This window comes from Enterobacter cloacae complex sp. 385G4, assembly GCF_057320665.1.
The window spans coordinates 56,243-170,915 of sequence record NZ_JBXWDD010000006.1; the positions used below are offsets into that span (position 1 = coordinate 56,243).

The following is a 114,673-nucleotide window of genomic DNA, read 5'->3' on the forward strand; positions in this document are numbered from 1 at the left end:
CAGAGGGCGATGCAGGTCGATAAGCGCAATCCGGTGATGAAGCGTCGTCATCATTGCGGTACCAATAAACAGCATGGCAAGAATCATCGCCGCCATTAGCCAGTGTAGTCCTCTTGCCAGGGCGTTGAAATGCTGCGGCGCTTTTCCATGTTCTTGATTCGGGTTCATTTTACCTCCTGCTTTTCAACAGCTTCGGTGGCTTTGCCGTAACCAATTTCCCGTTCCCGGCGACTAAAGGAGTGTGAATACGCGGCAGAACGCGCGTTTAACACCGGATCGTCAGACACGTTCACACCCGAAGGAACCGTCGAGGGGTCGAAGTTAACGTCGCGGCACGGACCGTCAGCCTGGGCTTCGACGCGCGCCACTTCCAGCGTACCGGCCACGATCTGCCTGCGATCGTTAGGCCACGGCCGGGAAGGGTCATCCACCGGATCGCCCGGCTGGGCGAGTTGCAGAACAAAATCCCAGTAGAGAGGCTTCTGAGCAAGCCTCTGGCTGACGCCCTCGAACATGATGTTGCGATCGGCCTTCTGGCGCTGCTCCTCGCTCAGCGACACAAAAGGATCGTGCGGGCGCATCATCCAGCGTACCGCCTGGCGATTTCCGAGACCGTCCACGAGGTAAAAGGCGTTAATGCTGTAGAACGTTGCGCCGGCAAAGCTCCCGGGGGCGGGCTTTTGTGCCGCCCATTTGAGGTATTTCTCTGCTTCCGGATAGGCTTTTAAGAATGCCGCGAGGCGCTGTGGATCCGGCTTGCCGGTGGCCGGGTCTGGCGCGGTTGCCTGGTGCAGCGCCAGAAATCCTTCAGGGTCCCGGGTCGCAAAGAAGGGTTCGTTGTTCATTGCCATACGCCACTGCTGGTTATCGTCTGTTCTGAACATCAGGGCCATGCTCAGGGTTTTCGTTGAGCTATCCGCCGCGTGGGGGTCGCCAGTGCCGATGGAAAACCGTCCGACAACAGGGGTATGCTGCTGGGAAAAAAGGCGCGCGGTTGACAAAGACGTTGCTGAACCGGCTGGAATGAAGTTTCCCGTAAAACACATTCCTTTGCCGTGTGCCCGGCGAAATCCGGGAGGAAACGGCGTTGGTGTTTCCGAGACTAATGCCTGACTGGTGGTGCGAGAACCGATCCAACCCGCCGTCCACGCAAATGCGGATGCTATCGCGCCCACGATCGCGGCGATGATGGCCAGCGCTCCCCAGGATTTTTTGGATCGTAAATCCACATTAGACATAGACGTTTTTCCAGTGTGAAAGAATAATACCTGTCACGCGCACGAACATCGGCGAGCCACGCATCAATACAGGGATAAAGTTGAGGCGATTATTTTTTTATAATCGCGGTAATATGCCAGAGGATATTTTTATGATGAGGCGATTATAGACGCGCTAAAGAATAATAGACTGAAAAGCCACTATTTTTATAACGTGCGTTTTACGCTCTGAAAAGAGTATATAAGGTAAACTTTATTAAAAAAGAATATCACGAAAAGTTTATAATTTTTGATGCCAGATATTTTCGCGTTCGCCACCCGGCGGGCGGTCTAGCCCGCCTCCAGCATCCCAAAACTCACAATTCGCGAGCGTCCCAGCTCTTTCGCCCGGTACAGTGCCACGTCCGCGGCGCGCAGCAGGTTGTCACTTTGAGCATGCTCTGGATAGCTGGCGATACCAATTGACACATCCACCGGCCCAATCTCGGTCAGCCCGTAGCGAAGCGATAGCGCATGCACGCCGTTGTAAATCTTCTGCGCGCAGGCGTGCGCTTCTGCTTCACCGGCCCCGGGAAGCAGAACCAGAAACTCCTCGCCCCCGTAGCGGAATGCCAGCCCGCCGTCGTGCGCGGCCCGCTGAACAATCGTCGCCACGTTTTTGATTACCTGATCGCCAGCCTCGTGACCAAAGCGGTCGTTAATGCTTTTAAAGTGATCGATGTCGATCATCATGCAGCTTAACGGCTCGCCGTTGCGCATGGCCTGCGTCATTTGCGTGTGCAGGGTGTCTTCCAGATGATGACGATTACGCAGGCCAGTAAGCGGGTCAAACAAGGCTTTTTCCAGCAGCGCGTCGCGCAGGCGCTGATTCGCCAGCGCCAGTCCGAGCGCCTCGGCCATCAGTTCCAGATACGCGCGTGCGGGAGCATTTTCCGGGGTGATGTTCTGGAACGAGAGCAACCCAATGGCCTCGCCCTGGGCGATAAGCGGTACGCACAGCGCGCTTTCCGCCTGTGATTCCGGGAGATGATAGCAGGCGACATCCGGTTCACCGTTAACCGGCGGGTGGCTCTGACCGCGACGCACGGCCCAGCACGCATCGGGGTGGAACGTGGCCTCATCATCTGCCGGTGAAAGCCACTGGGCGACGCAGCGCATTTGCCACGGATCGCGGTCAAAAACGTAGAGCCGGCCTGCTATCCCCGGCGCGATATTGGGCGCAAACAGCTCCGCCACGTTAATCACGTCGTCAAAGTTTTCACATCCCTGCAGCCGCTGGGTCATGCGCGCCAGCAGCTCGCGGATGGCCCAGTCGGCGTCGCGCTCTTTTTCCAGACGCTGTCGCGCAAGGCCGTTTTCACGAAAGATGCGGATGGCCTGGGCCATATCGCCAATCTCATCAATCTGGTTAAAGTTAGGCGTTTCAACCGCGAAGTCCTGAGAGGCCAGACGGTGAACCACGTCGCTCAGGCGTACCACCGGGCGCAGCACGCGGCGTTTTAATATAAAGCCGAGCACAAACAAGAACAGCAGGGCGGTCAGGCCAACCATCACTTCAGAAGCCGTACGCAGCGCTTTCGATTTTTTCGTCGCCTCCCGCACGGAGGCAATGACACGTTTGTCGAGTATCTGGCGAAAGCGTTCGATTTGGGTTTGTGCGCGCTCAAGCTCCTGCTCGTAGGGCATGCCATAGAGCAGGGCAACGGCCTGCGCATCTTCACCCCGGGCCACGCTCGTCAGTGCCGCCTGCTGCTCATCCTGCAGTGCATCAATGATTTTTAAACCATCATGCAGCAGGGCCAGCTCGTCATCTGAAGCGCCGGTGTCCTGCAGTTTCTCCAGCTTCAGCTCGATGCTCTTCAGTTTTTGCTCTGACGCATTGTACTCATCCAGGATTTGCGGATTTTTTTTGATGACATACAGGCGCGCTAAATCGGACTGTATCCAGGCGTCGGTTTCAATATTTTCTGTAAGCTCATCAAAACGCTGGCGTTGTTCAATGGCCTGACGTTCGGCGTTGTCAGCACCGGAGGCCATCAGCATGATAATGCCGGAGGCGATAGTCAGGCAGACCGTGGCACCGTAGGCCCAGTTGGTTATTGTCGCGATTCGCACCTGGAGATCCTTTTACCGCATAAAGAGGATGGCGTTCTTCAAATTATAGAAAACGTATGATTTAAGGCGAAAAAAAAGGCGGCACAGCGCCGCCTGATGTGGTCGTTATCGTCACGTCACTACAAATCTGGAGAGTTTTTTCCCTCTTCGATGAACTCAGCGTCCAGCTCTTCGGCATTCCCCGCGTGATCGCGGCCGGAGAAGAGGTTCCAGCAGGCGATAAACAGCGCGGCGATGAGCGGCCCAATCACAAAGCCGTTAATGCCGTACAGCTCCATGCCGCCGAGGGTGGAGATCAGAATCAGGTAGTCCGGCATTTTGGTGTCTTTCCCCACCAGCAGCGGGCGCAGGATATTGTCCACCAGCCCGACAATAATCACGAAGAAGCCAACAATAAACAGCCCCTGCCAGAGCTGGTGCGTGGCGAACAGGTAAATGGCGGCTGGCACCCAGACAATCGCCGAGCCGACGGCGGGGACCAGCGAGAGGAACGCCATCAGCGCGCCCCAGAGCACGCTGCCGTCGATGCCCACGATGGCAAACGCGATCCCGCCGAGCGTGCCCTGAACGACGGCCACCACTGCCGTCCCTTTCACCGTCGCCCGGGAGACGCCGACAAACTTGGCGAACAGGTGCTGTTTAACAAAATCAGACAGCGGCAGTGAGTCGAGGATCTGGCGTACCAGATACGGTCCATCCTTCAGCAGGAAGAACAACAGATAAAGCATGATGCCGAAGCTAATCGCAAAGCCAAACGTGCCTTTGCCGATCAGGAACGCGCTGCCTGCCAGATACTGCCCGCCCTGCAGCGCAACGTCGGAGAGTTTTTTCTGGATCTGCGCCGCGTTGGTCAGGTTGTGATCCGCCAGGAAGCCGCTGGCCCAGTCCGGCAAGTGGTTGAAGATGCTCGCCACTACCTCCGGGAATTGGGTGTTGTTCTCCTGAAGCTTCGTGTAAACCACGTTCAACTCAATGGCGAGCGAGGAGAGGATCACCATCAGCGGGATAAAGACGATCAGGCAGATAATGCCAATCGTCAGCAGCGAGGCCAGCCCGTTGCGATCCCCCAGCGCGGCGCGCAATTTGTTTTTTACCGGGTTGAAAATGACGGTCAGAATAGCGGCCCACAGTATCGCGGAGAAGTAGGGCGACAGCACGTCGAAGAAGGCCCAGGTCACAAGGGCGAGAATGAAAATAAAGAAACCTTTGGTCAGTCCGTTAAAGCGCATCAGTCAGTCCTGGTTACTAAGAAACTGTGACGACTATAGAACCGATTGCGAGAATTACCAACCCGGCGGTCAGTTCAGCAATATCGCAGTGTGAATTTGCGCTTCACGGATAGCACTTTCGACTGACCGAAGATCGCACGCTCCCGCACCATGCTGTTAGTATCTGCTTGCGGAGGTGCTTATGGCCTGGCGTCCCATTCTTTATGTGATCCTCACAACCCACCCCAGACTCAGCGCGCGGCGTGCCCGTTTACGTCTGGTCATCTAGCTTTTTATTAACAATCGCGGTATAACACCTTCTTTGGATGTTTAGATGTCCATACGTATAGAAGGTAATATGCAAACACAACAAGAAAATGGACAGCTTAAGCGCACCATGAAAACACGCCACCTGATTATGCTCTCGCTGGGCGGCGTGATTGGGACAGGGTTATTCTTCAATACCGGATACATCATTTCCACCACCGGTGCGGCGGGCACGCTGCTGGCGTACCTGATCGGCGCGCTGGTGGTCTGGCTGGTGATGCAGTGTCTGGGCGAGCTCTCCGTGGCGATGCCGGAAACCGGCGCGTTCCACGTCTATGCCGCCCGCTATCTCGGCCCGGCGACGGGCTATACCGTGGCGTGGCTCTACTGGCTCACCTGGACGGTGGCGCTCGGTTCGAGCTTTACCGCCGCCGGGTTCTGCATGCAGTACTGGTTCCCGCAGGTGCCCGTCTGGGCGTGGTGCGTGGTCTTTTGCGTGGTGATTTTCGGCCTTAACGTCATCTCCACGCGCTTCTTTGCCGAAGGGGAATTCTGGTTCTCGCTGGTGAAGGTCATCACCATCATCGCCTTTATCATCCTCGGCGGGGCGGCGGTCTTTGGTTTCATCCCGATGCAGGACGGTTCACCCGCGCCGGGCTTAAGCAACCTCACCGCCGAGGGCTGGTTCCCGCACGGCGGCCTGCCGATCCTGATGACCATGGTGGCGGTGAATTTTGCCTTCTCCGGGACCGAGCTTATCGGCATCGCGGCGGGTGAAACGGAAAATCCGCACAAGGTCATTCCGGTTGCGATCCGCACCACCATCGCGCGGCTGATCATCTTCTTTATCGGCACCGTGTTTGTGCTGGCGGCGCTGATCCCGATGCAGCAGGCGGGCGTGGAAAAAAGCCCGTTCGTGCTGGTGTTTGAAAAGGTCGGTATTCCCTACGTGGCGGATATTTTTAACTTCGTGATCCTGACGGCGATCCTCTCGGCGGCGAACTCCGGGCTGTACGCCTCCGGGCGCATGCTGTGGTCGCTCTCGAATGAGAAAACGCTCCCGCGCTGCTTTGCCCGCGTGAACAAAAACGGCGTGCCGCTGACGGCGCTCTCGGTTTCCATGCTCGGCGGCGTGCTGGCGCTGTTCTCAAGCGTGGTGGCCCCGGACACGGTGTTTGTCGCACTCTCGGCCATTTCTGGCTTTGCGGTGGTGGCGGTGTGGATCAGCATCTGCGCGTCGCACTTCGTTTTCCGTCGCCGTCATCTGCAGTCCGGCCAGCCGCTCTCTGCGCTGCAGTACCGCGCGCCGTGGTATCCGCTGGTGCCGGTGCTCGGTTTTATCCTCTGCGTGGTGGCCTGCGTCGGCCTGTGGTTTGACCCCAGCCAGCGCATTGCCCTTTATTGCGGGCTTCCGTTCGTCGCCCTGTGTTATGGTGCCTACTACCTGACCCGAAATATGACATCGCAGGAGCCTGAACATGTCGCAGAATAATCCGCTTACCGCCATCCTTGAAAAACAGCCGTTTGTAGTGCTGGATGGCGCAATGGCAACGGAGCTGGAAGCGCGCGGCTGTAACCTTGCTGACAGCCTCTGGTCGGCCAAAGTGCTGGTGGAAAACCCGGATCTTATCCGTGAAGTGCATCTTGATTACTACCGCGCGGGCGCGCAGGTGGCGATCACCGCCAGCTACCAGGCCACGCCTGCGGGCTTTGCGGCACGCGGTCTGGATGAGGCGCAGTCCCGCGCGCTGATTGGCAAAAGCGTGGAGCTGGCGCGTAAGGCCCGCGAAGCGTACCTGGCCGAAAACCCGCACGCGGGTACGCTGCTGGTAGCGGGCTCCGTTGGGCCGTACGGCGCGTATCTGGCGGATGGCTCAGAGTATCGCGGCGACTACGTGCGCAGTGCAGAAGAATTCACAGAATTCCATCGCCCACGCGTGGAAGCGCTGCTGGACGCGGGTGCAGACCTGCTGGCCTGCGAAACGCTGCCGTCGTTCACGGAAATAAAGGCGCTGGCCGCGTTGCTGACGGCGTATCCCCGCGCGCGGGCGTGGTTCTCCTTCACCCTGCGCGACAGCGAGCACCTGAGCGACGGCACGCCGCTGCGGGAGGTGGTTTCTTCTCTGGAGGACTATCCGCAGGTCGTCGCGCTGGGCATCAACTGTATCGCGCTGGAAAACACCACGGCGGCGCTGAAGCAGTTGCAAAGCCTGACGCCGCTGCCGCTGGTGGTCTACCCGAACTCGGGCGAGCATTATGATGCGGTAACCAAAACCTGGCACCACCACGGCGAAGCGTGCGAGACGCTGGCGGGGTATCTGCCGCAGTGGCTGGCTGCGGGAGCGAAGTTAATTGGCGGATGCTGTCGCACCACGCCGAAGGATATTGCAGAGCTGAACGCGCAGCGCTGAGTTTGTGCCGGGTAAGGCGCAAGCGCCACCCGGCACAAACCAACCGCACAAAATCAACTATCCTTTCCCGCTTTTTTTCTAAAAACGAATCGTCATTAGCGATTCTTTTTTATTCCTTTATCAAAATTCCCGCGCCGGAAATACTGCCCTCATAACAACAGGGGAGCAGGCACTATGGCAATTTCATCGCGAATCACACTTCTCGGCGCGCTGGCGCTGTGGGCATTTCAGGCGCAGGCGGTGGACGTTACCGTCGCGTATCAAACCTCGGCTGAGCCGGCGAAGGTTGCGCAGGCGGACAATACCTTTGCGAAGGAGAGCGGCGCGAAAGTCGACTGGCGCAAGTTCGACAGCGGTGCGTCCGTCGTGCGTGCGTTAGCTTCCGGCGACGTGCAGATTGGCAATATCGGCTCCAGCCCGCTGGCGGTCGCGGCCAGCCAGCAGGTACCGATTGAGGTGTTCCTCCTCGCCTCGCAGCTTGGTAATTCCGAAGCGCTGGTGGTGAAGAAAAACATCACCAAACCGGAAGACCTGATCGGCAAACGCATCGCCGTGCCGTTTATCTCCACCACCCACTACAGCCTGCTGGCGGCGCTCAAACACTGGGGCATCAAGCCGGGGCAGGTGCAAATCATCAATCTTCAGCCGCCGGCGATTATCGCCGCCTGGCAGCGCGGGGATATTGACGGGGCCTACGTGTGGGCACCGGCAGTAAACGAGCTGGAAAAAGACGGCACCGTGCTGACCGACTCCGAAAAAGTGGGCCAGTGGGGCGCGCCAACCCTCGACGTGTGGGTGGTGCGTAAAGACTTCGCCGAGAAACATCCTGAGGTAGTCAAAGCCTTCGCGAAAAGCGCGATTGACGCCCAGCAGCCGTACATCAGCAACCCGGATGAGTGGCTGAAGCAGCCCGCCAATCTGAAAAAACTCTCCCGCCTGAGCGGCGTGCCGGAAGCGGACGTGCCGGGGCTGGTGAAGGGCAATACCTATCTGACCCCCGCGCAGCAGGTGCAGCAGCTAAACGGGCCGGTGAGCAAAGCGATTGTAGATACCGCAACCTTCCTGAAAGAGCAGGGCAAAGTGCCTGCGGTCGCGGCGGATTACAGTCAGTACGTCACCGACCGCTTTGTGAAATAAGGAGTCCGCCATGCTGAACATTACGAACCTGTATGCCGATTACGGTGGTAAACCCGCGCTGGAGGACATCAACCTGACGCTGGGCAGCGGTGAACTACTGGTGGTGCTCGGCCCGTCCGGCTGCGGAAAAACCACGCTGCTGAATCTGATCGCCGGGTTTGTACCGTATCAGCACGGCACCATTCAGCTGGAAGGCAAAAAGGTGGATGGCCCTGGCGCCGAGCGCGGCGTGGTCTTTCAGAACGAAGGATTGCTTCCGTGGCGCAACGTGCAGGAGAACGTAGCGTTTGGGCTACAGCTTGCGGGCGTGAACCGTGAACAGCGGCTGGCAACCGCGCGGGCGATGCTGAAAAAAGTGGGGCTGGAAGGGGCGGAAAAACGCTTTATCTGGCAGCTTTCCGGCGGCCAGCGACAGCGTGTCGGGATTGCCCGCGCGCTGGCAGCGAATCCGCAGCTGTTGCTGCTGGACGAGCCGTTCGGGGCGCTGGACGCCTTTACCCGCGAGCAGATGCAAACCCTGCTGCTGCGCCTGTGGCATGAGACGGGCAAGCAGGTGCTGTTAATTACTCACGATATCGAAGAGGCGGTGTTTATGGCGACCGAGCTGGTGCTGCTCTCGCCGGGGCCGGGGCGCGTGCTGGAGCGGCTGCCGCTGGATTTCGCACGCCGCTACGTCGCGGGAGAACCCGTGCGCAGCATCAAATCCGATCCGCGGTTTATTGAGCAGCGTGAATACGTCTTAAGCCGCGTGTTCGAACAGCGGGAGGCCTTCTCATGAGCATCGTCTTTAGTGAAAAAACGCGCCGCACGCGTCCGGCGCTGCGCTGGCCTTTCTCACGTCAAATTACGCTGAGCGTCGGTACGCTGCTGGTGCTGCTGGCTGCGTGGTGGGCGGTTGCGGCCCAGCAGTGGGTCAGCCCGCTGTTTCTGCCGCCGCCGGGACAGGTGCTGGCGAAACTCATCTCCATCGCCGGGCCGCAGGGCTTTATGGACGCTACGCTCTGGCAGCATCTCGGCGCAAGCCTGACGCGCATTCTGGTGGCGCTGCTGGCGGCGGTGGTTATCGGTATCCCGGTCGGGATCGCGATGGGCCTAAGCCCGACGGTGCGCGGCATCCTTGACCCGCTGATTGAGCTTTACCGCCCGGTGCCGCCGCTGGCCTATTTGCCGCTGATGGTGATCTGGTTCGGTATCGGCGAAACGTCGAAAATTCTGCTGATTTATCTGGCGATTTTCGCGCCGGTTGCCATGTCGGCGCTGGCGGGCGTGAAGAGTGCCCAGCAGGTGCGCATTCGTGCGGCGCAGTCGCTGGGGGCCAGCCGTACGCAAGTGCTGCTGTTCGTGATTCTACCCGGCGCGCTGCCGGAGATTTTAACCGGGCTGCGCATCGGCCTCGGCGTGGGCTGGTCCACGCTGGTGGCGGCAGAGCTGATTGCCGCCACGCGAGGATTAGGGTTTATGGTTCAGTCGGCGGGAGAGTTCCTGGCGACTGACGTGGTGCTGGCAGGGATCGCGGTGATTGCCGCGATCGCCTTCGGATTAGAACTGGGGCTGCGCGCGCTACAGCGCCGCCTGACGCCCTGGCATGGAGAAATACAATGAGTGAACGACTGACCATCACCCCGCTGGGGCCGTACATTGGCGCGCAGGTGTCGGGCCTGGATGTGTCCCGCCCGCTGAGCGATAACCAGTTTGAGCAGCTGTACCACGCGGTGCTGCGCCATCAGGTGGTGTTCCTGCGCGAGCAGGCGATCACCCCGCAGCAGCAGCGCGCGCTGGCGTTGCGTTTTGGCGACCTGCATATTCACCCGGTCTATCCGCATGCGGAAGGGGTGGAGGAGATTATCGTTCTGGATACCCACAACGATAACCCGCCGGACAACGACAACTGGCACACGGACGTCACCTTTATCGAGACGCCGCCCGCCGGGGCGATTCTGGCAGCAAAATTACTGCCAGAGACCGGCGGCGATACGCTGTGGGTGAGCGGGATTGCGGCGTTTGAGGCGCTCTCTGCGCCGTTCCGGACGCTGCTGAGCGGCCTGCGGGCGGAGCACGATTTCAAAAAATCGTTCCCGGAATATAAGTACCGTAAAAGCGAAGAGGAGCATCAGCGCTGGCTGGAAGCGGTGGCGAAGCATCCGCCGCTGCTGCACCCGGTGGTGCGCACCCATCCGGTCACGGGCAAGCAGGCGCTGTTCGTGAACGAAGGATTCACGACGCGCATTGTGGACGTGACGGAAAAAGAGAGCGACGCGCTGTTAGGTTTCCTGTTCGCACATATCACTAAACCGGAGTTTCAGGTGCGCTGGCGCTGGCAGGAGAACGACCTGGCGATCTGGGATAACCGCGTGACGCAGCACTACGCCAACGCGGACTATCTGCCGCAGCGAAGGATTATGCAGCGGGCGACGATTTTGGGCGATAAGCCGTTTTACCGCCCCTGATCCTGTAGTACCCGTAGGCCGGGTAAGCGCAGCGCCACCCGGCGAAAACGGTGCACAATTGCCGGCCAATTAAAGGTGCGCCTCAATATACCGCTGATAGCGGTTCGCCTTCAGGTAGCACAAATCCACCAGCACCAGACCGTCTACGCAATTGTTGAACGCCGGGTCGCTGCCAAAATCAATAAACTGCACGCCGCCGGGCTCGCATAGTTCGGAATACTGTTTATACAGCGGCGGTATGCCGCAGCCCAGATTGCCGAGCAGGGATTTCAGCTTCGTCAAATCGTCCACGTAATCCACGCCGCCAAACTGTGCCAGCACGTCCGGTAAGGATGCCGGATACGGCTGACGTGACGCGGCTAGCGGATGCGTCGCGGGGAACCACAGGCGGTAAAAGGCGACCAGCAGATCCCGTGCTGCAGGCGGTAAGCCGCCGGAGATGGAGACGGGGCCAAACAGGTAGCGATAATGTGGGTAACGCGCCAGGTAAGCCCCGATGCCGGACCATAAATAGTCCAGACCGCGACGCCCCCAGTAGCGCGGCTGAATAAAGCTGCGCCCGAGCTCAATGCCGTGCTCAAGCACGTCCTGCATTTTGTCGTCGTAGTGGAACAGGCTGTAGCTGTACAGACCTTCAACGCCGCGCTTTTCGATCTGCATGGCCGTCGGCATAAAGCGATACGCGCCGACGATCTCCAGATCCTCTTCATCCCAGAGGATCAGGTGCAGATAATCGTCATCGTAGCTGTCGGTGTCCCGGCGTTTACCGCTCCCTTCCTCCACCGCGCGAAACGCAATCTCGCGCAGGCGGCCCAGCTCGCGCAGAAGAGGCGCCTCTTCCTGCCCGTTGCGCTGCCACAGGTAGATGGTTTTACCGTCGCTGGTTTTACCCAGACACTCCGCCTGCGCCAGCTCGCGTTTCAGGGTGGCCCGGTCTTCCGGACGAGCAATGGCGCACTGGGTTTTGAAGACGCCAGGCAATCCCTTGCCAAGACGTATCACGTGCTGACGGCACTGCTCGGCCATCTCACGTGACGAAAGAGTGGCGCTATGCCAGTGATGCCAGGCGATTTGCTGGCCGATTTTAATCGGCAGCTGGCTGTGGCGGCGGCGGAACATCTGTTGCATTAGCAGCAGCATCGACAAGGTCGGCGACACCAGCGTGCTGGCATAAAAGAGCAGGCTGTTATGCGCCTGAATATGCACCGGTAGCAGCGGGGCGCGCAGCTTGCTGGCGAGTTTGATAAAGCCGGAGTGCCATTTTTTATCGCGAATGCCTTTGCGCGTGGGGCGTGAAACTTCACCCGCCGGGAAGAAGATCAGCACGCCCGCGTTTTGCAGATGCTGCTCCATCTGAACCAGAGACGATTTCGCCGTCCTGCCGCCCATATTGTCCACCGGAATAAACAGCGAACTGAGAGGCTCAAGGTGGGTCAGCATCCGGTTGGTCACGACTTTAACGTCGCGCCGCACGCGGGAGACGGCGTACATCAGCGCCAGCCCGTCCAGCGTGCCTGTCGGGTGGTTGGCAATAATGACCAGCGGGCCATGTTCGGGGATTTGTTCGAGATCGCGGGCGGAAACGGTGCAGAGAATATCAAGGTGCTCCAGAACTTGCTCCACCATATCCAGTCCTTTCAGGTGGCGGTGAGCGGCGGCAAACTGCTGGAATTCTTCTTCGTAAAACAGCCTTTTTAACAGACTTTTTTGCCAGGGTGCAGGCCTCGCCTGAGGCCAAAGATCGTCGAGAACGCTATCGAGGCTAAACATGATTACTCCTCCTGCCGTCTTGCGAAGACAGTAGAAGGAGCAGATGTCGGTTGTATTGCAGTTTGGTGAAGATTAGCGGAGGATTTTTTTCTCGGCCAGATCCAGCGCGAAGTAGCTGAAGATCAGATCCGCGCCCGCGCGTTTGATCGCGCCCAGGCTTTCGAGGATCACTTTCTCTTCGTCGATGGCACCGGCCAGTGCGGCGAATTTGATCATCGCGTATTCACCGCTCACCTGGTATGCCCCCAGCGGCAGTTCGGTGCGCTCGCGGATGTCGCGCAGAATATCGAGATAGGCGCCAGCCGGTTTCACCATCAGGCAGTCTGCGCCCTGGGCTTCATCAAGCAGGGATTCACGAATCGCTTCCCGGCGGTTCAGCGGGTTCATCTGGTAGGTCTTACGATCGCCCTTCAGCGCCGTACCCGCTGCTTCACGGAACGGACCGTAGAAGGAGGAGGCAAACTTGGTGGAGTAGGACATGATGGCGGTGTCGGTAAAGCCTGCCGCATCCAGCGCCTGACGGATAGCCTGAACCTGTCCGTCCATCGCCGCAGACGGCGCAATGAAGTCCGCACCCGCAGCGGCAGCCACGACCGCCTGCTTGCCGAGGTTCAGCAGGGTGGCATCGTTGTCCACGCCGTGATCGCACAGCACGCCGCAGTGCCCGTGGGAGGTGTATTCGCAGAAGCAGGTGTCGGACATGACCACCATTTCTGGCACGGTATCTTTGCAGATGCGGGACATGCGGGCCACAAGGCCATCTTCTTTCCATGCATCGCTGCCGGTGGCGTCGGTATGGTGGGAGATGCCGAAGGTCATCACCGAGCGGATCCCCGCGTTGGCAATGCGTTCGATCTCACGCGCCAGGTATTTTTCAGGAATGCGCATCACGCCCGGCATGGCTTCGATGGCTTTGTAGTCATCAATCTCTTCTTCAACAAAAATCGGCAACACCAGATCGTTTAAGCTCAGTGTTGTCTCTTCAAACATGGCGCGCAGTGCGGGTGACTTACGCAGGCGGCGGGGACGTGCAATTAAATCGGTCATGGTATGCCTGATGTTTGTGGAACAAAGAGGGCTAGTGTACCTCAAAGTGGCGACGGGTGTTTTACTAAAGTGGGCATTTTGCTTTTGCGAAATCCAGCAGATGAGTTTGCCAGTTAACAATAATATATAATGCAGGTCAGTATAACGCTGAGAGAAGAATGAGACATTTGTGTTATTTCTATATAGAAATGAATGTATCATTAAAAATGATTTATTATTTTTTATGATATTTCCCTGATTGCTTTGCCCGTCCATTAACATTTTGTTTTTATAATATTTATTTTATGACGCCCTATGCTTTGTGGTATGAGTCTGTTTTTTGTCTGAATGCGGACTTACTGGAAACATTCATTGAACCTTTTCGAAATGAAACTGCATAATTCCCTCCGCAATTAAACATTGCTAAATGATTTACGGACAAACATGCTTACGTCCCTGAGGAGGGATGACCCAATGCAAACATGGAAAAAGAAACTGGTTGTATCTCAACTTGCATTAGCTTGTACGCTGGCTATCGCTTCTCAGGCTAATGCGAAAGATATTTCCGGTACGACATATAATACTTTTGGATATGATAATACCGCATCTACGCCGTGGTATTATGGCTACGCAGATTGGGATTACTCGGATGCCACCCATGATGGTGACATTTATCCGGTCATCAATAAATCAACCGTAAACGGTGTTATTTCGACTTACTATCTGGATGATGGGGTCAATGGCCGTGCAAACGCGTTGAGTATTTCTAACAGCACCATTAACGGCATGATCACGTCAGAGTGTATGACCACGACGTGTGCAGATGGCGTGGATACTGACGGCACCAGTCATACCCAGTACGATCGTTTTAGCCTGACCGTTGATAACTCCACCATCAACGATGCCTACGAGCATTACGCGTATGATGTCGTCAATGGCGAGAATACTGAAACGCATTATCTGGACACCTATGGTCTGGGTAACGCAATTACCCTGGACGTTGAATCTGATATCGTTATTCAGAACAACTCCCACGTCGCGGGTATCACGCTGACGCAGGGTTATCAGGAACTGGATAACACACCATACGACGGCGTTGAAGGCGTTGCTAACAGCAGCAATGTCTTTACCGATACGCTGGTGGTGAAAGACTCCGTGCTGACCTCTGGTGCGTACAGCGATCTGGGCACCAACGGGTTCTACGGTCAAACGGCGAAGCCGAGCGACTACGGTGAAACCAACGCCTCGGCTGCGGATGATGCGGCGCTGATCGTTGCGGCCGGCGCGTCTGATAACGCCATGCAGACCACCGCTACCTTCGATCACTCTACCGTAACGGGTGACATTCTTTTCTCCAGCACCTTTGATAACAACTTCTACGAGAATGGCGATCCGGCAACGGATACCACTGAAGATGGTGTCTATAACCCAACCACCAACGGCTGGGACGGTACCGATACACTGGATGTTACGCTGACTAACGGCAGCAAGTGGGTCGGTGCAGCGCAGTCCAGCGTTGAAGCTATCGGCACCGCGCAGATGTATGGCCAGGGCTACAGCAACGTTGACTGGCACGCTCTGTCCCCGAACAGCATCTGGCCTGATTCTACCTTCGACAGCAACGGTCACGTTGCCGGTGAAGAGGTGTACCAAAGCGGCCTGTTCAATGTGGCGCTGGATAACGGTTCCGAGTGGGATACCCGCAAGGTCTCCAACATTGATGCGCTGACGGTGAACAACAAGTCTCAGGTCAATGTTGAAAACTCCGGCCTGCTGGCGGATTCAATCACCCTGACCAATGCTTCAACCATGAATATTAGCGACAGCGGAGCCGTGGCAACCGACAGCCTGTATCTGGACAGCTATAGCCGTGCGGCACTGACTGAAGAGACAGCAGAGCTGTATGCCAACACCATTACCGTAGACAACGGTGCCGAGCTGGCGCTGGGTCTGGGTCAGGTTGATACGCACAATATGGTACTGACCGATGGCGGCGTGCTCAACGTTGCCAGCCGCGATTATGTGCTGAACAGTGATCTGAACAACGCACGCTATATCACCAACGATCGCTACAACGCGGAGTATGACTACGGTGTTGTCGCGCTGAACTCCGACGGCCATCTGGCGGTGAACGGTGACGTTGCCGGTAACTACAAGGTGCGCATCGACGATGCAACCGGCGCTGGTTCAGTTGCCGACTACAAAAACAAAGAGATCATTCGCGTCTACGACAATAACGCAGATACCGCAGCCAGCTTTACTGCTGCAAACAAAGCTGATTTAGGTGCTTACACCTATCAGGCGCAGCAGGAGGGTGACACCGTTGTTCTCCAGCAGAAAGAGCTGACTGACTACGCCAACATGGCGCTGAGCATTCCTTCTGCCAACACCAATATCTGGAATCTCCAGCAGGATACCGTGGGTACGCGTCTGACCAACAGCCGTCATGGCCTGGCAGACAACGGCGGAGCGTGGGTGAGCTATTTCGGCGGCAATTTTGACGCGGATAACGGCACCGTCAGCTACGATCAGGACGTAAGCGGCATTATGGTCGGTCTGGACACGCAGATTGACGGTAATAATGCGAAGTGGATCGTCGGTGGTGCAGCTGGTTTTGCGAAAGGCGATATCAGCGATCGTACGGGTCAGGTCGATCAGGACAGCCAGACTGCGATGATCTACGCGTCTGCGACGTTTGCGAACAACGTCTTCCTCGACAGCTCACTGAACTACACCCGCTTTAACAATGACCTCTCTGCAACCATGAGCAACGGTCAGTATGTTGACGGTGACACCACCTCTGACGCTGTTGGCTTCGGGATGAAGCTGGGCTATGACTGGAAACCAAACCTCTCAGGCTATATCACCCCTTATGCGGCGATTTCCGGCCTGTTCCAGTCAGGCGACGACTACCAGCTGAGCAACGACATGCGTATCGATGGTCAGTCTTACGACAGCATGCGTTATGAACTTGGCCTGGATGCGGGTTATACCTTCAACTACGGCGGCGAACAGGCGCTGACCCCGTACTTCAAGCTGGCTTACGTCTATGACGATGCTGACAATAATGCTGATATCAACTCTGACAGCATTGATAACGGCGTCGAAGGCTCTGCGGTTCGCGTTGGGCTGGGCACCCAGTTCAGCTTCACCAAAAACTTCAGTGCTTACACCGATGCGACTTATCTGGGCGGCGGTGACGTTGACCAGAACTGGGGAGCAAACCTGGGTGTGAAATATACCTGGTAAATAGAAAGCGCGGGGGATATTTTCCCCCGCTTTTTTATATGGTTTAAAAATAATAAAGAACCGACAGATACAGATGCTTTGAGGTATGCATGAACGTTAATGCGAAACCACTTTCTGAATTAAGCCGGCTCGCAAAATGTCTGGAAGTCGCCGGTACCCCCTTTAAGATCGAACCACAGCAATTAATAACAACCGGCAATAATGATGATGAGCCATTTACTTTTGTAATACAGTCTGGTCTTACTGCTATCCATCGTAAATCTGATGAACTTCTGATGGGCATTGCGCAGGCACCTTTTATCTATGGTTTGAATGCATGGATAAATGATAGTTATCTGGAATATTCCATGATGACACACACAACCTGTTCTGGATTTTATTTACCGGTCTCTGCCACGCGTCAACTTATTCAGCAAAATCATCTCTGGCAGGATGCTTTCTGCTGGGTGTCATGGATTAACCATATTCTGGGCAAGCGTGACCTGCAGCTGGTGGGAAATAACTCTTATAGTCAGATCCGGGCGATGTTGATCAATATGGCCGAGTGGGATGACTCGCTGCGCTCAAAAATTGGCGTTATGAATCATATTCAGCGTAGCACACGTATTTCACGTTCGGTCGTTGCAGAAGTCCTGGCTGCGCTGCGTCAGGGGAACTACATCAATATGAGCCGGGGCAAGCTGGTCAGCATCAACCGCTTACCCACGGAATATTAAGATCAGTTAGACGCAGTAAGCACCTGGGCTTTATTGGCGCTCAGTTCGGCCACCAGGTTATTGATGCCGTCACTCATATTAACGAAGCGCGTGTTCGGAGAACGGGTGACTACCACAAACGCGCCCACGTTGGACTGCGGAATCATTGCCATGTAGGTAATGAATCCGCCGCCGCCGCCGGTTTTCTGAATGATGCCCGGACGACCATTTTTCGGTGCCATATAGACCCAGCCCAGGCCGAGCGCATCGGCTTTACCCGGCACGTCCATCCCGATGACGCGATGCAGCTGAGTACGCTGATAGATAAGAGTCTGCATACGATCGGCCTGGCTGCTGCGGGAGTAAAAATCCGAAGAAAGGAACTGCTGCATCCAGCGCATCATGTCGCCAGGGGTGGAATAGACCCCGCCGCTGCCCACGGCCGCCAGCGTGTTGTTACAGGGGCTTGCGCCTTTCTCTGCCACCATCAGGCGTTTGCACTGGTCCGGGGAAGGGGTAAAGGTGGTGTCTTTCATGCCCAGCGGACGCGTGATCTGCTCTTCAAACAGCTGCGGGTAAGGTTTGCCCGCCGCCGTTGAAAGCGCATCCGCCAGCAGATCGAACGCCAGGTTCGAGTAAGAGGCCTGCGAGCCCGGGGCGGATTTCAGCGTGGCGGTGCTCAGGTAGTTCCAGCGCTGTTGGCGCGTTGGCCAGACAAAAACGTCGCGGTGCGCCGCGCCGCCCGGCTGCTCGCGCGGCAGAGCGCTGGTGTGCGTCGCGAGGTTCACCAGGCGAATTGGCGTGCCCTGATACGTCGGCACGCGGGCACCCGGCGGGGCGTATTTGCTGAGCGGATCGTCGAGCTTTACCACGCCCTGGTCGAGCAACTTCACCAGCATTTCGCTGGTCATCAGCTTGGTTAAGGACGCGACGCGCACAACGGAATCCAGCTGCGGACGAATGTTATTACCTGGACGCGTTTCACCAAAGCTGCGGAAAACGCGCTGGTTGCCGTCGATGACCACCAATGCCATTCCTGTCGCGCCGCTGCCGTAATAGATAAGGTTCGCGTAGCGATCGGCAATATCGGAAGCCAAAACGGGCGCCGTCAGCGGCTGGGCTGCCTGGGCGGTGGAGAAGCTCACCGCACACAGCGCGGCAAAAGAGAGCAGACAACGTTTCAACGAAAAGCATCCATGAAGTGAATGAGGAAAGTAATGGGTATTTATACTACTAATCGGCACCGTGCAATGCCCCGAATAGCATAACCATAGCGAGAAAAACGTAACCATGGGTAAATATGAAGAATTTCCCTGCGAGCGCTCTCCCATTTTGTGACATCGGGCTTATGATAGGCACCAGTGTTACTTAATCTTGCGGAGAACGGTATGTCTGAAAAGCGTGTGGTAATGGTGGTTGATATGCAGAACGGGGTGTTTGAAACCCCGCGTCATCAGCGCGAGACGTGTGTCTCTCTGATCAACCAGCTTACGCAGGCTGCCGACACGGTGGTTTTTATTCAGCATGCCGAGGCCGGGGGGCTGGAAGAGGGAAGTGACGGGTTTGCGTTGCTGCCTGAACTCCATCAACCTGCTGGCGCGCTGTACGTGACCAAAACTGCCTGCGATGCCTTCTATAACACCGGGCTTGAGGTGCTGTTACGCGAGCAGGGCATTCGCGAGTTTGTAATCTGCGGCTGCGCCACCGATTACTGCGTTGACGCCACGGTCAAGAATGGCGTCAGCCGGGGTTACCACATTACCGTGGCGGAAGATGCCCACACCACCGCCAACCGCCCGGCTGCCGAAGCACAGATCCTGATTCACCACCACAACGACGTCTGGCGAAACTTCATTGCGCCAGCGAACCCTGTCGCGGTGAAACGCACCGAAACAATTCTCGAAAACTGGAAAGCGAACTAATAATCAACCCACGGGTCTGACCTTTTTGCCCGAGCCGGGGTCCGGCTCGGGCAAGGTATTCGTGTGGTAATGTGTTGAGCACAGCAACAACCATAACAACAAGAAGGAAGTATCATGTTTAAGTCTTTTTTCCCAAAGCCGGGGCCTTTTTTCCTGTCGGCATTTATTTGGGCACTGATCGCAGTCGTGTTCTGGCTGGCGGGCGGCGGTGCATGGCTGACGCGCATCGTGGGGGCGACAGGCGAGGTGCCGATTAGCGCGGCGCGCTTCTGGTCGTTCAGCTATCTGCTGTTTTATGCCTATTACGCGCTGTGCGTCGGGCTGTTTGCGCTGTTCTGGTTTAATTATTCCCCTCATCGCTGGCAGACGTGGTCCATTCTCGGAACGTCGCTGATTATTTTTGTCACCTGGTTTCTGGTCGAAGTGAGCGTAGCCATTAACGCGTGGTATGCCCCGTTCTACGATCTCATCCAGAAAGCGCTTAGCGCCCCTAACAGGGTGCCAATTGGCGAGCTTTATAATCAGTTAAAAATTTTTATGGGCATTGCGATGATCGCTGTCACCGTGGCGGTGCTGAATAATTTCTTCGTCAGCCATTACGTCTTCCGCTGGCGTACGGCGATGAACGAATTCTACATGACCCACTGGGAGCGTCTGCGCCATATTGAAGGTGCTGCTCAGCGTGTTCAGGAAGACACCATGCGTTTTGCGTCAACGCTTGAGGATATGGGCGTCAGCCTGCTTAATGCCATCCTGAAACTGTTTGCGTTCTTACCGATTCTGGTCGCGCTTTCTCCGCATATTTCAGCATTGCCGATTGTCGGACATTTACCGTACGGCCTGCTCATCCCGGCGCTGATTTGGTCGCTTATGGGCACAGGCCTGCTTGCCGTCGTCGGGATTAAGCTGCCGGGCTTAGAGTTTAAGAATCAGCGTGTGGAAGCGGCCTATCGTAAAGAGCTGGTCTACGGAGAGGACGACCCAACGCGCGCTGCGCCCCCGACGATAAAAGAGCTGTTCCGCAACGTCCGTTTCAACTATTTCCGGCTCTATTTCCACTACATGTATTTCAATATTGCCCGTATTTTCTATCTGCAGGTCGATACTGTTTTTGGACTATTCCTGTTGTTCCCGTCTATTGTTGCGGGAACAATCACGCTGGGCTTACTGACCCAGATTACCAACGTGTTCGATCAGGTCAGAAACTCGTTCCAGTATCTGATCAACTCCTGGACCACGCTGGTGGAGCTGATGTCCATCTACAAACGTCTGCGCAGCTTTGAACATGAGCTGGACGATCGGGACCTGCAGGAAGTCACCAACACATTTAGCTAATACAGGGAGTTGCTATGTCTTTTGCCGTACCGCGAGCGTTACCGCTGTCCTTGCTGGCTGCCCTCGTTCTGGCGGGCTGTGCCGAAAAAGGGGCTGCTCCGCTTAAAAAGGGCGAGAAGCCCGTGGATGTCGCAAGCGTTGTGCGGCAAAAAATGCCCGCCAGCGTGAAGGATCGCAATGCGTGGGCGGATGCGCTGGCAAAAACCTTTGAAAGCCAGAAGATTGCCCCAACCGAGGAGAATATCTGCTCGGTGCTGGCGGTGGCGCAGCAGGAGTCGATGTACCAGTCAGACCCGGTGGTGCCGGGTCTCAACAAAATTGCCTGGAAAGAGATTGACCGCCGCGCGGAATCGATGCATATCCCGGTGTTCCTCGTGCATACCGCGCTGAAAATCACCTCGCCAAACGGCAAAAGCTACAGCGAGCGGCTGGACACGGTGAAAACCGAAAAACAGCTCAGCGCCATCTTTGATGATTTCATTAACATGGTGCCGATGGGGCAGAAACTGTTTGGCTCACTGAACCCGGTTCACACCGGCGGCCCGATGCAGGTGAGCATTGCGTTTGCCGAGAAGCATACCGACGGCTACCCGTGGGAAATTGACGGTACGGTGCGTCAGGAGGTCTTCTCCCTGCGCGGCGGGCTGTGGTTCGGCACGTATCATCTGCTGAACTATCCGGCGAACTACAGCGAGCCCTTGTACCGCTTTGCAGACTTTAACGCGGGCTGGTATGCCAGCCGTAACGCGGCGTTTCAGAGCGCGGTTAGCCGCGCAAGCGGCGTCAAGCTGGCGCTGGACGGCGATCTTATCGCCTACGGCAGCAGCGAGGCGGGAAGCACCGAGCGGGCGATCCGGAAATTATCGACAACGCTTGATATGAGCAACAGCGACATTCGCCGTCAGCTTGAGAAAGGCGACAGCCTGGCATTTGAGAAAACGGATCTCTACAAGAAAGTGTTTGCGCTTGCCGATAAGAAGAGTGGGAAAACGTTGCCGAGGGCAATTCTGCCGGGGATTCAGCTGGAAAGCCCGAAGATCACGCGTAACCTGACCACCGCATGGTTCGCAAAACGCGTGGACGATCGCCGGGCTCGCTGTATGGGGCTTTAATGGCGACGACGAAAGCGCAGGACGAGCGCGACAACGCCTAAAATCATACACCCCGCGAGGAAGGGAACGAGGCCAAACAGCGTGCTCACGCCAAACCCGATTTCAACCCGCGGGCGTCCGTTATCCTGCACCTGCATCAGGTGTTCATAAACGCCCGGCGCGTGCACCAGCATATTAAGCAGCTGGGAGCCAGCCCAGAAGCAGAACAGGACAAACAGGGCATACGCGATATTACCCGCCGTGGAGGTTTTTGGTTTGCCGCCAAAAATCGGTTTCGACAATGTAAAGTCAGCCATGTTGACCTCCCGAAATATCACTCTGTTTTAATACGCGTCTTACGGGGTGAGTTTGACAGGTCATCGCATTTGTCAATATCAGAATCGTGGTAATTTTCGCTCAGGATTTCTCCTGGATTGTTGATTTCTGCAGCATGTCACAATTTGTTAACTTAAATGAAACTGCACCGCATTTCAGAATTTCCGCATCTGCCACAGACCTGGCGGTGAAACTGTGAGAGGATGTCTTTTTTTCCTGCCGGAGTTGTTATGAAGCTCACGTCCAAACTTCGCCGTGACTGGCACTACTACGCCTTTGCTATCGGGCTGATCTTTATTCTTAACGGCGTCGTGGGGCTGTTGGGATTTGAAGCGAAAGGCTGGCAAACCTATGCCGTGGGCCTGGTGACCTGGGTAATCAGTTTCTGGCTGGCAGGGCTGATAATCCGCCGCCGTCCGGAAGAGACGACAGCGGAGGAGACGGCTAAGGGTGCCGATTAGCCGTTAACGGAACTTTTCAGGGCGCTGTCGGCGGCATGACGCTCCAGCGCCAGCTCGATCAGGCGGGTGATCAGCTCAGAGTAGCCAAGCCCGCTGGCCTGCCACAGTTTAGGATACATGCTGATATTGGTGAAACCCGGCAGCGTGTTGATTTCATTGATCACCACCTCGTTCTCCGGCGTCAGGAACACGTCCACGCGCGCCATGCCGCTGCAGCCGAGCGTTTGATAGGCCTGAATGGCGATCGCCCGGATCTTATCGTTAATGGCCGGATCGATATCCGCAGGAACAACAACCTGGGCGCCTTTATCATCAATGTATTTGGTGTCGTACGAGTAGAAGTCGCTGTTTAATACCACTTCACCGCAGGTGCTGGCCTGTGGGAAATCGTTGCCCAGCACCGCGCACTCAATTTCGCGGCCTTTGATCCCCTGCTCAACCACCACTTTATGGTCGAACTCGAATGCCAGACGGACGGCTTGCGTGAACTCTGCTTCGGTGGTGACTTTGCTGACTCCCACGGAGGAGCCCTGGTTGGCTGGCTTCACAAACAGCGGCAGACCCAGTTCAGCGCTAATTTGCACGAAGCTGTGCTTGTCGCGGTTGGCGCGGGTGAGCGTCACGAACGGCGCGATATTCAGCCCGGCATCGCGCAGCAGGCGTTTGGTGACGTCTTTGTCCATGCAGGCGGCGGAGCCCAGCACGTCCGAGCCCACGAACGGCAGGTTGGCCATGCGTAACATTCCCTGCAGGGAACCGTCTTCGCCGAGGGTGCCGTGCACGATGGGGAAGACCACGTCGATCTGGGCGAGAGCCTGCGCGTTGCCTGCGTCGATGAGCTGACCTTTCACGACGCCGGGTACGGTGGCGACGCTAATTTCCGAAGGATTAAGGGCGATGTGTGCCGGATCGTTGGCATTCAGCAGATACTGGCTGGCATCGTTAACATGCCACTGGCCCTGTTTATCAATGCCCAACAGCACCACGTCGAAACGGCTTTTATCGATCGCATCGACGATATTTTTAGCCGATTGCAATGAAACCTCGTGCTCCGCTGATTTTCCCCCAAAGACAATACCTACGCGCTGCTTTGCCATCTCACTCTCTTCCAGTCTGACGAAAAGCCAATAACATACCACGATGCCCTGCGGGTTTCGCGGCCTTCTGCCATAATGTTTTGGGGAACAGTGAGGGGGGAGAGTGAAAGGAAAAACGCTGCTGACCATTTTCATCCTTGGGGCAATCGCAACGGCGGGCTATCGCTGGCTGCCGTCTTACTACAACCCTTTCACGCCGCTGAACCTGGACGACCCGCCTGGCCGTATTACCCAATATAAGCTGCGACGCTTAACGCCCGAAGCCTGCGCGAGTCTGTTAGCGCAGGCTAATCAAAAAAACCTAATCCGCACCCAGGCGGTCGCTGACAGCGGCGGGGAATGCCCGCTGAACAACGTCGTGCGCGTGCGTAACTTTGGCCCGGTGAGCCTGAACGGCAGTTTTCTTGCCAGCTGTCCGCTGGCGCTCAGCTCAGCCCTGTTTGTCAGCCAGCAGGCCCGGCCCCTGACTAAACGCTTTACCGGCAGTGAACTGACGCGCATTGAGCACCTCGGCAGCTTTGCCTGCCGCAATATCTACCACCGGCCCGATGCCCGGCGCAGCGAGCATGCCACGGCAGAGGCGCTGGATATCGCCGCTTTTCGGCTGGCGAACGGAGAGCGCGTTACGGTACTTAACGGCTGGAAATCGGCAAAAACGCAGCCCTGGCTGAAGGCTCTGCTGGCGGCAAGCTGCGGTTACTACGGAAACGGTCTTGGGCCGGAATATAACGCGGCGCACGCCAGCCATTTTCATCTGGGAATGCGCGGCTTTGGTCTCTGCCGCTGAAGCATAATCTTCCGCCAGAAAATGGATGAATTGTGACTTATTTCACAAATATGATGACTGGGAAGATAAAACACCAAAGTCAGCGAGGCCGCATCTCTGGTGCGACGTTAAGGCGCGTAACTTGCTAATCTGACGGCGAATTCGCCTAAAAATGAAGACTATTTCTGTATGGAATCCTGGAAAGTTAATCTCATCTCGGTCTGGTTCGGCTGCTTCTTCACCGGGCTTGCCATCAGCCAGATCCTGCCGTTCCTGCCGCTGTACGTGTCACAGCTGGGGGTCAGCTCCCACGAAGCGCTGTCCATGTGGTCCGGGCTGACGTTCAGCGTCACGTTTCTGGTCTCCGCCATTGTGTCACCGATGTGGGGCAGCCTGGCGGATCGGAAAGGGCGCAAGCTGATGCTGCTGCGCGCCTCCCTCGGGATGGCGATTGCTATTCTGCTCCAGGCCTTCGCCACCAACGTCTGGCAGCTGTTTTTCCTGCGGGCGGTGATGGGGCTGACGTCCGGGTATATTCCCAACGCCATGGCGCTGGTTGCCTCTCAGGTGCCGCGCGAGCGCAGCGGCTGGGCGCTGAGTACGCTCTCCACCGCCCAGATCAGCGGCGTTATCGGCGGCCCGCTGCTGGGAGGCTTTTTGGCTGACCATGTCGGTCTGCGCGCGGTATTCATCATCACCGCAATCCTGCTGGTGATCAGCTTTCTGGTTACGCTCTTTCTTATCAAAGAGGGGGGCCGCCCCGTTATCAGTAAATCTGAGCGCCTGAGCGGCAAGGCCGTCTTCGCCTCGCTGCCATACCCGGGACTCGTAATTAGCCTGTTTGTCACCACCATGGTGATCCAGCTCTGCAACGGTTCGGTCGGCCCGATTCTGGCGCTGTTTATCAAGTCGATGGAGCCGGACAGCAACAATATCGCCTTTCTCAGCGGCATGATTGCCGCCGTGCCGGGCGTCTCCGCGCTGATCTCTGCCCCGCGTCTGGGAAAACTGGGCGACAGGATCGGCACGGCGCGCATCCTGATGGCGACGCTGATTTTTGCGGTGGTGCTCTTTTTCGCCATGTCGTTTGTTACCTCTCCGCTTCAGCTGGGCGTGCTGCGGTTTTTACTCGGCTTTGCGGATGGCGCTATGTTGCCCGCCGTACAGACATTGCTGGTCAAATATTCCAGCGACCAGGTCACGGGGCGTATTTTTGGCTATAACCAGTCGTTTATGTATTTAGGCAACGTCGCCGGTCCGCTTATTGGTGCGTCCGTATCTGCAATGGCGGGTTTTCGCTGGGTATTTGCCGCGACGGCGATTGTCGTTTTAATCAATATTATCCAGCTGGCTATTGCCCTGCGTCGCCGCAGACAAATAGCGGAAGCGAAATCAGCGAAATAACCTTTTCGCAGATGTATTATATATTCTTATGGTAGCCGCATTTTTATATAACAAAATGCGGCGTTTTTTTATAGGAAAACGTTTCGCTGAAAAGATCGCTGCGCTAATTTGGCGGCAATGTCACTTTTGCATAAGATAATACTTTTCTCCGCTTTGCATATTTCATTCCTGGTGTTAATTTCAGAGGAAATCCCATAAGGAAATAGCACGATGAAAAATCTCATTGCTGAGTTGCTGGTTAAGCTTGCACAAAAGGAAGAGGAGTCGAAAGAGCTGGTCGCCCAGGTCGAAGCGCTGGAAATAGTTGTCACCGCGCTGCTGCGGCAGATGGCAACATCGGATCAGCAGGCGTTAATTGAAAGCATTGAAGGAGCGCTGGATAAGGCGCGGCCCGATACGCAGGTTCCGCCAGAGGATGCCGAGTTGCTGCAGCAATACGTAAAGAAGCTGTTGAGGCATCCGCGCAGTTAAGCCGTTACTGACATGTCATAGGATTGTCATGCAGGATGCCTGGAGTCGCTCTGTTTTATTTTTGTATTTGTACATGAAGAAAATAAATTGAAACAGAGCGCGCTTTTTAGCGCGTTACATTCCCTGTTAATTACCCCTGCCAGTTATGCTGATACCGTCAATTTCTGCGCGCTGGAACTGAAATGATAAATTCCCGGCCGAAATCACATCTGCCGGGTGGTTTTTTTCCTGTCACGAACCAGACTTACAGGGAATGTTCACAAAAGGATGGTGCAATGAAAACAACATTACTGGTTACTCTGCTCTCCGGCCTGTTCCTGATCTCCTCGGCGAACGCGGAAGAAAAAACATTAACGCCGCAACAGCAACGCATGACCACCTGTAATCAACAGGCGACGTCCCAGAGTCTGAAGGGGGATGCACGTAAAACCTACATGAGCGACTGCCTGAAAAACGGCGCCGCGAAACCCGGCGAAAAAAGCCTGACGCCGCAGCAGCAAAAAATGCGCGAGTGTAATGCGAAAGCAACCGAACAGTCCCTCAAGGGCGACGATCGCAGCAAGTTTATGAGTGCCTGCCTGAAGAAAAAAGTGTAGTTCTAACGGGTGAGCGGCTCCGGCGGCTCACCCGAAATTTCATACTTTCCCCGCAGCCCCCCTCTCTATAATTTGGGAAAATGTTTCAGAATATTCCCAAAAATGATGAATGATGACATTTATTACTACAAAAAGCGCATTCGGGAAGAGTGGAGTTTAACCCTTTCTCAGGATGACCCTCACTGTACCGGCATCCAGTTTGCCAGGCGAGCCCGGCTGGCGCGCGTTGTCGGGCTGGCGGCGATGTTTGTTCCGGTTGCGGAAATTCTGGTCAGCCATTTTTTACCCGGCGGCTGGTGGTTGTTGCTGGTGGGGTGGGCATTCATCTGGCCGCACTTTGCCTGGCAGTTATCCTGCCGCGCCGCTTCACCTCATCAGCAGGAAATTTTTAACCTCAAGATGGATGCCGTTATCGCCGGGGTCTGGATCGGCGTGATGGGGATGTATGTATTACCCACTGCGGCGCTGGTGATGATGGTGGGGATGAACATGATGGGCTCTGGCGGCTACCGTCTTTTTATCGCGGGGATCGTGCTCACCCTGCTTACAGCGCTGCTTACGTTACCGCTTGCTGGCAGAGCGGTGCCCTTTAATCCGGGGGCGCTGGAGTGGGGCTTAACGCTTCCTGTCCTTATGCTTTATCCCATGCTGTTTGCCTGGCTTAGCCATCGAATGGCCGTCAGGCTGGCGGAACATAAGCGGCGGCTGGAAATGATGAGCACCCGTGACGGTATGACCGGGGTCTTTAACCGCCGACATTGGGAAATGCTGCTGCGCAATGAATTTGAGCGCTGTCGCCGGAGCCACTGCACCGCCACGATATTGCTGATTGATATCGACCACTTTAAAAACATCAACGATACCTGGGGGCACGACGCAGGCGACAAGGCCATCGTGGCCATTACCCGCCAGCTTCAGATGTCGGTACGGTCAGGCGATGCGATAGGCCGGTTTGGCGGGGATGAGTTCGCGGTGATTATGTCCCAGACGGCCGCTGAAAGCGCCATCGCCGTCATGTCGCGGGTTCACGCGCGGCTGGAAACGCTGTCGTTACCGTGTGCGCCGAAGGAGCCTCTGCGCATCAGCGTGGGCGTGGCCCCCTGGGGGCCGCAGTTTGTACACTATCGGGAATGGTTGAAGGCGGCAGATGTGGCGCTGTATAAGGCGAAAAATGCCGGGCGCGGCCGCACCGAAGTGGCCGCCTGACGCCCGGCCAGACATCAGGATTTACTCAGCTTCTCTGATTTTTCCATGCATTTTGCCATCGCTTCGATAACCGCAGAACGGAACCCGCGTTCTTCCAGCACCCGCACCGCTTCGATGGTGGTACCGGCCGGGGAGCAGACCATATCCTTCAGTTCACCCGGGTGTTTACCCGTCTCCAGCACCATTTTGGCGGAGCCCATCACTGCCTGCGCGGCGAATTTATACGCCTGCGCGCGCGGCATACCGCCAAGCACGGCGGCGTCCGCCATCGCTTCTAAAAACATGAAAACGTACGCGGGGGCTGAACCGCTCACGCCGACCACTGGATGGATCATGGATTCTGAAATCACTTCCGCCTCGCCGAAGCAGCGGAAAATGTTTAGCACGTCCGCCACCTCTTCTGAAGTCACCAGCGCGTTAGGGGTGACGGAGGTCATACCGGCGTTGACCAGTGAGGGGGTATTCGGCATCGCGCGGACGATTTTACGATCGTGGCCCAGCGCGCGCGCCAGCTGATCGAGCGTCACGCCTGCGGCAATCGACACGACCAGCGTCTCTTTATTCAGGCTGGAGGTGATGTCGCTTAACACTTTGATCATGATGTTCGGCTTAACGGCACCAAAGACGATATCGGCAACCTGGGCCACCTCCTGCGCGCTTTCGGCGGCGTTGATCCCGTATTGATCGCGCAACGCGGCGACGTTATCCGGTGACGGCGTATAAACCCAAATCTGACCCGGCAGAACCTGCCCGCTGGCGATCAGGCCGCCCAGGATGGCTTTGCCCATGTTACCGCAGCCGATAAACCCGATTTTCTTGTCCATCATGATTCTCCGTCATTATGCGTTGTTTTCTCTGATTGATAGCTTAACAACGAAATGCAGGCGACAATAGTCGGCAGAGTCATTATGGGGAGACAACATGGCGATTTGGGTTGATGCGGACGCGTGTCCGAATGTGATTAAAGAGATTTTATTCCGCGCCGCCGAGCGCGTTCAGATGCCGCTGACGCTGGTGGCGAACCAGAATATTCGCGTCCCGCCTTCGCGGTTCATTCGCTCCCTCCGCGTGCCGGCCGGGTTCGACGTGGCAGATAATGAAATTGTTCGTCTGTGCAGCGCGGAAGATCTGGTCATCACCGCCGATATTCCGCTGGCGGCGGAAGTGCTGGAGAAAGGGGCGGCGGCGCTCAATCCTCGCGGCGAGCGTTATTCGCCTTCAACCATCCGGGAAAAACTCACTATGCGTGATTTTATGGATACGATGCGGGCCAGCGGCGTGCAGACCGGTGGACCGGACAGCCTGTCCCAGCGCGATCGCCAGCAGTTTGCTGCCGAACTGGATAAATGGCTGCTGGAAGTGAAGCGCCGTACGGCGTAATGATAATTATTGTCAATATGTGGTACAGTGTGGCCTCCACAGGGTTGTAATCCCGTACCGCTTTGCAGTAAAGTATTCGACACATCTTCTGCAATTATTTCTTTACACTCTTCAGCCATTCGGCATCAAGGGGAACACCTGGCTATGACCCAACCCATCTTTTTAGTTGGCCCCCGCGGCTGTGGGAAAACCACCGTTGGCGTGGAACTGGCACGCGCATGTCATCGTCAGTTTGTTGATACCGACCACTGGCTGCAGACCGAGGCCGGCAAAACCATCGCAGACATCGTGGAGCAAGAGGGATGGGAAAGCTTTCGCGCCCGCGAAACGGCCGCGCTGAAAGCGGTCACCACGCCGTCAGCCGTCATTGCGACGGGAGGCGGTATTGTTCTGGCCGAATGTAATCGTCACTTTATGCGCGAAAAAGGCATTGTGATCTATCTTTGCGCGCCGGTGGCGGCTCTGGTAGGGCGACTTGAAGCATTTCCTGAAGAGGGACAACGCCCGGCGCTGACGTCACGACCGCTCAGCGAAGAGGTGAGCGAAGTGCTGGCCGAGCGTGATGCCCTCTACCGTGAAGCTGCACACCATGTCGTGGATGCCTCTGCGGCCCCGGAAGATGTGGTAATTCAGATTATTACCGCCCTGCGTCTGGCGTGTGCCAGCTAACCGCCGTCTATACTGATAGCTCAGACATAAAAAAAGGATGAGCTATGCCAACCAGACCTCCCTATCCACGCGAAGCACGTATTGTTACCGTTGAAAAAGGCAATGGCGACCAGACCGTCACCTGGTACCAGCTGCGTGCCGATCACCCCAAACCGGACTCGCTGATCAGTGAACATGAGACTGAACAGGAAGCGCTGGATGCCAAACGGCGCTACGAAGATCCCGAAAAGTCTTGAATGTTTTCCTAAACGCTCCAATACCGTGCCTGAATCACACTTTTTACTCATCGCAAATGTTAAGTAGGAGTTAATATTTAGTTATTACAGGTAGCTCCGTTATCGGCAGGCGATCTTTACATTTCGGGGCAAAGTTCGCCTGCTACGCTTGGTGCTGTTTTGTTGAAAAAACGAACTGTACAGCGTAGAGAGCCTGTACCTGTGTGCACGTTTTTGTAGTGATGGAAGGCGAAGAAGATGAAGGCAACGTTGGCGATCCTCACCATTGGTGTGGTCCCTGTAAGCGAAGTATTACCGCTCTTAACCGAGCATGTATCTGAACAACAGATCACGCATCTCAGCCTGCTGGGTAAGATGAGCCGGGAAGAGGTCATGGAAGACTACGCTGTAGAGGCGGGGGAGGATCCCCTGGCGACGTTATTATGCGACGGTAAACTGGCGCATGTTTCTCGGCAGAAAATTGAGCGTTCGCTGCAGGCAGTAATAGAAGTACTCGATAATCAGCAATATGACGTTATTTTGCTGATGAGCACCGCCCCCATTAAGGGACTCATCGCGCGCAATGCGATTTTGCTTGAGCCGATGCGCATTATTCCTCCGCTGGTAGCCTCCATTGTTGACGGGCATCAGGTGGGGGTCATTGTGCCCATCGAGGAGCTTATGGACAACCAGGAAGCAAAGTGGCACGTGCTCGAAAAAACGCCCCTGTATGCGCTGGCAAACCCCTTCTGGGACAGCGAGGCTAAACTCATTGCTGCCGGGAAGGAGCTGCTGGAGAGAGGGGCGGATGTATTGATTTTGGACTGTCTTGGTTTTCACCAGCATCACCGGGATTTACTGCAAAAGGCGCTGGACGTGCCGGTGCTGTTATCCAACGTTCTGATGGCTCGCCTGGCCTCAGAACTTCTGACGTAATGATTTTGCGTGACAGGTGATGAGCATGGCCCCTATAGTGAATTTTTATCTCTGAATATAAGGGCCAGTTCATGCTTCAAAGTAACGAATACTTTTCCGGTAAAGTGAAATCCATCGGTTTTACCAGCAGCAGCACTGGCCGCGCCAGTGTGGGCGTTATGGCTGAAGGGGAATACACCTTTGGCACGGCAGAAGCGGAAGAGATGACGGTGGTCAGCGGCGCGCTGAACGTCTTACTGCCGGGTGAAACGGAATGGAAAGTTTACGCTGCCGGACAAGTTTTCAACGTCCCTGGCCACAGCGAATTTCATTTGCAGGTCGCTGAACCGACCTCTTATCTGTGCCGCTACCTGAAATAATCGTCTTTCCTCTCCCCTTTGGGGAGAGGATCAGGGTGAGGGGAAATTATCTCTGCGCTTCGCCGCCGAGACCTTCCACCAGATTCTGAATTAACGCGGCCAGTTCGCCGGTCATCAGGATAAAGTCCGCGTCAAAGCGCTGGGCGTAATCTTCCCGGTCGATATCTTCGTTTTGATCGCGCAGCTCGTCGCAGAACTTCAGACGCTTCACGGAACCGTCGTCGCACATCACGAACTGAATGCGCTGCTGCCAGTCGAGCGCCAGTTTGGTGACCACTTTGCCCGCTTCAATGTGTACGGCGATCTCGTCGCTCACCAGATCCTGCTTTTTCGCGCGGATCACGCCGCCATCTTCCAGCAGGGCTTTCAGCTCGGCTTCGTCCAGGATCTGGAAACCTTGCGCCGCGGTACCGCTGCGAACCCACTCGGTCAGGGTCAGCTCAATCGGCGTTTCCAGCGCCAGCGGTACGACCGGTAAAGAGCCGATGCTTTTACGCAGCAGGGCCAGCGTATCTTCCGCTTTTTTGGCGCTGGCGCAGTCCACCATGATCAGCCCGTTAACGGTATCGATCCACATCATCGTCTGGCTGAAGCGGCTGAAGGCGCGCGGCAGCAGAGAGTGCAGAACTTCATCTTTCAGCGAGTCTTTTTCGGTTTTTTTCAGCTTGCGGCCCTGCTCGGCTTCCAGCTTGAAAATTTTTGCTTCAAGCGCCTGCTTAACCACCGGCGTGGGCAGAATTTTCTCTTCTTTGCGGGCGCAGACGATGATTTGACCCGTGCTGCTGGCGTGGGTCAGTGCATCGCTTTGCGAACCCATTGGCGGAACCCAACCGGTTTTCGCCATATCCTGGCTACCGCAAGGGGAAAAGCTATAAGCGGCTAACTGTTTTTCCATCTCTTCTGCGCGCAGCGAAACGTCGCGGCTGAGACGGTAAACCATCAAATTTTTGAACCACAGCATGATAATTTCCACGGCCTTGTCGTTAAATCAGCGGGCATGATAACGAATTGTCGCATCGCTTGCATTGCTAATCGGGAAGCGTGCTTCTACTCTGTTGATAATCAAAATAATGAGGAGAGTCTTGTGCGTATTGGGATTGATTTGGGCGGCACCAAAACAGAAGTCATCGCGTTAAGCGAGCAGGGGGAACAGCTGTTCCGCCACCGTCTGCCGACGCCGCGCGATGATTATCACCAGACGATCGAGACGATTGCCCGGCTGGTTGATATGGCCGAGCAGGCGACGGGCGAGAGGGGCACGGTCGGGATGGGAATCCCCGGCTCCATTTCGCCTTATACGGGTGTGGTGAAAAACGCCAACTCTACCTGGCTCAACGGTCAGCCGTTTGATAAGGATTTGAGCCAGCGTCTGAACCGGGAAGTGCGTCTGGCGAATGACGCTAACTGCCTGGCGGTCTCAGAGGCCGTTGATGGTGCAGCCGCAGGAGCGCAGACCGTGTTTGCGGTGATTATCGGTACCGGCTGCGGCGCGGGCGTGGCCTTTGGCGGACGTTCACATATCGGCGGCAACGGCACGGCGGGTGAGTGGGGGCACAACCCGCTGCCGTGGATGGATGAAGATGAACTCAAATACCGCGCCGAGGTGCCGTGCTACTGCGGCAAGCAGGGCTGTATCGAGACCTTTATCTCCGGCACCGGTTTTGCGACCGACTACCACCGCCTGAGCGGCCAGCCCCTCAAGGGGAACGAGATTATGCGTTTGGTGGAAGAACAGGATCCGGTGGCCGAACTGGCGCTCAGCCGCTACGAAATGCGTCTGGCGAAATCGCTGGCGCACGTAGTGAACATTCTCGATCCGGACGTGATTGTGCTCGGCGGTGGCATGAGCAACGTTGACCGGCTGTACGCCACGGTACCAAATCTGGTGAAACAGTGGGTCTTCGGCGGCGAGTGCGAAACCCCGATCCGCAAAGCCGTCCACGGCGACTCCAGCGGCGTGCGCGGCGCGGCGTGGTTATGGCCGCAATAAACGCAAAACGGCAACTTGCGTTGCCGTTTTTGATGTTTAGAGGGCCAGGGAGAGGGCACCAGACCGAATCGACCCAACACTCACCCCACCGCAAACTCCCTGTCCAGCCTGCTATACCCCAGTCCGTTGATCTTCTTCACCTTGATCTGCACCGGAATGCGCTCTTTCATCGCCTCGACGTGGCTAATCACCCCGATGGTTTTCCCGGTGGCGTTCAGCGCGTCGAGCGCATCCAGCGCCGTATCCAGCGTCTCACTGTCGAGCGTGCCGAACCCTTCATCCAGGAACAGGGAATCGATCCGTGTCTTATGACTCACCAGATCGGAAAGCGCCAGCGCCAGCGCCAGGCTGACCAGGAAGCTCTCGCCGCCGGAGAGGGTGCGGGTATCGCGAACCGCATCCGCCTGCCACGTATCCACCACTTCCAGCTCCAGCGCGTCGCTGGCCTTACGCTGCAATAAATAACGCCCGTGTAAACGGTTAAGCTGCTGGTTAGCAAGCCAGACAAGATTGTCCAGCGTCAGCCCCTGGGCGAACTTACGGAACTTGTCGCCGGTGCTGGAGCCGATCAGCGCGTTCAGGTACCCCCAGTCATCCGCCTGGCGCGCGGCCTCTTCAATTTGCTGCATCAACGCCAGCTGGTGCTGCCGGTTATCGCTGTCCTGCTTAAGCTGCTGGCGGATCTCGCCCTGATGCGTCGTGTTCTCGCGAAGCCGCTGCGCCAGCTGCTGCAGCTGGCTTTGCAGCGTGGCAGCATCGGCGTCGAGCCCTTCCGGGCGCAGCGCCAGATGAGACTGCAGCTGCTGGTTCGCTTGCCCGCACAGCGCCGCGGCCTGCTGGATCTGGTTTTCCAGCGACTGTTTCAGCTGTTCGAGGCGGCGAATAGTATCGTCATCCAGCAGCGCGGCAAGGAACGCGTCCCGATCGGCAAAACAGCTTGCGGAGAGCGCCGCGGTGAACTGCGTCTGCGATTGCTGCAGGCGCTCGCGCTCCAGCGCCTCCTGCTGCTGCAGGGCGGCGAGCTGGCTTTGCAGCGACACGCATTCATTGTGGATGTCGCGCCAGTCATCAGGAATGGCCGGTTCAGCCTCTTCACCGTGTGTTGCCGGAAGCGTGTCGAGCAGCGGCTTCAGCGCGCTCACGCGTTCCTGAAGCACGCCGTGCTGCGTTTGCTTCTCCTGCCAGTGGGCAAATTCCGCTTCGCGGGCGTGCAGCCAGTCGGCTTCATTGCCCTCTTCGGGAACGCTAAGCGAGAGCGCGAGAAGAGTATGTTCCAGCGCCTGGCGCGTTGCCGTGCGCTGCTGCTGATACTGGCGTTCCTGCGCTTCCTGCTCGTTCAGCTGGTTTTGCAGGGTCAGACGCTGGCTGAGCTGGTAAAGCTGGCGCTCGTAGTGTTCCTGCTCGTTCATCCATGGCGCGATATCCTCCTGAATATTCAATGCGATATTCAAAGACGCGCACGCCTCCAGCCACGCTTTAGTGAGTGCTTGCTCTTCCTGAGAAAGCGTCTGCGCTTCGTCTGTCTCACGCTGGATCTGTTGAGCCAGGGCATTAACCTGTCCCAGCACCAGCAGGCCTTCCTCTTTAAGCGCGGCGACCTCTTTTTCGAGCGCATCACGGCGACGCTGGTTATCCGTCAGCTCAAGCGACCGGTAGGTCTCCACGGCAGGATGCTCGTGGGAGCCGCACAGCGGGCAGGGTTTGCCTGCCTCAAGCTGTGAGCGATAGCTTTCCAGATTTTTAATCGTCGCTTCGCGTTCGCATAGGGCTTTCAGGTCCAGATAGTGCTGGTGTTTCTCTTTGTACTGCTGGCGGCGCAGCGCCAGGGTTTCATTGAGCTTGCTCTGCTCCGCCTGGGCTTTCTGCACGCTTTCACCGTTCTGGCTCAGGCGCTTTTGCAGCGGCTGATAGCGGGCATGCAGCGACGTCAGCTGCTGGCGCAGCGTGCGGGACCGGGACTGCTGCTCCATGGCCGCGCAGACCTCATCCGCCGTCAGCGTCAGCGTATTTTCCGGCATCTCAGCCAGCTTCTGACGTAGCTCAGTCATCCGCGCAGCAAGCGCGACGAGCTGACTTTTGTCACGATTTAGCTGTGAGAACTGGGCGCGCCAGCCGGCAATTTCCTGGCCCAGCAGGCGATAACGCTCATTCTCCGCCAGCCACTGTCCCAGCGCCGTCAGTTCGGCCTGTAGCCGCTCATGGGTACGCAGGGCGGTATTGCGGATCCGCGCGCGCAGTGCAGTTTTGGTCTGTAAGCGAGTATTTACTTCGTTAATTCGCTGCTGGGTTTGCGTCAGACGTGCGGTTTGCTCCTGCTGATGCTCCCAGAGCGGACGAAGCTGGGCGGCGGGCTGGGCAAGCTGGAGTTTTGCCAGTTCCGGCGCCGCGTTCGCCTGCGCCTGTTGCGCCTGCTGCTGCAGGGCGGTAACGCGCTGCTGCTCCCGCACGAGCTCGTCATGACGCGTAAGCCACTGAAAATCTTTCTGTTGGCTTTGCTGCTGGGCCAGCAGGGTTTTCTCTTCGTCAGTAAGTGCCTGCAAACTTTGCTGCAACTGCTGCTGTTGTTCTTCGCTGAGCAGCACGACGCCCGCCGCCTGCGCCTCGCATTTTTCCAGCACGCTGCGGGCGGCTTTGTGTTTCTCAAACACCATCGCGGAAATCTGGCCGTAGATTTCGGTGCCGGTGAGTTCTTCCAGCAGTTCTGCTCGGTCGGCCGGTTTGGCATTGAGGAAGGCGGCAAATTGCCCCTGCGAGAGCAGCATTGAGCGGGTAAAACGGCCGTAGTCCAGCCCGGTGAGCGCCGCGGTTTGCTCCAGTTTATCCGACACCTTATCGGCCAGAATCTTGCCATCCTCGCAGCGGGCCAGCTCCACGCGCGGTGCCTGCAAGTTCCCGTCCGGCTGGTTGCGCGCCCGGTTCTGGCTCCAGAAGGCGCGATAGGCAACGCCTTTCACCTCAAATTCCACTTCCGCCAGGCACTCGGCGGTATCGCGCGTCATCAGATCGTTTTGCGCCTGAGAGACCTTATTCAGGCGCGGGGTTTCGTGGTAGAGCGCCAGGCAGATGGCATCGAGCAGGGTGGTTTTACCCGCGCCGGTTGCGCCAGTGATGGCAAACAGACCGTTGCTGGCAAAAGGCTCCGCGGTGAAGTCAATTTTCCACTCGCCCTTGAGGGAGTTGAGATTTTTCAGGCGCAGGCTCAGAATTTTCATGCGTTTTCTTCCTCGTCATTGAGGGCGTGCAGAGTATGGCTGAACAGCTCGTTGAGCCTGACGCGCTTCGCATCATCGATCTCTTCCTGCGACAGTCGGCGCTCGAACACCTCTTCTACGCGCAGTTCGCTAAGCGTTTCGCGCTGGGCGCCGAGCAGAATTTTCTCGCGCTGCTCGCGGCTGCGGCGCACCAGCAGCACCTCAACCGGCAACTCTTCGGTCAGCGCCTGAATTTTCCGCTGCATATCGTGCAGGTAGTCATCGGTGGTGATTTCAATATCCAGCCAGACGGGCGGGTTAAGCTCAGCGCCGCGCCACTGCTCAAGCTGGGCGGTGATGGCAGCCAGATCGCCCTTCAGCACCGCCAGCGGCTGGGTGACCGGCACTTCCAGCGTCTCGACGGCGCTGAGTTTGCCCTCATCAAAGCTCACCAGATGCACGGATTTGGCTTTTCCGGTTTCATCGAAGCTGAGCGAAATAGGGGAGCCACAGTAGCGGATATGCTCGCAGCCGCCGATGACCTGGGCGCGGTGAATGTGCCCGAGCGCGATGTAGTCCGCGGGCGGGAAGTTTTGCGCCGGAAAGGCGTCCAGCGTACCGATATAGATCTCGCGGACCGCGTCACTTTTGCTGGCCCCGACGGTGGTGAGGTGCCCGGTGGCAATGATCGGAATGGCCTGTTCACCGCGCAGGGCACAGGCTTCCGCGTGCTGCTGGTGATAGTAGTCGGTGATGGCCTGCAATAAATGCCGCTGCTTTTCCGCGCCCGACAGTCCCGCCTGGCTTTGCACGATGTCGCGCGGACGTAAAAAGGGAATCGGACACAGTACCGCGCCCGGCGACCCGTCGCGCTTTTTCAGGATCTGCGGGGCGTGCCCTGCGCTGGCGACGACGGTGGTATTGAGAAATGCCAGGATGTCGCGGGATTCATAGAGCGTCGCGACGGAATCATGGTTGCCGGCGACAATCACCAGATGACAGCCGGTTTGCTGCAGATTCACCACGAAGCGGTTGTACAGCTCACGCGCATAGCTCGGCGGCGAGCCGGTATCAAAAATATCTCCCGCCACGATAATCGCGTCCACCTCATGCGTCCGGGCCGTTTCCAGCAGCCAGTTCAGGAACGCTTCATGTTCAGCCGCACGGCTTTTGCTGTAAAAATTTTGACCCAGATGCCAGTCCGAGGTGTGAAGTATGCGCATAGGAGATCCGTGGCGAAAAACGATGCGGGCGATTATAAACTGTCAGGGAGAGGAAAATAACCGCTGTAATAAAACAACAGTTTGCCATTTATAGTGGTACTGTTTTTCATAAATCTGTCATAAATCTGACGCATAATGGCGCCGCATTACAAACTTGTAACTTAAATAAGATAAGACAGGGCAAAGTATGGCGAGACGTATTCTGGTCGTAGAAGATGAAGCTCCAATTCGTGAAATGGTGTGCTTCGTGCTCGAACAAAATGGCTTCCAGCCGGTTGAAGCGGAAGATTATGACAGCGCGGTGAACCAGCTGAATGAACCCTGGCCCGATCTGATTCTGCTTGACTGGATGTTGCCCGGCGGCTCCGGACTGCAGTTTATCAAACATCTGAAGCGTGAAGCGCTGACCCGCGACATCCCGGTGGTGATGCTCACGGCGCGCGGAGAGGAAGAGGATCGCGTGCGCGGTCTGGAGACCGGCGCGGACGATTACATTACCAAGCCTTTCTCCCCGAAAGAGCTGGTTGCCCGCATTAAGGCCGTCATGCGCCGTATTTCCCCGATGGCGGTCGAAGAGGTGATCGAGATGCAGGGCCTCAGCCTTGACCCAACGTCACACCGCGTGATGACCGGCGAAAATCCCCTCGACATGGGGCCTACCGAATTTAAACTCCTGCACTTCTTTATGACCCATCCGGAACGCGTTTACAGCCGCGAGCAGTTGCTGAATAACGTCTGGGGAACTAACGTGTATGTCGAAGACCGGACGGTTGACGTACATATCCGCCGCCTGCGAAAAGCGCTGGAACTGAGCGGCCACGATCGTATGGTACAGACGGTCCGCGGTACGGGTTATCGTTTCTCGACCCGTTTCTGAATAATGACAGGAGTGTGACGCGTGCTGGAACGTCTGTCATGGAAAAGGCTCGTCTTTGAACTGATCTTATGCTGTATTCCGGCCCTTCTTCTGGGGGCCTTACTTGGGCATCTGCCGTGGTTTCTGCTGGCGGCGGTCACCGGGCTGTTAGCCTGGCATTTCTGGAACCTGCTGCGTCTCTCCTGGTGGCTGTGGGTGGACCGCAGTATGACCCCGCCGCCGGGAAGCGGCAGCTGGGAGCCGCTGCTGTACGGCCTGCACCAGATGCAGATGCGTAATAAAAAGCGTCGCCGCGAGCTGGGAAGCCTGATCAAACGCTTTCGCAGCGGCGCAGAGTCGCTGCCGGATGCGGTGATCCTGACGACAGAAGAAGGAACTATTTTCTGGTGTAACGGGCTTGCGCAACAGCTGCTGGGCCTGCGCTGGCCGGACGACAATGGTCAGAACATCCTTAACCTTCTGCGTTATCCCGAGTTCACGCTGTATCTGAAAAAGCGTGATTTCACCCGTCCCCACAATCTGAAGCTGAATAACGGTCGCCATCTGGAAATCCGCGTGATGCCCTACAGCGATCGCCAGTGGCTGATGGTGGCGCGCGACGTGACCCAGATGCATCAGCTGGAAGGGGCGCGTCGTAACTTCTTCGCCAACGTCAGCCATGAGCTGCGAACCCCATTGACCGTGCTGCAGGGCTACCTGGAGATGATGCAGGAGCAAACCCTGGAAGGCGCGCCGCGTGAAAAAGCGCTGCATACGATGCGCGAGCAAACGCACCGTATGGAAGGGCTGGTGAAGCAGCTGCTGACGCTGTCAAAGATTGAAGCGGCGCCTTCTCTTGCGCTGAATGACACCATTGATGTGCCAATGATGCTGCGCGTCGTCGAGCGTGAAGCGCAGACGTTAAGCCATAAAAAACATCAGCTGACCTTTGACGTCGACAACACGCTGAAGGTGCTGGGCAGCGAGGATGAACTGCGTAGCGCCATCTCCAACCTGGTGTACAACGCGGTAAACCATACGCCGGAAGGAACGGATATCGTGGTGCGCTGGCAGCATACGCCGGCAGGCGCCGAGTTTAGCGTTGAGGATAACGGGCCGGGGATCGCCCCGGAGCATATTCCGCGCCTGACCGAGCGCTTCTACCGGGTGGATAAAGCGCGATCGCGGCAGACGGGCGGAAGCGGCCTGGGGCTGGCGATTGTGAAACACGCGGTGAATCACCATGAAAGCCGTCTCGATATTCAGAGTGCCCTGGGTAAGGGAACCCGCTTTAGTTTCGTTATCCCGGAACGATTAATTGCCAAAAAGAGCGCCTGACGGCAGGCGTGTCATTTTACCTTTCCATGGGTCAGCCATCGCTGGCCCGTTTGCTTTGCAGTCAAGCGAAACGCGTGTGAATTTTATACGGTTGGCTGTTTTTTGTTCGCATGATTAGCCATGGGTTTTTCCTATAATTAGCGCATTGTTCTGGTGTGCGTTTTCATACTGGCATATTCTTCTGGTTTTACGATCCCTCCTTGCCTTTAAACGTTATAAGCGTTTAAATTGCCCCCCAGATACTGTCAGACCGACTGTATTTGCGTGGTAAATCGAAAAACTATTCTTCTCCACGCCAGGACGGGAGCATTTCCCGCTGAAATTGAGCAAATTTTCGGCTGTGTCGTCCCGTCAGGGAAATCGAAAAATCTCAACGTTTTCAACACCACATCCACAGGCAGTAAGGTTTTATGACCCATCACTTAAAATCGCGTGACATTATCGCGCTGGGCTTTATGACATTTGCGCTGTTCGTTGGCGCAGGCAACATCATTTTCCCTCCAATGGTTGGCTTACAGGCGGGTGAACACGTCTGGACAGCCGCGTTCGGTTTCCTGATTACTGCCGTGGGCCTGCCGGTACTGACCGTTATCGCACTGGCGAAAGTCGGTGGCGGCGTGGATAGCCTTAGCACCCCGATTGGCAAAGTGGCTGGCGTTCTGCTGGCTACCGTCTGCTATCTGGCCGTTGGTCCGCTGTTTGCCACTCCGCGTACCGCGACTGTTTCCTTCGAAGTGGGCATCGCCCCGCTGACCGGCGACGGCGCGATGCCGCTGTTCATCTACAGCCTGATTTATTTCGCCATCGTGATTCTGGTTTCCCTCTATCCGGGCAAGCTGCTGGACACGGTAGGTAACTTCCTGGCGCCGCTGAAAATTGTAGCGCTGATCGTGCTGGCCGTGGCGGCCATCATCTGGCCAGCCGGCCCGATTAGCGACGCGATGGATGCCTATAAAAACGCCGCGTTCTCTAACGGCTTTGTGAACGGCTACCTGACGATGGATACGCTGGGCGCGATGGTGTTTGGTATCGTTATCGTTAACGCCGCGCGTTCCCGCGGCGTGACCGAAGCGCGTTTGCTGACCCGTTATACCATCTGGGCTGGCCTGATGGCCGGTGTGGGCCTGACGCTGCTGTATCTGGCGCTGTTCCGCCTGGGCTCTGACAGCGCGATGCTGGTTGATCAGAACGCGAACGGTGCGGCTATCCTGCACGCTTACGTTCAGCACACCTTCGGTGGGGCGGGCAGCATGCTGCTGGCGGCGCTGATCTTCCTGGCGTGTCTGGTAACCGCGGTTGGCCTGACCTGCGCCTGCGCAGAGTTCTTTGCGCAGTATCTGCCGCTCTCTTACCGTACCCTGGTGTTTATCCTCGGTATCTTCTCGATGGCGGTGTCTAACCTCGGTCTGAGCCACCTGATTCAGGTCTCTATTCCGGTGCTGACGGCTATCTATCCGCCGTGCATCGTGCTGGTGGTGCTGAGCTTCACCCGTCCGTGGTGGCATAACTCCTCACGAATTATTGCGCCAGCCATGTTTATCAGCCTGATTTTTGGTATCCTTGACGGGATTAAAGCATCAGCGTTCGCTGAAATTCTGCCAGCCTGGACACAGCGTCTGCCGCTGTCCGAGCAGGGCCTGGCCTGGCTGATGCCTACCGTTGTTGCACTGGTTCTGGCGGTTATCTGGGACCGTGCTGCAGGGCGTCAGGTCACATCGAACGCTCATTAATCAACGGCAACAAACTGTTTAACCACGGGGCTTAAGGCCCCGTGGTTTTTTGTTTTTTTCGTGTTGAATGGCAAGATTTAAATGGAAAGCACTAACAAACTTAAACGTGGATTGAGCACGCGCCACATCCGCTTTATGGCGCTGGGCTCTGCTATCGGCACCGGTCTTTTTTATGGCTCGGCAGATGCCATCAAAATGGCCGGTCCAAGCGTGCTGCTGGCCTACATCATCGGCGGTGTGGCGGCGTATATCATCATGCGCGCGCTGGGTGAGATGTCGGTTCACAACCCGTCTGCCAGCTCCTTCTCCCGCTATGCGCAGGAAAACCTCGGCCCGCTGGCCGGGTTTATCACCGGCTGGACCTACTGCTTCGAAATTTTGATTGTGGCGATTGCCGACGTAACCGCATTCGGCATCTACATGGGCGTCTGGTTCCCGGCGGTGCCGCACTGGATCTGGGTGCTGAGCGTGGTGTTGCTCATTTGCGCCGTCAATCTGATGAGCGTGAAGGTGTTCGGCGAGCTGGAGTTCTGGTTCTCCTTCTTCAAAGTCGCGACCATCATCATCATGATTGTGGCGGGTTTCGGGATCATCATCTGGGGGATTGGCAACGGCGGCCAGCCGACCGGCATCCATAACCTCTGGAGCAATGGCGGCTTCTTCAGCAACGGCTGGCTCGGGATGGTGATGTCGCTACAGATGGTAATGTTCGCCTACGGCGGCATCGAGATTATCGGCATCACCGCCGGGGAAGCGAAAGATCCGGAGAAATCCATTCCGCGCGCCATCAACTCGGTGCCGATGCGTATTCTGGTGTTCTACGTGGGTACGCTGTTCGTGATTATGTCCATCTACCCGTGGAACCAGGTGGGCACTAACGGTAGCCCGTTTGTCCTGACCTTCCAGCATATGGGCATTGCCTTTGCTGCCAGCATTCTGAACTTTGTGGTGCTGACCGCGTCGCTTTCGGCCATCAACAGTGACGTCTTTGGCGTGGGCCGCATGCTGCACGGCATGGCGGAGCAGGGCAGCGCGCCGAAGGTGTTCGCCAAAACTTCACGCCGCGGCACGCCGTGGGTGACGGTGGTGGTGATGACCGTAGCGCTGCTGTTCTCGGTTTACCTGAACTACATCATGCCGGAGAACGTCTTCCTGGTGATTGCGTCCCTGGCGACCTTCGCGACCGTGTGGGTGTGGATCATGATCCTGCTGTCGCAGATTGCCTTCCGCCGCCGTCTGTCGCCGGATGAGGCGAAAGCGCTGAAGTTTAAGGTGCCGGGCGGGGTGGCGACGACCGTGGTCGGGCTGATCTTCCTGGTGTTTATCATTGGCCTGATTGGCTACCATCCGGATACCCGCATTTCCCTGTACGTGGGCTGTGCGTGGATCGTTCTGCTGCTGATCGGCTGGGTGTTTAAGTGCCGCCGTGACCGTCAATTGGCAGAAGCACAGTAATATTTTTATCCCCTCTCCCTCGCGGGAGAGGGGATTTTGCCTCCTCCCCCGTCCTCCTCCCCCAATAAATCTCGTCATGGTGAGCTATCCTTAACCACCCTGTGGCAAGGTGACGTCAATTTCATCAGAGGGGATTCGTGATGTTAAACGCCTGGCACCTTCCGGTTGCCCCATTTGTTAAGCAAAACAAAGACAACCTTGTGATTACGCTCTGGCTGGCGGGGGAAAACCAGCCGGAACGCGTGACGCTCCGCGCCGAAATTGATAACGAAGAGACCGGGCTGAAAATGCACAAGCTGCGCAGCCAGCCGCAGCCGGGGATTACGGCGTGGCGGGCGAATATTGATTTGCGCACCGGGCAGCCGCGCCGTCGCTATAGCTTTAAGCTTTTATGGAACAACCGCCAGCTGTGGTTTACCCCGCAGGGGTTTAGCCGTTTCCCACCGGCCCGGCTGGAGCAGTTCGCCGTCGATTACCCGGATAACGGCCCGCAGTGGGTTAACGATCAGGTCTTTTATCAGATTTTCCCGGACCGCTTTGCGCGCAGCGAAAAACGCACCGCCGGCCAGGACAAGGTCTATTACCATCATGCCGCGGGTCACGACATCATCCTGAAAAAATGGGATGAACCGGTGACGGCGCAGGCGGGCGGCTCGACGTTCTACGGCGGCGATCTCGACGGCATCAGCGAAAAGCTGCCGTACCTGAAAAAACTCGGCGTGACGGCGCTGTACCTCAACCCGGTGTTTAAAGCCCCGAGCGTACACAAATACGATACCGAAGATTATCGCCACGTTGACGCGCAGTTTGGCGGTGACGAGGCGCTGCTGCGCCTGCGTAAGAACACCCAAAAAGAAGGCATGCGCCTCATTCTGGACGGTGTGTTCAACCACAGCGGCGATTCGCACGCGTGGTTTGACCGGCATAACCAGTCGATGGGCGGAGCATGCCATAATCCGGATTCGCCGCAGCGCGACTGGTACAGCTTTAACGAGGAGGGGCGCGCGCTGGACTGGCTGGGCTACCCGAGCCTGCCGAAGCTGGACTTCCAGTCCCCGTCTCTGGTGAACGAGATTTACGGCGGTGATGGCAGCATCGTGCGTCACTGGCTGAAGGCGCCGTGGAATATGGACGGCTGGCGTCTGGACGTGGTGCATATGCTTGGTGAAGCGGGCGGGGCGCGAAATAACCTTCAGCACGTGGCCGGGATCGCGCGTTCGGCGAAAGCGGCCAAGCCGGAGGCGTTTGTCTTTGGCGAACACTTTGGCGACGCGCGCCAGTGGCTGCAAAACGATGCCGAAGATGCGGCGATGAACTATCGCGGCTTTACCTTCCCGCTGTGGGGATTCCTGGCTAACACCGATATCTCCTACGATCCGAACCATATCGACGCTGAAACCTGCGCCGCGTGGATGGATAACTATCGCGCTGGCCTGTCGCATCAGCAGCAGCTGCGGATGTTTAACCAGCTCGATAGCCACGACACCGCGCGCTTTAAATCCCTGCTCGGCAAGGATGTGGCGCATCTGCCGCTGGCGGTCACCTGGCTCTTCACCTGGCCGGGCGTACCGTGCATTTACTACGGAGACGAAGTGGGGCTGGACGGCAACAACGATCCGTTCTGCCGCAAAACCTTCCCGTGGGAGGCAGAGAAACAGGATAAGGTGCTATTCAGCCTGTATCAGCGGCTGGCGAAGCTGCGCAAACAGAGTCTCGCCCTGCGCTACGGCGGCTGTCAGGTGGCGTACGCCCACGATAACGTGGTGGTCTTTCTCCGCGTCTATAATCAGCAGCGCGTGCTGGTGGCGATTAACCGGGGCGAGGCCTGCGAAGTGGTGCTGGATGATTCGCCGCTGCTTAAGGTGGCGACGTGGACGAACAAAGAGGGTAAGGCGACGATACAGGATGGCGTGCTGGCGCTGCCTGCGGTATCCGCGACGGTCTGGCTCGGCAGCTAATGCGCTAAAGTTTCCCCTTTTAAGATGGCGCAAATGCAACGATTTGTGTCAATCTTAACGGATCGTTTACGGTGAAGGTGGAAACATGGACGAGCTTTACATCCTTGGCTGTTTATTCCTGGTTTTTGCGCTGCTGGTTGCCCCCGTGCTTGCGGTTATCGGGTTTAATCGAAGCACGGCGGCGCAGCAGGAGATCGCCCGGCTACGCCAGCGCATAGAGGCGCTTGAGCAGCGCGGCGTGCCTGAGAACGCGCCGGAACCGGTGCAGACCGCCGCGCCGGAGGCAATTACCGCGCCAGTGGTGGAGGACGCTCCCGCGCCTGTCGATCCCTGGCGCCCCGATACTCCCGCTGCCGTGGCAGAACCGGCCCCGGCCCCTGCGCCTGCGGCTAAACAGCCTTCTGCCTTTGGTGGCATTGTGACGTCGCTGACGCGCTGGTTTATGCAGGGTAATCCCCTGGCGAAGCTTGGCATTCTGCTGCTCTTCCTCGGCCTCTCTTTCCTGCTGCGCTATACCGTTGAACACTCCCTGTTCCCGCTTGAGCTACGCCTGGTGGCGACGGCGCTGTTTGCCATCGTGCTGCTGGCGGTTGGGTGGCGGCTGCGGCACAAGCAGCCGATCTACGCGCTTATCTTACAGGGCGGGGCGACGGGCATTCTCTACCTGACGGTCTTTGGCGCCTTCCGGCTCTGGCAGATGCTGCCGATGACGCTGGCCTTTGCGCTACTGGTGGTGATTTGCGCCGCGAGCGTTGGGCTGGCCGTGCTGCAGAAAGCGCTGAGCCTTGCCATGCTGGCGAGCCTCGGCGGGTATCTTGCGCCGCTGCTGCTATCTACCGGGGGCGGCAGCTTTGTGGCGCTGTTTTCCTTCTATCTCCTGCTTTCCATCGGCATTCTCGCCATCAGCATCTGGCAGCACTGGCGCGAGCTCAACCTGCTCGGGCTGCTGTTTACCTTTGGCGTGGGCGGCCTGTGGGGGCTAAGTGAGTACCAGCCTGAAGACTATTGGATCTGCCAGCTGTTCCTGATTGCCAATACGCTGATATTCGGCGTGCTGAGCGTGGCGCTGTCGCTGCGGGCGCAGGAGAAAGGAAAGCAGATTATTGACGGCGTGCTGCTGTTTGCCCCGCCGCTGATAGGCTTTGGGATGCAGTACGGTATGACCCGGCACTGGGAATATGGTCCGGCCCTGAGCGCTTTGGGATACGGCGCATTTTATCTGGCCCTCGCTTTCCTTGCGCTGCGCCGCTATCCGTCCATCGGGCGACCACTGGTGATGGCGGCGCTGGCGATCGGCGGCGGGTTTGCCACGCTTGCGATTCCGCTCGCGCTCTCCGCGCGGTGGACGGCGATGGCCTGGGCGCTGGAGGGGCTGGGCATCCTCTGGCTGGGCGTGCAGCAGCACCAGCGGCGCATGAGCTATAGCGGGACGGCGCTGCTGGTGCTGGCGCTCGGCAGCGCGCTGTGGGCGCAGATGAACGGCGTTACGCCGCTGAGCCTGCTGCTTATCTTCGCCATCCTCAGCCTTTGCTGGCTGGCTGCGGCCTGGCTGTGGCGGAACCTCTTTCTGCCGGTTAGCTGGGCGCTGCTGGCAGGCGGGCTGCTGTTCTGGCTCGTGGCGCTATTTGGCGCGTCGCGGCTGGTGTTGAAGCAGGAACTGCCTGTTCTGGCAGGCGTACTGGCACTGACGGCGGCGTCGGTCTGGGGCTGGCGTCAGGCTGCCGCTCGTCTGGCGTGGCGGGAGCTGGATGCCAGCAAATGGCTGCTGTGGCCGCTGATGCTGGTGATGGTGGGCTATCAGCTCTCGCACCAGCAGATGTTTGCCGCCGGCTGGTCAAATCTGGCCTGGGGTATTGCGCTTCCCGCCGCGCTGATGCTGCTGCGGCGCGACGGCGCCCGTTTAGCGCCGCGCATCTCTATGGGGCTGCATCTGGCGCTGTTCTGGATGATATTACTGGCGCTGGCGGCGGAGCTTTACTGGTTTGCCCGGTCGCTGCCGTGGGGCATGGCGGCCTGGGGCAGCGGGCTGGCGATGGCCGCAGGCGGCGGGGTGATTATGGCGCTCTCTGCGGCGGTGCGCCGTCGCGGGTGGCCGTTCCGGGAGTGGCCCGCGCTCTACGCGTGCATAGCACCGATCCCTGTGCTCGCGGCGCTGCTGGTATTGCTGGTGGTGACCAATTTCCAGGACGGCGTGGTTTATCGTCAGACCTGGCTGCCGCTGGTGAACCCGCTTGAAGAAGGCGCGGCGTTCGCGCTGCTGGGGCTGGTGGTCTTTTACCGGGCGGTGGATCGTTACTACCCGACGCAGCTCTCGCAGGCCCGTCCGTGGCCTGCCGTCGCGATTATGGCGTTTGGCTTCTGGTGGCTTAACGGTGCGTTGATGCGCGCCCTGGCCTGGTACGGCGACGTGGCCTGGAATATGGCGTCGCTGTGGGATTCGCGGCTGATCCAGACCACGTTTGCCCTGTTCTGGATGCTGAGCGCGCTGGTGATCATGGTCCACGCCACCCGTAGGGCTTCCCGTCAGGAGTGGCTTGGCGGTGCCGCGCTGCTGGGCGTGGTGATGGTTAAACTGATGCTGGTGGACAGCGAGGGTGGAGGCGGTCTGTCGCGTGCGGTGGCGTTTATCGGCGTGGCAATACTGGTGCTGATCGTGGGGTATTTCTCGCCGCTACCGCCCAAAACAGGAGATGAAAAATGAAATGGATGAAAGCGGTAGCTTGTACCGCTCTGCTGGCGCTTGCAGGCCCGGCGTTCTGCGACGAGGTACAAACGGAATCGCCCCGGGACTATGCCTTTGGCCGCTCGCTGGATACGTCTGCTCCTTCCCAGTGGTATCGGGTGACGCTGCCGCTCGCTGTCTATACGCAGAGCACGTCGCCGGATCTGCATGACGTTCGCGTCTTTAACCAGTCGGGCGAGCCGGTTCCTTTCAGCCTGGTCACCGCGACGCGTCCGCAGGCGGCAGCGCAATCCACGGCGCTGCGCCTCTTTCCTCTGGACGCCTCACCGCTTGCGCCTGCGCGTGGGGATGAGGGCAGCGATAAGATCCTGCTCCGTTCCGGAAACGGCGTAGAGATTGTGCTGGAGGGGCAAAAAGCCGCCGCAGCCGGGCAGCATTATCTGCTGACCCTGCCGGAGCAGGCTACGGGTGAGATTGCCCTGTCCCAGCTGCAGCTGCTTTGGAATACCCCTCAGGCGCCGTGGCAGGGAACGGCGTCGGTCTACTACAGCGAGGATCTTAAGCGCTGGTATACCCTGCGCGAGGATATGCCGCTGCTGGACGTGATGAGCGGGCAGGATCGTCTTAAGCTCGATCGGATCGATACCGATATCGTTTTGTCTCCCGATACGAATCGCTATCTCCTGGTTGTGCTGAATGCTCAGAGCCAGGGGGTGACCTTAACCGGCGTTAACGCGATTAGCGCTCCTGCGCGGGCGACGCCGGACGCGATCGATCTTGAGGGGATAGGGGAGCAGCTATCGACAAGCGAAGCGCAGTGGCACTGGGCGCAGCCGCAGCCGCTGAGTGCTATCAGCATTTTACTGAATGGCGACGGCGTCCTTCCCGTGGAGATAGCGTGGCGGAGTACGGAAAAAGACACATGGCACCCCCTGAAAAAAGAGGTGCTTTACCGTCTGGAGGGCAAAACGTCTTCACCGGTTTCGCTTAGCGGAGGCCTGGTGCAGGCGGTGAAAATCACGACGCTGAATGCGCGCCTGCCGGAATACCTGCCAGGCGTCACCGGGCATCGTGACCGCTATGATCTGGTGTTCAACGCGCAGGGAAAAGCGCCATACGTGCTTGCCTGGGGTAATGGCGCTGCAAAGCCTGCCAGCGTGGAGCCTGACATGCTGATCCCCGCCGATCTGCGCAAAACCTATGATATGGAGCACCTGCCGCAGGCCGACATTCTGGATGATGTCGCGTTAGGCGGCGAGGGGCGTCTGACCGCTACCTCTGCGTCCGAGCGGGAGAGCCGGATGAACGCGCTGCTGGTGTGGGGCGTGCTAATTGCGGGCGTAATTCTGCTGGCGGGAATGGCCTGGCGCATCTGGCGAGAGACGCAGCGTAAGGCATAAAAAAAGGCCCGCATAAGCGGGCCTTCTTCGTAAACCGTGCCGATTACAGGCTGGATACGTTCTCAGACAGGTATTTAGCAACGCCGTCTGGGGACGCAGCCATACCTTCTTTACCTTTTTCCCACTGAGCCGGGCACACTTCGCCGTGCTCTTCGTGGAACTGCAGCGCGTCAACCATGCGCAGCATTTCGTCGATGTTACGACCCAGCGGCAGATCGTTCACAACCTGGTGACGAACGATGCCGTTTGCGTCGATCAGGAAGGAACCGCGCAGCGCAACGCCAGCGTCCGGATGTTCGATACCGTAAGCCTGCTGGATTTCGCGTTTGATGTCCGCAACCATTGCGTATTTCACCGCACCGATGCCGCCGTTTTCGACAGGGGTGTTACGCCATGCGTTGTGTACAAATTCAGAGTCAAAGGAGACGCCAACCACTTCCACGCCACGCTTCTGGAATTCTTCATAACGTTTGTCGAACGCGATCAGCTCAGACGGGCAAACGAAAGTGAAGTCCATTGGCCAGAAGAACAGAACGGTCGCTTTACCGTTGGTGTGCTGTTTGAAGTTGAAGTTTTCAACGATTTCACCGTTGCCCAGAACTGCTGCAGCTGTAAAATCCGGAGCCGGACGAGTTACCAGAACCATATGATTCTCCTGTAGATACTAAGGTTATTTGGAACGCAACGCGAGCCAGTATAGAGAGTGTTCGTGGATAAGACAAAGAGGTGGTGACAATCGTTCCGCCAGCTTTTACCTATCAATGATCGTGCTGTCAGAGCTGCTTGTTTTTCGCCTGCGCCATCATGCGCGGATAGAACTGCCAGAATTGGCTCTCCAGCGCATCGTAATGCTCATCCAGGTCGTACCAGGAGTCGCGCAGCGCATCCAGTCGCGGGCGACGGCTCGCCATGCCATTCAGGACATTCTGAATAAAGTCCATCTCGCGATAGCGCTCCAGCCAGCGTTCCGACCACAGGTAGTTATTCAGATTCACAAAGCGCGGCGGCGAATCGGGCAGAATGATCGACACCTGCTGGTGGGCGTAGCGCACAAACGCCGGCAACGGCATCTCCGGCGAGAGCTGTTCCCAGTGGCGAGACAGGAAGTGGTCCCACATCACGTCGAGCGTGATCGGCGCAACGCGGCGCGTTTCAGGGCGAAACCACGCTTTCGCTTCCGTCACCTCGGGCAGATTATCAGTGATGACATCAATGCGGCGGTGCATAAAAATCCCGTCGACAACCTCGGGAGAATACGCTTCAGCGGGGTTGCCGCGCACGAAATCGGCCAGCAAATTGCCGGAAAGGGAGCTGTCAGCGAGGTGTGCGAGATGCAGGTGAGCGAGAAAATTCATGCGTTTTATTTGTCCAGTGGCGGCTAGTTGTTGCAGCAAAAGGGTGTGAGCACTAGACTATGCCGCCTGTTTTTAAGTCACGAGTATACGTCATGCGCGTCGCCGATTTCTCCTTTGAACTACCTGAATCCCTGATTGCTCACTATCCCATGCCTGAGCGCAGCAGCTGTCGCTTACTGTCACTGGATGGGCCAACGGGCGAGCTGACGCACGGTACTTTCACCGATTTGCTCGACAAGCTCAACCCTGGCGATCTGCTGGTCTTTAACAATACCCGCGTGATCCCGGCGCGCCTGTTTGGCCGTAAGGCCAGCGGCGGCAAGATTGAAGTGCTGGTCGAACGTATGCTCGATGATAAACGTATTCTGGCACATATTCGCGCTTCCAAAGCGCCGAAGCCGGGCGCGGAGCTGCTGCTGGGTGATGACGAAAGCATCAAGGCGACCATGACCGCGCGCCACGACGCGCTGTTCGAGGTGGCGTTCGACGACGAGCGCACGGTGCTCGACATCCTGAACGCTATCGGCCACATGCCGCTGCCGCCGTACATTGAGCGCCCGGACGAAGAGGCCGATCGCGAGCTGTACCAGACCGTCTACAGCCAGAAGCCTGGCGCGGTCGCGGCGCCAACCGCAGGTCTGCACTTTGATGAACCGCTGCTGGAAAAGCTGCGTGCGAAGGGCGTTGAGATGGCGTTTGTGACGCTGCACGTCGGTGCGGGCACCTTCCAGCCGGTGCGTGTGGACAGCATTGAAGACCATATCATGCACTCCGAGTATGCCGAAGTGCCGCAGGATGTGGTGGATGCGGTGCTGGCGGCGAAAGCGCGCGGTAGCCGCGTCGTGGCCGTCGGTACGACGTCCGTGCGTTCACTGGAAAGCGCCGCGCAGGCAGCTAAAAACGGTCTTATCGAGCCGTTCTTTGGCGATACGCAGATCTTTATCTACCCGGGCTACCAGTACAAGGTGATTGACGCGCTGGTGACCAACTTCCATCTGCCTGAATCGACGCTGATTATGCTGGTCTCTGCATTTGCGGGTTATCAGCATACGATGAATGCGTACAAGTCTGCGGTAGAACAAAAATATCGCTTTTTTAGCTACGGGGACGCGATGTTTATCACGTACAATCCGCTGGCTTTGAATGAGCGTGTCGGGGAATAAGTCCGCGGCACCGTATGACAACGTTGGACTGTTTTTCTGACGTCGGAGAAAAAATGAAATTTGAACTCGATACCACCGATGGCCGCGCGCGTCGCGGTCGCCTGGTGTTTGATCGCGGCGTGGTGGAAACCCCCGCGTTTATGCCTGTGGGCACGTACGGCACCGTAAAAGGGATGACGCCGGAAGAAGTTGAAGCCACGGGCGCACAGATTATCCTCGGTAATACCTTCCACCTGTGGCTGCGTCCGGGTCAGGAGATCATGAAGCTCCACGGCGATCTGCACGATTTTATGCAGTGGAAAGGTCCGATCCTGACCGACTCCGGTGGCTTCCAGGTCTTCAGCCTGGGCGATATCCGCAAGATCACCGAGCAGGGCGTACACTTCCGTAACCCGATCAACGGCGATCCGATTTTCCTCGATCCAGAAAAGTCGATGGAGATTCAGTACGATCTCGGCTCCGACATCGTGATGATCTTCGACGAATGTACGCCGTACCCGGCAGACTGGGACTACGCGAAACGCTCTATGGAGATGTCTCTGCGCTGGGCGAAGCGCAGCCGCGACCGTTTTGACTCCCTGCAGAACAAAAATGCGCTGTTCGGCATCATTCAGGGCAGCGTTTACGAAGATTTACGCGATATCTCTGTTAAAGGTCTGGTAGAGATAGGTTTTGATGGCTACGCTGTCGGCGGTTTGGCTGTGGGTGAGCCGAAGGAAGACATGCACCGCATTCTGGAGCACGTCTGCCCGCAAATCCCGGCGGATAAACCACGATACCTGATGGGTGTGGGTAAACCCGAAGATCTGGTGGAAGGCGTACGTCGCGGCATTGATATGTTCGACTGCGTGATGCCAACCCGCAACGCGCGTAACGGTCATCTGTTCGTTACCGATGGCGTGGTGAAAATCCGTAACGCGAAGCATAAGAGTGACACCAGCCCGCTCGATTCCGAGTGCGATTGCTATACCTGTCGCAATTATTCTCGCGCGTATCTGCATCATCTCGATCGTTGTAATGAGATTTTGGGCGCGCGTCTCAATACGATTCATAATCTTCGCTACTATCAGCGCTTAATGTCTGGTTTACGCAAGGCTATCGAAGAGGGTAAATTAGAGAGCTTCGTGACCGATTTTTACCAACGTCAGGGGCGGGATGTTCCACCGTTGAACGTTGATTAATATTAATAATGAGGGAATTTGAATGAGCTTTTTTATTTCTGATGCGGTAGCGGCAACAGGTGCTCCGGCGCAGGGCAGCCCGATGTCTCTGATCCTGATGCTGGTTGTGTTCGGTCTGATCTTCTACTTCATGATCCTGCGCCCACAGCAGAAGCGTACCAAAGAGCACAAAAAGCTGATGGACTCCATCGCGAAAGGCGATGAAGTGCTGACCAACGGTGGTCTGGTCGGCCGCGTAACCAAAGTGGCTGAAAGCGGCTACATTGCTATCGCCCTGAACGACACCACTGAAGTGGTTATCAAACGTGACTTCGTAGCTGCCGTTCTGCCGAAAGGCACCATGAAGGCGCTGTAATCCCAACTTTTCCCAAAGGGAACTGCCGTGTTAAACCGTTATCCTTTGTGGAAGTACATCATGCTGGTCGTCGTGATTATCGTCGGCCTGCTGTACGCGCTTCCCAACCTGTATGGTGAGGATCCGGCCGTTCAAATCACTGGCGCGCGCGGTGTCGCCGCCAGTGAGCAAACGCTGATCCAGGTCCAGAAAACGTTACAAGAAGAAAAAATTACCGCTAAGTCTGTGGCTCTGGAAGAGGGTGCAATTCTTGCTCGCTTCGACACCACCGACACGCAGCTCCGCGCTCGCGAAGCGCTGATGGGCGTGCTGGGTGACAAATATGTCGTGGCGCTTAACCTTGCTCCTGCAACCCCTCGCTGGCTGGCTGCGCTGAACGCAGAGCCAATGAAGCTGGGTCTTGACCTGCGTGGCGGCGTTCACTTCCTGATGGAAGTGGATATGGATACCGCGCTCGGCAAGCTGCAGGAACAGAATATCGACAGCCTGCGCAGCGATCTGCGCGACAAAGGCATCCCATACACTACCGTGCGTAAAGAAGATAACTACGGCATGAGCATCACGTTCCGCGACAGCGCGGCGCGCGATCAGGCTGTAGATTACCTGACCCAACGTCACCGTGACCTGGTGATCTCCTCGCAGGGCAGCAACCAGCTGCGTGCGGTGATGACCGATGCGCGTCTGAAAGAAGCGCGTGAATATGCCGTTCAGCAGAACATCAACATTCTGCGTAACCGTGTAAACCAGCTGGGCGTGGCTGAGCCGCTGGTACAGCGCCAGGGTGCTGACCGTATCGTGGTTGAACTGCCGGGTATCCAGGATACCGCGCGTGCGAAAGAGATCCTCGGTGCGACCGCGACGCTGGAATTCCGTCTGGTGAACTCCAATGTCGATCAGTCTGCCGCGGCGTCTGGCCGTATTCCGGGTGACTCCGAAGTGAAACAGACCCGTGAAGGTCAGCCGGTTGTGCTGTACAAGCGCGTGATCCTGACCGGTGACCACATCACCGACTCCACTTCAAGCCAGGATGAGTACAACCAGCCGCAGGTTAACATCTCGCTGGATAGCGCGGGTGGTAACATTATGTCTAACTTCACCAAGGACAACATCGGCAAACCGATGGCGACCCTGTTCGTGGAGTACAAAGACAGCGGTAAGAAAGATGCAAATGGTCGTGCGGTGCTGGTGAAAGAGGAAGAGGTGATTAACATCGCCAACATCCAGTCTCGTCTGGGTAACAGCTTCCGTATTACCGGTATTAACAACCCGAACGAAGCGCGTCAGCTCTCGCTGCTGCTGCGTGCCGGTGCGCTGATTGCGCCAATTCAGATTGTTGAAGAACGTACCATTGGTCCAACTCTGGGTATGCAAAACATCCAGCAGGGTCTGGAAGCGTGTCTGGCCGGTCTGGCGGTCTCTATCCTCTTCATGATCTTCTTCTATAAGAAGTTCGGTCTGATTGCGACCTCCGCGCTGATCGCAAACCTGGTGCTGATCATCGGCATTATGTCCCTGCTGCCGGGGGCGACGCTGACCATGCCGGGGATTGCGGGTATCGTTCTGACCCTTGCGGTGGCGGTCGACGCCAACGTACTGATTAACGAACGTATCAAAGAAGAATTGAGCAACGGTCGCTCTGTCCAGCAGGCGATTGACGAAGGTTATAAAGGCGCGTTCAGCTCTATCTTCGATGCGAACGTAACAACACTGATTAAGGTTCTTATCCTGTATGCAGTGGGTACTGGCGCGATCAAAGGCTTTGCGATTACCACCGGTATCGGTGTCGCAACGTCAATGTTTACCGCTATTGTCGGCACCCGTGCCATCGTGAACCTGCTGTACGGCGGCAAGCGCGTCAAAAAGCTGTCTATCTGAGGAGTGCGTTGTGGCACAGGAATATACTGTTGAACAATTGAACCATGGCCGTAAAGTCTGGGACTTTATGCGCTGGGACTACTGGGCTTTCGGCATTTCAGGTTTACTGCTGATTCTGTCCATCATCATTATGGGCGTGAAAGGCTTTAACTGGGGTCTCGATTTCACCGGTGGTACGGTCATCGAGATCTCCCTGGAAAAACCGGTCGATATGGACCAGATGCGCGAATCGCTGCAGAAAGCGGGCTTTGAAGAGCCGCTGCTGCAGAACTTCGGCAGCAGCCGCGACATCATGGTGCGTATGCCGCCGGTGCACGATGCCAACGGCAGCCAGGAGCTGGGCAGCAAGGTCGTACAGGTCATTAACGAGACCACCAGCCAGAGCGCGGCGGTCAAGCGTATTGAGTTCGTCGGCCCGAGCGTGGGTGCGGACCTGGCGCAAACCGGCGCCATGGCGCTGCTGGTGGCGCTGATCTCCATCCTGGTGTACGTCGGTTTCCGCTTCGAGTGGCGACTGGCGGCCGGTGTGGTTATCGCCCTGGCGCACGACGTGGTGATCACCATGGGCATACTGTCTCTGTTCCACATTGAGATTGACCTGACCATCGTGGCATCCCTGATGTCAGTAATCGGTTACTCACTGAACGACAGTATCGTGGTATCTGACCGTATCCGTGAAAACTTCCGTAAGATCCGTCGCGGCACGCCGTACGAAATCTTTAACGTGTCGTTGACCCAGACGCTGCATCGTACCTTGATCACCTCCGGTACTACCCTGATGGTGATCCTGATGCTGTTCCTCTTCGGTGGCCCGGTGCTGGAAGGCTTCTCGCTGACCATGCTGATCGGTGTCTCCATCGGTACGGCGTCGTCTATCTACGTGGCGTCCGCCCTGGCACTGAAACTTGGCATGAAGCGCGAGCACCTGCTCCAGCAGAAGGTCGAGAAAGAAGGGGCGGATCAGCCGTCCATTCTGCCGTAAGGCGACGTTTAGCGCGTTATCTGAATCCCGGTCTGTTGGCCGGGATTTTTTTTATCTGCTCCTGACAAACACTCCTGACAGTATGCTGTCAGGAGCCCTGCCGTAGACTCCTTCTGAACCCAAACAACAGGCAGGAGGATGTATGAAAAGCGTAATTAACTGGTTTGAAATTCCGGTTTCGGATATGGATCGCGCCATCAAATTTTATGAGCCGGTGATGCAACTCACGCTGCGTCGCGAGAAAATGGACATTGCCGAGCTGGCGGTTTTCCCGCATGAGGATCCCGCCACCGGAGGAGCGCTGGCAAAATTTGACGGCGTTACGCCCTCTTTGCAGGGCGCTATTATTTACCTGCATACTGACAATCTGGCGGCCACGCTCGATCGCATTGCCTCTGCGGGCGGCGAGTGCGTGTTTGGGCCGCTGGAACTGCCGCATGGTATCGGCACTATCGCACTGTTTACCGACAGCGAGGGTAACCGCGTCGGCCTTCATCAACCTGCCTGAGAGCGAATGACGTTATGACCCGACGCGCTGACCGTTTGTTTCAGATTGTGCAGATCCTGCGGGGCAGGCATCTGACAACGGCAGCGCATCTGGCGGACCGGCTTGGCGTGTCCGAGCGCACGGTCTACCGCGATATCCGCGACCTGTCGCTTTCCGGCGTGCCGGTGGAAGGCGAGGCGGGAAGCGGATATCGGCTGATGTCGGGTTTTGACCTGCCGCCGCTGATGCTGACAAATAAGGAATCCGAAGCGCTGATGGTCGCGATTCGCCTGCTCAAAACCTGGGGAGGTGAATCGCTGTCGCGCGAGCTGGAGTCGGCCCAGGAGAAGGTGCTGGCTATTCTGCCCGAGGAGAGCCGCAGAAAGGCGGAGCAGACGCGGATCTACGCCCCGGATTTTTGCATGCAAAGCCACTCCCGCAGCGATTTTGACATGATTCACCAGGCGATTTCCGCTCAGCGCGTATTGGCGCTGCATTATCGTGATGAAGCCGGGCTACTCTCAAAACGTGAGGTACAGCCGCTGGGGTTGTTCTTCTGGGGAGAGCGCTGGCTGCTGGCGGCATGGTGTGAACGGCGCGATGACTACCGCTGTTTCCGGCTCGACCGGTGTCTCAATGTTGTAATGACGGAGAGACGGTTCAGTGAGAGTGCGGACAGGTCTTTGGCGGATTTTTTGCGCAAGGTGAAGCAGTAAAAAGCCGGGTGGCGAGGTAAAAGCAAAACGGCAACGATGTTGCCGTTTTTTGTGTTTGCGCCCTCTCCCGTGGGAGAGGGAAGGGGTGAGGGCACCAGCCCGCACAATCCCGCATTGATTAGAAGTTGTAACCTACAACCAGGTAACCACCCCAACCGGTAGAACGGACGTGTTCGTTCATCCATACCAGTTTAGCGTCGTCGTTCCACTGGCCGCCGTTGTGCCAGTAACGTGCCACAACAGAGTAATGCCAGTGATCGTAGTTCAGCGCCAGGATGTGGCTGGAGGCGATGGAGTCATTGGTACGCTGCTTAATACCGTTCTCTGCGTAACCGCTCTTATCGCCCAGATCTGAACCCCAGTCGAAGTTGGTGAAGCCGATATAGCTCAGATTACCGCCCCACAGCTGGGTGATTGGCACAAAGTATTTCACTTTGAAACGATAGCCATCCCATTCGTTCTGGTTTTCAGCGCCATAGTTCTGCCACTGATATTTGGCATAGACGTTCAGGGACAGGCTCATCGGCAGGCCGGTGTCAATGTCAGTACCCAGACCCATATACCAGGTGCTCTGACGACCGGACTTATTGCGGCCCATGTCGTAGATGTAGTTGTTCGCGAAGTACCACTCTTTGAACGGACCAAACGCCAGGCTGGTACCGGTCAGTTTGTCGATGGAGAAGCGCGGTTCAATCTCCATGAACAGTGGGGAACCGTGGTTCCAGATACCTTTCGCATCGGTGTTACCACCGAAGAACACAGGCGCATCCATATAGCCGTAGAAATCAAACCAGTCTTTCTTGGCGAACGCTTCATATTCCAGGTAGGTATCGTTGCGGATCTGCGGTCCGAAACGGGTGTGGTAGCTGCCTACCACGTTAACGCTCTGGTGCCACCAGTCGGAGAGGTATTGTGGTTTCTCGTTTTCCGCTGCGTTAACAGTGAAAGAGGAGGACAGTGCCAGAACTGCACCGGCTGCGAGTAATGTTTTTTTCATAATCATGCCACTGATTGAAATTCCCTTCCGGGAGTGAAAAATGCGCGAATTGCGTTTCTAAATATTTCGTGTTTCTGCGGTGCCTATTATAGGAATCCCTGCTCACAAAAATATGTGTTGTTTCACATATCTCTCACACGCGTAATCGATTGCGTTCACGTTTGCGTACTTTAAACGGCCGGGATTGTAGCGGCAATCATTTCTGTTGCCAATCCATACGAAATGTAAATGTTAGCGGAGTGACATTTCACTCCGCTCAAAAGGAAGGGATTACTGCGCGGCAGGTTGGATGTCGTGAATGCGGATAAAGCCTAACTGCTCAGGCGTAAGTCCGCTTAGCTGAAGTGGAATATCCACATCGCTGGGCGCTAACACGCTGGCCGGAGCGGTGAACAGCTGGTTCTTCACGTTCACCTCCTGGTAGCTCTCCGTGGTGCCCTGGATCTGGCCCCACTCTACGGTGCCGCTGAAGGCGGGCAGCGGATCGTTGGACTCACCGTGAATACGTAATGTTGCGCGCGTACCATCCGCATTCGCCGCCACATTCACCAGAGACATCTTCAGCGTGCCAATCTGGCTATTAAGCAGGGCAGGCGTATTCGCTCCTGGCAGCAGATATACCCCGCTGGTGGATTTAGCGTTCAGCGCGTTTTGCTGGGTGATCTTCACCGTTTCTTTGTTCAGTTTGTCCATCGCCGTGTTGAGCGTATTCACGCTTTGTTTCATCTGGCGGACTTCGGTTTGCTGTGCACAGGCACTAAGGGTGAAGAGGCTCCCCACCAGTAAAATTTTCAGGTAACGTCTTGTCATAGCGTTTATTCCTTGAAATGACGAATCCCCATAATGGTAGCCAGCAACGTACCGCCGGACATAGATCCTTTATCTCAAAAAAGCTCCTCCTTTGTTGTCAGGCCAGATCAGGGTAAAATGAAAATCAGTTAACCAGATAACAGGGATACCGTATGCATTGCCCATTCTGCTCCGCTGTGGATACCAAAGTCATCGACTCTCGCCTTGTGGGCGAAGGGTCTTCTGTGCGCCGTCGTCGGCAGTGTCTGGTGTGCAACGAGCGTTTCACGACCTTTGAGGTTGCAGAGCTGGTAATGCCGCGCGTGGTAAAAAGTAATGACGTGCGCGAGCCGTTTAACGAAGAGAAACTGCGCAGCGGAATGCTGAAGGCCCTCGAAAAACGGCCCGTCAGCGCGGATGATGTCGAAATGGCGTTAAACCACATTAAATCTTACCTGCGTGGCCTGGGCGAGCGTGAAGTGCCGAGCAAAATGATCGGCAACCTGGTGATGGAGCAGCTGAAAAAGCTCGATAAGGTCGCCTATATCCGCTTCGCCTCTGTCTACCGCAGTTTCGAAGATATCAAAGAGTTTGGCGAAGAGATCGCCCGCTTACAGGATTAAGCCCATGCAGGATGAGAAGTACATGGCGCGAGCCATGAAGCTGGCGCAGCGCGGTCGTTTTACCACCCATCCTAACCCCAACGTCGGGTGCGTTATCGTGAAAGATGGCGAGATCGTGGGGGAAGGGTTTCACTATCGCGCAGGCGAGCCGCATGCTGAAGTGCATGCCCTGCGTATGGCGGGGGAGAAAGCGCGAGGCGCGACGGCCTACGTGACGCTGGAGCCCTGCAGCCACCACGGGCGCACGCCGCCGTGCTGTGAAGCGCTGATTGCGGCAGGGGTTTCGCGCGTGGTCGCCGCTATGCAGGATCCTAACCCGCAGGTGGCGGGCCGCGGACTGTATCGTCTGCAGCAGGAAGGGATCGACGTCAGCCACGGCCTGATGATGCAAGATGCGGAAGCCATCAACAAAGGCTTTCTGAAGCGCATGCGCACCGGCTTCCCGTTTATTCAGCTCAAGCTGGGCGCCTCGCTGGACGGGCGTACGGCAATGGCGAACGGTGAAAGCCAGTGGATCACCTCGCCGCAGGCAAGGCGTGATGTGCAACGTCTGCGCGCGCAAAGCCATGCTATCCTCACCAGCAGTGAAACCGTTCTGGCTGACGATCCGGCCATGACCGTGCGCTGGGATGAGCTGAATGCCGATACCCAGGCGCTTTATCCGCAGGAGAACCTGCGCCAGCCGCTGCGCATTATTATTGATAGCCAGAACCGCGTGACCCCGGAGCACCGCATCGTGCAGCAGCCGGGTGAAACCTGGATTGCGCGCACCAAAGAAGATACGCGCGAATGGCCGGAAGGCGTGCGCAGCATTATGGTGCCGGAGCATAACGGACATCTGGATCTCGTGGTGCTGATGATGTTGCTCGGCAAGCAGCAGGTGAACAGTATCTGGGTCGAAGCCGGTCCGACGCTCGCGGGCGCGCTGCTACAGGCGGGGCTGGTGGATGAACTGCTCGTCTACGTTGCGCCTAAACTTTTAGGTCACGATGCGCGCGGCCTGTTTGTGCTGCCTGGCCTTGAAAAACTGGCCGACGCACCGCAACTCACATTCAGCGAGATTCGTCCGGTGGGTCCGGATGTCTGCCTCCATTTAACGACAGCGTAATTGCTCCCGAAATAGGGAAGCAGTGCGCAAAGTATTATGATAAAATCCGCCCCCCTGCGGGGCCAAATGAACCCGTAAAGGAAGAGTATGAACATTATTGAAGCTGCTGTAGCTACCCCGGACGCTCGCGTCGCCATCACCATTGCGCGTTTCAACAACTTCATCAACGATAGCCTGCTGGAAGGTGCGATTGACGCCCTGAAACGTATCGGCCAGGTTAAAGATGACAACATTACCGTTGTTTGGGTTCCAGGCGCTTATGAACTGCCACTGGCGGCGGGCGCGCTGGCGAAAACCGGTAAATACGACGCGGTGATTGCGCTGGGTACCGTTATTCGTGGCGGCACTGCGCACTTCGAATACGTTGCGGGCGGTGCAAGCAACGGTCTGGCACACGTTGCGCAGGATGCTGAAATTCCTGTCGCGTTCGGCGTGCTGACCACCGAAAGTATTGAACAAGCCATCGAACGTGCTGGCACCAAAGCCGGTAACAAAGGTGCAGAAGCTGCACTGACCGCGCTTGAAATGATCAATGTATTGAAAGCCATTAAGGCCTGATTTTTTTGTAAGGGGAATTCCGTGAAACCTGCTGCTCGTCGCCGCGCCCGTGAATGTGCCGTCCAGGCACTTTACTCCTGGCAGTTGTCCCAGAACGACATCGCTGATGTTGAATACCAGTTCCTGTCAGAACAGGACGTGAAAGACGTTGACGTTCTGTACTTCCGTGAACTGCTGTCGGGAGTGGCGACTAATAGCGCGTATCTCGATGGCCTGATGAAGCCATACCTGTCCCGTCTGCTCGAAGAGCTGGGCCAGGTTGAAAAAGCAGTGTTGCGTATCGCGCTGTTTGAGCTGTCTAAACGTGATGATGTGCCGTACAAAGTGGCCATCAACGAAGCGATCGAACTGGCGAAAACCTTCGGTGCTGAAGACAGCCACAAGTTCGTTAACGGCGTACTTGATAAAGCCGCACCTGCGATCCGTCCCCACAAAAAGTGATCCGCAAACCGGAGTTCTGCATTGCCTGACGGGCAGTGCGGCTCCGGTTTTTTCTTTTATTTGCTGAGGCATAACGTATGGCATGCGGCGAATTCTCCCTGATTGCCCGTTATTTCGACCGTGTCAGAACCTCTCGTCTTGATGTTGAAACCGGCATTGGCGATGACTGTGCACTTCTCAATATTCCTGAAAAGCAGACGCTGGCAATCAGCACCGACACCTTAGTGTGCGGACGTCATTTCTTACCTGATATCGATCCTGCCGATCTGGCGTATAAAGCGCTGGCGGTCAACGTCAGCGATCTGGCGGCAATGGGCGCCGACCCGGCCTGGCTGACGCTGGCCCTGACGCTGCCGGAGGTGGATGAAGCCTGGCTTGAAGCGTTCAGCGATGCGCTGTTTGAACAGCTGAACTACTACGATATGCAGCTGATTGGCGGCGATACGACTGCCGGGCCGCTGTCGATGACGCTGGCGATCCACGGCTATGTGCCGCTCGGTCGCGCGCTGAAGCGCTCGGGCGCTAAACCGGGCGACTGGATCTACGTGACCGGTACGCCGGGAGACAGCGCGGCAGGGCTGGCGATCCTTCAGGATCGCTTAAACGTGACGGACGCTAACGATGCGGCGTATCTGGTGAAGCGCCACCTGCGCCCGACACCGCGTATTCTGCACGGTCAGGCGCTGCGCGAGCGGGCCAGTTCGGCTATCGATCTCTCTGACGGTCTCATCTCGGACCTCGGCCATATCCTGAAGGCCAGCGGGGTGGGCGCGCGCGTTGACCTGGATCTGTTCCCGCTGTCGGAGCAACTGCTTCGCCATGTGGAGCCTGAACAGGCGCTGCGCTGGGCGCTCTCCGGTGGGGAAGACTACGAGCTGTGCTTCACGGTGCCAGAGCTGAACCGTGGAACGCTGGACGTGGCATTGGCCCATCTTGGCGCAAAGTTTACCTGCATCGGACAGATCATGCCGGAGAGTGAAGGGCTGAAGTTTGTGAAAGACGGTGCGCCCGTTACGCTGGACTGGAAAGGGTACGATCACTTCGGGTAAGTTTGTGCGCTCAGTATTGCCGGGTAAGCGTACGCCACCCGGCAAGTGCTTACTTAAACCCCACCACCGGATGCTGCTGATACGGCGTCTCCAGCTCGGCAACCTGCTCCGGCGTCAGCGATAAATCCACCGCGCTTAACAACTCGTCCAGCTGTTCTTCCCGCGATGTACCAATAATCGGTGCGGCGACACCCCGCTTGCCCAGTAGCCACGCCAGCGCCACCTGCGCGCGCGTTGCGCCGATATCGTCGGCGATCCCGGCTAAACGTTCGGCAATCAGCGCATCGCTGGCTTCGGTACCGGAATAAAGATTTTTACCCACTTCATCCGATACCAGCCGCGCCGTGGTTTCTCCCCACGGACGGGTTAAGCGTCCGCGCGCCAGCGGGCTCCACGGGATCACCGCCACGCCTTCCTGGTAGCAGAGCGGCAGCATCTCGCGTTCTTCTTCCCGGTAAATCAGGTTGTAGTGATCCTGCATGGTGACAAAGCGTGCCCAGCCGTGCTGCGCCTGGAGATCGAGCGCCTGAGCAAACTGAGATGCGTGCATTGACGACGCGCCGATATAGCGCGCTTTACCCGCTTTCACGACATCGTTCAGCGCTTCAAGGGTTTCTTCAATTGGCGTGTTGTAATCCCAGCGGTGAATTTGCAGCAGGTCGACGTAATCCATGTTCAGGCGTCTGAGACTGTCATCAATGGAGCGCAGGATCTGCGCGCGCGAGAGGCCTTCAGCCAGATCGCCTGACGGGTAGTACACCTTGGTGGCGACCACAATCTCATCCCGACGTGCAAAATCACGCAGAGCGCGGCCCACAATCTCTTCGCTGTTGCCGTCAGAGTAGCTGTTGGCGGTATCGAAGAAGTTGATGCCGCCGTCTATGGCGCGCTTGATGATAGGGCGGCTGCTCTCTTCCGGCAGCGTCCAGGCGTGATTTCCCCGGTCAGGCTCGCCAAAGGTCATGCAGCCCAGGCAAAGCCGGGACACCCTGAGGTCCGTTTTTCCTAATGTCGTGTATTGCATGGTTCCGCTCCTGCTGTTTAAACAATACGTTTAAGCATAGCAGGAGCAGAAAAGGGGAGGGATCAGGCCAGCCAGCTGCGGATTCTGGCTTCGATACCGGCGGCGTCCAGGCCGATGTCGGCACGCGCCTCGTCCTGAGTGCCTTGCGGGATGAAGTGGTCCGGCAGGCCGAGGTTCAGCACCGGAACCAATTTACGGTTCGCCATCAGTACCTCGTTAACGCCGCTGCCCGCACCGCCCATGATGGCGTTCTCTTCCAGCGTGACCAGCACGTCGTGGCTTTCTGCCATGCTCAGAATCAGAGATTCATCGAGCGGCTTCACAAAGCGCATATCCACCAGCGTCGCGTTCAGGGTTTCAGCGACTTTTGCCGCTTCCGGCATCAGCGTACCAAAGTTCAGGATCGCCACTTTTTCGCCGCGACGTTTCACCAGACCTTTACCGATCTCCAGCTTTTCCAGCGGCTGAAGTTCAACGCCAAGGGCATTGCCGCGCGGATAACGTACCGCGCAGGGGCCGTCCTGATAGTGGTAGCCGGTATACAGCATCTGACGACACTCGTTTTCGTCGCTTGGCGTCATGATGACCATGTCCGGGATGCAGCGCAGGAAGGAGAGATCAAACGCCCCCTGGTGCGTCTGGCCGTCAGCCCCCACGATGCCCGCGCGGTCGATAGCAAACAGCACCGGCAGCTTCTGGATGGCAACGTCATGGATCACCTGGTCGTAGGCGCGCTGCAGGAAGGTGGAATAAATCGCCACCACCGGCTTGTAGCCGCCAATCGCCAGCCCCGCCGCGAAGGTGACCGCGTGCTGCTCGGCAATGGCGACGTCAAAATACTGGTCCGGGTATTTTTTGGAGAACTCGACCATGCCGGAGCCTTCACGCATGGCAGGCGTGACCGCCATCAGCTTGTTATCTTTTGCCGCCGTTTCGCACAGCCAGTCGCCAAAGATTTTTGAATAGCTCGGCATTCCGCCGCTGCTTTTCGGCAGGCAGCCGCTGGTATGGTCGAACTTTGGCACCGCGTGGAAGGTGATCGGATCTTTCTCAGCAGGTTCGTAACCACGCCCTTTTTTGGTCATGATGTGCAGGAACTGCGGGCCTTTCAGGTCGCGCATGTTTTTAAGCGTGGTCACCAGACCCAGCACATCGTGCCCGTCCACCGGGCCGATATAGTTAAAGCCCAGCTCTTCGAACAGCGTGCCCGGCACGACCATGCCTTTGATGTGTTCTTCGGTACGCTTGAGCAGCTCTTTGATCGGCGGCACGCCGGAGAAAACTTTTTTCCCGCCTTCCCGCAGCGATGAGTAAAGCTTGCCGGAAAGCAGCTGCGCCAGATGGTTGTTCAGCGCGCCGACGTTCTCGGAGATCGACATTTCGTTATCGTTGAGGATAACCAGCATGTCCGGCTTGATATCGCCCGCGTGGTTCATGGCTTCAAAAGCCATCCCGGCGGTGATCGCACCGTCGCCAATCACGCAGACGGTGCGGCGCTGCTTGTTCTCTTTCTCGGCGGCAACGGCAATACCGATGCCCGCAGAAATGGAGGTCGATGAGTGGCCGACGCTCAGCACGTCATACTCGCTCTCACCGCGCCACGGGAACGGGTGCAGGCCGCCCTTCTGACGAATGGTGCCAATTTTATCGCGACGTCCGGTCAGAATTTTGTGCGGATAGGCCTGGTGGCCCACGTCCCAGATAAGCTGATCGAACGGCGTGTTATAGACGTAATGCAACGCCACGGTCAGCTCAACCGTGCCAAGCCCGGAGGCGAAGTGGCCGCTGGAGCGGCTAACGCTGTCGAGCAGGTAGCGACGCAGCTCGTCACACAGCTTCGGCAGACTCTCTTTCGGCAACAGACGTAACTCCTGGGTGGAGTCAACTAACGCCAGTGTCGGGTATTTGGCAATATCAAAACTCATCAAAGGCTCATCGAGATATATAGTTTATTTATCACGCTGGATTATATAGTCCGCTAGCGCTTCCAGTGCCGAGGTATCCAGCGATTGCGCGGCCAGCTCATTCAGCGACTGGCGGGCATCGTCAATCAGATCCCGGGCTTTACGTTGGGCTTGCTCAAGACCCAGCAGGGCGGGATAGGTACTTTTGCCAAGCTGCTGATCCGCACCCTGACGTTTACCCAATGTTGCAGTATCGCCCACCACATCCAGAATGTCATCCTGAACCTGGAATGCCAGACCGATACTTTCTGCGTATCTGTCCAGAATCGGCAGGGCTTTGCGCCCTTGCTCACCCGCGCTCAGCGCGCCCAGGCGAACGGCGGAACGAATAAGCGCGCCCGTCTTATGACGGTGAATGCGCTCCAGCTGTTCCAGATTAACCTGACGTCCTTCCGCTTCAAGATCCAGCGCCTGGCCGCCGCACATGCCGGCCACGCCGCTGGCCATTGCCAGTTCGGAGATCATCGCCAGGCGGTCGCGGTCGGCCACTTCCGCCATCGGCGCATCACTGAGAATCGAGAACGCCAGCGTCTGCAAGGCATCGCCCGCCAGAATGGCATTCGCCTCGCCAAACTTAATGTGGCAGGTTGGCTGACCCCGGCGCAGATCGTCGTCGTCCATCGCCGGGAGATCGTCGTGGATCAGCGAGTAGGCATGGATGCACTCCACGGCGGCTGCCGGGGCGTCCAGCGTATTATCGCTGATGCCAAACATGTTGCCCGTGGCATACACCAGGAACGGACGCAGGCGTTTACCCCCTAAGAGTGCGCCATAGTGCATGGCTTCAACCAGTGGAGTGTTCTGAAAAGGCTGCGGCGCAATAAAACGGCGTAGGGCGTCGTTGGCGCGAACGACGCGCGCCTGAAGCGCGTTGGTAAAATCCATTTACTCGGCGTCCGGTGTGAATGGCGTGGTTTTAGCGTCTTCGCTGTCGGAAAGCAGGATCTGCACTCGCTGCTCGGCCTGCTGGAGTTTTACCTGCCCCTGCCGCGCAAGCTGCACACCGCGCTCAAATTCGTTGAGGGCGTCTTCCAGCGGTAAATCGCCGCTCTCGAGGCGGGTAACAATCTGCTCAAGCTCACTCAGCGCAGTTTCAAAACTGGCCGGTGCGTCGTTCTTTTTCGGCATAGTGAATTAACTCTTATATTCTTCGCCCCAACATGGTAACGGACTCGGGGCAATTATCAAATAACGCGAGTGGCGCGATGGTGGTATACTTGCGCGCCTGGATGCAGCCACGGGTGTGGGCTGCTGTATCATTTTCCACTACAAGCCTTTATAAGCTTGCCTAAGAAACATTGCCGCCATGAAGTTTATCATTAAATTGTTCCCTGAAATCACCATCAAAAGCCAATCTGTGCGTTTGCGCTTTATTAAAATTCTCACCGGGAACATTCGTAACGTATTAAAACACTACGACGAAACGCTCGCCGTGGTGCGTCACTGGGACCACGTTGAAGTCCGCGCGAAAGACGAAAGCAAACGCCTTGATATTCGCGACGCGCTGACCCGTATTCCAGGTATTCACCATATTCTGGAAGTGGAAGACGTTCCGTTCAGCAATATGCACGATATCTTCGAAAAGGCGCTGGTACAGTACCGCGACCAGATCGAAGGCAAAACCTTTTGCGTGCGCGTGAAGCGTCGCGGTAAGCACGAGTTTAGCTCGATTGAAGTTGAGCGCTACGTCGGCGGCGGTCTGAACCAGCACGTTGAGACGGCGCGCGTGCGCCTGACTAACCCGGATGTCACCGTTAACCTTGAGATCGAGAACGATCGTCTGCTGCTGGTTAAGGGCCGTTATGAAGGTATTGGCGGTTTCCCGATCGGCACGCAGGAAGATGTGCTGTCGCTGATCTCAGGCGGCTTCGACTCCGGCGTCTCCAGCTACATGCTGATGCGTCGCGGCTGCCGCGTGCACTACTGCTTCTTCAACCTCGGCGGCGCGGCGCATGAAATTGGCGTTCGTCAAGTGGCGCATTACCTTTGGAACCGCTTCGGCAGTTCCCACCGCGTGCGTTTTGTGGCGATCAACTTTGAGCCGGTAGTGGGCGAAATCCTTGAAAAAGTGGATGACGGCCAGATGGGCGTGATCCTCAAACGTATGATGGTTCGCGCGGCGTCCAAAGTCGCCGAACGTTACGGCGTGCAGGCGCTGGTCACCGGCGAAGCGCTGGGCCAGGTCTCCAGCCAGACGCTGACCAACCTGCGTCTGATCGACAACGTATCAGATACGCTGATCCTGCGTCCGCTGATCTCCCACGATAAAGAGCACATCATCGACCTGGCGCGCGAAATCGGCACCGAAGACTTTGCCCGCACCATGCCGGAATACTGCGGCGTGATCTCAAAAAGCCCGACCGTCAAGGCAGTGAAGGCGAAGATCGAAGCGGAAGAAGAGAACTTCGATTTCAGCATCCTGGAAAGAGTGGTGGCAGAAGCGTCCAACATTGACATCCGCGAGATTGCCCAGCAGACCGAGCAGGAAGTGGTTGAAGTGGAAACCGTGAGCGGTTTCGGTGCGAACGATGCGATTCTGGATATCCGCTCCATTGACGAGCAGGATGACAAGCCGCTGAAGGTGGAAGGCGTGGAGGTAGTTTCTCTGCCGTTCTACAAGCTGAGCACGAAGTTTGGCGACCTCGATCAGAGCAAAACGTATCTGCTGTGGTGTGAGCGCGGGGTGATGAGCCGCCTGCAGGCGCTGTACCTGCGCGAGCAGGGATTCGCGAATGTGAAGGTGTATCGCCCGTAGCGTGCGGCCTGGTGCCCTCACACCGACCCTCTCCCACAGGGGTGAGAAATCCCCAGTAATTTTATACCGGAAGCGATGCATGTGACTTCAAGAAAATGAATGGCTTACAGCGATGCCCTGGTCCGGCTGTAAATCGCTGAGGCGTTTCCTGTAGGCCGGGGCGAGGCGCATGGATGCGCCGAGAGGGCGGGCTTTACAGGGACGTTACCTCCGCCCGTCCCCGACAAGCCGAAAGGAATAAGCCGAAGGCACCGCGAAGCGGCGATTTACCGCCGGGAGCCCGGGTCGCCAGGGCGGCGGCGATTGAGCCGCCCTGGCACGTTCACCGGCCATGTCCTTACAGAGTAGCAAGGAACATAAAGTGAACGGAATGACCACCAGAGCCGTATGTTCCCTCTCACCCCAGCCCTCTCCCTAAAGGGAGAGGGGGTTGTCCGTGCAGGTATTATTTTGTGGGGATCCCTTAGCCCACAGGGAGAGGGCGCAACCAAAGGTTGCCGTTTTGCTTTTACCTCGCGCCACCCGGCTTTTTTTATGCACTACTCTTCATAGTAATTATAAATCCCCGCCGGCATCACCAGCGACGACGCCACTTCGTAGGCCTTCTCCCGCCCGACCAGCAGATCAATAATCTTTAAGCCAAAATCAATCGCGGTGCCGGGTCCCTGGCTGGTCAGCAGGTTGACGCGCGGATCCCAGACAACGCGTTTATCCACCCAATGCTCTTCCGGGATCGTATCCTTAAGCCCCGGGAAGCCGGTCATATTGCCGATGGGGAAGATGTCGTGCGGAATCAGAACCGTTCCAGCGGCGGCACAGATTGCCGCGACGATACGGCCGGACAGATGAAACTGACGCACGGTTTCAACCAGCAGCGGGCTGTCGCGGAAACATTCCGCGCCTTTTAAGCCGCCGGGCAGGACGATGATGTCGTAATCGCCGTCAGCAACCTGGACAAGCGGTGCGTCTGCCAGGATTTTCACCCCTCGTGAACAGGTGATTGCCAGATTGCCGTCGCTGGCTACGCTGGCGGTTGTTACCTTAATGCCGCCACGTACCATTAAATCAATAGTGGTGACCGCTTCCATCTCTTCGCTACCAGGAGCGAGGCAAATCAGTGCCGACGCGCTCATATTCACTCTCCTTACGTTTAACCAGGTCATACAGACGGGCGTTTTCCGGCACGGCGATGCCGTGCGAGCGGGCGCGCTTTAGCAGATAGCCGGTAATGTAATCTATCTCCGTATGGCGTAATGCCCGAACGTCCTGCAGCATCGAGGAGATGTTCTCAGCCGTACTCTCAATAACCTGCTCGACATAACAGCGTAAATCCTCTGCTGAGGTGTGCAGGCCTTCTCGCTCAATGACCGACGCGACTTCTGCACACAGGGACGCCACCTCCTGCGGATGGTTTTTCAGCTCCCCGTTCGGGCAGTTCCACAGCGCCGTCAGCGGATTGATCACGCAGTTTACGGCCAGCTTGCGCCACAGCTGAGGGCGGATGTTGTTGTGCCAGGCGACGTCCGGCAAGACCTTTTGCAGAACATCGGCCAGATAGCTGTAGTCGCCATCCTGTGTTCTGGCCGGGCCGATGTGCGTCACGCCGCTGGCGACATGCACGATAATAGTCCCGTCGCGACGCGCAGCGTGGGTGGTGGTCGCCATTAGCAGAGGCTGCGGGACGCTTTTCAGCTCATCAAGGGTTCCCATACCGTTATGCAGCAGCAGAATGGGGGACGTGGGGGGGAGTTGCGCGGCCAGAGTCTTAACCGCATCTGAGACCTGCCACGCCTTGAGCGTCACCAGCAACAGGTCGCTTTGCGCCAGGAAATCAGGATCGTTCGCGGTGAGGGATTCGTTAAAAATGCTTCCGTCTTCACCAATCAGGTTGACACTGCAATAGGGCTGGGGCACGCGCAGCCAGCCCTGAACCTCATGTCCGTGCTTGCACAGCGCGGTCAGCCACAGCTGGCCGAGCGCTCCGCATCCGAGCACCGTAATTTTCATTGTTCCTCCTCACCTGCAACTGCGCCAGGTGTTACAGCTTAATTATACAGCTAAGCTTCTGTTGAGTTATGCCTCGTAGCGGGTATTATGCAACGCAACAAAAGTGAAGGGAGAAGAAAAGATGCCATCTTTCGATATTGTTTCCGAAGTTGATATCCAGGAAGTTCGCAACGGCGTTGAGAACGCAACCCGCGAAGTTGAGTCACGTTTCGATTTTCGTGGCGTTGAGGCGTCGTTTGAGCTGAACGACGCAAATAAGACCATTAAGGTGCTGAGCGAGTCTGATTTCCAGGTGAATCAGCTGCTCGACATTCTGCGCGCCAAGCTGTTAAAACGTGGCATCGAAGGAACGTCTCTGGACGTGCCGGACGAGTTTGTCCACAGCGGTAAGAACTGGTTTGTAGAAGCCAAACTGAAGCAGGGCATCGAGAGCGCGGTGCAGAAGAAGATCGTGAAGCTTATTAAAGACAGCAAGCTGAAGGTGCAGGCGCAGATCCAGGGCGAAGAAATTCGCGTGACCGGTAAATCTCGCGATGACCTCCAGTCCGTGATGGCGCTGGTGCGCGGCGGGGATTTGGGACAGCCGTTCCAGTTTAAAAACTTCCGTGATTAAGACAAAAAAGCCCGGTTCAACCGGGCTTTTTTTCAGGCCTTCAGTGCCTGCTCCACCTCAAAGCGGTTCGTCACTTTGCTGTCAATTTTGACATAAGCGCTGCGCTCTTCGGGAACAATCAGCACCTCTGTGACCCCTTCTTTTCCTTCCAGACGCTGCTTCAGCGCGTCGCTAATCTCCACGTCATCCGGGATTTCTACCCGCAGGCTGCTCACGTAACGTGGCTCTTTCATGGTGCTGGCGACCAGCAGCCAGACTGTTGCCAGCAGCGCGCCCGCGAGAAACACGGTTTGTGAATCAAACAGGCCGTCGACCCAGCCGCCAAGCGAGCCGCCGATCGCCACGCCGAGGAACTGGCTGGTGGAGTAAATGCCCATTGCGGTGCCTTTGTAACCGGCGGGGGACTCTTTGCTGATCAGTGACGGCAGCAGCGCTTCCATCAGATTAAACGCCAGGAAGAACAGCTGCACGCCTGCGATCAGCTCCCAGAAGTGCGGGCCGGCACCCCACAGCACGATCTCGGCAATCAGCAGTAACGCCACGCAGCCCACGAAGACGCGTTTCATTTTGCGCTTCACTTCGGCGTAGATGATGAACGGCACGACAGAGACAAACGAAATCAGCATCGTGACCAGATAAATTTTCCAGTGCTCGGCCGCCGGGAAACCTGCTGCGGCAAGCTGACCGGGCAGGGCGACAAAGGTGGACATCAGCAGAATATGCAGGCACATAATGCCGAAGTTAAGCTTTAGCAGACGCGGCTCGGCGATGACTTTGCTAAAGCAGCCTTTAACCATCCCGGATTCACGGTTAAGGACATGATTTTTACTGTCTGGCACAACCCACAGGGTGAGTGCGATCCCGATGGTCGCCAGCACCGCAATCATCCAGAACAGGGCGTGCAGACCCAGTTTGTGCGTAATGATGGGACCGAGCACCATCGCAATCGCAAACGTTACGCCAAAGCTCACGCCGATGAACGCCATCGCTTTGGTGCGGTTTTGCTCGCGGGTTAAATCTGACAGCAGCGCCATCACCGCGGCGGCAATCGCACCGGAGCCCTGCAGGGCGCGGCCCAAAATAATGCCCCAGATGGAGTGGGAGAGGGCGGCAATAACGCTCCCGAGCACAAAGACCAGCAGCCCGCCGACAATCAGCGGTTTGCGACCGACGCGGTCGGAGAGCAGGCCAAAGGGGATCTGGAACACCGCCTGCGCCAGACCGTAAATGCCAATAGCAAGGCCAATCAGCGCTTCGCTGGCACCCTGTAACGCCATGCCGTACGTGGTCAGAACGGGCAGGACCATAAACATGCCAAGCATCCGCAGCGAGAAAACAGTCCCTAAACCCCAGGTCGCACGCAACTCGCCCGGCGTCATTTTATAATCGTTCATTACCACCTCAGTTTAAAAGCAGGCCATAGTGTAGTGCGGGGAAGGGGCGGGGTAAATAAAGGCTTATTTAACAAATATTACATGCGTAATTAATAGATTTCGTGAATAAAAAAGGGTGCCGAAGCACCCTTTTCATCATCACATAAACTTACCAGACGTAAGTCAGCAGGTTTTGCGAGTCCGGCACCATGAAGTCTACGGACATCATCACGGACAGGGAGGTGATGGCGACAATCGAGAACACAAACAGCTTGCGTGCCCAGACTTTGTCATCTTCCACCTTGTAGCCGCGCAGGGCCATGCCGAGCCACCAGACGCTCACCGCGGCTGCTACCACCAGATATTTATATCCGGCGTAACCGCCCAGAGAAAGCATCAGCGTTGCCACGGCAAAAGCGATGATGTAGAGCGTGATGTGGTTCTTGGCAACTGAAATGCCCTTCACGACCGGCAGAACCGGAATATTCGCTGCCTGATAATCCTTGAAGCGGAAAATCGCGATGGCATAGGAGTGCGGCATCTGCCACAGGCTAAAGATAGCCAGCAGGATGAGCGCACCGCTGTCGAACTCGTTCGTGACGGCGCAGTAGCCAATCACCGGCGGCGCAGCGCCGGAGAGAGAACCAATCAGCGTGCCGTAGACGGAGTGACGCTTCATATACAGGCTGTAGACGCCTACATACACCACGAACCCCATCACCCCCAGCCAGCAGGCCAGCGGGTTAGCACCAAACCACAGCAGCATAAAGCCAGCAATACCCAGCAAGGTGGCGTACACCAGCGAGACGGAAGGAGCAATCAGGCCTTTAACCAGCACCCGATTCTTGGTCCTTTCCATCTTCTTGTCGATATCCATGTCGATGTAGTTGTTAAATACACAACCGGACGCAACCACCAGTGACACACCGACCAGCGTGTAAATAAAGAGGGTGTAATCAATGCTGCCTTTAGAGGCCAGCAGGAACCCTCCGATTACGGAGATCAGGTTGCCAAAGATGATGCCTGGTTTCGTGACTTGCAGGTATTGCTTAAACATACTCGCCGCTCTTAGTGAACCATCATGTTGTAGTTGAGGTTCCACATAATCCAGATGGAACCGACTACCAGGATAGCGATGATAATCACGGTAAAGATAAAGGCAGTCATATTCCAGCCTTCATCGGACTTGGTGTTCATGTGCAGGAAGCAAACCAGATGCACCAGAATCTGAATCACCGCGGTCACCAGGATTGCTCCCAGGATAACCGGCTTGGACGCAGAACCGCTCATCACCATCCAGAACGGGATCACCGTCAGGATGATCGACAGGATGAAACCTGTCATGTAGGTTTTTACGCTGCCGTGGGAAGCGCCATGATCGTTAGAATGACTCATTACATCGCCCCCATCAGATAGACAACAGAGAACACGCAGATCCATACCACGTCCAGGAAGTGCCAGAACAGGCTCAGGCACATGATACGGGTACGGTTAGTGCTGGTCAGGCCGCGGCGGGAGATCTGGAACATCAGTACTGCCATCCAGATCAGACCCGAGGTCACGTGCAGACCGTGGGTACCCACCAGCGCGAAGAACGCGGACAGGAAGCCACTGCGATCCGGACCGAAGCCTTCCATAATCAGGTGGTGGAATTCATAGATTTCCATCCCGATAAAGCCAGCACCAAACAGCCAGGTCAACGCCAGCCAGGAGACAACCTGGCTCTTGTTGTTTTTGTACATGGCGATAGCCGCCATGCCGTAGGTGATGGAGCTGAATAACAGCAGTGCGGTTTCAACCAGAACGAACGGCAGTTCAAAAATGTCCTTGCCGGTCGGGCCGCCCGCTGTGCCGTTCACCAGAACGGCATAGGTCGCGAACAGACAGCAGAACAGAATGCAGTCGCTCATCAGGTAGATCCAGAAACCGAAGACTTTGGTCGGTCCTGTATCATGGTGCGCATGTTCATGCGCGTGGGCAGTTGAGTGCGCCAGAGTATCAGTTGCCATTTTTCAGCCCCGCTTTAGAAATCTCGTCGAAATGCTGATTTTCCAGCTTTTCAACTTCACGGACTGGTACGTAGTAGTCCACGTCCTCGTCAAAGCTCTTAACAATCCAGCTGATTACGATGCCAGCGAAGCCAACAATCGCCATCCACCAGATGTGCCAGATCATTGCGAAACCAAATACCGTTGCGAAAGCGGCAATCACGATGCCCGCAGCGCTGTTTTTCGGCATATGGATCTCTTCGTAATGCTCAGGTTGCTTGTACGCTTCACCTTTTTCTTTCATTTCCCAGAATGCGTCACGCTCGTGAATGTGCGGCACTACGGCAAAGTTATAGAACGGTGGTGGAGAAGAGGTTGCCCACTCCAGCGTACGGCCACCCCAAGGGTCACCGGTCAGGTCGCGGTTCAGGTTACGGTCGCGGATGGACACGTAGTACTGAATCAGCTGGCACAGAATACCGCAGGCAATCAGCGCTGCACCGCCCGCTGCAACCATCAGCATTGGGTGGAACTGCGGATCGATCTGCTGGCTCAGACGACGGGTCATACCCATGAAGCCCAGCACGTACAGCGGCATAAACGCCACGAAGAAGCCAATGATCCAGAACCAGAACGCGCGTTTACCCCAGGTTTCGTTCAGCGTGAAGCCAAACGCCTTAGGCCACCAGTAAGTCACACCTGCGAAACAGCCGAAGACCACGCCGCCGATGATAACGTTATGGAAGTGCGCAATCAGGAACAGGCTGTTGTGCAGAACGAAGTCAGCACCTGGCACCGCCAGCAGTACGCCGGTCATCCCACCTACGGAGAAGGTCACGATGAAGCCGATGGTCCACAGCATTGCTGAGTGGAACACGATACGGCCCTGGTACATGGTGAACAGCCAGTTGAAGATCTTCACCCCGGTAGGGATGGCGATAATCATGGTGGTGATACCGAAGAAGGCGTTTACGTTCGCGCCCGCACCCATGGTAAAGAAGTGGTGCAGCCAAACGATGAACGACAGAACGGTAATACACACGGTTGCCCACACCAGAGAGGTGTAACCAAACAGACGCTTACGCGAGAAGGTTGCCGCGATTTCGGAGAACACACCGAAGACAGGCAGAACCAGAATGTACACTTCCGGGTGACCCCAGGCCCAAATCAGGTTGATGTACATCATCATGTTGCCACCCATATCATTCGTGAAGAAATGGGTGCCCAGGTAGCGGTCCAGGGTCAACAGCGCGATGGTGACGGTCAGAATTGGGAACGACGCGATAATCAGTACGTTGGCGCACAGAGATGCCCAGGTAAATACTGGCATCTTGAACATCGTCATACCTGGTGCACGCATCTTCAGGATGGTCACGAAGAAGTTGATACCGGTCAGGGTGGTACCGACACCGGAGAGCTGAAGCGCCCAAATCCAGTAGTCAACGCCTACACCCGGACTGTACTCAATTCCCGAAAGCGGTGGGTAAGCCAGCCAGCCGGTCTGTGCGAATTCGCCCACGCCCAGTGACAGGTTAACCAGGATTACACCGACAACCGTGAACCAGAAGCTCAGGTTGTTCAGGAACGGGAACGCTACGTCGCGCGCGCCAATTTGCAGCGGAACGACAACGTTCATCAGACCGATTACCAGCGGCATCGCCACGAAGAAGATCATGATAACGCCGTGGGCGGTAAAGATCTGATCGTAGTGGTGCGGTGGCAGGAAGCCGGCTTCGCCCGCAGACGCGAGTGCCTGCTGGCTACGCATCATGATTGCATCCGCAAAGCCACGAATTAACATGACGATACCGACGATGCAGTACATGATACCGAGTTTTTTGTGGTCAACCGAAGTCAGCCACTCATTCCACAGGTAGCTCCACTTACCGAAGTAAGTGATCAGGCCAACTAAGGCCGCGCCACCAATGATAATTGCAGCCACCGTAACCATGATAATCGGTTCATGGTAGGGCACTGCATCCAGTGTCAATTTTCCGAACATTTTCTTCCTCGGCCCCTTAGTGAGCGGTTTCCGCGTGGCTCATGTCCATGCCTTCCATACCTTCGTGCGCGCTGTGCTCGCCTTCTGGCTGGGTCATGTCCATGCTCTTGCCGTGATCCATAAATTTGCCAATAACGTCTTTGAACAAATCTGGTTTCACGTTAGAGAAGTACTCCACCTTGTTGTATTCGCTAGGTGCAGCCACTTTTTCGAACGCCGCCATGTCAGACATGGTGTTTGGAGACTGCTTCGCTTTTTCAACCCACTGGTCGAAAGCGGCACGGTCCGGCGTCGCAATAGCTTTGAACTTCATACCTGAGAAGCCCGGGCCGCTATAGCTGGCGGAGATACCATCGTAGGTGCCTGCTTCATTCGCGATCAGATGCAGGTTCGTCTGCATACCGGCCATCGCGTAAATCTGGCTACCCAGACGCGGGATGAAGAAGGAGTTCATTACGGAGTTGGAGGTCACTTTGAACTGAACCGGAGTGTTCGCCGGGAAGGCGATTTCATTCACGGTAGCAATGCCCTGCTCTGGATAGATGAAGAACCATTTCCAGTCCATGGAGACCACTTCAATGGTAATAGGTTTTTCATCGTGAACCAGCGGCTTGCTTGGCTCAAGTGCGTGAGTGGTTTTCCAGGTCAGTACGGCAAGGAACAGGATGATCAGGATAGGTACCGTCCAGACCACAGCTTCAACTTTGTTGGAGTGTGACCAGTTCGGGCTATACTTCGCATCTTTATTGCTCGCACGATACTTCCAGGCGAAACCAACAGCCATCAAAATGGCAGGAATAACCACAATCAACATCAGGCCAAAAGCCGTCAATATCAGTGAACGTTGTTCCAGTCCAATCTGTCCTTTGGGGTCTAGTAGTGCAGAATCACAGCCACTGAGTAATACAGTACCTGCGAATAATGACAACCATCCCAAACTTTTATTGTATTTCCTGAGTCTCATTTAACGACCTCAATTCCACGGGAGTCTGGTGGCGTTTAAAGTGTGCGGGCATTTTACGGGAAGGTTACATTACTGTAAACATCATTAGGCCTGTGTCAGGAAGGTGTTACCGGGTTCTGCCGCACATGTCACAAGTGTTGCAGATTATGTCGGTTTTTATGACCGAAGCCGCATGATATGGGCTTTATAACGAAAGGACCCCCAAGCATACCCTAAAAGGGGCAATTGGTATAACCATTGTTAAAAATATACAAAAAATTAACAATTAATTATCAATAAAAAGACATCTAAAAAACGAAAAATCAAACTTTCCAATGCTGAATCGTTTAATGAAAAATAGCGTTTTGGAATTGGCTCCAATAATTTCCAAATCCTATCCCGCACAAAACAACAAATATTTTTTTAGCGGCTGTTGGCTATTTCACCGTTATAATTTCGGTTAGTGATTACAACGGGAAATAACCTTTCACTTTTTCTTCAGGTCATCTGCGTTTTACGCAATGCCATAAAATCGAGCAAACCGCCCGTCAGGATCCCGGTGATGGCCAGCAGGGCTCCTGCGTCCAGCAGAAGGGCTTCGAGGGGGAGCGCCAGAGACGTACTGGCGTTAACGATAAGTACCACAAGCCATAGCGCCAGCGCGCCGCAGCCCGCCATTAGCAGACGTAACGCAAATCGGTAGGCGCGGTGATATTCAGTACGCGGCATAAAGTGTTCGGTCCGCTGGGTATATTCCAGCGTCTGGCGACACACCAGCAATAATAAAATCCCCGGCACGGCAGCCGCGACCGAGAAGAGATAAAACGTTGGCCAGCCGTGGGCTTCTACAAACCAGCCAGCAATCGGACCTACGTACACGCGCCCAACGGCCGAGAGCGCCGAGAGCAGCGCAAACTGCGTGGCGGAAAACGATTTATTGCACAGGGTCATCAGCAGGGCGACAAACGCCGCCGTTCCCATGCCGCCACAGAGATTTTCAAAGAACACCGCCGCGGCCATGCTGAACATATGCTTGTCAGTCACCGACAGCAGCCAGTAGCCCGCGTTAGATGCGCCCTGCAGGATGCCGAAGATCAGCAGCGCGCGGAACAGCGTCAGGCGCTGCATCAATACGCCGCCATAAAGCGCACCGACGATGGTCGCAAACAGCCCCAGCGTTTTATTCACCACGCCCACTTCACCGGCATCAAAACCGACGCCGCGGATCAGGAAAGTGGTGGTCAGGCTCATGGCAAAGGCATCGCCAAGCTTATAAAGGACGATGAGCAGCAGGATCAGCCAGGCATTGTTGCGGCCAAAAAAGTCACGCAGCGGTTCGGCCACGGCCTGTTCCAGCGAGCGGGGAACCGGAATGACGTCGCTCGGTTCGGGTGCAAATAGCGTAGCGATAATGCAGGGGATGAGCAGGGCAGCCATCAGCCAGTACATACCCTGCCAGCCGAGATAACGGTCGGCCAGCCACAACGCCAGCCCGCCGGAGACCAGCATCCCGAGGCGATAGCCCAGCACGCTGATCGCCGCACCGGCACCGCGCTCTTCCGCAGGTAACACGTCCGTCTTCCAGGCGTCGAACACGATATCCTGAGAGGCGGAACAGAAGGCTATCACCACCGCAAGCGCGGCCATCCAGCGGAGCTGTGTGGTCGGCTCAAGAAAGCCCATCGCCGCAATCGCCAGCAGCAGCAGGACCTGTGTCATCACTAACCAGCCGCGACGACGCCCCAGAAACGGCGGCGTATAGCGATCCATCACCGGCGACCACAGGAACTTAAAGACATACGCCTGACCGACAAGCGAGAAGAAACCAATGGTTTTGAGATCGATGTTCTCAACCGTCATCCACGCCTGAAGCGTGCCGGAGGTGAGCGCGAGGGGTAAACCGGAGGCAAAGCCGAGGATCAGCAGAATCGCTGATTTCGGTTGCTGGAAAATGCGTAAGTAGTGACTGGACATGTTCTTATGAACTGACCCGGTGAAGCACCGGGTCAGTGAGCAGGATTAACGTGCGTTCTGCTTGATAAAGTCGTGAATGCTGGTGTCCTGCGCCATATCGGCGATGGTGTCCGTCAGCACGCTATTAACGGCGTTAGCAATATTCTTGTTAGAGGCCTGGAACGCGCCTTCAACAGAGTAGCTGGCGCGGTAGTTTTTGGTCATCTTGTTGCCGTTCTTCGCGGTGGCAATGATGGCGATATCCGCTTTGGTCGCAATGTTGTAGCGCACGTTGCCCTGAGAGACGTCTGCGTACAGGTTGTTGACGATAATCTGCAGATCAACCGCGCCGCTTGGGCCAATCATGTAGCCGCGAGCGGTCATTTGCTTCTCAAGCACTTCCTGCAGCAGGAAGCGCAGGTCGCGAGACGCGGTCAGCGTCACCTGCTGGTTGTCGCGGGTCACTTTTGCCAGCGCCTGGTCCTGACGCTGATCGGCACCGTTAATGCTCACGGTGACGCCCATCAGGCTTGGGTCCTGCTGAGGCAGGGTGATTTTTGGTGAGACATCAATAGTGGTAGGCGGAGTCGCACAGCCTGCCAGCATAAAAAGGGCTACCAACGGAAAGAAGAGTTTTTTAAACATTTTCAGGTTCTCAACGAATCGTAAGCATTAAAGAGAGAAAAATTGCCGCCATCATATCATCGACTACGGCCAGGGGAAGTGGTCAACGCATGTAAATTCATCGTCTTGTCTGAAAACTGACCAGCTCATCCTTTTTCTCCTCCCGCGAGAGACGACAGGTATGAGTCTCACAGTGAACTTCATCCATTTGAATGAGAAAATCAGACGAAAGCTAAATATTTGTTGTCAAGGTGTAATGGAAACGGTAAAAGCGGCTAACATTTAAAGGGATGGGTGACATCTTAGCGTTGTCGGAGGAGTAATTTCATGATGATACGTGAACAGATAGAAGAAAAATTAAGGGCAGCGTTCAACCCTGTGTTCCTCGAAGTCGTCGACGAAAGCTATCGTCATAACGTGCCGGCAGGTTCTGAAAGCCACTTTAAAGTGGTTCTGGTTAGCGATCGCTTCACGGGAGAACGTTTCCTGAACCGACATCGCCTGATCTACAGCACCTTGACGGAAGAACTCTCCACGACCGTGCATGCGCTGGCACTGCATACCTACACCATTAAGGAATGGGAAGGCTTGCAGGATACGGTTTTTGCGTCGCCGCCTTGTCGCGGTGCAGGCACCATCGCCTGATAAATCGGATTTGCAACGGCTGGAGCTTTTCCAGTATGTTGCTTACAGATTTCCTCAAAACGGCCTCCGGGCCGTTTTGTTTTGTCTGAGTTTTGAGCGGATGGTGCGATTTTAAGGCTAAAAATAGCCTTAAAGTGTGAAAAAAGCCGCAGCAACATGCTCCAACCGTTCTCGACTCACCTAAGTGATGCCGCTATAATGCCGCGTCTTATTGAATGTCTTCGGGATGATTCTGGCGACAGGGAATGTGAATCTGCACTAAGAGAGCATCCCGGTATAACAGACAGATTCAGAGTTGACCGAGCACTGTGATTTTTTTGAGGTAACAAGATGCAAGTTTCAGTTGAAACCACTCAAGGCCTTGGCCGCCGTGTAACGATTACTATCGCTGCTGACAGCATCGAAACTGCTGTGAAAAGCGAGCTGGTCAACGTAGCAAAAAAAGTACGTATTGACGGCTTCCGTAAGGGCAAAGTACCAATGAATGTTGTTGCTCAGCGTTATGGTGCTTCCGTGCGTCAGGATGTGCTGGGTGAACTGATGAGCCGCAACTTTATCGACGCGATCATCAAAGAAAAAATCAATCCAGCCGGCGCGCCAAACTACGTGCCAGGCGAATACAAACTGGGCGAAGACTTCACCTACTCCGTAGAGTTTGAAGTGTACCCGGAAGTTGAGCTGAAAGGCCTGGAATCTATCGAAGTTGAAAAACCGATCGTTTCCGTGACTGACGAAGACGTTGACGGCATGCTGGACACCCTGCGTAAGCAGCAGGCGAACTGGAAAGAGAAAGAAGGCGCTGTTGACGCGGAAGACCGCGTAACCATCGACTTCACCGGTTCTGTAGACGGCGAAGAGTTCGAAGGCGGCAAAGCGTCTGACTTCGTACTGGCAATGGGCCAGGGTCGTATGATCCCAGGCTTCGAAGACGGCATCAAAGGCCACAAAGCGGGCGAAGAGTTCACCATCGACGTGACCTTCCCTGAAGAGTACCACGCTGAAAACCTGAAAGGTAAAGCAGCGAAGTTCGTCATCAACCTGAAGAAAGTTGAAGAGCGCGAACTGCCAGAACTGACTGAAGAATTCATCAAGCGTTTCGGCGTGGAAGATGGTTCTGTTGCTGGCCTGCGTACCGAAGTGCGTAAAAACATGGAGCGCGAGCTGAACGGTGCTGTGCGTAACCGCGTGAAATCTCAGGCGATTGAAGGTCTGGTAAAAGCGAACGAAATCGACGTTCCTGCTGCCCTGATCGACAGCGAAATCGACGTGCTGCGCCGTCAGGCTGCACAGCGCTTCGGTGGCAACCAGCAGCAAGCGATGGAACTGCCGCGCGAGCTGTTCGAAGAGCAAGCGAAACGCCGCGTTGTTGTTGGCCTGCTGCTGGGCGAAGTGATTCGTACCCACGAGTTGAAAGCTGACGAAGAGCGTGTGAAGGGCCTGATCGAAGAGATGGCGTCTGCATACGAAGATCCATCAGAAGTGATCGAGTTCTACGGTAAGAACAAAGAGCTGATGGACAACATGCGCAACGTCGCACTGGAAGAGCAGGCTGTTGAAGCGGTACTGGCGAAAGCGAAAGTGACCGAAAAAGCGACCTCTTTCAACGAACTGATGAACCAGCAGGCGTAATTTCGCTCTAACGGTTTAAAGTTTGAACAAAAAACCCGTTGCCTTCCGGCGACGGGTTTTTTTTATCGCTGCATGGGTTCTGGAAGGGTGCTAAAACGCCCTTTCAGTGTTAGCGTTACAACAAAAGGTTGTTATGCTTGAAATAGGGCGTGGCGAACCCCATAAGTATGTAATCACGATGATTGAGACTGGCTGATAATCCGTCCATAAGGTTACAATCAGTACAGCAGGTGTTTTCAATTTTGAACCAGGAGACGGAAATGTCATACAGTGGCGAACGAGATAACTTTGCACCCCATATGGCGCTGGTGCCAATGGTTATTGAACAGACCTCACGCGGTGAGCGTTCTTTCGATATCTATTCCCGTCTGCTCAAGGAACGCGTTATCTTTCTGACCGGCCAGGTAGAAGACCATATGGCTAACCTGATCGTGGCGCAGATGCTGTTCCTGGAAGCGGAAAACCCGGAAAAAGACATTTACCTGTACATCAACTCGCCTGGCGGTGTGATTACGGCGGGCATGTCCATTTATGACACCATGCAGTTCATCAAGCCAGATGTCAGCACTATCTGTATGGGGCAGGCTGCATCCATGGGGGCCTTCCTGTTAACCGCAGGGGCGAAAGGTAAGCGTTTCTGCCTGCCTAACTCCCGCGTGATGATTCACCAGCCGCTGGGGGGTTACCAGGGGCAGGCGACGGATATCGAAATCCACGCCCGCGAAATTCTGAAAGTAAAAGCGCGCATGAATGAACTTATGGCGCAGCATACAGGTCAATCTCTTGAGCAGATCGAGCGCGATACCGAGCGCGATCGCTTCCTCTCTGCTCCAGAGGCAGTTGAGTACGGCTTAGTCGACTCCGTATTGACCCATCGTAATTGATGCCCGCGACGCGAGTGTGCCGCTATACTAAGGTAGGGCGGCACGCTGCTTAAAGCACACGCGTCTTAGAATGGCATTTGCGTCGTCATGTGCGGCACAAAGAACTTAAAAAGAGGTTTGGACTCATGACAGATAAACGCAAAGATGGTTCGGGCAAACTGCTGTACTGCTCTTTTTGCGGCAAAAGCCAGCATGAAGTGCGTAAACTGATTGCCGGGCCGTCCGTGTATATCTGCGACGAATGCGTCGATTTATGTAACGACATCATTCGCGAAGAGATTAAAGAAGTTGCGCCGCACCGTGAGCGTAGCGCATTGCCAACGCCGCATGAGATTCGTCATCACCTTGACGACTATGTCATCGGTCAGGAGCAGGCCAAGAAAGTGCTGGCGGTGGCGGTATACAACCACTACAAACGTCTGCGTAACGGCGACACCAGCAATGGTGTAGAACTGGGCAAAAGTAACATTCTGCTGATCGGGCCAACCGGCTCCGGTAAAACGCTGCTGGCGGAAACCCTGGCGCGCCTGCTGGATGTTCCGTTTACCATGGCGGATGCCACCACCCTGACCGAAGCCGGTTATGTGGGTGAAGACGTTGAGAACATCATTCAGAAGCTGCTGCAGAAGTGCGATTACGACGTTCAGAAAGCACAGCGCGGGATTGTTTATATTGATGAGATCGACAAGATCTCCCGTAAATCAGACAACCCGTCCATCACCCGTGACGTGTCGGGTGAAGGCGTGCAGCAGGCCCTGCTGAAGCTGATCGAAGGTACGGTTGCGGCCGTTCCGCCGCAGGGTGGACGCAAACATCCGCAGCAGGAGTTCCTGCAGGTCGATACCTCCAAGATCCTGTTCATTTGCGGCGGCGCGTTTGCTGGTCTGGATAAAGTCATTTCCCACCGTGTTGAAACCGGCTCCGGCATCGGTTTTGGCGCAACGGTGAAGGCGAAGTCCGAGAAAGCCAACGAAGGTGAACTGCTTTCGCAGGTTGAGCCTGAAGATCTGATCAAATTTGGTCTGATCCCTGAATTCATTGGCCGTCTGCCGGTTGTGGCAACGCTGAATGAGCTGAGCGAAGACGCGCTGATTCAGATTCTGAAAGAGCCGAAAAATGCGCTGACCAAGCAGTATCAGGCGCTGTTCAATCTGGAAGGCGTTGAGCTGGAATTCCGTGACGAAGCGCTGGATGCGATTGCCAAGAAAGCGATGGCGCGTAAAACCGGTGCGCGTGGTTTGCGCTCTATCGTTGAAGCGGCATTGCTCGACACCATGTACGATCTGCCGTCGATGGAAGACGTCGAAAAAGTGGTTATCGACGAGTCCGTGATCGGCGGCCAATCCAAGCCGCTGCTGATTTACGGTAAACCGGAAGCCCAGCAGGCATCTGGCGAATAATTCACCAAATCATACAAGCAGTTAATCAAAAAGGGGGGATTTTATCTCCCCTTTACTTTTTCCGTATTCATAGCGTTGAATGTGTGGGAAACATCCCCATATACTGGATACATGTTAATGGTTATGTGAAGCACTGTGACATGACCAGCTTACCTGGCGGACACTAAACTAAGAGAGAGCTCTATGAATCCTGAGCGTTCTGAACGCATTGAAATCCCCGTATTGCCGTTGCGCGATGTGGTGGTTTATCCGCACATGGTCATACCCTTATTTGTAGGGCGGGAAAAATCTATCCGTTGCCTCGAAGCCGCCATGGATCATGATAAAAAAATCATGCTGGTGGCCCAGAAAGAAGCATCAACGGATGAGCCGGGTGTAAACGATCTTTTCACCGTCGGGACCGTGGCCTCTATTTTACAAATGCTGAAGCTGCCGGACGGCACCGTGAAGGTGCTGGTCGAAGGCCTGCAGCGTGCGCGTATTACCACCCTGTCAGACGATGGCGAACATTTCTCTGCCAAGGCAGAGTACCTTGATTCGCCTGAACTTGATGAGCGCGAGCAGGAAGTGCTGGTACGTACCGCGATTAGCCAGTTCGAAGGCTATATCAAGCTGAACAAGAAAATCCCACCAGAAGTGCTGACGTCGCTGAACAGCATCGACGATCCTGCGCGTCTGGCGGACACCATCGCTGCACACATGCCGCTGAAGCTGGCTGACAAACAGTCCGTGCTGGAGATGTCCGACGTTAACGAACGTCTGGAATATCTGATGGCGATGATGGAGTCTGAAATCGATCTGCTGCAGGTTGAGAAGCGCATTCGTAACCGCGTGAAAAAGCAGATGGAAAAATCTCAGCGTGAGTACTATCTGAATGAGCAAATGAAGGCCATTCAGAAAGAGCTGGGCGAGATGGACGACGCACCGGACGAAAACGAAGCGCTGAAGCGTAAGATCGACGCGGCGAAGATGCCGAAAGAGGCGAAAGAGAAAGCCGAAGCAGAACTGCAGAAGCTGAAAATGATGTCTCCGATGTCGGCTGAAGCAACCGTCGTGCGCGGCTACATTGAGTGGATGGTGCAGGTTCCGTGGAACGCCCGCAGCAAGGTCAAGAAAGACCTGCGTCAGGCCCAGGAGATCCTCGATACTGACCACTACGGCCTGGAACGCGTGAAAGACCGCATCCTTGAGTACCTCGCGGTACAGAGCCGTGTAAACAAAATTAAAGGCCCAATTCTGTGCCTGGTAGGACCGCCGGGGGTGGGTAAAACCTCTCTGGGCCAGTCCATCGCTAAAGCGACCGGACGTAAGTACATCCGTATGGCGCTGGGCGGCGTGCGTGATGAAGCGGAAATCCGCGGTCACCGCCGTACCTACATCGGTTCTATGCCGGGTAAACTGATCCAGAAAATGGCGAAAGTGGGCGTTAAAAACCCGCTGTTCCTGCTTGATGAGATCGACAAAATGTCGTCGGACATGCGCGGCGACCCGGCGTCTGCTCTGCTGGAAGTGCTTGATCCAGAACAGAACGTGGCGTTCAGCGATCACTATCTGGAAGTGGACTACGACCTCAGCGATGTAATGTTCGTGGCAACGTCCAACTCCATGAACATACCGGCACCGCTGCTGGACCGTATGGAAGTGATCCGCCTCTCCGGTTATACCGAAGACGAAAAGCTGAACATTGCTAAACAGCACCTGCTGCCGAAGCAGATTGAGCGTAACGCGCTGAAAGCCAACGAGCTGACCGTCGAGGACAGCGCGATTATCGGCATCATTCGCTACTACACCCGTGAAGCGGGCGTGCGTAGCCTTGAGCGCGAAATATCTAAGCTGTGCCGTAAGGCGGTAAAACAGCTGCTGCTGGATAAGAGCCTGAAGCACATCGTGATTAACGGTGACAATCTGCATGCCTACCTGGGCGTTCAGCGCTTCGACTATGGCCGCGCGGATAACGAAAACCGCGTGGGTCAGGTGACCGGTCTGGCATGGACGGAAGTGGGCGGCGATCTGCTGACCATCGAAACCGCCTGTGTGCCGGGCAAAGGCAAGCTGACCTACACCGGCTCGCTGGGTGAAGTGATGCAGGAGTCCATCCAGGCTGCGCTGACTGTGGTGCGCGCGCGCGCGGAAAAACTGGGTATCAACCCGGATTTCTACGAAAAACGCGACATTCACGTTCACGTTCCTGAGGGGGCGACGCCGAAAGATGGCCCAAGCGCGGGTATTGCCATGTGTACCGCTCTGGTTTCCTGTCTGACGGGCAACCCGGTACGTGCCGATGTGGCAATGACCGGTGAAATCACCCTGCGCGGTCAGGTCCTGCCAATCGGCGGGTTAAAAGAAAAACTGCTGGCGGCACACCGCGGTGGGATCAAAACCGTATTGATCCCTTACGAAAATAAACGCGATCTGGAAGAGATTCCGGACAACGTGATTGCCGATCTGCAGATCCATCCTGTTAAGCGAATTGAGGAAGTTCTCAGTCTCGCACTGCAGAATGAACCCTCCGGAATGCAGGTTGTAACCGCAAAATAGTGACCTCGCGCAAAGAGCGTCAATAAAAACAAGGCTGGTAAGTCATTTCGCACTTGCCAGCCTTTTTTTGTATAGCTAATTTAGATTGCTGATTAGGTCAGCCATCAACAACGGGTGTTGTAAGGTCATGGCAGGCCTGATATAACTGCTGCGCGGTCGCGTTGTGAAGGACTCAGGCGCGATATAAATTATAAAGAGAGGAAGAGAACAGTGAATAAATCTCAACTGATTGACAAAATTGCTGCTGGTGCTGATATTTCTAAAGCTGCAGCTGGACGTGCGTTAGATGCATTAATTGCTTCTGTTACTGAATCTCTGCAGGCTGGGGACGACGTTGCACTGGTAGGCTTCGGTACTTTTGCTGTTAAAGAGCGTGCTGCCCGTACTGGCCGCAACCCTCAGACCGGTAAAGAGATCACCATTGCTGCTGCTAAAGTGCCGGGTTTCCGTGCAGGTAAAGCGCTGAAAGACGCAGTAAACTGATTGCTTTCCCGTTTCAGGGAAGCCGGATAGTACAAGGGCGCATCGTTTGATGTGCCTTTTTTGTTTGTCCAGACCTGATTTGTGCGAGTTTATGCGAGTTGTGGGCTGACAATCGCCCCGTTTTCTTGTCACAATACGCCTTCACGCGCGACGGGCAGGATTTTCCGTCAGCGTCAGGTAACCAGTCACCTACAGCGGAGTGTTGTTACACCATGATGGACAGCTTACGCACGGCTGCTAACAGTCTCGTGCTCAAGATTATTTTCGGTATCATTATCGTGTCGTTCATATTGACCGGCGTGAGCAGTTACCTTATTGGCGGTGGCGCGAACTATGCCGCAAAAGTGAATGGCCAGGAAATCAGCCGTGGTCAGTTCGAGAATGCTTTTGCCGGTGAGCGTAACCGTATGCAGCAACAGCTGGGCGACCAATTCTCTGAACTGGCGGCGAATGAAGGGTACATGAAAACCCTGCGCCAACAGACACTGAACCGTCTTATCGACGAAGCGCTGCTGGATCAGTATGCCAAAAAGCTGGGCCTTGGCATCAGCGACGAGCAGGTCAAAAAAGCGATCTTCGCCACTCAGGCATTCCAGTCTAACGGTAAATTCGACAACGCGCGTTACAACAGTATCGTTAACCAGATGGGCATGACGGCGGATCAGTACGCGCAGGCGCTGCGTAACCAGCTGACGACCCAGCAGCTCATTAACGCTGTCGTGGGTACCGATTTCATGCTTAAAGGTGAAACCGACGAACTGGCCGCGCTGGTGGCCCAGCAGCGCGTGGTCCGTGAAGCGACAATTGATGTGAACGCCCTGGCGGCGAAACAGCAGGTGAGCGACGCAGACGTTAATGCTTACTACGAGCAGAATAAAAACGCCTTTGTTTCTCCGGAGCAGTTCCGCGTCAGCTACATCAAGCTGGATGCAGCTGCGCTGCAGGAAAGCGCGTCTGATGCCGAGATCCAGTCTTACTACGACCAGCATCAGGATCAGTTCACTCAGCCGCAGCGTAACCGCTACAGCGTGATTCAGACCAAAACTGAAGCAGATGCTAAGGCGGTACTGGATGAGCTGAACAAAGGCGCTGATTTCGCCACCCTTGCGAAAGCGAAATCCACCGACATTATCTCTGCGAAAAACGGCGGTGATATGGGCTGGCTGGAAGACGCAACCACGCCCGACGAGCTGAAAAATGCCGGCCTGAAAGAGAAAGGCCAGCTGTCTGGTGTGATTAAATCATCCGTTGGTTTCCTGGTCGTGCGTCTGGACGACATCACCCCGGCGAAAACCAAGCCGCTGGCTGAGGTTCGTGATGATATCGCTGCGAAAGTGAAACAGGAAAAAGCCCTGGATGCCTACTACGCGCTGCAGCAGAAGGTGAGCGATGCTGCCAGCAACGACAACGAATCTCTGGCAGGTGCAGAGCAGGCGGCGGGTGTGAAAGCGGTTGAGACCGGCTGGTTTGGTCGCGACAACCTGCCGGAAGAGCTGAACTTCAAACCGGTTTCTGATGCCATCTTTAACGGTGGTCTGGTGGGCGAGAACGGCACGCCGGGCAGCAACTCTGACATCATTACCGTTGACGGCGATCGCGCCTTTGTTCTGCGCGTCAGCGAGCACAAGCCAGAAGCGGTCAAACCGCTGGCGGAAGTGAAGGATCAGGTCGTCGCTCAGGTTAAGCACAACAAAGCAGAACAGCAGGCTAAACTGGACGCTGAGAAGATTCTGGCCGATCTGAAAGCGGGTAAACAGGACGCGCTGAAAGCGGCAGGTCTGAGCTTCGGTGAGGCGAAAACGCTGAGCCGCACCGGTCAGGACCCAATCAGCCAGGCCGCGTTTAGCCTGACGCTACCGGCAAAAGACAAGCCAAGCTTCGGTACCACCACCGATATGCAGGGTAACGTTGTTCTGCTGGCGCTGGACGACGTGAAAGCCGGCACTCTGCCAGAAGCGCAGAAGAAGGCGATGGTTCAGGGCATTACTCAGAACAATGCTCAGATTGCTTTCGAAGCCTTGATGAGCAACCTGCGTAAAGACGCCAAAATCAAGCTGGGCGATGTCATGACCCAGCAGCAGTAATTACGTGTCTGCTCGCAGATTTTCGTAACGCTCTGCAAAAACTAAAGGCCGCTTTCGCGGCCTTTTCCATTTCTGCAATCTGCTGTTTGTGCCTGTTTTCACAGGCGGCTATCGTTGCGTGGCTGTCAACAAACAAGGAGATAACAGCATGAAATGTGGAATCAAAGCACTGTTAATTACGCTGGCTATTGCCACCACCGGGATGAGCGCGGGCGCGCAGGCGGTGGCGACCGCCGCCAAACCACAGGCTACGCAGAGCAAGTCTGACGCGGCCGCGCCGGTACAAGGGCAGACCAAAGCGGCTGACGTCGGTAAAAATGCGGATGATGACGGTACGCGGGTCAGCATTAACTCGGCCTCGGCAGAGGATCTCGCCCGCGCAATGAATGGCGTGGGCCTGAAAAAAGCGCAGGCTATCGTCAGCTATCGTGAAGAGTACGGCCCATTCAAAACGGTCGACGATCTCAAACAGGTTCCGGGCATGGGCAGCGCGCTGGTTGAGCGCAACCTCTCACACCTGACACTGTAATAACGCAATTTCTTGCACTGCGGCAAAAGTTTGCCAGGATAAAGAGGTCATACCAGTTATGACCTCTGATCCTATAACAATGAAAGGCTATTGCGCTATGCAGACAAAAATCAAAGTACGCGGTTTCCATCTTGATGTTTATCAGCACGTCAATAACGCTCGCTATCTCGAGTTTCTTGAAGAAGCGCGCTGGGACGGGCTGGAAAACAGCGAAAGCTTTCAGTGGCTGACCGCGCACAACATCGCGTTCGTGGTCGTCAATATCAACATTAACTATCGCCGTCCGGCCGTGCTGGGCGATGTGCTCACCGTGACCAGCCAGGTACAACAGCTAAACGGCAAGAGCGGCGTGTTAAGCCAGGTGGTGACGCTCGATCCAGAAGGGCAGGTGGTGGCTGATGCACTGATCACCTTTGTCTGTATCGAACTGAAAACTCAGAAAGCGCTGCCGCTGGAAGGGGAATTGCGGGAAAAGCTGGAGTTGATGATCGTATAAGACATATTAAGGCGCACTCGTGCTGTCGACACCTGTTTTGCGACAGCACGGTCAAAAAACGCTATTTAAGTCCGGTCTTTTGCTTCATTGCCGCCATCACGCCGACTTTATCAGCCAGGTAATGGTTAAGCCCGTTAGCGCGCAGATTACAGGCGGCGCACTGGCCGCAACCGTCGCCTTTGATGCCGTTATAGCAGGTGAGGGTTTCGCTGCGAACCAAATCCAGCTTGCCCCAGTAGTCGGCCAGCGCCCAGGTTTCGGCTTTATCCAGCCACATGAGCGGGGTTTCAAAGCGCGTCTCTTTCGCCATCCCCAGATTGACGGCGTGGTTGAGCGCTTTGACAAACTCATCGCGGCAGTCCGGGTATCCTGAGAAGTCGGTCTCGCATACGCCCGTAATTACCGCTTCGGCTTTTACCTGATAGGCATAAATCGCCGTCAGGGTCAGGAACAGAATATTACGCCCCGGCACAAACGTGTTCGGAATGCCGCTGGCATCGGGTTCGTAGTCCGGTACAGGAATACTGTCCCGGGTGAGGCTGCTGACGGCCAGTTCATTTAACAGCGTAACGTCCAGCACCTTGTGCGCGCGTGCCCCCAGTTTAAGGGCCAGTTCACGGGCAACGTCGATTTCAGCGCGGTGACGCTGGCCATAATCGAAAGTCACACAGTGAACTTCATCATACTGATGAAGGGCCTGAACCAGGCAGGTTGTAGAGTCTTGTCCTCCGCTGAACACGACGACGGCACGTTTCATAAATCATCTCGACTGTTACGGTAAAAACGTTATGTTACCGTCTGGCTACGGCGGCGACCAGCTTCTTCACGATTTGGGGGCGGGAAGCCAGGCTTCGGTAAAATCAAACCAGCCGCGGGTGTTGAGGCGTATGCCGTTGACTCCCGGCGGGGCGCTGATTTGATATTGATAGTTAAAAAGCGGCGTCAGCACCGCATTCTCCATCAGGCGGTTGAAAATGGCTTGCAGACCGGCGTGTCGGTCCCGAGCTTCGGCCTGAGACTGCACCGCATCCAGCGTGGCTTGCAGATGGGCGTAGGCCGGTGCGCTTAACACGTGCGGCCACAGGGCATCGCAGCGCAGCCACTGCTCAAGCGTATACGCTGGCGCTTCGCCAATCAGCCTGTCCCCCATCATGATGTCTGCATCGGCAAGCTGCTGGCATCCGTCCCACGTCTTGGCGTCGTGGAAGATGACGGTCAGGTCACAACCCTGTCGCGCCAGGTACGCCTTTAACTGGCTGGCCATGGTGTGAAGCTCAACGGGAAGATGGTAAACCAGCGTCAGCGCCTCAGGCAGGGCAACGTCCGTTAAGTCAGGCCATTCGGGGATTGTCCAGCCGGGAAGCAGTTCCCCGGTGGGCGTAATGAGTCCTTCGTTGAGCGGAAGCGTGTGCAGAAGCCTGGAGAGATGGATGATATTGATAAGCCGCTTCGCCTGGATCTTACTCAGACGCGCGCTCTGTTTCAGCGTGAGGTAACAGAAGCCCAGGCTGGTGCTGCTGCTGACCAGCCTCAGGGTTTCAAGCTCATCGGCCTCGCCAATCGCGATTTGCACCGGGTGACGACAGCTGGTGCCCAGCCTGTAATCAAACAGCTGGGGGGTGATCCAGTATTCGATGGCTTTGAGCAGCGGATGGCTCAGGTGGTATTGCTCATGGCTTTCCAGACGAACCAGGTCGGGCTCAAAGGCGGCCAGCCGGAAGGGGCCGCAGCCAAGTTCAGGATAGTCGGGATGCGCCAGACGGCTGCAGTAGGTTGCCAGCCTGTGCGCCAGCCAATAGTCCGGTTGATGCAGCATAAATGTCAGACACTGTGGATGCGTTGTTTCGAGACGTAAAACGCTCCTGAACAGGGTGCGCAGGGCGGGAAGCGTCAACAGTGCCGTCAGGCTTCGCTGGAGCTGCGCCGTTTCTATTTTATCGCCGTTATGCCAGTGCAGGGTGGAGCGAATGTAGAAATGCCAGCGCAGCCCGTCAGCAGAGACCTCCCAGTGATGCGCGAGATCGCCCGTGGGTTCACTGCTGTTACCGTTAAAACGCGTCAAGCCTGAAAATACCTGTCCCGCCAGATGCTGCTCCGCCCGGCCAGGCAAAAAGCCCGGCTGAAGCGGCTCCAGCGAGCGATAGTAGGGGATGCGCAGCGTCGGCGTGTCGTTTTGCCACTGTCCGCCTAAAAACGGATGCAACAACGATCTCAGTGCTTCAGGAGCAAGCTGGGCCAGCTCCAGCGCGTTATGCTGCTGCCCGCTCTTCAGCGCCTCTTCCATCATCGCATTGCGCAGTGACTCCGGGCTGGCATGGAACGTCAGCTCACCGCGCTTGCCGCGACCAGACCGCGCGTGCCAGCTGAGCCAGCCCGCCTCCTGAGCCTGACGCAGCAGGGTGCGGACATGCCGCTCGCTACAAAAACAGCGGCTGGCAAGCTCACTTATGGTGACCTGCTGTGGAGCGCCAGCGGAAGGTTGCCACAGGCGTTGATACTGGTTAAGACGGTTAAGCTGGCGCATAAGAAACCCGGAACAATAATTTTCATCTATTCACTATTACTTCCGTATATCTCACACGATACTGATGCACAAGTTAATCGCATCACATTTCAGGAGTAATCATGGCCCGCCTCGCTGCATTTGATATGGACGGTACGTTGTTAATGCCGGATCACCGTCTGGGGGAGAAAACGCTGAGTACCCTGAAGCGTCTGCGCGAGCGTGATGTCACCCTGACGTTTGCCACTGGCCGCCACGTGCTGGAGATGCGTCATCTGCTGGGCACGTTTTCCCTGGATGCGTTTTTAATCACGGGTAACGGAACGCGCATTCACACCGTTGAAGGAGAGGTGCTGCACCGCCAGGATCTCAACCCGGAAGTGGCGGATATTGTTCTGCACAGCACGTGGGACACGCAGGCCAGTATCCACGTATTCAACGATCAAGGCTGGTTTACCGGAAGCGAAATCCCCGAATTGTTGCACGCGCATGTTTATAGCGGCTTCAAATACCAGCTTATCGATCTGCGCCGGATCCCTGCCCACGCGGTGACCAAGATTTGCTTCTGTGGCGATCACGACGATCTTTGCCGCTTACGCATTCAGTTAAATGAGGCGCTGGGCGACCGGGCGCACCTGACCTTCTCGGCGGTGGATTGTCTTGAAGTCCTGCCGGTGGGCTGTAACAAAGGTTCAGCCCTGGCGGTGCTCAGCGACCACCTGGGCTTAACGCTGCAGGAGTGTATGGCGTTTGGCGACGCCATGAATGACCGTGAAATGCTGGGCAGCGTGGGGCGCGGCCTGATTATGGGGAATGCGATGCCGCAGCTGATCGCAGAGCTTCCTCATCTGCCGGTTATCGGACACTGCGGCAACGAAGCGGTGTCCCATTTTTTGACGCATTGGCTGGACAACAACAACCTCCCATATTCCCCCGAATAGTGAGACCCTTCCAGCAAGCCAGACTTCGGTCTGGCTTTTTTTTTATTTCAGCAGCTGCGCAATCTGCGCTTTCCACGGAGTGATGTCGCCGATGTTGGCCTGTACCCACTCCGCATTGTAGTAGGTCTCAAGGTAGCGCTCGCCGCTGTCGCACAGCAGCGTGACGATGGAGCCGGTACGGCCTTCCTCGCGCATGCGTGCCGCAAGCTGCAGTGCGCCCCACATGTTGGTGCCCGTTGATGCGCCCACCTTGCGGCCGAGCTGCGTCTCCAGCCAGTGCGCGGTGGCGACGCTGGCGGCGTCCGGCACGCGGAGCATTTCGTCGACAACGTCAGGAATGAACGACGGTTCCACGCGCGGGCGGCCAATTCCTTCAATTTTACTGCCCACCGGACTGCGCAGGCCGGCATCGCGGCTTTGCCAGTAGTCGAGGAACACGGAGTTCTGGGGGTCAACCACCATCAATTGGGTATCGTAGCCCTGACAGCGAATGTAGCGTCCGATAGTGGCTGACGTGCCGCCCGTACCGGCGCTCATCACAATGTACGACGGAACCGGATGCGGTTCGTGGGTCATCTGGCGGAAAATACTGTCGGCAATGTTGTTATTGCCGCGCCAGTCCGTTGCGCGCTCGGCAAAGGTGAACTGGTCCATATAGTGGCCGTTTAGCTCGCGGGCGAGCATTTCAGAGGCGGCGTAGATTTCGCAGGCGCTTTCCACAAAATGGCAGCGTCCGCCGTAAAATTCGATCTGCTCGATTTTGCGTTTTGCGGTGCAGGAGGGCATCACGGCGATAAACGGCAGGCCCAGCAGACGAGCGAAATAGGCTTCAGACACCGCCGTTGAACCGGATGAGGATTCAATAATGGTCGTGCCTTCTTTGATCCAGCCGTTGCACAAACCGTATAAAAACAGAGAGCGCGCCAGGCGATGCTTCAGGCTACCGGTAGGATGGGTGCTTTCATCCTTCAGGTAGAGCTGAATACCGTCAAATCCCGGCAGGGGGAGGCGAATCAGGTGGGTATCCGCCGAGCGCTGGTAGTCGGCATTGATTTCGCTGATGGCATGTTTAACCCAGGTGCTATTCATCGTAGTTATCCGTTTGTCATTTTGTGCCCAGCATAGCGAAAAGCACAGAAAAAATTGTTGCTATCTGGCCTTTAAAATAGAATGAAGGGAGAAAAATTTTCTCTATGAGGTGGGTATGCTAGATAAAATTGACCGCAAGCTCCTTTCATTGCTGCAAAGTGACTGTACCCTCTCTTTGCAGGCGCTGGCAGATGCCGTTAATCTGACCACCACACCGTGCTGGAAGCGCCTAAAAAAGCTGGAAGATGACGGCATTCTTCTGGGGCGCGTCGCATTACTCGATCCCGAAAAACTGGGGCTTGGGCTGACGGCATTTGTGCTGATAAAAACCCAACACCACAGCAGCGAGTGGTATTGCCGCTTCGTCACTCAGGTGTCTGAGATGCCCGAGGTGCTCGGCTTCTGGCGTATGGCCGGCGAGTACGATTACCTGATGCGCGTCCAGGTGGCTGACATGAAGCGCTATGATGATTTCTACAAGCGGCTGGTGAACAGCGTCCCGGGCTTGTCGGACGTCACCTCAAGCTTCGCCATGGAACAGATTAAGTACACCACAGCCTTACCCATTGAATAACTTCGTAAAATACCTTCAGGAACAAACCGCGTGCGATTATTTGCCCAATTAAGCTGGTACTTTCGTCGGGAGTGGCAACGCTACCTCGGTGCAGTCGCCCTGCTTATTATCATTGCCATTTTGCAGCTGATCCCGCCGAAGGTGGTGGGCTACGTCGTGGATGGCGTCACTGAACAGCATTACACCACCGCACGGGTGTTGATGTGGGTCGGCACGCTGGTGCTGACGGCGGTCATTGTTTATCTTCTGCGCTACGTCTGGCGCGTGCTGCTGTTTGGTGCGTCCTATCAGCTGGCCGTTGAGCTGCGTGAAGATTTTTACCGCCAGCTGAGCCGACAGCATCCCGAATTTTATCTGCGTCATCGCACCGGGGATCTCATTGCCCGCGCGACGAACGACGTCGATCGCGTGGTCTTTGCCGCCGGGGAAGGGGTGCTGACGCTGGTGGACTCGCTGGTGATGGGCTGTGCGGTGCTGATCGTCATGTCCACGCAGATCAGCTGGCAATTAACCCTGCTCGCCCTGCTGCCGATGCCGATCATGGCGCTGGCGATCAATCGCTACGGCGAACAGCTGCACGAGCGCTTCAAGCTGGCGCAGGCGGCGTTTTCTTCTTTGAACGATCGCACCCAGGAGAGCATGACCAGCATCCGCATGATCAAAGCGTTTGGCCTGGAAGATCGGCAGTCCGCGCTGTTTGCGGCCGATGCGGCAGACACGGGGGCGAAAAACATGCGCGTCGCGCGTATTGATGCGCGATTTGATCCAACGATTTATGTCGCAATCGGCATGGCAAACCTGCTGGCGATTGGCGGCGGGAGCTGGATGGTGGTGCAGGGCACATTGACCCTGGGGCAATTGACCAGCTTTGCGATGTATCTGGGGCTGATGATCTGGCCGATGCTGGCGCTGGCCTGGATGTTTAATATCGTAGAGCGCGGCAGCGCCGCCTACAGCCGCATCCGCGCCATGCTGGCCGAAGCGCCGGTGGTCAATGACGGCAGCGAAGCGGTGCCGGAAGGGCGCGGCGTTATGAACGTCGACGTTCGCAAATTTGTCTATCCGCAAACGGAACATCCGGTGCTGGAGAACGTTAGCTTTACGCTGCGGCCGGGCCAGATGCTGGGCATCTGCGGCCCGACGGGGTCCGGAAAAAGTACCGTGCTCTCTCTGCTTCAGCGCCACTTTGACGTCACCGAGGGCGATATCCGTTTCCATGATATCCCCCTGGCGAACCTGCTGCTGGACGAGTGGCGTGGCCGTCTGGCGGTAGTCAGCCAGACGCCGTTTTTATTTTCGGACACCGTGGCGAATAACATTGCGCTTGGTCACCCGTCGGCGACGCAGGAAGAGATCGAACATGTGGCGCGCTTAGCCAGCGTACATGACGATATTTTGCGTCTGCCGCAGGGCTACGAAACGGAAGTCGGGGAACGTGGCGTCATGCTGTCCGGCGGGCAGAAACAGCGAATCTCGATTGCCCGCGCGCTGCTGCTGAATGCTGAAATCCTCATTCTGGATGATGCGCTCTCCGCCGTGGATGGTCGTACCGAGCATCAGATTCTGCATAACCTGCGCCAGTGGGGCGACGGACGCACGGTGATTATCAGCGCCCACCGTTTGTCAGCGCTCACCGAGGCCAGCGAAATTCTGGTCTTACATCACGGACACATTGCCCAGCGCGGGCAGCATGAAACGCTTGCCGAGCAGCCGGGCTGGTATCGCGATATGTACCGCTATCAACAGCTTGAGGCGGCGCTGGACGATGCGCCGGAACAGGATCAGGAGGCCACCAATGCGTAAGCTCGGAACGATGTGGCCGACGCTCAAACGTCTGCTGGCCTACGGCTCGCCGTGGCGCAAACCGCTCTCCGTGGCCGTGCTTTTACTCTGGATAGCGGCGATTGCTGAGGTGAGCGGGCCGCTGCTCATCAGCTACTTCATCGACAATATGGTCGCCAAAAGCTACCTGCCGCTGGGGCTGGTGGCGGGCTTAGGCGTGGCCTACGTTGGGTTGCAGCTGGCGGCGGCAGGGCTGCACTATGCGCAGTCGCTGCTGTTTAACCGTGCCGCCGTGGGTGTGGTTCAGCAGCTGCGCACGGATGTAATGGACGCGGCGCTTCGCCAGCCGCTCAGCGAGTTTGATATCCAGCCGGTCGGGCAGGTGATTTCGCGCGTGACCAACGATACCGAAGTGATCCGCGACCTGTACGTCACCGTGGTCGCGACGGTGTTACGCAGTGCGGCGCTGATCGGCGCGATGCTGGTGGCGATGTTCAGCCTCGACTGGCGCATGGCGCTGGTGGCGATTACCATCTTCCCGGCGGTGCTGATCGTGATGATCATCTACCAGCGCTACAGCACGCCAATCGTGCGTCGGGTGCGCGCCTATCTGGCCGACATTAACGATGGCTTCAACGAAGTGATTAACGGCATGAGCGTCATCCAGCAGTTCCGCCAGCAGGCGCGCTTTGGCGAGCGGATGGGCGAAGCCAGCCGATCGCACTATATGGCGCGTATGCAGACGCTGCGCCTTGACGGCTTCCTGCTGCGTCCGCTGCTCAGCCTTTTCTCTGCGCTGGTGCTTTGCGGTTTACTGATGCTCTTTGGCCTGAGCTCAAGCGGTACGATTGAAGTGGGCGTGCTGTACGCTTTTATTAGCTATCTGGGGCGCCTTAACGAGCCGCTGATCGAGCTCACGACCCAGCAATCGATGCTGCAGCAGGCGGTCGTCGCCGGCGAGCGCGTGTTTGAGCTGATGGACAGGCCGCGCCAGGCCTACGGTCATGACGAGCGACCTCTGCAAAGCGGCGCCATTGCCTTTGATAACGTCTCGTTTGCCTATCGCGAAGACCGGCTGGTGTTGCAGGACATTACGCTGGATGTCCCGTCGCGCGGTTTCGTGGCGCTGGTGGGACATACGGGAAGCGGCAAGAGCACGCTCGCCAGCCTGTTGATGGGCTACTACCCGGTCACGCAAGGCGAAATCCGCCTCGACGGACGCCCGCTCGCGTCTCTCAGCCACAACGTGTTGCGTAAAGGCGTCGCGATGGTGCAGCAGGATCCGGTCGTCCTGGCCGATACCTTCTACGCCAACGTGACCCTGGGGCGAGACTACTCTCAGGAGCAGGTATGGGAGGTGCTGGAAAAAGTGCAGCTGGCAGACCTTGCGCGCGGGTTTAGCGACGGGATTAATACCCGGCTGGGCGAGCAGGGAAACAACCTCTCCGTTGGGCAAAAGCAGCTTCTCGCGCTGGCGCGGGTGCTGATTGAAACCCCGCAGGTGCTGATTCTGGATGAAGCGACGGCCAGCATTGACTCCGGCACCGAGCAGGCCATCCAGCAGGCGCTGGCCGCGGTACGCGACCATACGACGCTGGTGGTGATTGCCCATCGCCTTTCCACCATTGTCGATGCCGATACCATTCTGGTGCTGCATCGTGGACAAGCCGTGGAGCGCGGGACGCACCGTGAACTGCTGGAAGCCAAAGGGCGCTACTGGCAGATGTATCAGCTTCAGCTGGCGGGCGAAGAGCTCGCGGCCAGCGTGCGCGAGGAAGAGTCGCTCAGCGCCTGATGCACCAAAACAAAGCAACGCGCTAACAGTCATTCCTGTTGGTGCAATACTGAAACGCACCGTGCACCGACATGGTGCGTTTTTTTTCGCCGGTTCATTAAGGAAGACGGCATAACGCTCGTCGCACCGCTTTTCTCCCTCCATTTCATTTCTGGCACACCCCTTGCAATACCTTCTGCGTGAGCTGCGGCCATTACCGAATTCTGACTGGAGGGGATCTATGAAGCTGGTTACGGTGGTAATCAAACCATTCAAACTGGAAGACGTGCGTGAAGCATTGTCCTCAATGGGTATTCAGGGACTGACTGTCACCGAAGTGAAAGGCTTTGGTCGTCAGAAGGGTCATGCCGAGCTTTATCGCGGGGCGGAATACAGCGTTAACTTTCTGCCAAAAGTAAAAATTGATGTCGCGATTGCTGACGATCAGCTTGATGAAGTGATTGATGTGATTAGCAAAGCGGCCTACACCGGCAAAATTGGCGACGGCAAAATTTTCGTTGCCGAACTGCAGCGCGTCATTCGCATTCGTACCGGCGAATCTGACGAAGCGGCACTGTAAATAACGCCTGGCACACAGTGATAGGGATCGAGAAAATGAAGATAGCAACACTTAAAACGGGTCTGGGTTCGCTGGCACTGCTGCCGGGCCTGGCGCTGGCTGCTCCTGCCGTGGCAGACAAAGCCGATAACGCCTTTATGATGATCAGCACCGCGCTGGTGCTGTTCATGTCTATCCCGGGCATTGCGCTGTTCTACGGCGGCCTGATCCGCGGCAAAAACGTTCTCTCCATGCTGACGCAGGTTGCCGTGACGTTCGCGCTGGTCTGCGTGCTGTGGGTGGTTTACGGTTACTCGCTGGCCTTCGGTACCGGCAACGCCTTCTTTGGTAACTTCGACTGGGTAATGCTGAAAAATATTGAACTGACCGCGCTGATGGGCAGCTTCTACCAGTACATCCACGTCGCGTTCCAGGGCTCGTTCGCCTGCATTACCGTCGGGCTGATTGTGGGCGCGCTGGCGGAGCGCATCCGTTTCTCTGCCGTTCTGATCTTCGTGGTGGTCTGGCTGACCCTCTCCTATGTGCCGATTGCGCACATGGTCTGGGGCGGTGGTCTGCTGGCAACGCACGGCGCGCTAGACTTTGCGGGCGGTACCGTTGTACATATCAACGCCGCGGTAGCGGGTCTGGTGGGCGCATACCTGATTGGCAAACGCGTGGGCTTCGGTAAAGAGGCGTTCAAACCGCATAACCTGCCGATGGTGTTTACCGGTACGGCTATCCTCTACTTTGGCTGGTTCGGCTTCAACGCCGGCTCCGCAAGTGCCGCAAACGAAATCGCCGCGCTGGCCTTCGTGAACACCGTTGTGGCGACGGCGGGTGCAATTCTCTCCTGGGTATTCGGCGAGTGGGCGGTACGCGGTAAACCTTCCCTGCTGGGTGCCTGTTCAGGGGCGATTGCCGGTCTGGTCGGTATCACCCCGGCGTGTGGCTATGTGGGTGTCGGTGGTGCGCTGCTGGTGGGACTGGTCGCGGGTCTGGCAGGTCTGTGGGGCGTCACCGCACTGAAACGCGTGCTGCGCGTGGATGACCCTTGCGATGTGTTCGGCGTCCACGGCGTGTGCGGCATCGTCGGCTGTATCATGACCGGCATCTTCGCCGCGAAATCACTGGGTGGCGTGGGCTACGCAGAAGGTGTCACCATGGTTCATCAGGTGCTGGTGCAGCTGGAAAGTATCGCTATCACCGTGGTGTGGTCTGCTGTTGTCGCCTTCATTGGCTATAAGCTGGCGGATATGACCGTTGGGCTGCGCGTACCGGAAGAGCAGGAGCGCGAAGGTCTGGACGTCAACAGCCACGGCGAGAATGCGTATAACGCCTAATAAAAGCAAAACGGCAACTTCGGTTGTAATGCCAGTCAGTTAAGCAACTGACTGGCTTTTTTTCGGGGCTGTGGAGTATCTCCAGGGCCTTTCCTTTACCACCCTCGGGAAGGCCCTTTCCCTTCTTGTCGGCAACTTTACCCGTTGCGCCATGCTTTCAAGATCACGCATCAGCTCCGGGATACGCCCTGGTGAAGCGCCCTGCAGCGTCATCAGCATTCTCATGACCATGCCGCATGATTCTGAGAAGCTCAGCTGATTCGGCCAGTATCCTTTCAGATGGCCCGCCATTTTAATCATCTGATATCGCACCAGATTATACGCCAGTAACACGCCCCATAACTCCTGCTCCACAAGCTCCGGCTTTTTACTCCTCAGCGTCAGCCTGCTCAGTTGCATCGTTTGTTTTATCTCCCTGTACCCCAGCTCTATTTCCCAGCGATGGCTGTACAGGTCTGCCATTTCTCCTCCGGGATAGCGCATGGCGTCCGTCATCGACGTCAGCAGATGGCTGGTCAGTTCCATCTGGCAGACCATTTTTACCTGCGGGTAGAGTGCCGGGTTTCCGCCATGCGTCTGGCGGGGAAAGGCGCTATCGTTTTCCGGCGTATCCGGTGTGCGCCAGAACACGCCATCGATGGCCAGCAGTGTCAGGCCGCACCAGTGCGGATGCGGTGTGGCGTTATGCCAGAGCTGCGCTGTTTGCGTGAACACGCGGCGGACGGCTTCGCTTCCCAGCCGCTGACGGGCCTGGATCACGGCACTGGGGGCAACGAACGCACGGTTGCCGGGTAACATGATATCCAGCCGGTTAACTATCTGATGAAGCGGCTCCTTACGCTCAAGGGCCATACCGATAATGCACCAGACCATCATTTCCAGAGGAAGGCGCCGTTTGCGTAACGTGACGGTGCCGGATTCTTCAAGGCAGCGGGAAATCAGTTCCGGGTCAAGATAGTCGCCCAGAGAAGTCAGAGGGTTACGCAGAGAATCGTAACGTGATACCAGCTCAAGAGCCTGTCCAATGTGCATAAAAAAGGTAAACATTTCCGGATTCTTACACAGCCACTGGATCGGTCAACCGATCCTTAACTGATCGGCATTACAACTTCGGTTGCCGTTTTTAATGTTTATTCCCTCTCCCATGGGAGAGGGTCAGGGTGAGGGCATCAGGCCGCACACCATCACCCGCGATTACGCATTACCCCTTCCTGCACCGTAGAAGCGACCAGCACGCCGTCCTGGGTGTAAAACTCTCCACGCACAAAACCGCGAGCGCTCGACGCTGACGTACTCTCCACGCTGTAAAGTAGCCACTCATTCATATTGAACGGACGGTGGAACCACATGGAGTGATCGATGGTTGCGACCTGCATCCCTTTTTCAAGGAAACCAACGCCGTGCGGCTGTAGCGCAACCGGCAGAAAGTTAAAGTCAGACGCGTAGCCCAGCAGATACTGATGCACGCGGAAATCTTCCGGCACGGTGCCATTGGCGCGGATCCAGACCTGACGTTTCGGCTCGGCGGTGTGGCCTTTCATGGGGTTGTGGAACTCAACCGGGCGGATCTCCAGCGGTTTATCGCAGAGAAACTTCTCTTTGACCTGCGGCGGAAGCAGATGCGCCAGCGCGCGGGCGATATCGGTCTCTGATTTGAGTTCGTCCGGCGACGGTGCTGGCGGCATCACTTTCTGATGTTCATACCCCGGTTCCGGTGCCTGGAAAGAGGCGGTCATATAAAAGATAGGCTTACCGTTCTGAACGGCCGCCACGCGGCGTGCGCTGAAGCTGTTACCGTCTCTCAGGACTTCAACGTCATACACGATCGGTTTTGCGCTGTCGCCAGGGCGTAAGAAATAGCTGTGGAATGAGTGTACCAGACGGTCTGCAGGGACGGTCTCCTTTGCAGCGTACAGCGCTTGTCCAACGACCTGGCCGCCGAAAACCTGACGTAAGCCGAGGTCTTCGCTCTGCCCGCGATAGAGTCCTTCCTCAATTTTTTCCAGATTCAGTAATGTCAGCAGATTGTTCAGTGCCTGACTCATAATTATCCTCAATAAACGCCGTAGCGAAAGATAGGCAGAGTATAACGCAGAAATGAAAGTGGTCCGATGGGTAGAATAATCTGAATGTCGGCACGTTTTTAGGCATTAATCGGTGATCTGTGCCACACTTAAAAACGTTATGTGATTGAAACGACATCGGATGGGATCGATCCCGCTGGTGCATTGATGATAAGGAGACTTCAATGAAACTCGTGCCCATGCTAAGTGGTGTAGCTATTGCGGTGGCGTTGTCCGCCTGTGCCGGTAAGAGCGCCCAGGTGCCGGTACCAGCTGCAGATCCGAACGGGATTAATACCCTTTCACAGCAATCCATTCAGCAGCCTAACGTTTCCGGTACAATCTGGATTAAACAGAGAGTCGCTCTGCCGCCGGATGCGGTATTAACGGTCACGCTGTCTGATGCTTCCCTGGCGGACGCGCCGTCGAAGGTGCTGGCTCAGCGCGCGGTCCGTACTGAAGGTAAGCAGGCTCCGTTTAGCTTCGTGTTGCCGTATAACCCATCAGACGTGCAGCCAAATGCCCGTATTCTGCTGAGCGCAGCAGTAACCATTAACGGCAAGCTGGTCTTTATCACCGATACGGTCCAGGAAGCGATTAACCACGGTGGAACCAAAATCGACCTGAATCTGGTGCCGGTGCAGCAAACCGAAGTCCCGGTTGCTCCACAGACCAATCAGCCGTCCCTGCCAACCCCACCGACCCAGATGTAACTGTTGCTCTTACCCTCTCCTTCGGGGGAGGGTTTAGTACACCCAGCGGTATTTCTGCAAATCAATCTGTCCTGCGCCCGACACCTGCACACCCTCTGAAAGCAATGCCTGACGCTGACGCTGGAGATCCGGCCCGGTCAGCGAGATAGCGCCATGACGGTTTACCACCCGATGCCAGGGCAGCGTACTGCCTTCCGGCAGCCGCTTCAGGACGCCACCGACCTGTCGCGCCGCGCGTGGAGAGCCTGCCAGCCTTGCCACATCACCGTAGGTGGTGACATAGCCTTCCGGAATCGAGGCCACGATTTGCCATACGCGCTGGGGAAAGGAGTCGTTTTCGTCCATACCTTCACCTGTGGGGATGTTTGGACCGTCATGGTAAACGAAGATCGCCCTGATTGCTGCGCCTGTTTGCGCAAGAAACCAGCATCCGGTTCCTGGTCGCTTGCAATTGGCTCTTCGCACAGGGATAATGCGCCAGCGCGTTGGTTATCAACGCTCTCAATGGGGGCTCTGTTGGTTCTCCCGCAACGCTACTCTGTTCATCAGGTCAGGTCCGGAAGGAAGCAGCCAGGGCAGACGACGTGGGTGCCGGGATGTAGCTGGCAGGGCCCCCACCCATTTGTGGCCTCATCCATCTTTCCTGTTCCCATCTCTTTTTAGACTTTATTCCACAATAATATAATGCCTATACCGTGTAATATATATTTCATTGCTCTGAAATATTACTGTCATAAACCTGTAATAATAGACTGGCATTTTATAATTGGACGTCTATTTTCGTCAAAATTCAAAAAAATATAGATCTGGATAACAGTGATAACTTCGTGTATTAAATAAAGTACTTATTCCGAAGGGAAGTGACAAACATGGCTACTGCAGTTTTAAATGTTAAAATTGACGAAGCGCTAAAAGAAAGACTCCGCCACTATGCGGAAGTAAATAACGAAAATTTAAGCGTGACCACAGAGAAACTGCTGCTGCTGGCGTTTGAAGCAGTAGAAGAGGCGGGAGTATCGGAAGAGGATATTGATAATCAGCATACGGAAGAAGAGAGTGTTTCTCCTTTTACTCCTAAAGAAATCAAGGCTCTACGTAAACTTCTGAAGAAGAGAAAATGAAACAACAACTGTCAACTGCCAGTGACTACAACGAGGCCTGCGCTCTGTTGCGTTCAGGCTACGTGAAGCATGTACGTCTTGGCTGGAATGTTGGAAGCGATGAGTTCTTTCGTATTGCGTCTGACTGGTGTGATACCGGTGCAAAAATAAAGAAAGACGGTGATAATTTCGTTATTTCCCTGAAAGGTTTCCCCATTCCTCCTCAGCACTAAATCCTGACCAGTGAAAACTGCTGACTGCATATATTACAGTCAGCAGTTTTTATTTTATGATCCAGTTCAAAATTTTAATATTAAACCAGGCGGCGTTTGACTACTGGCGTATTTGAATTTAGCGCGAGCCATAACGGTTTAATCCGCAGCAATGCCGCTTCCAGCTCCGCTGGCTCCAGCGAAAAGGGCATACGTAAAAAGCGGTCAAACGCCCCCGATAAGCCAAACCGCGTCCCGGTTCCCAGGTTAATCCCGATGATTTCTGCTCGTGCGGCAAGCTGTGTCGCCAGCATGCCAGGAAGTTCGATCCAGTAAGAGAGTCCGCCCTCCGCCTCATGAAACTTCCACTCCGGGAAATGTTCTCGCAGCAGGTTACTGCATCGATCGCGCCGTTCCGCCAGCATCTTGCGGCGAGCGGGCAGAAAACGCTCGCTATTGTCGATAAGCCACAGCGTTGCCAGCTGCTCTAGCAGCGGCGAGCCTAAATCCAGCGTATCGCGCGTCTGGGCGAGCGTGGCGATAGTCCGCGAGGAGGCGCGGATCCAGCCGAGACGCAGCCCGCCCCAGAAGCTTTTTCCGGCAGAGCCTAGCGTAATCACGCTGGCCTGCGGGTTAAACGATGCCAGCGGTGGCGGCGGTGGCGAATCAAACCAGAGATCGACCATCGTTTCATCCACGACCAGCGCCGTGCGGGTCTGGGCTGCTATATCAGCGATTGCCTGACGGGTGGCGATATCCATGCATCGACCGGTTGGGTTGTGAAAATCGGGCATCAGGTAGGCCAGGCGCGGCGCGGTCTGGGCAAGCGTAGCCGCAAAGCCATCCGTATCCCAGCCCGTTTCCGGTAACGACACTCCTACTGGCCGACACTGTGCTCCCTGAATAGCGGCAATCGCCAGCGGATAGGTGGGGTGATCGACCACGACGCGATCCCCCGGTCCGGCCATCATCCGCAGCACCAGCGCGAACCCGCTGACGGCACCGTTGACCACCATCACCTCGTCTGCCCGGGTTGGAAGACCTCGCGCGGTATAGCGTGCAGCGATGGCCTCCCGTAGCGCCGGCAGCCCAAGCTGCTCGTAGCCCGTCAGCGAGAGGTGTTGAGTAATAGCCGTAAGTGCATGGGTGTAAGCCTGGTGGATCTCCGGCCCGGCGCTGAGGGCGGCAGTGGAAAGATCCAGGGCGACGCTCGCTGCGGAAAGGGTGGGAACGGCGCGTGCATCCGGGAGGATGACGCGCGACCCGCTGCCGTGGCGGCTTTCAAGATAACCCTCTTCACGCAGGTGGGCGAGGGCGCTGCTGACGGTGGTTCGGCTGACGTTCAGCGCCGTCGCCAGCTCACGCTCACCCGGCAGGCGCGTATGCAGTGCCAGCCGACCATCAAGGATTAATAAGCGCAGCGCGTCGGCCAGCTGGCGCCAGAGCGGAGTGCGGGATGAAGTTGGCTGCCAGTGCCCTAAAAGGCGTACCAAAGACTGGCTTCCGAAGCGACGTGATGACATAAGCAGTCCACTATTTAAAAACTGGACATTAATCTTAGTGCCATTTTAGGTCAGGATGAAAGTCGGGTTCACTGGAGAAGATAAAAATGGTACGTCGTCTGCTACAACTTTATGTCGGTTTAGGGCTGTATGGGCTTTCCACCGCGATGTTTATTCGTGCGGATCTGGGGGTCGATCCGTGGGATGTGTTTCACCTTGGCGTAGGAATACAGCTGGGGATGAGCATCGGGACGGTGATCATTTTGACCGGTGCTGCGGTGCTCTTACTGTGGATCCCACTGCGTCAGATGCCCGGTCTTGGCACGATCAGCAACGTGATTTGTATCGGTCTGGCGGCGGACGCCAGCATGGCGCTTATCCCCGAACTGAGTTCGTTATCCGTGCGCATCGCTTTCCTGGTGTCGGGCATCGTGATGAACGCGATCGCCACCAGCATGTACATCGGGGCCGGTTTCGGGCCTGGTCCGCGCGACGGCCTGATGACCGGCATGCACGCCCGGCTGGGGTGGTCCATTCGCAGCGTGCGTACCTCCATCGAAGTGTCCGTCCTGCTGATTGGGTGCGTGCTGGGTGGCTCGTTTGGGGTGGGAACCGTGGCGTATGCTCTGACCATTGGCCCGCTTATTCAGCTCTGTTTGCCCTGGTTCCGCCAGAAGCCGCGCGGTGAGAAAATGACGCAGCCGGAGCGCGTTGTTTAATTTGCGAAGCGCTCACATGTTTTAACGGCGTCGCTGTGCCAGAATAGACGCTTCGAAAATCGCGATGCCAGAACGCATGAAAGCAATCACTCTTTATGATGTCGCCCTCCTTGCGGGGGTTTCTTATCAGACCGTTTCCCGCGTGATTAACGACGCGGAGCACGTCTCTGCCCGCACGCGGGAAAAGGTGCAGCAGGCAATGGCGGAGCTGCATTACGTTCCCAACCTGCGGGCGCAGCAGCTGGCGGGGAAACGCACCCGTACGCTGGGGCTCATCACTACCGATCTGGCGCTGCACGCGCCTTCGCAAATTGTCTCGGCGGTAAAATCCCGGGCTGCAGGGCAGGGGGCGAGCGTCCTGATTTCCATGGTGGAGCAGCCGCAGCAGTGTCAGGCGGCGCTTCAGGCGCTGCTGGCGCAGCGGGTAGACGCGCTGCTGGTCAATGTGCCGCTTGACGATCCGCACGCCGAAGCGCTCAGGTCGCTGGCGACGCCCGTCCCGGTGCTGTTCCTCGACGTGTCACCGTCAGCGCAGGTAAATAGCCTCGTGTTTAACGCCGAAGAGGGGGCACGCCTGGGCGTTGAGCATCTGCTTTCGCTGGGGCATCAGCATATTGCCCTGCTGAGCGGGCCGGAAAGCTCTGTCTCTGCGCGCGCGCGTCTGGCGGGATGGAAATCGACGCTGGCGCAGGCGGGTCTTGACGCGGCTGCGGTGGCCTACGGCGACTGGAGCGCGGCCAGCGGCTATGAGAAGGGACATGTGCTGCTCTCGGGGGCGGTACTGCCGGATGCCATTCTGGTGGCGAACGATCAGATGGCGCTTGGGGTAATGCGCGCCTGTGCGGAAAAAGGGATAGCTGTTCCTGGCCAGATATCGGTGGTCGGGTTTGACGATACGGCCGACAGCGCCTGGTTTTCTCCGCCGCTGACGACCATTCGTCAGGCGTTTCGCGAGGCTGGCGAGCGCAGCGTGGAGTGGCTTCTGTCCCCCAGCGGGGGGGAGGAATGCTGGCAGGTTCAGCTGCCGGTAACGCTGGTGACCCGCCATTCCAGCGCGCGCCGTACCCCGCAGCAGGCCGAACGCGAGGATCTGGCGCAGCAGCTCAGAAGCCTGGCCCTCCTTGCCGGGCAGCTTGCCCGCAAATAAAACTTTGTGATCGGACTCGCTACCCCGCGATTGCGTGCTTTACCGTCGCCGGGTGCCAGGGCATGTTAACCAAAATTGTGAGCGCTTCGCAAAGAGGTTAATATGCCCAACACTTTATCGCTGACTCTCAGCGCCATTCTGGCCCGACGGGACTGGGAAAACCCGGGTGTCACCCAGTGGAACAGTCTGGAGGCACATGCGCCGTTACACAGCTGGCGTCTTGAACAGCCTTCCCTGGATGATGCTGCATCCGCCAGCAGACGCTCCCTCAATGGGGTGTGGCGATTTAACTACTTTCCTGCACCCGAGCAAATCCCGGAGGCGTGGGTAACCGAAGACTGTGCGGATGCCGTTGCGATGCCCGTGCCGTCGAACTGGCAGATGCAGGGGTTTGACACGCCCATCTACACCAACGTCACCTATCCTATCCCCGTTAATCCGCCTTTTGTGCCGCAGGAAAACCCAACCGGCTGTTACTCGCTCACATTTGATGTGGATGACGCGTGGCTTCAGAGCGGGCAGACCCGCATCATCTTTGACGGCGTGAACTCTGCGTTTCATCTGTGGTGCAACGGGCGCTGGATGGGCTATTCCCAGGACAGCAGGCTGCCTGCCGAATTCGATCTCTCGACGGTCCTGCGGCCCGGTGAGAACCGCCTGGCGGTCATGGTGTTGCGCTGGTGCGACGGTAGCTATCTGGAAGATCAGGACATGTGGCGCATGAGCGGTATTTTCCGCGATGTGACGCTACTGCATAAACCCGAAACGCAGATTGCCGATTATCGCGTGGTGACGGACCTGAATGCGGAGCTGGACCGCGCGGTGCTTAAGGCAGATGTCGCGCTGGCAGGGGCGGGCTTTGCAGACTGCGAGGTGGTCTTTACCCTGTGGCGCAAGGGTGAAAAATGCGCCAGCGTTTCCCGGCGTCCGGGGTCTGCCGTTGTGGACGAGCGTGGCAGCTGGGACGAACGCTTAACGGTGGCGATCCCCATTGACCGCCCCGCGCTCTGGAGTGCTGAAACGCCGGAACTGTATCGCCTGACGATGGCGCTTCTCGGCCCGCAGGGTGAGGTGCTGGAGGTTGAGGCGTGCGATGTGGGCTTCCGCCGCGTTGACATCAGCAACGGCCTGCTGAAGCTCAACGGTAAGCCGCTGCTGATCCGCGGGGTTAACCGACACGAGCATCACCCGGAAAACGGTCAGGTGATGGACGAGGCGACCATGCGTCGCGACATCGAAATCATGAAGCAGCATAACTTCAACGCCGTTCGTTGCTCGCACTACCCGAACCATCCGCTGTGGTACAGCCTTTGCGATCGCTACGGGCTGTACGTCGTTGACGAAGCCAATATTGAAACCCACGGCATGGTGCCGATGAGCCGCCTCGCTGACGATCCGCGCTGGCTGCCCGCCATGAGCGAGCGCGTAACCCGCATGGTGCAGCGCGATCGCAATCATCCCTCAATTATCATCTGGTCGCTGGGTAACGAGTCCGGCCACGGCGCGAATCATGATGCGCTGTACCGCTGGCTGATAACCACCGATCCCACGCGCCCGGTACAGTACGAAGGCGGCGGGGCGAATACGGCGGCGACCGATATTGTTTGCCCGATGTACGCCCGGGTCGATTGGGATCAGCCTTTCCCGGCGGTGCCTAAATGGTCAATCAAGAAATGGATCGGCATGCCCGACGAAACGCGTCCGCTGATCCTCTGTGAATACGCCCACGCGATGGGAAACAGCTTCGGCGGGTTTGCGAAATACTGGCAGGCGTTTCGCAGCCATCCTCGCCTGCAGGGTGGGTTTGTCTGGGACTGGGTCGATCAGGCGTTGACGAAGAAAGACGAAAAGGGCAACGCGTTCTGGGCCTACGGCGGGGACTTTGGCGATACGCCGAACGATCGGCAGTTCTGCCTCAATGGCCTGGTCTTCCCCGATCGCACGCCGCACCCGGCGCTGTACGAGGCGCAGCGCGCCCAGCAGTTCTTTACCTTTACGCTGGTCAGCACCTCTCCGCTGGTGATTGAGGTGCAAAGCGGCTACCTGTTCCGCCCTACCGATAACGAGGTGCTGAGCTGGACGGTTGTCCGGGATGGGAAGGTACTGGCTTCGGGCGAGGTCACGCTGGCGATAGCCCCTGAAGGCGTTCAGCGTCTGGAGATCGCTCTGCCGGAATTGAAAGCCGAGCCGGGGGAAGTCTGGCTGAACGTTGAGGTTCGCCAGCCGCGGGCAACGCCGTGGTCACCGGCAGGCCATCGCTGCGCGTGGGAGCAGTGGCCGCTTCCGGCCCCACTCTTTATTGCACCACCAGCCTCTACGGGCGAGCCGCCGGTTTTAACACAAAACGATCGCATCCTGGAGGTTACGCATCGTCAACAGCGATGGCAGTTCGATCGCGCATCCGGAAACCTAACTCAATGGTGGCGAAATGGCGTTGAAACGCTGTTCTCACCCGTGACGGATAACGTCAGCCGCGCGCCGCTGGACAACGACATTGGGGTGAGCGAAGCGACGCGCATCGATCCAAACGCGTGGGTTGAACGCTGGAAAGCGGCGGGCATGTACGATCTCACCTCGCGCATGCTGCACTGTGAGGCAGAGCAGCATGCGCGTGAGGTGGTGGTTACCACGCTTAATGTCCTGGAGCATCGCGGCAGGGCGCTGTTCCTGAGCCGTAAAATCTGGCGGCTGGACGAGCAGGGGGTTCTGCATGGCGACATTCAGGTCGATATTGCATCTGATATCCCGGAGCCCGCGCGCATTGGCCTGAGCGTTCATCTCGCTGAAACGCCAGAAAAGGTTGACTGGCTGGGGCTGGGGCCGCATGAAAACTACCCGGACAGAAAGCTGGCGGCGCAGCAGGGGCGCTGGACACTGCCCCTGGCAGACATGCACACGCCGTATATCTTCCCGACGGAAAATGGTTTGCGCTGCGATACCCGCAAACTTGTGCTGGGGGCGCATCAGCTGAATGGCGCGTTCCATTTCTCAGTGGGCCGCTATAGCCAGCAGCAACTGCGTGAGACAACCCATCATCATCTGCTGCGGGAAGAGCCGGGGTGCTGGCTCAACCTCGATGCGTTTCATATGGGGGTGGGCGGCGATGACTCCTGGAGCCCCAGCGTTTCGCCGGAATTTATCCTGCAGACACGCCAGCTTCGTTATACCTTTAGCTGGCAGCAGACTCTTACCTGACCAGAGAGGCGGCCACTGGGCGTGGCCGCCTGCTTACGCCAGAATGCCGCTCAGGCCATGCAGGCTCATGTAAATCCCTACCACGATAATCAACGCAGCGGAGATCCACGGCGCTTTGCGGGAAAGTTCGCTAAATCCGGGCCAGCGTTTTGTCGCGTGCTTGAGGCTTAAGGCGGCAATCGCGCCGGAAGCGACCAGCGTTAACGCCAGACCGATGCTGAAGCTGAATACCAGCGTCGCGCCGAGCGCAAAATGCTTCAGCTGCAGGCAGATCAGCAGAACGGTGATGGACGCCGGGCAGGGGATAAGCCCGCCGGTCAGGCCAAACATCGCGATCTGTCCTGTCGTCACGTTTTGTCCGTTAAAACGCCGGTTGATATCCTGCGCGTGCGCGCGCTGGTGGGCGTCCTGCCACTCCTCTTCAACCAGTGGGTGTGCATGGTGATGATCATGATGGTGGTCATGATCGTGATGATGATGATGATCGTGCGGCTGGCCCTCTTTCCAGGTTCGCCAAGCCATCCACAGGCCGATTGCAACGATCAACACCCCGGAGATCAGCTGGAACCAGGGTTCGGACGTATGTACGTCCCAGCCGCGGCCAAACCATAGTCCTGCCATGGCAATGATCCAGACTACCGCCGTATGGGAAAGCGTAGCCGCCAGACCGAGCAATACCGCCTGCTTCAGCGTGCCGCGGATAGCCACGATAAAGGCAGCCATCATTGTTTTTGAGTGGCCCGGCTCCAGGCCATGCAGCGCACCGAGCAGGATAGCGCTGGGAACAAACAGCCAGGCATTACCCTGCTGCAGGAGTGAAGCAAAATCGTTCATTGAAATTTCCAGTATGGAAAGCGTGCGCAAATAGTACTCCCCCCCAGTAAGTTAATACTACCCCCCAGTAGAAAAATACTCAGGGGGAGTAGAGCGTGATATGCTTTAAAAGCCAAAACTGAGGGAGACAGAGATGTCACATACCGTTCGCGATAAGAAGATGTTATTGACTCGCCTGAAGAAAATTCAGGGGCAGAGCACCGCGCTGGAGAAGATGCTCAACAGCGATCACGAATGTGCCGAGGTGTTGCAGCAGCTGGCGGCGATCCGTGGCGCGGTCAATGGCATGATGATGCAGGTGATTGAAGGGCATCTTACCGATCATGTCGTGAAAGAGCCCGAAGAGGCGCAGCGTGAAGCCGATCTTGGCGTCGTGCTGCAGGTGATCAAATCCTATCTTAAGTAGAGCGCGTGGCGAGGTTGTTCTCTGCCCAAAGGATAAATTCCGTCCTGGGCAGCGCCTTACTGTAGAACCACCCCTGCCCATACTGCACGCCGTGGCGGTGCAGCCAGGTAAGCTGCCCTTCGGTCTCCACGCCTTCCGCCACCATTGCCAGCTGCAGCGACTTCGCCATTTCGATAATGTGCGGCGTTACGTTTTTGTACTCCAGTGCATCCACGAACGATTTGTCAATTTTTAGCGTGTCGACATCGAGATGCTGCAGATAGCTGAGGCTGGAATAGCCCGTGCCAAAATCATCAATGTAGACAGGGTGGCCCGAACGGCGAAACGCGGCGATAGCCGGCGCGCTGATTTTGGGGTCGGCAAAGCCACGCTCGGTTAACTCAAGGGCGATTTGTCGGGGATGAATCTGCCACTTATTCAGGAGTTGACTCAGTAAAGGCGGCAGATTACCGGAGGTCAAATCGGCCGGGGCGAGGTTGATGGAGATATGCTGATCGGGGTGGAGCTGCAGCCAGTGGCCCATATCTTCAAACACTTTTTCCATAACTAACTGCGTCAGCTGCGAGATGAGGCCGGTTTGCTCGGCAAGCGGCACAAATATATCAGGCGAGAGACTGCTTCCGTCTGGCTGGGGCCAGCGCGCAAGCGCTTCCGCACCCACGATTTTTCCACTGCACAGCGCCACGATGGGCTGATAGTGAACCACAAAATCGCGGCTGTTAATGGCGTCCAGCAGGCGATTGCGCGGCGACTGGATTCGTCGCAGGATCCGCAGGACAAACAGTGCCGCCAGCAGGCTTATCAGGACGCCAAACGGCAGCCAGAAAAGCAGCTGTCGGTGCCAGCTTTCAGCCAGGGGGGTGAGCGATGCCCACGTGACGACAGTAAATCCAAGCTCAGGTACCGGCTTCATCACGTACATGGAGCCCTTGTACTGAACGCTGGAGACGCCTCGATCGTTGATCCGATCGCGGATATGCGGATCAAGCGTGTT

The 114,673-nt window shown here is 56.5% G+C and carries 105 protein-coding genes, 1 other RNA gene and 1 pseudogene (2 of these 107 cut by a window edge); 67 read left to right on the top strand and 40 right to left on the bottom strand.

The genetic code is table 11. The features are described from left to right. From AC2FAJ_RS16125 to AC2FAJ_RS16140, 4 genes are all read right to left on the bottom strand, one after another. Positions 1–168, bottom strand: partial view of a cytochrome b gene (locus AC2FAJ_RS16125; RefSeq protein WP_041911125.1) — the 5' portion only. 396 nt of this gene lie to the left of the window's left edge; the window shows 168 of its 564 coding nt (coding positions 1–168); it begins with the start codon at positions 166–168; its stop codon lies off the left edge, out of view. After that, positions 165–1,238 carry a catalase family peroxidase gene (locus AC2FAJ_RS16130; RefSeq protein WP_222567749.1) on the bottom strand — a complete coding sequence of 358 codons (1,074 nt, stop codon included), beginning with the start codon at positions 1,236–1,238 and terminating at the stop codon, positions 165–167. Before AC2FAJ_RS16130 ends, AC2FAJ_RS16125 begins: the two co-directional genes overlap by 4 nt. 309 nt (positions 1,239–1,547) lie before the next feature. Further along, the gene (locus AC2FAJ_RS16135; protein ID WP_485454314.1) at positions 1,548–3,332 is read right to left on the bottom strand and encodes a diguanylate cyclase; all 1,785 of its coding nucleotides are present in this window, start codon (positions 3,330–3,332) and stop codon (positions 1,548–1,550) included. 119 nt (positions 3,333–3,451) lie between these two features. Beyond that, positions 3,452–4,561, bottom strand: coding sequence for an AI-2E family transporter (locus AC2FAJ_RS16140; RefSeq protein ID WP_028012104.1), 1,110 nt, complete (start codon positions 4,559–4,561; stop codon positions 3,452–3,454). Between the two features lie 337 nt (positions 4,562–4,898). Here AC2FAJ_RS16140 and mmuP point away from each other — a divergent pair, with 337 nt between their 5' ends. From mmuP to tauD, 6 genes are all read left to right on the top strand, one after another. Continuing rightward, a complete protein-coding gene (gene mmuP, locus AC2FAJ_RS16145; protein ID WP_485454315.1) occupies positions 4,899–6,299 on the top strand; it encodes an S-methylmethionine permease in 1,401 nt (466 codons plus the stop codon). Continuing rightward, positions 6,286–7,218: a homocysteine S-methyltransferase gene (gene mmuM / locus AC2FAJ_RS16150; protein ID WP_048959544.1), complete on the top strand. Its 933-nt coding sequence runs from the start codon at positions 6,286–6,288 to the stop codon at positions 7,216–7,218. The genes mmuP and mmuM overlap by 14 nt, the downstream gene beginning before the upstream one ends. A gap of 174 nt (positions 7,219–7,392) precedes the next feature. Then, positions 7,393–8,355, top strand: coding sequence for a taurine ABC transporter substrate-binding protein (tauA, locus tag AC2FAJ_RS16155; RefSeq protein WP_060571912.1), 963 nt, complete (start codon positions 7,393–7,395; stop codon positions 8,353–8,355). 10 nt (positions 8,356–8,365) lie between these two features. Further along, positions 8,366–9,133: a taurine ABC transporter ATP-binding subunit gene (gene tauB / locus AC2FAJ_RS16160; RefSeq protein WP_048957570.1), complete on the top strand. Its 768-nt coding sequence runs from the start codon at positions 8,366–8,368 to the stop codon at positions 9,131–9,133. Next, a complete protein-coding gene (gene tauC, locus AC2FAJ_RS16165) occupies positions 9,130–9,957 on the top strand; it encodes a taurine ABC transporter permease TauC (protein WP_048957569.1) in 828 nt (275 codons plus the stop codon). The genes tauB and tauC overlap by 4 nt, the downstream gene beginning before the upstream one ends. After that, a complete protein-coding gene (tauD, locus tag AC2FAJ_RS16170) occupies positions 9,954–10,802 on the top strand; it encodes a taurine dioxygenase (RefSeq protein ID WP_028012110.1) in 849 nt (282 codons plus the stop codon). The genes tauC and tauD overlap by 4 nt, the downstream gene beginning before the upstream one ends. A gap of 69 nt (positions 10,803–10,871) precedes the next feature. Here tauD and olsF read toward each other — a convergent pair whose 3' ends face one another. After that, complete coding sequence (gene olsF, locus AC2FAJ_RS16175) at positions 10,872–12,572, bottom strand: bifunctional ornithine lipid synthase OlsF (protein WP_126345138.1); 1,701 nt, start codon at positions 12,570–12,572, stop codon at positions 10,872–10,874. 72 nt (positions 12,573–12,644) lie between these two features. Next, positions 12,645–13,619 (bottom strand): porphobilinogen synthase, encoded by a 975-nt coding sequence (hemB, locus tag AC2FAJ_RS16180; protein WP_045259875.1) that lies wholly within the window; start codon positions 13,617–13,619, stop codon positions 12,645–12,647. A gap of 453 nt (positions 13,620–14,072) precedes the next feature. Between hemB and AC2FAJ_RS16185 the strand changes: the two genes are divergently transcribed. Together AC2FAJ_RS16185 and AC2FAJ_RS16190 are read left to right on the top strand one after the other, a co-directional pair. Further along, a complete protein-coding gene (locus AC2FAJ_RS16185; protein WP_485454316.1) occupies positions 14,073–16,847 on the top strand; it encodes an autotransporter outer membrane beta-barrel domain-containing protein in 2,775 nt (924 codons plus the stop codon). Positions 16,848–16,936: 89 nt separating this feature from the next. Next, complete coding sequence (locus AC2FAJ_RS16190) at positions 16,937–17,563, top strand: helix-turn-helix domain-containing protein (RefSeq protein ID WP_028012114.1); 627 nt, start codon at positions 16,937–16,939, stop codon at positions 17,561–17,563. A 2-nt stretch (positions 17,564–17,565) separates the two neighbouring features. Here the strand turns inward: AC2FAJ_RS16190 and ampH are convergent, their stop codons facing one another. Continuing rightward, on the bottom strand, positions 17,566–18,726 hold the full coding sequence (gene ampH, locus AC2FAJ_RS16195) for a D-alanyl-D-alanine-carboxypeptidase/endopeptidase AmpH (RefSeq protein ID WP_047363924.1): 1,161 nt from the start codon (positions 18,724–18,726) through the stop codon (positions 17,566–17,568). A 204-nt stretch (positions 18,727–18,930) separates the two neighbouring features. Between ampH and AC2FAJ_RS16200 the strand changes: the two genes are divergently transcribed. The 3 genes from AC2FAJ_RS16200 (at position 18,931) to AC2FAJ_RS16210 (ending at position 21,911) form a co-directional block, all read left to right on the top strand. Continuing rightward, positions 18,931–19,464, top strand: a complete 534-nt coding sequence (locus AC2FAJ_RS16200) for an isochorismatase family protein (RefSeq protein WP_485454317.1) — start codon at positions 18,931–18,933, stop codon at positions 19,462–19,464. Positions 19,465–19,578: 114 nt separating this feature from the next. After that, on the top strand, positions 19,579–20,799 hold the full coding sequence (gene sbmA / locus AC2FAJ_RS16205; protein WP_028012117.1) for a peptide antibiotic transporter SbmA: 1,221 nt from the start codon (positions 19,579–19,581) through the stop codon (positions 20,797–20,799). A gap of 14 nt (positions 20,800–20,813) precedes the next feature. Continuing rightward, positions 20,814–21,911, top strand: coding sequence for a DUF1615 domain-containing protein (locus AC2FAJ_RS16210; protein ID WP_045259878.1), 1,098 nt, complete (start codon positions 20,814–20,816; stop codon positions 21,909–21,911). On the opposite strand, the gene AC2FAJ_RS16215 is transcribed toward AC2FAJ_RS16210, so the two are convergent. Further along, the gene (locus tag AC2FAJ_RS16215) at positions 21,908–22,207 is read right to left on the bottom strand and encodes a DUF2755 family protein (protein WP_014882725.1); all 300 of its coding nucleotides are present in this window, start codon (positions 22,205–22,207) and stop codon (positions 21,908–21,910) included. The genes AC2FAJ_RS16210 and AC2FAJ_RS16215 overlap by 4 nt on opposite strands. Positions 22,208–22,456: 249 nt before the next feature. On the opposite strand from AC2FAJ_RS16215, the gene AC2FAJ_RS16220 reads away from it, so the two are divergent. Further along, on the top strand, positions 22,457–22,687 hold the full coding sequence (locus AC2FAJ_RS16220; protein WP_028012119.1) for a DUF2754 domain-containing protein: 231 nt from the start codon (positions 22,457–22,459) through the stop codon (positions 22,685–22,687). Here AC2FAJ_RS16220 and ddlA read toward each other — a convergent pair. After that, a complete protein-coding gene (gene ddlA / locus AC2FAJ_RS16225; protein ID WP_041911108.1) occupies positions 22,684–23,784 on the bottom strand; it encodes a D-alanine--D-alanine ligase in 1,101 nt (366 codons plus the stop codon). The genes AC2FAJ_RS16220 and ddlA overlap by 4 nt on opposite strands. Before the next feature lie 103 nt (positions 23,785–23,887). Here ddlA and AC2FAJ_RS16230 point away from each other — a divergent pair, with 103 nt between their 5' ends. The 5 genes from AC2FAJ_RS16230 (at position 23,888) to adrA (ending at position 28,227) form a co-directional block, all read left to right on the top strand. Further along, complete coding sequence (locus AC2FAJ_RS16230; protein WP_041911107.1) at positions 23,888–24,571, top strand: extensin-like domain-containing protein; 684 nt, start codon at positions 23,888–23,890, stop codon at positions 24,569–24,571. Between the two features lie 168 nt (positions 24,572–24,739). Next, the gene (locus AC2FAJ_RS16235; RefSeq protein ID WP_041911106.1) at positions 24,740–25,954 is read left to right on the top strand and encodes a multidrug efflux MFS transporter; all 1,215 of its coding nucleotides are present in this window, start codon (positions 24,740–24,742) and stop codon (positions 25,952–25,954) included. A 210-nt stretch (positions 25,955–26,164) separates the two neighbouring features. Continuing rightward, positions 26,165–26,425 (top strand): anti-adapter protein IraP, encoded by a 261-nt coding sequence (iraP, locus tag AC2FAJ_RS16240; RefSeq protein WP_028012123.1) that lies wholly within the window; start codon positions 26,165–26,167, stop codon positions 26,423–26,425. Between the two features lie 275 nt (positions 26,426–26,700). After that, positions 26,701–27,021: a phosphate starvation-inducible protein PsiF gene (gene psiF, locus AC2FAJ_RS16245; RefSeq protein ID WP_041911105.1), complete on the top strand. Its 321-nt coding sequence runs from the start codon at positions 26,701–26,703 to the stop codon at positions 27,019–27,021. A 102-nt stretch (positions 27,022–27,123) separates the two neighbouring features. Next, positions 27,124–28,227: a diguanylate cyclase AdrA gene (gene adrA, locus AC2FAJ_RS16250; RefSeq protein ID WP_485454318.1), complete on the top strand. Its 1,104-nt coding sequence runs from the start codon at positions 27,124–27,126 to the stop codon at positions 28,225–28,227. A 14-nt stretch (positions 28,228–28,241) separates the two neighbouring features. On the opposite strand, the gene proC is transcribed toward adrA, so the two are convergent. Further along, a complete protein-coding gene (gene proC / locus AC2FAJ_RS16255; RefSeq protein ID WP_048957497.1) occupies positions 28,242–29,051 on the bottom strand; it encodes a pyrroline-5-carboxylate reductase in 810 nt (269 codons plus the stop codon). Between the two features lie 97 nt (positions 29,052–29,148). On the opposite strand from proC, the gene AC2FAJ_RS16260 reads away from it, so the two are divergent. The 5 genes from AC2FAJ_RS16260 to ppnP all read left to right on the top strand — a co-directional run bounded on the left by AC2FAJ_RS16260 (position 29,149) and on the right by ppnP (position 31,786). Beyond that, positions 29,149–29,607, top strand: a complete 459-nt coding sequence (locus tag AC2FAJ_RS16260; RefSeq protein ID WP_010428006.1) for a YaiI/YqxD family protein — start codon at positions 29,149–29,151, stop codon at positions 29,605–29,607. 144 nt (positions 29,608–29,751) lie between these two features. Further along, positions 29,752–30,276, top strand: a complete 525-nt coding sequence (gene aroL, locus AC2FAJ_RS16265) for a shikimate kinase AroL (protein WP_028012127.1) — start codon at positions 29,752–29,754, stop codon at positions 30,274–30,276. A 44-nt stretch (positions 30,277–30,320) separates the two neighbouring features. Beyond that, the gene (yaiA, locus tag AC2FAJ_RS16270) at positions 30,321–30,512 is read left to right on the top strand and encodes a protein YaiA (RefSeq protein WP_003859135.1); all 192 of its coding nucleotides are present in this window, start codon (positions 30,321–30,323) and stop codon (positions 30,510–30,512) included. Positions 30,513–30,749: 237 nt separating this feature from the next. Continuing rightward, positions 30,750–31,427 (top strand): AroM family protein, encoded by a 678-nt coding sequence (locus AC2FAJ_RS16275; protein ID WP_059354932.1) that lies wholly within the window; start codon positions 30,750–30,752, stop codon positions 31,425–31,427. A gap of 71 nt (positions 31,428–31,498) precedes the next feature. Next, complete coding sequence (gene ppnP / locus AC2FAJ_RS16280) at positions 31,499–31,786, top strand: pyrimidine/purine nucleoside phosphorylase (protein ID WP_008503270.1); 288 nt, start codon at positions 31,499–31,501, stop codon at positions 31,784–31,786. A 46-nt stretch (positions 31,787–31,832) separates the two neighbouring features. Here ppnP and rdgC read toward each other — a convergent pair whose 3' ends face one another. Next, on the bottom strand, positions 31,833–32,747 hold the full coding sequence (rdgC, locus tag AC2FAJ_RS16285) for a recombination-associated protein RdgC (RefSeq protein ID WP_014882739.1): 915 nt from the start codon (positions 32,745–32,747) through the stop codon (positions 31,833–31,835). A gap of 123 nt (positions 32,748–32,870) precedes the next feature. Between rdgC and mak the strand changes: the two genes are divergently transcribed. Beyond that, positions 32,871–33,776 (top strand): fructokinase, encoded by a 906-nt coding sequence (gene mak / locus AC2FAJ_RS16290; RefSeq protein ID WP_041911102.1) that lies wholly within the window; start codon positions 32,871–32,873, stop codon positions 33,774–33,776. An 80-nt stretch (positions 33,777–33,856) separates the two neighbouring features. Here mak and sbcC read toward each other — a convergent pair whose 3' ends face one another. Together sbcC and sbcD are read right to left on the bottom strand one after the other, a co-directional pair. Continuing rightward, the gene (gene sbcC / locus AC2FAJ_RS16295) at positions 33,857–36,988 is read right to left on the bottom strand and encodes an exonuclease subunit SbcC (RefSeq protein WP_485454319.1); all 3,132 of its coding nucleotides are present in this window, start codon (positions 36,986–36,988) and stop codon (positions 33,857–33,859) included. After that, positions 36,985–38,190, bottom strand: coding sequence for an exonuclease subunit SbcD (gene sbcD, locus AC2FAJ_RS16300; protein ID WP_485454320.1), 1,206 nt, complete (start codon positions 38,188–38,190; stop codon positions 36,985–36,987). Before sbcD ends, sbcC begins: the two co-directional genes overlap by 4 nt. A gap of 187 nt (positions 38,191–38,377) precedes the next feature. On the opposite strand from sbcD, the gene phoB reads away from it, so the two are divergent. From phoB to AC2FAJ_RS16335, 7 genes are all read left to right on the top strand, one after another. After that, a complete protein-coding gene (phoB, locus tag AC2FAJ_RS16305; RefSeq protein ID WP_008503265.1) occupies positions 38,378–39,067 on the top strand; it encodes a phosphate response regulator transcription factor PhoB in 690 nt (229 codons plus the stop codon). 21 nt (positions 39,068–39,088) lie between these two features. Continuing rightward, entirely contained in the window at positions 39,089–40,384 is a 1,296-nt protein-coding gene (phoR, locus tag AC2FAJ_RS16310) for a phosphate regulon sensor histidine kinase PhoR (RefSeq protein WP_485454321.1), read from the top strand. Between the two features lie 410 nt (positions 40,385–40,794). Beyond that, the gene (brnQ, locus tag AC2FAJ_RS16315; protein WP_028012134.1) at positions 40,795–42,114 is read left to right on the top strand and encodes a branched-chain amino acid transporter carrier protein BrnQ; all 1,320 of its coding nucleotides are present in this window, start codon (positions 40,795–40,797) and stop codon (positions 42,112–42,114) included. A gap of 81 nt (positions 42,115–42,195) precedes the next feature. Continuing rightward, positions 42,196–43,569, top strand: a complete 1,374-nt coding sequence (proY, locus tag AC2FAJ_RS16320) for a proline-specific permease ProY (RefSeq protein WP_028012135.1) — start codon at positions 42,196–42,198, stop codon at positions 43,567–43,569. A gap of 140 nt (positions 43,570–43,709) precedes the next feature. Beyond that, positions 43,710–45,527, top strand: a complete 1,818-nt coding sequence (gene malZ / locus AC2FAJ_RS16325; RefSeq protein ID WP_485454322.1) for a maltodextrin glucosidase — start codon at positions 43,710–43,712, stop codon at positions 45,525–45,527. Between the two features lie 85 nt (positions 45,528–45,612). Then, positions 45,613–48,228, top strand: a complete 2,616-nt coding sequence (locus AC2FAJ_RS16330) for a DUF2339 domain-containing protein (protein WP_485454323.1) — start codon at positions 45,613–45,615, stop codon at positions 48,226–48,228. After that, positions 48,225–49,610, top strand: a complete 1,386-nt coding sequence (locus tag AC2FAJ_RS16335) for a DUF3999 domain-containing protein (protein ID WP_485454324.1) — start codon at positions 48,225–48,227, stop codon at positions 49,608–49,610. Before AC2FAJ_RS16330 ends, AC2FAJ_RS16335 begins: the two co-directional genes overlap by 4 nt. A 43-nt stretch (positions 49,611–49,653) precedes the next feature. Here AC2FAJ_RS16335 and AC2FAJ_RS16340 read toward each other — a convergent pair whose 3' ends face one another. Further along, positions 49,654–50,256, bottom strand: coding sequence for a peroxiredoxin C (locus AC2FAJ_RS16340; RefSeq protein ID WP_003859113.1), 603 nt, complete (start codon positions 50,254–50,256; stop codon positions 49,654–49,656). 127 nt (positions 50,257–50,383) lie between these two features. After that, the gene (acpH, locus tag AC2FAJ_RS16345) at positions 50,384–50,965 is read right to left on the bottom strand and encodes an ACP phosphodiesterase (protein WP_041911095.1); all 582 of its coding nucleotides are present in this window, start codon (positions 50,963–50,965) and stop codon (positions 50,384–50,386) included. 92 nt (positions 50,966–51,057) lie between these two features. On the opposite strand from acpH, the gene queA reads away from it, so the two are divergent. The 7 genes from queA to AC2FAJ_RS16380 all read left to right on the top strand — a co-directional run bounded on the left by queA (position 51,058) and on the right by AC2FAJ_RS16380 (position 57,724). Beyond that, a complete protein-coding gene (gene queA / locus AC2FAJ_RS16350; RefSeq protein WP_028012140.1) occupies positions 51,058–52,128 on the top strand; it encodes a tRNA preQ1(34) S-adenosylmethionine ribosyltransferase-isomerase QueA in 1,071 nt (356 codons plus the stop codon). 53 nt (positions 52,129–52,181) lie between these two features. Next, entirely contained in the window at positions 52,182–53,309 is a 1,128-nt protein-coding gene (gene tgt, locus AC2FAJ_RS16355) for a tRNA guanosine(34) transglycosylase Tgt (RefSeq protein WP_045259930.1), read from the top strand. Positions 53,310–53,331: 22 nt separating this feature from the next. Continuing rightward, complete coding sequence (yajC, locus tag AC2FAJ_RS16360; RefSeq protein ID WP_000007630.1) at positions 53,332–53,664, top strand: preprotein translocase subunit YajC; 333 nt, start codon at positions 53,332–53,334, stop codon at positions 53,662–53,664. Positions 53,665–53,691: 27 nt separating this feature from the next. Further along, a complete protein-coding gene (gene secD / locus AC2FAJ_RS16365) occupies positions 53,692–55,539 on the top strand; it encodes a protein translocase subunit SecD (RefSeq protein WP_062935949.1) in 1,848 nt (615 codons plus the stop codon). A 10-nt stretch (positions 55,540–55,549) separates the two neighbouring features. Next, on the top strand, positions 55,550–56,521 hold the full coding sequence (gene secF, locus AC2FAJ_RS16370) for a protein translocase subunit SecF (protein ID WP_041911092.1): 972 nt from the start codon (positions 55,550–55,552) through the stop codon (positions 56,519–56,521). Between the two features lie 142 nt (positions 56,522–56,663). Then, a complete protein-coding gene (locus AC2FAJ_RS16375) occupies positions 56,664–57,029 on the top strand; it encodes a VOC family protein (protein ID WP_041911091.1) in 366 nt (121 codons plus the stop codon). A gap of 14 nt (positions 57,030–57,043) precedes the next feature. After that, a complete protein-coding gene (locus AC2FAJ_RS16380; RefSeq protein WP_485454325.1) occupies positions 57,044–57,724 on the top strand; it encodes a helix-turn-helix transcriptional regulator in 681 nt (226 codons plus the stop codon). A gap of 118 nt (positions 57,725–57,842) precedes the next feature. Here the strand turns inward: AC2FAJ_RS16380 and AC2FAJ_RS16385 are convergent, their stop codons facing one another. Together AC2FAJ_RS16385 and AC2FAJ_RS16390 are read right to left on the bottom strand one after the other, a co-directional pair. Then, positions 57,843–58,721 (bottom strand): nucleoside-specific channel-forming protein Tsx, encoded by an 879-nt coding sequence (locus AC2FAJ_RS16385; protein WP_485454326.1) that lies wholly within the window; start codon positions 58,719–58,721, stop codon positions 57,843–57,845. A gap of 270 nt (positions 58,722–58,991) precedes the next feature. Beyond that, positions 58,992–59,531, bottom strand: coding sequence for a SadB/YajI family lipoprotein (locus tag AC2FAJ_RS16390; RefSeq protein WP_028012147.1), 540 nt, complete (start codon positions 59,529–59,531; stop codon positions 58,992–58,994). A gap of 152 nt (positions 59,532–59,683) precedes the next feature. Here AC2FAJ_RS16390 and nrdR point away from each other — a divergent pair, with 152 nt between their 5' ends. The 5 genes from nrdR (at position 59,684) to thiL (ending at position 63,289) form a co-directional block, all read left to right on the top strand. Further along, positions 59,684–60,133: a transcriptional regulator NrdR gene (gene nrdR / locus AC2FAJ_RS16395; protein WP_008503337.1), complete on the top strand. Its 450-nt coding sequence runs from the start codon at positions 59,684–59,686 to the stop codon at positions 60,131–60,133. A gap of 4 nt (positions 60,134–60,137) precedes the next feature. Then, a complete protein-coding gene (gene ribD, locus AC2FAJ_RS16400; protein WP_049137499.1) occupies positions 60,138–61,241 on the top strand; it encodes a bifunctional diaminohydroxyphosphoribosylaminopyrimidine deaminase/5-amino-6-(5-phosphoribosylamino)uracil reductase RibD in 1,104 nt (367 codons plus the stop codon). An 87-nt stretch (positions 61,242–61,328) separates the two neighbouring features. Next, entirely contained in the window at positions 61,329–61,799 is a 471-nt protein-coding gene (gene ribH, locus AC2FAJ_RS16405; RefSeq protein ID WP_006176874.1) for a 6,7-dimethyl-8-ribityllumazine synthase, read from the top strand. Between the two features lie 21 nt (positions 61,800–61,820). Then, a complete protein-coding gene (nusB, locus tag AC2FAJ_RS16410) occupies positions 61,821–62,240 on the top strand; it encodes a transcription antitermination factor NusB (RefSeq protein WP_006809908.1) in 420 nt (139 codons plus the stop codon). A gap of 77 nt (positions 62,241–62,317) precedes the next feature. Then, positions 62,318–63,289 (top strand): thiamine-phosphate kinase, encoded by a 972-nt coding sequence (thiL, locus tag AC2FAJ_RS16415; protein WP_447087902.1) that lies wholly within the window; start codon positions 62,318–62,320, stop codon positions 63,287–63,289. 49 nt (positions 63,290–63,338) lie between these two features. Here thiL and AC2FAJ_RS16420 read toward each other — a convergent pair whose 3' ends face one another. The 4 genes from AC2FAJ_RS16420 to xseB all read right to left on the bottom strand — a co-directional run bounded on the left by AC2FAJ_RS16420 (position 63,339) and on the right by xseB (position 67,405). Beyond that, positions 63,339–64,313 (bottom strand): aldo/keto reductase, encoded by a 975-nt coding sequence (locus AC2FAJ_RS16420; protein WP_041911087.1) that lies wholly within the window; start codon positions 64,311–64,313, stop codon positions 63,339–63,341. A 62-nt stretch (positions 64,314–64,375) separates the two neighbouring features. Continuing rightward, positions 64,376–66,238, bottom strand: a complete 1,863-nt coding sequence (gene dxs, locus AC2FAJ_RS16425) for a 1-deoxy-D-xylulose-5-phosphate synthase (protein ID WP_047367605.1) — start codon at positions 66,236–66,238, stop codon at positions 64,376–64,378. 24 nt (positions 66,239–66,262) lie between these two features. Beyond that, complete coding sequence (gene ispA / locus AC2FAJ_RS16430; protein ID WP_041911085.1) at positions 66,263–67,162, bottom strand: (2E,6E)-farnesyl diphosphate synthase; 900 nt, start codon at positions 67,160–67,162, stop codon at positions 66,263–66,265. Beyond that, entirely contained in the window at positions 67,163–67,405 is a 243-nt protein-coding gene (gene xseB, locus AC2FAJ_RS16435; RefSeq protein WP_003859094.1) for an exodeoxyribonuclease VII small subunit, read from the bottom strand. Between the two features lie 178 nt (positions 67,406–67,583). On the opposite strand from xseB, the gene thiI reads away from it, so the two are divergent. Beyond that, complete coding sequence (gene thiI, locus AC2FAJ_RS16440) at positions 67,584–69,032, top strand: tRNA uracil 4-sulfurtransferase ThiI (RefSeq protein ID WP_485454327.1); 1,449 nt, start codon at positions 67,584–67,586, stop codon at positions 69,030–69,032. 539 nt (positions 69,033–69,571) lie between these two features. On the opposite strand, the gene yajL is transcribed toward thiI, so the two are convergent. Then, on the bottom strand, positions 69,572–70,165 hold the full coding sequence (yajL, locus tag AC2FAJ_RS16445) for a protein deglycase YajL (RefSeq protein WP_028012154.1): 594 nt from the start codon (positions 70,163–70,165) through the stop codon (positions 69,572–69,574). Then, positions 70,128–71,039, bottom strand: a complete 912-nt coding sequence (gene panE / locus AC2FAJ_RS16450) for a 2-dehydropantoate 2-reductase (protein ID WP_041911083.1) — start codon at positions 71,037–71,039, stop codon at positions 70,128–70,130. The genes yajL and panE overlap by 38 nt, the downstream gene beginning before the upstream one ends. Positions 71,040–71,160: 121 nt before the next feature. On the opposite strand from panE, the gene AC2FAJ_RS16455 reads away from it, so the two are divergent. Then, positions 71,161–71,652, top strand: coding sequence for a YajQ family cyclic di-GMP-binding protein (locus AC2FAJ_RS16455; RefSeq protein ID WP_023293165.1), 492 nt, complete (start codon positions 71,161–71,163; stop codon positions 71,650–71,652). Between the two features lie 32 nt (positions 71,653–71,684). Here AC2FAJ_RS16455 and AC2FAJ_RS16460 read toward each other — a convergent pair whose 3' ends face one another. The 8 genes from AC2FAJ_RS16460 to AC2FAJ_RS16495 all read right to left on the bottom strand — a co-directional run bounded on the left by AC2FAJ_RS16460 (position 71,685) and on the right by AC2FAJ_RS16495 (position 80,556). Beyond that, positions 71,685–73,046 (bottom strand): MFS transporter, encoded by a 1,362-nt coding sequence (locus AC2FAJ_RS16460; protein WP_045259898.1) that lies wholly within the window; start codon positions 73,044–73,046, stop codon positions 71,685–71,687. Positions 73,047–73,194: 148 nt separating this feature from the next. Then, complete coding sequence (cyoE, locus tag AC2FAJ_RS16465) at positions 73,195–74,082, bottom strand: heme o synthase (RefSeq protein ID WP_003859062.1); 888 nt, start codon at positions 74,080–74,082, stop codon at positions 73,195–73,197. 11 nt (positions 74,083–74,093) lie between these two features. Continuing rightward, positions 74,094–74,420, bottom strand: a complete 327-nt coding sequence (locus tag AC2FAJ_RS16470; RefSeq protein ID WP_006176899.1) for a cytochrome o ubiquinol oxidase subunit IV — start codon at positions 74,418–74,420, stop codon at positions 74,094–74,096. Continuing rightward, the gene (locus tag AC2FAJ_RS16475; RefSeq protein ID WP_003859057.1) at positions 74,420–75,034 is read right to left on the bottom strand and encodes a cytochrome o ubiquinol oxidase subunit III; all 615 of its coding nucleotides are present in this window, start codon (positions 75,032–75,034) and stop codon (positions 74,420–74,422) included. The genes AC2FAJ_RS16470 and AC2FAJ_RS16475 overlap by 1 nt, the downstream gene beginning before the upstream one ends. Then, positions 75,024–77,015: a cytochrome o ubiquinol oxidase subunit I gene (cyoB, locus tag AC2FAJ_RS16480; RefSeq protein WP_028012157.1), complete on the bottom strand. Its 1,992-nt coding sequence runs from the start codon at positions 77,013–77,015 to the stop codon at positions 75,024–75,026. Before cyoB ends, AC2FAJ_RS16475 begins: the two co-directional genes overlap by 11 nt. A gap of 16 nt (positions 77,016–77,031) precedes the next feature. Further along, positions 77,032–77,979, bottom strand: coding sequence for a cytochrome o ubiquinol oxidase subunit II (cyoA, locus tag AC2FAJ_RS16485; protein WP_008503322.1), 948 nt, complete (start codon positions 77,977–77,979; stop codon positions 77,032–77,034). A gap of 477 nt (positions 77,980–78,456) precedes the next feature. Further along, positions 78,457–79,932, bottom strand: a complete 1,476-nt coding sequence (gene ampG, locus AC2FAJ_RS16490; protein ID WP_047363949.1) for a muropeptide MFS transporter AmpG — start codon at positions 79,930–79,932, stop codon at positions 78,457–78,459. A gap of 45 nt (positions 79,933–79,977) precedes the next feature. Beyond that, entirely contained in the window at positions 79,978–80,556 is a 579-nt protein-coding gene (locus AC2FAJ_RS16495; protein ID WP_028012160.1) for a lipoprotein, read from the bottom strand. A gap of 306 nt (positions 80,557–80,862) precedes the next feature. Here AC2FAJ_RS16495 and bolA point away from each other — a divergent pair, with 306 nt between their 5' ends. From bolA to AC2FAJ_RS16540, 9 genes are all read left to right on the top strand, one after another. Continuing rightward, positions 80,863–81,180: a transcriptional regulator BolA gene (gene bolA, locus AC2FAJ_RS16500; RefSeq protein ID WP_003859051.1), complete on the top strand. Its 318-nt coding sequence runs from the start codon at positions 80,863–80,865 to the stop codon at positions 81,178–81,180. Positions 81,181–81,510: 330 nt separating this feature from the next. Then, on the top strand, positions 81,511–82,809 hold the full coding sequence (tig, locus tag AC2FAJ_RS16505; protein WP_008503318.1) for a trigger factor: 1,299 nt from the start codon (positions 81,511–81,513) through the stop codon (positions 82,807–82,809). A 260-nt stretch (positions 82,810–83,069) separates the two neighbouring features. Next, positions 83,070–83,693: an ATP-dependent Clp endopeptidase proteolytic subunit ClpP gene (clpP, locus tag AC2FAJ_RS16510; protein ID WP_014069126.1), complete on the top strand. Its 624-nt coding sequence runs from the start codon at positions 83,070–83,072 to the stop codon at positions 83,691–83,693. A 125-nt stretch (positions 83,694–83,818) separates the two neighbouring features. Beyond that, the gene (gene clpX, locus AC2FAJ_RS16515; RefSeq protein WP_028012161.1) at positions 83,819–85,093 is read left to right on the top strand and encodes an ATP-dependent protease ATP-binding subunit ClpX; all 1,275 of its coding nucleotides are present in this window, start codon (positions 83,819–83,821) and stop codon (positions 85,091–85,093) included. A 183-nt stretch (positions 85,094–85,276) separates the two neighbouring features. After that, on the top strand, positions 85,277–87,631 hold the full coding sequence (gene lon, locus AC2FAJ_RS16520; protein WP_023334706.1) for an endopeptidase La: 2,355 nt from the start codon (positions 85,277–85,279) through the stop codon (positions 87,629–87,631). A 210-nt stretch (positions 87,632–87,841) separates the two neighbouring features. Then, the gene (hupB, locus tag AC2FAJ_RS16525) at positions 87,842–88,114 is read left to right on the top strand and encodes a nucleoid-associated protein HU-beta (protein WP_002444653.1); all 273 of its coding nucleotides are present in this window, start codon (positions 87,842–87,844) and stop codon (positions 88,112–88,114) included. Between the two features lie 212 nt (positions 88,115–88,326). After that, positions 88,327–90,198: a peptidylprolyl isomerase gene (gene ppiD, locus AC2FAJ_RS16530; RefSeq protein WP_485454328.1), complete on the top strand. Its 1,872-nt coding sequence runs from the start codon at positions 88,327–88,329 to the stop codon at positions 90,196–90,198. Positions 90,199–90,346: 148 nt separating this feature from the next. Then, the gene (locus tag AC2FAJ_RS16535) at positions 90,347–90,727 is read left to right on the top strand and encodes a helix-hairpin-helix domain-containing protein (RefSeq protein WP_485454329.1); all 381 of its coding nucleotides are present in this window, start codon (positions 90,347–90,349) and stop codon (positions 90,725–90,727) included. Positions 90,728–90,824: 97 nt separating this feature from the next. Further along, a complete protein-coding gene (locus AC2FAJ_RS16540) occupies positions 90,825–91,223 on the top strand; it encodes a YbgC/FadM family acyl-CoA thioesterase (RefSeq protein ID WP_485454330.1) in 399 nt (132 codons plus the stop codon). 61 nt (positions 91,224–91,284) lie between these two features. Here the strand turns inward: AC2FAJ_RS16540 and queC are convergent, their stop codons facing one another. Next, on the bottom strand, positions 91,285–91,980 hold the full coding sequence (queC, locus tag AC2FAJ_RS16545) for a 7-cyano-7-deazaguanine synthase QueC (RefSeq protein WP_023332238.1): 696 nt from the start codon (positions 91,978–91,980) through the stop codon (positions 91,285–91,287). 66 nt (positions 91,981–92,046) lie between these two features. Beyond that, on the bottom strand, positions 92,047–93,747 hold the full coding sequence (locus AC2FAJ_RS16550; protein WP_485454331.1) for an SgrR family transcriptional regulator: 1,701 nt from the start codon (positions 93,745–93,747) through the stop codon (positions 92,047–92,049). A 101-nt stretch (positions 93,748–93,848) separates the two neighbouring features. Between AC2FAJ_RS16550 and cof the strand changes: the two genes are divergently transcribed. Beyond that, complete coding sequence (cof, locus tag AC2FAJ_RS16555; protein ID WP_028012168.1) at positions 93,849–94,667, top strand: HMP-PP phosphatase; 819 nt, start codon at positions 93,849–93,851, stop codon at positions 94,665–94,667. A gap of 42 nt (positions 94,668–94,709) precedes the next feature. On the opposite strand, the gene AC2FAJ_RS16560 is transcribed toward cof, so the two are convergent. Beyond that, on the bottom strand, positions 94,710–95,756 hold the full coding sequence (locus tag AC2FAJ_RS16560) for a PLP-dependent cysteine synthase family protein (RefSeq protein WP_049137517.1): 1,047 nt from the start codon (positions 95,754–95,756) through the stop codon (positions 94,710–94,712). A gap of 115 nt (positions 95,757–95,871) precedes the next feature. Here AC2FAJ_RS16560 and AC2FAJ_RS16565 point away from each other — a divergent pair, with 115 nt between their 5' ends. From AC2FAJ_RS16565 to amtB, 5 genes are all read left to right on the top strand, one after another. Continuing rightward, positions 95,872–96,330: an Lrp/AsnC family transcriptional regulator gene (locus AC2FAJ_RS16565; protein ID WP_008503307.1), complete on the top strand. Its 459-nt coding sequence runs from the start codon at positions 95,872–95,874 to the stop codon at positions 96,328–96,330. A 30-nt stretch (positions 96,331–96,360) separates the two neighbouring features. Next, the gene (locus AC2FAJ_RS16570; RefSeq protein ID WP_041911075.1) at positions 96,361–98,133 is read left to right on the top strand and encodes a SmdA family multidrug ABC transporter permease/ATP-binding protein; all 1,773 of its coding nucleotides are present in this window, start codon (positions 96,361–96,363) and stop codon (positions 98,131–98,133) included. Continuing rightward, positions 98,126–99,907: a SmdB family multidrug efflux ABC transporter permease/ATP-binding protein gene (locus AC2FAJ_RS16575; RefSeq protein WP_047367613.1), complete on the top strand. Its 1,782-nt coding sequence runs from the start codon at positions 98,126–98,128 to the stop codon at positions 99,905–99,907. The genes AC2FAJ_RS16570 and AC2FAJ_RS16575 overlap by 8 nt, the downstream gene beginning before the upstream one ends. Positions 99,908–100,127: 220 nt before the next feature. Then, positions 100,128–100,466, top strand: coding sequence for a P-II family nitrogen regulator (glnK, locus tag AC2FAJ_RS16580; RefSeq protein ID WP_008503304.1), 339 nt, complete (start codon positions 100,128–100,130; stop codon positions 100,464–100,466). 35 nt (positions 100,467–100,501) lie between these two features. Next, positions 100,502–101,788, top strand: a complete 1,287-nt coding sequence (gene amtB, locus AC2FAJ_RS16585) for an ammonium transporter AmtB (protein WP_014882787.1) — start codon at positions 100,502–100,504, stop codon at positions 101,786–101,788. A gap of 39 nt (positions 101,789–101,827) precedes the next feature. On the opposite strand, the gene AC2FAJ_RS16590 is transcribed toward amtB, so the two are convergent. Next, entirely contained in the window at positions 101,828–102,820 is a 993-nt protein-coding gene (locus AC2FAJ_RS16590) for an IS4 family transposase (protein WP_370529581.1), read from the bottom strand. 152 nt (positions 102,821–102,972) lie between these two features. Continuing rightward, positions 102,973–103,833, bottom strand: coding sequence for an acyl-CoA thioesterase II (gene tesB, locus AC2FAJ_RS16595; protein ID WP_028012172.1), 861 nt, complete (start codon positions 103,831–103,833; stop codon positions 102,973–102,975). Between the two features lie 203 nt (positions 103,834–104,036). On the opposite strand from tesB, the gene AC2FAJ_RS16600 reads away from it, so the two are divergent. After that, the gene (locus AC2FAJ_RS16600; RefSeq protein WP_028012173.1) at positions 104,037–104,564 is read left to right on the top strand and encodes a YbaY family lipoprotein; all 528 of its coding nucleotides are present in this window, start codon (positions 104,037–104,039) and stop codon (positions 104,562–104,564) included. Positions 104,565–104,597: 33 nt separating this feature from the next. Here AC2FAJ_RS16600 and AC2FAJ_RS16605 read toward each other — a convergent pair. Beyond that, positions 104,598–104,994: pseudogene (locus AC2FAJ_RS16605) on the bottom strand (MGMT family protein). Positions 104,995–105,078: 84 nt separating this feature from the next. Here AC2FAJ_RS16605 and ffs point away from each other — a divergent pair. The 3 genes from ffs (at position 105,079) to AC2FAJ_RS16620 (ending at position 105,897) form a co-directional block, all read left to right on the top strand. Continuing rightward, positions 105,079–105,175: signal recognition particle sRNA small type (gene ffs / locus AC2FAJ_RS16610), an RNA gene on the top strand. A 258-nt stretch (positions 105,176–105,433) separates the two neighbouring features. Continuing rightward, positions 105,434–105,685: a hypothetical protein gene (locus AC2FAJ_RS16615; protein WP_006176926.1), complete on the top strand. Its 252-nt coding sequence runs from the start codon at positions 105,434–105,436 to the stop codon at positions 105,683–105,685. Then, positions 105,682–105,897: a hypothetical protein gene (locus AC2FAJ_RS16620; RefSeq protein WP_028012176.1), complete on the top strand. Its 216-nt coding sequence runs from the start codon at positions 105,682–105,684 to the stop codon at positions 105,895–105,897. The genes AC2FAJ_RS16615 and AC2FAJ_RS16620 overlap by 4 nt, the downstream gene beginning before the upstream one ends. A gap of 80 nt (positions 105,898–105,977) precedes the next feature. On the opposite strand, the gene yczR is transcribed toward AC2FAJ_RS16620, so the two are convergent. Next, on the bottom strand, positions 105,978–107,399 hold the full coding sequence (yczR, locus tag AC2FAJ_RS16625; RefSeq protein WP_193358881.1) for a MocR-like transcription factor YczR: 1,422 nt from the start codon (positions 107,397–107,399) through the stop codon (positions 105,978–105,980). 86 nt (positions 107,400–107,485) lie between these two features. On the opposite strand from yczR, the gene yczE reads away from it, so the two are divergent. The 3 genes from yczE (at position 107,486) to AC2FAJ_RS16640 (ending at position 112,439) form a co-directional block, all read left to right on the top strand. Then, positions 107,486–108,097, top strand: a complete 612-nt coding sequence (gene yczE, locus AC2FAJ_RS16630) for a membrane protein YczE (RefSeq protein ID WP_193358882.1) — start codon at positions 107,486–107,488, stop codon at positions 108,095–108,097. A 76-nt stretch (positions 108,098–108,173) separates the two neighbouring features. Continuing rightward, positions 108,174–109,244, top strand: a complete 1,071-nt coding sequence (locus tag AC2FAJ_RS16635) for a LacI family DNA-binding transcriptional regulator (protein WP_193358883.1) — start codon at positions 108,174–108,176, stop codon at positions 109,242–109,244. Between the two features lie 102 nt (positions 109,245–109,346). After that, positions 109,347–112,439 carry a beta-galactosidase gene (locus AC2FAJ_RS16640; RefSeq protein ID WP_485454332.1) on the top strand — a complete coding sequence of 1,031 codons (3,093 nt, stop codon included), beginning with the start codon at positions 109,347–109,349 and terminating at the stop codon, positions 112,437–112,439. A gap of 33 nt (positions 112,440–112,472) precedes the next feature. Here AC2FAJ_RS16640 and AC2FAJ_RS16645 read toward each other — a convergent pair whose 3' ends face one another. Then, complete coding sequence (locus AC2FAJ_RS16645; protein ID WP_193358885.1) at positions 112,473–113,273, bottom strand: nickel/cobalt efflux protein RcnA; 801 nt, start codon at positions 113,271–113,273, stop codon at positions 112,473–112,475. 133 nt (positions 113,274–113,406) lie between these two features. Between AC2FAJ_RS16645 and AC2FAJ_RS16650 the strand changes: the two genes are divergently transcribed. Next, the gene (locus tag AC2FAJ_RS16650) at positions 113,407–113,679 is read left to right on the top strand and encodes a metal/formaldehyde-sensitive transcriptional repressor (protein WP_028012182.1); all 273 of its coding nucleotides are present in this window, start codon (positions 113,407–113,409) and stop codon (positions 113,677–113,679) included. Here AC2FAJ_RS16650 and AC2FAJ_RS16655 read toward each other — a convergent pair. Beyond that, positions 113,672–114,673: the 3' portion of an EAL domain-containing protein gene (locus AC2FAJ_RS16655; RefSeq protein WP_048957838.1), read on the bottom strand. 564 nt of this gene lie beyond the right edge of the window; only the last 1,002 of its 1,566 coding nucleotides appear in the window; its start codon lies off the right edge, out of view; it ends in the stop codon at positions 113,672–113,674. The two genes, AC2FAJ_RS16650 and AC2FAJ_RS16655, sit on opposite strands and share 8 nt — an antisense overlap.

Bases quoted from the DNA above. Each gene is read 5' to 3' on its own strand.
- AC2FAJ_RS16130 (WP_222567749.1), bottom strand. From the start codon at position 1,238: ATGTCTAATGTGGATTTACGATCCAAAAAATCCTGGGGAGCGCTGGCC.
- AC2FAJ_RS16140 (WP_028012104.1), bottom strand. From the start codon at position 4,561: ATGCGCTTTAACGGACTGACCAAAGGTTTCTTTATTTTCATTCTCGCC.
- mmuP (WP_485454315.1), top strand. From the start codon at position 4,899: ATGCAAACACAACAAGAAAATGGACAGCTTAAGCGCACCATGAAAACA.
- mmuM (WP_048959544.1), top strand. From the start codon at position 6,286: ATGTCGCAGAATAATCCGCTTACCGCCATCCTTGAAAAACAGCCGTTT.
- tauA (WP_060571912.1), top strand. From the start codon at position 7,393: ATGGCAATTTCATCGCGAATCACACTTCTCGGCGCGCTGGCGCTGTGG.
- tauB (WP_048957570.1), top strand. From the start codon at position 8,366: ATGCTGAACATTACGAACCTGTATGCCGATTACGGTGGTAAACCCGCG.
- tauC (WP_048957569.1), top strand. From the start codon at position 9,130: ATGAGCATCGTCTTTAGTGAAAAAACGCGCCGCACGCGTCCGGCGCTG.
- tauD (WP_028012110.1), top strand. From the start codon at position 9,954: ATGAGTGAACGACTGACCATCACCCCGCTGGGGCCGTACATTGGCGCG.
- olsF (WP_126345138.1), bottom strand. From the start codon at position 12,572: ATGTTTAGCCTCGATAGCGTTCTCGACGATCTTTGGCCTCAGGCGAGG.
- hemB (WP_045259875.1), bottom strand. From the start codon at position 13,619: ATGACCGATTTAATTGCACGTCCCCGCCGCCTGCGTAAGTCACCCGCA.
- AC2FAJ_RS16185 (WP_485454316.1), top strand. From the start codon at position 14,073: ATGCAAACATGGAAAAAGAAACTGGTTGTATCTCAACTTGCATTAGCT.
- AC2FAJ_RS16190 (WP_028012114.1), top strand. From the start codon at position 16,937: ATGAACGTTAATGCGAAACCACTTTCTGAATTAAGCCGGCTCGCAAAA.
- AC2FAJ_RS16200 (WP_485454317.1), top strand. From the start codon at position 18,931: ATGTCTGAAAAGCGTGTGGTAATGGTGGTTGATATGCAGAACGGGGTG.
- sbmA (WP_028012117.1), top strand. From the start codon at position 19,579: ATGTTTAAGTCTTTTTTCCCAAAGCCGGGGCCTTTTTTCCTGTCGGCA.
- AC2FAJ_RS16210 (WP_045259878.1), top strand. From the start codon at position 20,814: ATGTCTTTTGCCGTACCGCGAGCGTTACCGCTGTCCTTGCTGGCTGCC.
- AC2FAJ_RS16215 (WP_014882725.1), bottom strand. From the start codon at position 22,207: ATGGCTGACTTTACATTGTCGAAACCGATTTTTGGCGGCAAACCAAAA.
- AC2FAJ_RS16220 (WP_028012119.1), top strand. From the start codon at position 22,457: ATGAAGCTCACGTCCAAACTTCGCCGTGACTGGCACTACTACGCCTTT.
- ddlA (WP_041911108.1), bottom strand. From the start codon at position 23,784: ATGGCAAAGCAGCGCGTAGGTATTGTCTTTGGGGGAAAATCAGCGGAG.
- AC2FAJ_RS16235 (WP_041911106.1), top strand. From the start codon at position 24,740: ATGGAATCCTGGAAAGTTAATCTCATCTCGGTCTGGTTCGGCTGCTTC.
- iraP (WP_028012123.1), top strand. From the start codon at position 26,165: ATGAAAAATCTCATTGCTGAGTTGCTGGTTAAGCTTGCACAAAAGGAA.
- psiF (WP_041911105.1), top strand. From the start codon at position 26,701: ATGAAAACAACATTACTGGTTACTCTGCTCTCCGGCCTGTTCCTGATC.
- adrA (WP_485454318.1), top strand. From the start codon at position 27,124: ATGATGAATGATGACATTTATTACTACAAAAAGCGCATTCGGGAAGAG.
- proC (WP_048957497.1), bottom strand. From the start codon at position 29,051: ATGGACAAGAAAATCGGGTTTATCGGCTGCGGTAACATGGGCAAAGCC.
- AC2FAJ_RS16260 (WP_010428006.1), top strand. From the start codon at position 29,149: ATGGCGATTTGGGTTGATGCGGACGCGTGTCCGAATGTGATTAAAGAG.
- aroL (WP_028012127.1), top strand. From the start codon at position 29,752: ATGACCCAACCCATCTTTTTAGTTGGCCCCCGCGGCTGTGGGAAAACC.
- yaiA (WP_003859135.1), top strand. From the start codon at position 30,321: ATGCCAACCAGACCTCCCTATCCACGCGAAGCACGTATTGTTACCGTT.
- AC2FAJ_RS16275 (WP_059354932.1), top strand. From the start codon at position 30,750: ATGAAGGCAACGTTGGCGATCCTCACCATTGGTGTGGTCCCTGTAAGC.
- ppnP (WP_008503270.1), top strand. From the start codon at position 31,499: ATGCTTCAAAGTAACGAATACTTTTCCGGTAAAGTGAAATCCATCGGT.
- rdgC (WP_014882739.1), bottom strand. From the start codon at position 32,747: ATGCTGTGGTTCAAAAATTTGATGGTTTACCGTCTCAGCCGCGACGTT.
- sbcC (WP_485454319.1), bottom strand. From the start codon at position 36,988: ATGAAAATTCTGAGCCTGCGCCTGAAAAATCTCAACTCCCTCAAGGGC.
- sbcD (WP_485454320.1), bottom strand. From the start codon at position 38,190: ATGCGCATACTTCACACCTCGGACTGGCATCTGGGTCAAAATTTTTAC.
- phoB (WP_008503265.1), top strand. From the start codon at position 38,378: ATGGCGAGACGTATTCTGGTCGTAGAAGATGAAGCTCCAATTCGTGAA.
- brnQ (WP_028012134.1), top strand. From the start codon at position 40,795: ATGACCCATCACTTAAAATCGCGTGACATTATCGCGCTGGGCTTTATG.
- proY (WP_028012135.1), top strand. From the start codon at position 42,196: ATGGAAAGCACTAACAAACTTAAACGTGGATTGAGCACGCGCCACATC.
- malZ (WP_485454322.1), top strand. From the start codon at position 43,710: ATGTTAAACGCCTGGCACCTTCCGGTTGCCCCATTTGTTAAGCAAAAC.
- AC2FAJ_RS16330 (WP_485454323.1), top strand. From the start codon at position 45,613: ATGGACGAGCTTTACATCCTTGGCTGTTTATTCCTGGTTTTTGCGCTG.
- AC2FAJ_RS16335 (WP_485454324.1), top strand. From the start codon at position 48,225: ATGAAATGGATGAAAGCGGTAGCTTGTACCGCTCTGCTGGCGCTTGCA.
- AC2FAJ_RS16340 (WP_003859113.1), bottom strand. From the start codon at position 50,256: ATGGTTCTGGTAACTCGTCCGGCTCCGGATTTTACAGCTGCAGCAGTT.
- acpH (WP_041911095.1), bottom strand. From the start codon at position 50,965: ATGAATTTTCTCGCTCACCTGCATCTCGCACACCTCGCTGACAGCTCC.
- queA (WP_028012140.1), top strand. From the start codon at position 51,058: ATGCGCGTCGCCGATTTCTCCTTTGAACTACCTGAATCCCTGATTGCT.
- tgt (WP_045259930.1), top strand. From the start codon at position 52,182: ATGAAATTTGAACTCGATACCACCGATGGCCGCGCGCGTCGCGGTCGC.
- yajC (WP_000007630.1), top strand. From the start codon at position 53,332: ATGAGCTTTTTTATTTCTGATGCGGTAGCGGCAACAGGTGCTCCGGCG.
- AC2FAJ_RS16375 (WP_041911091.1), top strand. From the start codon at position 56,664: ATGAAAAGCGTAATTAACTGGTTTGAAATTCCGGTTTCGGATATGGAT.
- AC2FAJ_RS16380 (WP_485454325.1), top strand. From the start codon at position 57,044: ATGACCCGACGCGCTGACCGTTTGTTTCAGATTGTGCAGATCCTGCGG.
- AC2FAJ_RS16385 (WP_485454326.1), bottom strand. From the start codon at position 58,721: ATGAAAAAAACATTACTCGCAGCCGGTGCAGTTCTGGCACTGTCCTCC.
- AC2FAJ_RS16390 (WP_028012147.1), bottom strand. From the start codon at position 59,531: ATGACAAGACGTTACCTGAAAATTTTACTGGTGGGGAGCCTCTTCACC.
- nrdR (WP_008503337.1), top strand. From the start codon at position 59,684: ATGCATTGCCCATTCTGCTCCGCTGTGGATACCAAAGTCATCGACTCT.
- ribD (WP_049137499.1), top strand. From the start codon at position 60,138: ATGCAGGATGAGAAGTACATGGCGCGAGCCATGAAGCTGGCGCAGCGC.
- ribH (WP_006176874.1), top strand. From the start codon at position 61,329: ATGAACATTATTGAAGCTGCTGTAGCTACCCCGGACGCTCGCGTCGCC.
- thiL (WP_447087902.1), top strand. From the start codon at position 62,318: ATGGCATGCGGCGAATTCTCCCTGATTGCCCGTTATTTCGACCGTGTC.
- AC2FAJ_RS16420 (WP_041911087.1), bottom strand. From the start codon at position 64,313: ATGCAATACACGACATTAGGAAAAACGGACCTCAGGGTGTCCCGGCTT.
- dxs (WP_047367605.1), bottom strand. From the start codon at position 66,238: ATGAGTTTTGATATTGCCAAATACCCGACACTGGCGTTAGTTGACTCC.
- ispA (WP_041911085.1), bottom strand. From the start codon at position 67,162: ATGGATTTTACCAACGCGCTTCAGGCGCGCGTCGTTCGCGCCAACGAC.
- xseB (WP_003859094.1), bottom strand. From the start codon at position 67,405: ATGCCGAAAAAGAACGACGCACCGGCCAGTTTTGAAACTGCGCTGAGT.
- thiI (WP_485454327.1), top strand. From the start codon at position 67,584: ATGAAGTTTATCATTAAATTGTTCCCTGAAATCACCATCAAAAGCCAA.
- yajL (WP_028012154.1), bottom strand. From the start codon at position 70,165: ATGAGCGCGTCGGCACTGATTTGCCTCGCTCCTGGTAGCGAAGAGATG.
- panE (WP_041911083.1), bottom strand. From the start codon at position 71,039: ATGAAAATTACGGTGCTCGGATGCGGAGCGCTCGGCCAGCTGTGGCTG.
- AC2FAJ_RS16455 (WP_023293165.1), top strand. From the start codon at position 71,161: ATGCCATCTTTCGATATTGTTTCCGAAGTTGATATCCAGGAAGTTCGC.
- AC2FAJ_RS16460 (WP_045259898.1), bottom strand. From the start codon at position 73,046: ATGAACGATTATAAAATGACGCCGGGCGAGTTGCGTGCGACCTGGGGT.
- cyoE (WP_003859062.1), bottom strand. From the start codon at position 74,082: ATGTTTAAGCAATACCTGCAAGTCACGAAACCAGGCATCATCTTTGGC.
- AC2FAJ_RS16470 (WP_006176899.1), bottom strand. From the start codon at position 74,420: ATGAGTCATTCTAACGATCATGGCGCTTCCCACGGCAGCGTAAAAACC.
- AC2FAJ_RS16475 (WP_003859057.1), bottom strand. From the start codon at position 75,034: ATGGCAACTGATACTCTGGCGCACTCAACTGCCCACGCGCATGAACAT.
- cyoB (WP_028012157.1), bottom strand. From the start codon at position 77,015: ATGTTCGGAAAATTGACACTGGATGCAGTGCCCTACCATGAACCGATT.
- cyoA (WP_008503322.1), bottom strand. From the start codon at position 77,979: ATGAGACTCAGGAAATACAATAAAAGTTTGGGATGGTTGTCATTATTC.
- ampG (WP_047363949.1), bottom strand. From the start codon at position 79,932: ATGTCCAGTCACTACTTACGCATTTTCCAGCAACCGAAATCAGCGATT.
- AC2FAJ_RS16495 (WP_028012160.1), bottom strand. From the start codon at position 80,556: ATGTTTAAAAAACTCTTCTTTCCGTTGGTAGCCCTTTTTATGCTGGCA.
- bolA (WP_003859051.1), top strand. From the start codon at position 80,863: ATGATGATACGTGAACAGATAGAAGAAAAATTAAGGGCAGCGTTCAAC.
- tig (WP_008503318.1), top strand. From the start codon at position 81,511: ATGCAAGTTTCAGTTGAAACCACTCAAGGCCTTGGCCGCCGTGTAACG.
- clpP (WP_014069126.1), top strand. From the start codon at position 83,070: ATGTCATACAGTGGCGAACGAGATAACTTTGCACCCCATATGGCGCTG.
- clpX (WP_028012161.1), top strand. From the start codon at position 83,819: ATGACAGATAAACGCAAAGATGGTTCGGGCAAACTGCTGTACTGCTCT.
- lon (WP_023334706.1), top strand. From the start codon at position 85,277: ATGAATCCTGAGCGTTCTGAACGCATTGAAATCCCCGTATTGCCGTTG.
- ppiD (WP_485454328.1), top strand. From the start codon at position 88,327: ATGATGGACAGCTTACGCACGGCTGCTAACAGTCTCGTGCTCAAGATT.
- AC2FAJ_RS16535 (WP_485454329.1), top strand. From the start codon at position 90,347: ATGAAATGTGGAATCAAAGCACTGTTAATTACGCTGGCTATTGCCACC.
- AC2FAJ_RS16540 (WP_485454330.1), top strand. From the start codon at position 90,825: ATGCAGACAAAAATCAAAGTACGCGGTTTCCATCTTGATGTTTATCAG.
- queC (WP_023332238.1), bottom strand. From the start codon at position 91,980: ATGAAACGTGCCGTCGTCGTGTTCAGCGGAGGACAAGACTCTACAACC.
- AC2FAJ_RS16550 (WP_485454331.1), bottom strand. From the start codon at position 93,747: ATGCGCCAGCTTAACCGTCTTAACCAGTATCAACGCCTGTGGCAACCT.
- cof (WP_028012168.1), top strand. From the start codon at position 93,849: ATGGCCCGCCTCGCTGCATTTGATATGGACGGTACGTTGTTAATGCCG.
- AC2FAJ_RS16560 (WP_049137517.1), bottom strand. From the start codon at position 95,756: ATGAATAGCACCTGGGTTAAACATGCCATCAGCGAAATCAATGCCGAC.
- AC2FAJ_RS16565 (WP_008503307.1), top strand. From the start codon at position 95,872: ATGCTAGATAAAATTGACCGCAAGCTCCTTTCATTGCTGCAAAGTGAC.
- AC2FAJ_RS16575 (WP_047367613.1), top strand. From the start codon at position 98,126: ATGCGTAAGCTCGGAACGATGTGGCCGACGCTCAAACGTCTGCTGGCC.
- glnK (WP_008503304.1), top strand. From the start codon at position 100,128: ATGAAGCTGGTTACGGTGGTAATCAAACCATTCAAACTGGAAGACGTG.
- amtB (WP_014882787.1), top strand. From the start codon at position 100,502: ATGAAGATAGCAACACTTAAAACGGGTCTGGGTTCGCTGGCACTGCTG.
- AC2FAJ_RS16590 (WP_370529581.1), bottom strand. From the start codon at position 102,820: ATGCACATTGGACAGGCTCTTGAGCTGGTATCACGTTACGATTCTCTG.
- tesB (WP_028012172.1), bottom strand. From the start codon at position 103,833: ATGAGTCAGGCACTGAACAATCTGCTGACATTACTGAATCTGGAAAAA.
- AC2FAJ_RS16600 (WP_028012173.1), top strand. From the start codon at position 104,037: ATGAAACTCGTGCCCATGCTAAGTGGTGTAGCTATTGCGGTGGCGTTG.
- AC2FAJ_RS16615 (WP_006176926.1), top strand. From the start codon at position 105,434: ATGGCTACTGCAGTTTTAAATGTTAAAATTGACGAAGCGCTAAAAGAA.
- AC2FAJ_RS16620 (WP_028012176.1), top strand. From the start codon at position 105,682: ATGAAACAACAACTGTCAACTGCCAGTGACTACAACGAGGCCTGCGCT.
- yczR (WP_193358881.1), bottom strand. From the start codon at position 107,399: ATGTCATCACGTCGCTTCGGAAGCCAGTCTTTGGTACGCCTTTTAGGG.
- yczE (WP_193358882.1), top strand. From the start codon at position 107,486: ATGGTACGTCGTCTGCTACAACTTTATGTCGGTTTAGGGCTGTATGGG.
- AC2FAJ_RS16635 (WP_193358883.1), top strand. From the start codon at position 108,174: ATGAAAGCAATCACTCTTTATGATGTCGCCCTCCTTGCGGGGGTTTCT.
- AC2FAJ_RS16640 (WP_485454332.1), top strand. From the start codon at position 109,347: ATGCCCAACACTTTATCGCTGACTCTCAGCGCCATTCTGGCCCGACGG.
- AC2FAJ_RS16645 (WP_193358885.1), bottom strand. From the start codon at position 113,273: ATGAACGATTTTGCTTCACTCCTGCAGCAGGGTAATGCCTGGCTGTTT.
- AC2FAJ_RS16650 (WP_028012182.1), top strand. From the start codon at position 113,407: ATGTCACATACCGTTCGCGATAAGAAGATGTTATTGACTCGCCTGAAG.